Origin of the sequence: uncultured Sneathiella sp., from assembly GCF_963973085.1 — a bacterium.
In the GTDB taxonomy this organism is placed as follows: Bacteria; Pseudomonadota; Alphaproteobacteria; order Sneathiellales; family Sneathiellaceae; genus Sneathiella.
Window position 1 is genome coordinate 1 of record NZ_CAXAXA010000004.1, and the last position, 115,343, is coordinate 115,343.

Consider the following 115,343-nt stretch of genomic DNA (forward strand, 5'->3'; position numbering starts at 1 on the left):
GCCTCCTTACCTCAAATTTAGGTCAGAAAGCGTCTAACAATCTAGGGGCTATTCACTTTACACATTCTTATTGTTTCTATTTGATCAACGAACCGATCGTAGGGAGTGTAGGCTTTATCACATAGTTTGGGTGAATAGATATTTCCTATAGTTTTGAATGGGTTTTGACGTATAGAATCGTGCGCGAAAATCTCTTGCTTGATTTGTGACGGTAACTTTTCAAAAAATTTTAAGATGTTGTGGCCACGAGGCGCTTTACCTTTCAGTGCAGAATGAAGCACTTTAAAATAAAGCTCAACCGAAAACGCCAAGCATACGACGCTCGGACCAACTATGAGCTCGCTATTGTTTTTAAATACTTTGTAAGCATTAAAAAATCATCGGCTTGTATCCGTATATGCCAAGACATCTAAGCTTTCTTCCTATTTACAAAATCTCCTTAAACTGTAGCTCTACTATTAGAAATTTCATCCAAATAATCAGCCCATTCCTGCATCAAGATTTTTCGTTCATTGAGAAAATGCGCGCGATCATAAGCCTTATCGATTTGTTTCTCGAGATATCGGAGATATCGAGGTGAGACCACATCGCAAGTCACTAATCCGCATGCCATCCATCAAATGCTCCCGCACAATGTTTACAGATGTCGCGGCGGATGTCCTTCACCCCTACTCCGCAGCGGCCTAGGGTTTTGATAGTTTTAAGTTCATCTTCGTTCCTTCACCGACGACAGTCAAACAAAAGCCCCTGCTTTCCGGAGTTCATTGGGAGGAATTGATCCGAGAAGCAGAGGCAGCCGAAGCGAGAAAATTGTATAACCGATACTTATTAGCTCAGCATACGGTCCATCCGTTCTTTTGATTCCAGCAGTTCATTGATGAAGTCATACACGACTTCCTTTACGCTCGTTTCCTCTTTCATCTCACCAACAATCTGACCAACTGGGTAGGTCAGGAAATCCTTGGCGCGCACGCGCTCAACACGTGACCGGCCTTCCTGCCACCAGAGATAATTCTGCAACGGGGCTGGCAGATAATCCGGGGCGCCCGCAACAGTCCAAGCCTGAGAAAACTTGTTATTCAATGTCCGACAGGGCTTGCCTGTAACACTGCGGGTAAGAATGGCATCATTAGCCTCTGCCTCGAACATCTTCGCCTTGATTTCCGGCGGCACTTCGCTCTGTACGGTTTTCAGCCAGATAGAGCCGCACCATACACCCTCACAGCCAAGTGAGAGCGCCGCCGCGAGCTGCCGACCGCGTCCGACACCACCGCCACCCAGAACAGGCATCGGGTCGACCGCGTCAACAATGCTCGGCCAGAGTACCAAGGAGGATACTTCACCTGTATGCCCCCCGGCCTCCGTGCCGACCGCAATCACAAAATCACAACCGGCTTCTTTGTGCTTGATGGCATGTCGCGGTTTCCCGGCAAGGGCCGCAATCTTGATCCCCTTGCTATGCGCTGTTTCAATAAGATCAGCCGGAGGTGTCCCCAATGCATTAACGATGAGTTTGATCGGATGGCTCATGGCTTTTTCGATCATCTCAAGGCTCTCACGCGGCGTGAAATTCATACCTTTGACAATATCGCGACGTATATCCTCTTCCTCCCCTTCCGGGAGACGCGGAACACCGGCGTCATCCAGCATTTTACGCACGAAATTGACATGCTCTCTCGGCAGCAGTTTCTCCGGCTCATACTTCAAATTTCCGGAATCCTCAACATTGCCGGACATGAGAACATCAATGCCATAAGGTTTACCTTCGATATGATCATCAATCCAGTTGAGCTCTTCTTCCAACCGCTCCGGATCCATTCGCGCCAAGCCGAGAACACCCATGCCGCCTGCCTTGGAGACTTCGACGACCACATCTCGGCAATGCGAAAACGCAAAAATTGGCACGTCAATACCGAACATTTCACAGAGCTTGTTTTTCATTGTGATCTTTCCTTCTTATTTTCAGAAAATTTCTATTTATTACGGCCCATAGCGTACTCGACCTTCTAGCGGACCGTTTCAGGTAGCCAGGTCACTATTGCCGGGAAAATCGCCAATAGAGCGATAACCAGCAAATGGGCGACAACATGTGGTGACACCCCGATAAAAATGTCTTTCACTTTTACATTGGAATAGGCGGAGACAACGAAGACGTTTAATCCTATTGGTGGCGTTACCAGCCCAATCTCAGCGGTGATGATAACAACAACCCCGAACCAGAACGGATCAAACCCAAGTGCCAGAATGATCGGCAATGTAATGGGGACCGTCAGGAAAAGGATCGCAATCTGGTCCATAAAACAACCGAGCACAAGATACAGCAGGATGATCAACAGAAGAATTACCCATGACTCCACATCAAGGCTGGCGACTAAGGCAACAAGTTCCTGCGTCACGCCTGTCAGGGTAAAATAATAGCTGAAGATATGAGCGCAGATGATAATCAAAACGATCATACAACTGGTCGCAGCAGCTTTACGCAGGGCTATATAAAAACTCTGGAAAGTAAGACGCTTACGGGCAAACGCGATGCACATTGCACCAAAGGCACCAAGGCTGGCTGACTCCGTCGGCGTTGCAATTCCGAGATAAATACACCCCGTCACCAGCATGATCAGGACAACCATCGGGCCAATGATTGTTAGGGAGCGAAACTTCTCTCCCATGCTATAAGCGCGACCAGCCGGTGCAAAATGCGGGAAAATCGCGACCAGTAAAAGTGACGTTAGAATGATGACGCAGGTAACCAGAAGACCTGGAATAATTCCGGCAATCAGCAACTTGCCTATACTGATATCTGCGATCAGGCCATAGAGAATCAGCGCGATACTTGGCGGAATAAGCATCGCCAGCGGACCGGATATCGCAACAACACCCGAGGCAAAGCGGGGGTTATAATTGTTACGCAGCATTGCCGGGATTGTTGTTGCCGACAATGTCGCGGCCGATGCCGTGCTTGATCCAGAAATTGCACCAAAGCCGGCCCCTGCCAGCGCCGTCGAAATCGCAAGGCCTGCAGGTGTTCGCCCTACCCATGTTTTGGCGCAGTCAAATAATTCGTCGGCAATGCGGCTGACAATGATAAATTCCGCCATCAGGATAAACATTGGAATAGTCAGAAGCTCATAGGACGAGGTGGTCGAAAGAGCGACTGTCCGCAAGACTCCTTCCACCATAGACAATCCGCCTATTGTGAAAAGACCAACCATTCCCGCGATACCGAGCGCAAAAGCAACCGGCATACCAAATACAAGCATGATAAGCAGAACAAGGGTTCCAAAAAACATCATAGTGCGGCCCCCTATTCCAGATTTTCAATTTGGCGGGCACCAGCGTGCCCCGTCACAATGGTCTGTATTCTTTCCGCAATAGTGAAAAGTATACGGGTGGCAAGCAATCCAAACCCGACGGATGCAATCATATAGGGAATCCAGGTTGGCCATGCGATCGCGCCACTTATGACATCACCACCAAGCAGGCTTTTCACGGCATCGTCCAGGCTCACCTCGAACATGATGCAAAACATGATCAACGCTGAACTATAGCCGATGGTCTCAAATGCAGCCCGCACCCGCGTTGATCCGAATTTGTCAAACAGCTCGATTTTCACATGACTGCCGCGCCGAAAGGTATCGGAAACGGCCGCAAAAAACAGGAGGGTCGCGAGATAGAGAGAGATTAGGTCATACGACCAGCTAAGGGGCGACGCGAACAGATATCTCATCATGACGTCAACTGTCACAATGATCATAATCCCGAACAGACAAACGCACGAAAGCGTTAGCACCGCCCTTTCAACAAACGTGATTAACTGATCAATTCTCCGCATCATGTTGTATCCCCTCCCATTCGGACAAACATTACTTTCCTTGCCATCTTGGCGAGCGTTTCTCACCGAATGCACGTGGTCCTTCTAGCGCATCCTCGCTTCTATACACCGGCTCAAACAGATGATAGGCGGCACGCAAAGCTGCAGATCTACCCATTTCAGATGACATATAAACCAGCTCCTTGGCTGCCTTCACTGTCAGAGGGGCGTTGGCTGCTATTTTCTTGGCCATAGTAATGGCTTCAGGCAGCAACTCATCACTCGGCACTACCTTATTCACAAAGCCAACTTCCAGAGCGCGTCGTGCCGACAGGGAATCCCCTGTCAATAGCAATTCCATCATTATCCGGGACGGGATCATATTGCCGAGCGGGGCCGCCCAGGGCATTCCACGCCCGACTTTCGCCTCCGTAATACCGAACACCGCATTTTCCGAGGCGATGCAAAGATCGCACATCTGGGCAAACAGCCATCCGCCCGCATAGGCATAGCCATTAACTGCCGCAATAATCGGTTTTGTCACGGTCACGCTGTCCCCGACAATGGGGATGAAATCGCGGGGCGGAACGCCAAGCATCGTGTCTGCCGCTTCCTTCAGGTCCATGCCGGCGCAGAATGCCTTCTCTCCCGCCCCCGTCAGAATGGCGACTTTCAATTCGGGTGTTTGTTCAAAGCGTTCCCAAGCCTCCAGCAATCCGCTGCGAACAGCGTCGTTTATTGAATTGAGCTGTTTCGGCCGATTGATTGTGATGATGACGATATCATCCTGAACATCGAACAATATGGTATCCATCATGGCGGATCTTCCTCCTGTTTATTGGGCTCTGATTTTCAGCAGATCATAGGCCTCGCGATCCAGCCGTTCCCGATGGTCCGGCGGCGCAATGGAAATCATGGCCTTTACCCGGCGGGACAACGGCAAGCCACGCAGGTCAGCGGCGCCAAATTCGGTAACGATGACACCTACGTCGCTTCGTGGCGTTGTGACTGGCCCAGAAAGCTGGGATACGACCTTGCTGACGGCACCGTCTTTAGCGGAACTCTTAAGGGCAATCAGCGAGCAGCCGCCAGGTGACAGGCCGGCGGCCCGGACATAGTCGACCTGCCCGCCAACACCACCGAAATATTTTGCGCCGATACCTTCCGCATTTACCTGACCAGTGATATCGACCTCCAGCGCGGAATTCATGGAGACAAAGTTTGAAAAGCGCGAAAGGGCTCGAATGTCGTGGGTGACGGACGCTGGCTCCATCCTGAGGCTCGCGTTGTTATCGGCGAAATCATAGAGTTTCTTGGTGCCTATCAGGGCACCGGTCACAGTGATACCGACATCGACTTCCTTATGCTCATTGGTTACAGCACCGCAATTTACAAGATCGACTACACTGTCGCCGATCATGCCGGAATGAATTCCCATGCCCCGCCGAGAACTGAGATCGGCCATGATTGCTTCCGGTACGCTGCCAATTCCAACCTGAAGCGTGGCCCTTTCCGGGATAAAGTCCTGGCAGAACCCGGAAATTTCCCGATCGATGTCCGTCACTGGGGCGGGCTGCAATTCAACCATCGGCCGGTCGGAATAGATGCAGTAATCTATATCCGCTACCGTGAGAGGTTCGGCGCAGACCGTTCTGGGTGTTTGACTGTTGATTTCAGCAATGACGAGGCGGGCCTTCTTGATGGCTATCGATAAAACGTCGCTTGTGGCGCCGAGGCTGTATTCACCGCGGTCGTTGGGCGGGCTGAGTTGAACGAAAACCACGTCACAGGGAATTTTTCCCATCTCAATGTAGCGAGCAACCTGAGATACATGGCAAGGAATGACATCGCAGGCCCCTACTTTTGTGAGTGCCCCGGCAGCCCCGACGCCCCCAGTCGAGATAAACGTCAGATCGTCTGAATGTTCCGGAGATAACGTATTGGAGAAAGCAGACGCCAGAAAGACATTCACATTATCGAGCGACTTACGCTGGGCAACCAACGCCTCCGTCAGAGTGAGCGGCTCTGCACAGGCGCCCCCCCACATAACCGTTTCCGACTTTCGGATAAGGCTGGATAAATCCAGCTCTTCAATTTTTAGCTCGCGCATCAGGCACTCTCCCGATTTTTTATAATTTTTGAAATGGCAAGCGTCGCCTCCGCACGTTTTAGAAGCGGGCCGTCAATCATCTTGCCTTTGAAGTCAATTGTCCCGATCCCTCTGGACATTGCGTCACGGTATACAGTGACAACCTCATAGGCCTCCGCAACCTCCTCTTCCGTCGGGGCATAAACAGCATTGCATATGTCAATCTGACGAGGAATGACGCAAATCTTGCCCTCATACCCTAAGTCCCTTCCTTTGCTGGCATCGCGACGACATTGTTCATCATTCCGGACATCAATCACCGCCTGATCAATCGCTACAATCCCGGCTATCTTTGCGGCCAGCACAACGCGGGAGCGGGCATACAGAACCTCATCTCCCTCTTCCGAGCGACGTGCGCCCATATCGGCGGCGAGATCCTCCGCGCCGAAAAAAACCGAACTCATTATATCAATTGCACTGCATAATCTGTTCACATTCAGCACGCCAAGCATCGATTCAATACCGCCCATGATTTTGATTGAACGTGTGGTCGTATCGGCTTTTCCGGCTTTCCTGATCGCAGAGATGATTGGATCGCATTGATCCGGTGTTTCCAGCTTCGGGATAATAATGCCATCAATGTCGCATTTAACGGCAGCAGCAATATCATCCAGATAAAAAGACGATTCCGGCTCATTTACCCGAACATACACCAGCCCCTTCACCTCGGCTTTCCTTAGCATATTGATATTGTCGGCAAGAGCCTCGCGCGCTGTTATCTTGTCATCGGGGGGCGTTCCATCTTCCAGATCAACTGCGTAGCAATCTGCCGAAAAACGCGGAAATTTAGACAGCAGATCTGGCCTGTTAGCCGGGGCAAAGAATAAACTGCGAAACAACATGCACGAACCTCTCACGTTCTATTTCCTGATCAGAAATCAATGCTCAACCCTCAACAGCAATAAAGCCCTAGCTTGAAAAATCTGTTGCGTCCGAGAGTATATGCAAAAATATAAATTCAATTTTGTTCTGATAGTAGAATTTTGTTCTTATTTAGGACCAAAATATCGGGCGAATCTAAGCCTGTCAAGCCGCATTTTCGCATTCAAAGCTCTTCCAGTTCCCCGATAAGAAAGCATGTTGTAGCGGTAACCGGATGGTTTCTCCGTCCGCTTCGATAAGGTTGCGCGATAGCGAAAAGCTTCGAATTAGGGGAATATGAACGCAGGAAGATAAAGCCGAAATACTCTCGGTCAGATAAACACCACGGAATCAAAGTTGAGCAGTATGGATTCGTAAGGGCTTATTTTGATCCGGGATAAGGCATGGAGGATCCCATAAACTGAGAGGCACGCTCACCGGCGGCGTGTGTCAGTTCACTGTATTTCTTCAAATTCTCTTTCAGGCGATCGATTGGTGCCGCCAGAGTAATACACCCCACTATCTCGCCATCCGATCCAAACACCGGCGCAGCAACGCCGCCTGCACCTTCAACCGAATCTCCCATGGTCATGCTAATTCCGGTTCTGCGGATTGTGCTGAGGTCCTCAAGTATCTCATCCTTTGAATATTCTTCACCGGTGAGAGGAGACACCGGATCAACGTCTGCCATATAGCTATGGATGAAGTTGATGCTTTGAAACGCGAGCAGGGCTTTCCCAAAAGACGTACAATATAAAGGGCGCCGCGCACCGATAACAGACGCGAGATAAATGGTGCCATTACCTTCGATCATATCAATAAAAACACCATGGTCCTTTTCCTCGCCCATCACACCTGACAACGCGGTTTCACCACTTTCTCTCGACAATGCCAGCAAAAACGGACGAACTGCGGCGGGGAAGGACGACCAGGCTTTCATTTTCGCACTTATAAGATTGCCAAGGCGGATTGCCTTCGCTCCCAAGCGATAGGCCTTATTATTCACCTCGATATAATTTTCCGCCTCTAAGGATCGAAGCAAACTTAACAGACTGGTTTTAGGCGTGTCGAGACGGGCACTCAGCTTTGCCAATGTCAAATCCTCGGTGTCACTGGCGAGTTCTTCCAAAAGTTGCATGACACGCGCGGGTGAGCGCGGCCCTTTCACGATATTTTTGCTCAAGACCTTCCCCTTTATCTTGATTTGTTCCTAATATGGCATATTATACCAATAACGGAACAGTCAAAATCCGTATTAGACTAAAAACTGCGTCACTATACAGCGGTGTCAGCAATTTGACACTTTCAATAAGAACTAGGGCGCCTCAGAAAGGGAGAGAAATGAAAAAAATCATTCCACAATTGGCATTTACAGTCGCGACCGTGTTGGCAGCAGGTTTTTCGGTAATCTCGGCAGCAGCAGCGGATGGAATCAAGCTCAGGTTTGCGCATTCCTTCCCGACGTCGCATTTTATTCAAAAACAGGCCATTGAGCCTTGGATGGAGAATGTGACGAAACTGACCAACGGCCAGGTGACATTCGATCATTTTCCGGCCCAGCAGCTCGGCAAGTCAAAAGATATGCTGGCCCTCACCCAGAATGGCGTAACCGATATCGGGTATGTCGGCGTCTCCTATGTATCCGACAAGATGCCACTTTCAGGTGTAGCTCAATTACCGGGTAGCTTCGCCACATCCTGTCAAGGTACGAATGCCTACTGGGATATTGCCAACAAGGATCCAATTGCTGCGCAGGATTTCACAGATAACAAAGTGCGTCTCCTGTTCTCCTTCGTGCTGGAGCCTTATCAGATTTACACGGCCAACAAGAAAGTCATGACTGCCGCTGATGCAGAGGGCCTGAAACTCCGCAGTACAGGCGGGGCCATGGATATTTTCACACGCAAGATCGGTGCAATTCCTGTTCGCATGACGGCAACGGAAACGCGAGAATCTCTTTCACGCGGAACGCTTGACGGACTTATCTTTCCTAACCAGAGCGTAATCTCCTATGATTTGGTACCGCTGGTTAAATACGGCACGCGTGGTGGTAACTTCGGCAGCTTTATCGTTACCTTTGTCATGAATCAGGATGCATGGGGCAGGCTTCCAGAAGACGCGCAGAATGCAATGACCAGCGCCAGCAAAGATATGGTTACTGAGATGTGCAAGAATATAGATGAAGGTGTTGATAACGCCATCGCGGAAATGGAAAAGGCCGGGGTTGAATATCACGAACTCAGCGCTTCCGAACTTGAAACATTCACAAAATATTCCGATGAAGTGGCAGAGGAATGGGCCAAGGACCTTGATGACCGTGGCAAGCCCGGCAGCGAGGTTTTAAAACAGTTCACTGAAGCTCTACCGAAATAAAATCTAGGGTAAATTATGCAAGAACCTGCCGTTGGCACCTCGAGTGCCAGCGGTATTTTTTGCCGCAAGCGGTTGGAAGGTAAGGAGGATTCTAACAGACGAAAGTAAACTTACCTCAGCATAGCAGGGAGTTATCTCTATCACTCTACAACAAGTTGCTACCAGTGCGTCATCGTCTTTGATACTTGAATGTTTCCCAGGTGGTTACATAGAGTTCAAAGTATCCCTTTTTATCTGTGATCAAAAGGCGGGATGTGGAGGAGAATTGACATAAAACGGGCGCGAAAAACTGGGACCTTGTTCCAGATTTGTCGCACACAACAGCTACAGATGCTTTATTTAGATCACTACCGTCATGGAGGTACTAGACCGCAGAATTTAGATATTCATGGGTTGTACCCAGCATGTTGCAAGTACCTGAATATCCTTTCTTAACGCCACTTTCCAAAGATAAATTATTTTAGGTTTTCAAGATAGTCTGCCCATTCCTGCATCATGATTTTTCGTTCCTTCAGGAATAGCGCGCGGTCGTAAGCCTTGTCGATCTTGTTTTTCGGGACGTGGGCAAGCTGTCGATCCACAACTTCATGACGATAGCCCAGCTCCTGCTTAATCGCGCTCATGGCGAGAGCACGAAACCCGTGACCGGTCATGCGACCCTGATAGCCAAGACGCTTCAGCGCACCAAGTATCGTGTTATTACTGATCGAATTACGCGGCTTAACGCTACTCGGGAATACAAGCGGCCATTGCCCGGCGAGAATTTTCTGGTTTTCAAGTACTTCAATTGCCTGACAGGATAACGGAACAATATGTACCTTCCCCATCTTCATCCGTTCCGCCGGGATAACCCATTCTTTATTGTCGAAATCAATTTCTTCCCATGTCGCGTTGATCAGCTCACTCGTACGTACGAACGTCAACATGATCAGCTTAAGAGCGTTCCGGGTGCTTTGATAAAGCCTCGCGTCGTTCCGTTCCAGCGCCGCAATGAACTCCGGGAGCTCTTTTATGTCTATGGCGGCGAAATGCTCTTTTCTAACCGGCATCAAGGCTTCCTTGATATCCTGGGATGGATCGCGTAACGCTTTGCCGGTCGCAATCGCATAACGGAAAATTTCGCCGCATTTTTGCAGTTGCCTTTTCGCCAGTTCATATGCCCCGCGATTTTCGATTTTACGGATGACATGCAAGAGCAACGGCGGCTCAATTTCCACAATCGGGATATTGCCAATTTCCGGGAAGATGTCTTTCTCGAGCCGGGTAATGATCTCTTCGGCATATCGCTCTCGCCAACGGCTTTTACGATTGGCATACCATTCCCAGGCGATAACCTCGAAAGTGTTTTCTGCGCTTTCTTTTGCCAGCGCCTTTTTCTTCTTTCTCTCCTGGGATGGATCAACTCCACCCTCCAGCAACTTGCGCGCCCGTAAAAGCTTCTCTCTGGCTTCTGCAAGCGATGTCTCCGGATATACTCCCAGCGCCAGTAATTTTTCCTTGCCGACGAAGCGGTATTTATACCGCCAGTATTTGCTGCCATTGGGCCGGACCTCCAGATACATGCCCTTCCCGTCCGATAGCCTGTAAGGCTTATCTCTGGGGGATGCGGATTTGCATTTTATGTCGGTTAGCGCCATTTGGGGGTACACAGATTCTACGAATTTTGCGATACCCCTTAGTGTACCCCCAATTTTTCAGGATGCAAGCACCTAATATAGGACTATATAAGACGCAATATGATCACAAACCATTGTTTTTATATGCTATTTTGGATGGTATTGGATTAGGTGAAATAAGGTTCTGGCTGGGGTGGCAGGATTCGAACCTGCGCATGACGGGATCAAAACCCGTTGCCTTACCGCTTGGCTACACCCCAATGAGGAGCCTCTTTCTAGCTAAAGGCCCGGTTAAGCTCAAGGCAAATTTTGAAAAAATGCAGAAAAGCGGAAATGCCCTGATTTCTTAGATGGCCGTTGTCGCCCGCACCCACCAGTCAGGGTGACGCGACTGTATGCTTTCTGCCGCCTTTCGGACACTCTCAGCCGTTTCAAACAGGCCAAAAACCGTCGCACCGCTCCCGCTCATTCGCGCGACCTGACACCCTTTCTGTCCTGCAATTTCAGCAATAACGCTCTTGATTACCGGCGCGATCCGAGAAGCAGAAGCCTGCAAATCATTATTCATGCCCCTAAGAGCGAAAAAAAAATCTGCGCTCTTACCATCCTTTAAAGCAAAGCTCGGAGCCGCCGCACTCCGCATTTCCAGTTGCCGAAAAACATCTGCAGTAGAAACTTCTATATTACAATTAACCAGTATAATATAAAATGCAGGAATGTCTGAAACTGCACTGAGTTGCTCTCCAATGCCGCACATGATCGTTGGCTTTCCATATAAACATACGGGCACGTCTGCGCCAAGCGAGAGCCCGAGCTCAGCCAATTGCTTCTCGGAAAGCTTCGCCCCCCATAATTTATTAAGAAGCTGCAATGCAAGGGCGGCATCTGAGGAGCCACCGCCAATCCCCGCCGCAACCGGCAGGTTCTTAACGAGCTTTATTTTCGCGCCCTTTTCCACCGCAGCATTTTCCTGGAGAAGCCGCGCAGCCTTTAACACAAGGTTGTCATTTGTCAGGGGAAGGCAGGTTGAGAAAGGCCCGGATATTTCCAAAGACAGCTTGCTATCAAGCTCGACAGTCAGTGTGTCTCCATAATCCGCAAAGACGACAAGGCTGTCGAGCAAATGATAGCCGTCGGACCGCTTGCCTGTTACATGCAGATAGAGATTGATCTTTGCGCGAGCGGTGCCGGTCAACATGTGTGGTGAATTATTTCTCGGCCTTGATGTCATCCTTGAGGCCAGCTTTTAGCTTTTCCCGAATTAAGGGGGCAAGTTCGGTCGAAGGATCAAGCCAGAGAGCTCGCTGCCACTGATAACGAGCCTCCTCCCGCCGCCCGACACGCCAGTATGCATCTGCAAGATGATCGGTGATTGTCGGATCCGCCGCCTCCAGCGATACCGCCTTTTCAAGCTGGATTACCGCATCGTTATAATCTCCAAGGCGATAGTAAAGCCAGCCAAGGCTATCCACGATAAAGCCATCACGGGGGCGTAGCGAAACAGCCTTGATCAACATATCCTTTGCCTGTTCCAGATTCTCGTTCCGGTCAACCCAGGAGTAAGCGAGATAATTAAGAACCTGCGGGTGATCAGGTTGAAGCTCCAATGACTTTACCAAATCTGCCTCAGCCAGTGGCCATTGCTTGGATTGCTCATATGCGATACCGCGGGCATAAAAAAGCGACCAGTGCCGTCGCTCGAGCGCTGGCAATCGATCAATGGCGCGCCCATAGTCTTGCGCCGCCGTCTTCCAGTCTTTTGCATCCCGGCTTACATCTGCGAGTACGACAAGCGCCTCAATATCCTTAGGATATGACGCTGCGACGGCCTCTAACATGGTTTTCGCCTCATCGATATCACCAAGTTTATAGGTTGCCCATGCCGCCCGGACTTGCGCGTTTCGGCCATGTGCGGACTGCGCTTTCACCTCGCTATATAAATTTAGCGCTTCTTGCCATTTCCCCCGATCTTCCGCCGTTTCCGCAAGCAGCACCCGGGCCATGGGGAAGTCTGGTTTCAAGTCGAGGGCAAAGTAAACATATGTCGCCGCAACACCGACGGCCCGCTCCTGCCCGATGATGGATGCAGCGCTATAAAGTGCTTCCGCAGCGCCATCGACAGCATCTTCCACAACCGGTGTCAATGGGCGGTCCGACGCCAGATCGACAAGTTCAAGATGTATTGTCGGACTTAACGGATATTGTTGAATGTAGTCTTCAAAGATTTTGCGGGCTTCTTCCCGCCGTCCTGTCTTGTCGAGATAAGCACCATAAGATTGCACCAGACGCACCGCCCGCCCCGAAGGTCCCGCAAGCGCCCTTGCGTATTCTTCATCCGCACGCGCACGGTTTCCGGAAACGTCGCTTAGCAAGGCTATCTGATATTGCTTGAGCGCATCAAAGCCGTTGTACTTGTCGAGCGCGTCCAGCTCTGCAATCGCCGTATCCGTCTGGCCCTGCCCAAGCTTTATCCAGGCCATAAGCAATGGTTTCAGCAGTACATTAAATCCATTGTCCCCTGTTTTCTCCAGATAGCTTTGCGCAGCAGGAAAGTTCTTTTGACGCAAGGCCTCAATCGCCAGAACGAGATTGGCTGTCGAATTGTCTTCGGTCTGCCCCACAATCCTAGGGGCGAGATTCTTGGCCCGCTGAACGTCGCCTTTCGCAAGCGCCGCCTGCAATGTGAGGCCCAGAAGGACATTGTCACTCTCCCTGCTTCGCAGGGCTTCATCGAAATAATTAAGGGCGGCGGCAGCATCCTGCTCACGCAGAGCCTCTCTTCCCGCCAGATACTTGCCGAAGTATGACGATGGAAACTCTTCTGCCGTACCCCCCGCATCCTGAAACATGCTTGGAAGGGCGTTTCCTTCATTTGAGGCGCTGCTCGTGGCGCATGCGCCAAGGGCCACCGTTAAAAATACACTACCAAATACCAGTTTAAACATTTTCACGCCTGCGTCCGCCATTTCTGTCGATATACACTTACCTTTAAGGCCTAACGATTTACACGTCAGGGACGCCAACCCACTTTCAGGTATGTAGGGCATCCAGAACCAGCATTAAACAAAATTCCGGTATTCAGGGCGAATTTCCTACATATTCGGATAGTTTGGACCGCCGCCACCTTCCGGAACCACCCAATTAATGTTTTGTGTCGGATCCTTGATATCGCATGTTTTGCAGTGAACGCAGTTCTGCGCATTGATTTGAAGTCGCGGGTTTGACCCATCATCATCTGTCAAAAACTCGTAAACTCCCGCCGGGCAGAACCGTTGTTCCGGCCCCGCATATTCCGCGTAGTTCACAGAAACAGGAATATCGTCATCCTTTAACGTAAGATGTATCGGCTGATCTTCCTCATGGTTGGTATTGGACAGGAATACCGAAGACGGTTTGTCAAAAGTGTAAACTCCATCGTATTTCGGATATTCGATTTTTTTACAATCCTTTGCTTTTTTCAGCACCGAATGATCATCATGATGCTTGAACGTCCAAGGTGCCCTGCCTCCCAGGACTTTAAGATCCAGCCCTGTATACAATGTTCCGGCAAGCAAGCCCCACTTGAACGCGGGCCGACTGTTTCGAACCCGGTACAGCTCATCATAAACCCAGGAATCCTTATACAGCGCAGGATATGTATCAAGTACCTTGCCAGGCGCTTCCGCGTTCAATTTCATTTCCGCGACGATAGCTTCGGCCGCCATCATCCCCGATTTCATAGCGGTGTGGGAGCCCTTGATTTTCGGCACGTTCAAAAATCCTGCACAACAGCCAATCAGCGCTCCGCCCGGGAAGACCAGTTCAGGAACAGACTGGAACCCGCCTTCGTTGATAGCCCGTGCGCCGTAAGAGATGCGCTTTCCGCCCTTCAACATCTCCTTCATCATTGGATGTGTCTTGAACTTCTGGAATTCATCATAAGGGGAGAGATAAGGGTTTTCATAGTCAAGGGCGACGACAAAACCGACATAGGCCTGATTGTTGTCCAGATGATAGACGAACGACCCACCATAGGTATTGCGGTCAAGCGGCCAGCCGAAACTATGGAATATCTGGCCTTCCTTGTGTTGCTCCGGGTCAAGCTCCCATAGTTCCTTAATTCCGATACCGAACGTCTGAGGATCACAATTTTCCCGCAAACCAAATTTTTCAAACAGTGTTTTTGTCAGTGATCCGCGGACACCTTCCGCGAACAAGGTGTATTTGGCATGCAGTTCCATGCCCGGTTCGAAAGAGCCTTTATGCTCGCCATCCCGGCCTACGCCCATGTCGCCGGTTGCAACCCCTTTCACGCTTCCATCTTCATGATACAAGATTTCAGCCGCAGCGAAGCCCGGATAGACCTCCACCTCGAGCGCCTCGGCCTGCTCCGCCAGCCAACGGCAAAGATTCCCGAGACTGATAATATAGTTTCCATGATTATGCAGTTGTTTCGGCAGCAGGAAATTAGGGAAGCGCAGCTCGCTCGACTCGGTCATAAAGAAGAATTTTTCTGATTTGACCGGCATATCAAGAGGCGCTCCCTTTTCCTTCCAGTCTGGAATAAGCTCATCAAGAGCGCGGGTTTCGAACACATTGCCCGAGAGGATATGGGCGCCGATTTCAGAACCCTTTTCAAGAACACACACGGAAATGTCAATGCCGGATTCAATACTCAACTGACGCAGCTTTATCGCCGCGGACAGACCTGCCGGGCCGCCACCGACAATAACAACATCAAACTCCATAGATTCGCGTTCCATCACAAGCCTCTTTTTTACTTTTCCGGCTTAATGACAGCCGTTTTACATTGTTGATCGGAAGTTTCCAAACAGACTCCCAAATGTCAGTGTCTGACAATTTTGACCCTGACACTATATTTTTTTTAAAGTGCGTCAATCCCGATTGCGAGCCATTTCGGCAGTTTACAGCCATTTTTCCGCAACGGCGTCTTAAAGATAATGTCACTAAATCTTGTAAAATCAAGATAACTACGCAAGCAACTCGCGCTTATTTGCCGACATCAATTATTTTTTGATGACTGCTCTCTTCTCGAAACACGGAAAAGGCTGTTATGATGGATCATGCTTCATACCCCTACGGACATAAATGCTCTGTCGCGCTTCTATCTCGATGCCGGAGTGGACGAAACAATTGGTGATGATCCGGTCAACCGTTTTAACCTTCCGCCGCAGAAGTCAGCAACAACGCAAAACGACGCATCCGCCATGCGCCCTGTCGATCAAGAACAAACCAAAAAGACAGAAGCCATAAAATCTTCTGCTGTCACGTCACTGGCGGAAGGAATACGCGAAGCAGAAACAATTGCCATATCATGTAAAACCGTTGACGAACTCAGGCGCGCCCTTGAAACATTCGAATATTGCTCACTCAAGAAGCTGGCTTCCCATACCGTCTTTGCAGAAGGAAATGCACAATCCAGTCTTATGATTGTTGACCGCCAACCCTCCGGTGATGGAGACCGAAGCGGGCGGCCATTTTCGGGATTGGCGGGCGAACTACTGGAAAAAATGCTGGCTGCTATCGAGATCGATCGCAGCGACGTATATCTTGCCAGCGCAATTCCATGGCGTCCGCCGGGAGAACGTGTCCTTACAGATGAAGAACGTGCCCTGTGCCTTCCTTTTGCCCTACGACACATAACATTAGTGCAACCGGACTTTATTTTAGCCTGCGGGGAAGCCGCCGGTTACCTGCTTAATCAAAAAAGCGGGGTCAATAAACTCAGAGGCATATGGAGAGATTTGCAAATAGGTTCAGTTCGGACAAAAATGCTCCCGATTTTTCACCCGACCTTTCTAATTGATCAGCCAGCGTTAAAGAAATATGCTTGGTCTGATTTGCTTAGTCTGAAATCGGCAATGAAAGAAGAACAATAACCTTTTCCTAACAGGTTCATCGTAACCTGTCGGCCATATTTGAATAATTATTGTCTGGTTCATGAAATCCATCCCCAGAATAATTGCCGCTCTGGCGCTCTTAGTATACGGCCTTGCGTGGGTGCCATCGCCGGCGGTAGCGAATACCATCCCTCCTGTCCTATCCGCTGCTGATGCTGACCGATATCGAGCAATTTTTGCACTTCAGGATGCCGGGCAATGGGAGAAAGCTGATAAGCAGATCAAGACTCTCACGAATAATATCCTGATCGGCCACGTTAAGTTTCAACGCTATATGCATCCGACAAAATATCGGGCAAGTTATGAGGAACTTCATTTATGGATGAAGGCCTATTACGACCATCCGGGCGCGCATCGCCTGTACAAGCTGGCAAAAAGTCGGCGGTTGGAAGGATGGAAGCCTCTATCGGAACCATTGCACGGCCGATATCTGGGTGGCACCGGTCCGGGACAGCCGGTTTTTCTCTCGCGTCCATACAAAAGTGAACGTAAACGGTCAGCCCAGGCCCGAAACGATGTTGCGCATGCAAAGCGTGTCGTGAGCCGCTATCTTTATCGCGGGCAACCTACGAATGCAGCGCAATATATCTCGCAAAAGAAAATACGAAAGCTATTGGACCAAGTTGAGCTTGATCTCTTGCGCGAAAAGATTGCGAAAAGCTATTTCCTTTATGCCCGAGATGACAAGGCCATCGAATTTGCTGAAGCCGCACTCGAAAAATCCCGAAAAAATGTCCCTTTGGCAGACTGGACTGCAGGTCTAGCCGCATGGCGGCTGGGGAAAATTGAGAAAGCCGCGCGGCATTTCGCTGCCCTCGCTGAAGCAAGCCGAATTTCTGACTGGAATTTCACGGCCGCGAATTGGTGGGCCTCACGCGCCTACCTGAAACTGGGCGAGCCCGAAAAGGCATATCATTATCTTGAACAGACCGCGAGCCAGCCGCGGACTTTTTATGGCTTGTTAGCATTAAGGCAGCTTGGTGTTGAAAAACCCTTTAGTTGGGACCTTCCGACATTGAAGCCAGAGAATATTGACTGGCTGATGAAAATCCCGTCTGCAAAACGCGCTGTCGCCCTCAGTGAGATAGGAAAGTTTGATCTGGCGGCACAGGAATTGCGCGCCGCTTTCCCGAGTGCGAATGAAAAGCTGGCTCCACTGCTGCTGGCGCTTGCCGAAGAAATTGGCGCCCCTTCGGTTGCCATGCGGATGGGACTATATCTCTGGGAGAGCGAGAATGTAACCTGGGACGCGGCCATCTACCCCATGCCAAAATGGCAGCCCGGAGATGGCTTCAAGGTGGACCGTGCCCTTCTCTATGCCTTTATGCGCCAGGAGTCGGGGTTTTATTCGCTGGCCCGAAGCGGTGCGGGCGCCAAGGGCCTGATGCAAATCATGCCAACCACGGCAAGCTATCTCTCGGGCGACCGGTCTTTACGCGACAGAAACAATAACAAGCTTTTCGATCCAACATATAATCTTGAGCTTGGTCAGAAATACCTGACTTACCTGATGGAATACAAGGATATCGAAACCAATCTTTTCCATTTGACGGCAGCCTATAATGGCGGTCCCGGGAACCTGAAAAAATGGAAGTCAGAAACAAAATACAGTGAAGATCCTCTGTTCTTCATCGAAGCGATGCCGAGCAAGGAAACCCGGAACTTTATAAAACGGGTGTTGACGAATTTCTGGATATACCGTCACCGTATGGGGCAAGATCTGCCGGGGCTTGACCAGATCGCTAGCGGCGGCTGGCCCGAATACCAGTCATTGGACCTGAATGAAAGCGAGGTTGCCGACAATGCCCGGAATTGATACATCCCGCCCCTTCATCAAGGTTCGCATTGCTGTTCTGACAGTTTCAGATAGCCGAACCATCGCCGAGGACAGATCCGGGCAGACGCTGGTCGACAGGCTGGAAGCCGCAGGGCATATCCTCGCAGATCGCAGAATCGTCAAGGACGAGATTTCTGGTATTCAGAAAATAGCAAATCAATGGGTCGCCGATACCGATGTCGATGTTGTCATATCCACAGGCGGCACCGGCGTCACCGGGCGCGATGTCACGCCGGAGGCCTTTGCCGGACTCTACGAAAAGGAGATTCCCGGTTTCGGCGAGCTTTTCCGAATGCTGAGCTACCAGAAAATCGGAACGTCGACCATTCAATCACGGGCGAGCGCTGGAGTTGCGCAGGGCACCTACCTTTTTGCTCTGCCGGGTTCCACCGGGGCGGTAAAAGACGCTTGGGACGACATTCTTATCCATCAGCTTGATTACCGATTCATGCCGTGCAATTTTGTTGAGTTGTTTGATCGATTACAAGAGCATAAAAAGCGCTCCAAAGGTTAGCGACCGCCAGCCATTCTCATTGAGCTTATTATAAATAATGAAACGCTTTTTTACGACGTCACGATATCGCGAACATAATCGCAAGGACCTCCGTCACGAGGTTCCCAAACTTCATCTGGTGTTGGGCAATCGAGAATTCTCGACTTATGACTGGAGCCTTGGAGGTTTTCGCATTGATGATTTCAATGACCGCCCGCCGGTCGGTGAAGAAATGAGCGTCACCCAAATTGCCTACGATACTGAAAATATGGTTACGACCAATTCAATTGCTGTGGTCACCCGAATTCTCGTCGGCAAAAACCAGGTCGCATTCAGTTTCAAAAAGCTTGACGAGGAGGCCTATGACTTCCTCGAAAAGGCAAGTATGCAAAGATTGGCTCACCTCGGCGATACATAGTCGACCATACCACAGCGGTATCAGCCTTTGGCTCTAAACAGAAATCCAGTATCCATCCGGCGACAGGCAGGACGTCATGATATTGCTCGTGCTATGAGTGCGATAGTATAATATTTGCCGATACTGCTTACAGAGACTACCTCGGTTATCGAACCCTTCCCGCAATATTTCGATGCTGCCGCGTTGAACGCCATCGCGCCACCGGACTGTCTCCCCCACAGGTGCGTCGAGCGCCAAATAAACGGCCTGATGATGTTTCTCGAGTTGAAGCGTCGATAAATTAACGACGAACCGCACATTGACAAACGGCCAGTAAAATCCCCGATAGAGATAATGCCCGTAGTAGCGAGGTTTATGGTGAGGCTTCACATAGACATATTTCGGCCGGTACGGGTTACTGTAATAATGCGTCACACGCGGTTTTACATAGTGAACCCTAGGCGCATGTCTCGGTACCGGTTTCGCATAATAGACATTCTTCACCCTCTTCGGATTCGGTGTTGCGTAATATACCTTTTTCCCATGATTTAAATGGCTCTTCCTTAATGGATGATTTGCCTTTTTATGACCCCAGTGTTTCTCATTACCACGCTCATTGTGCTTCTTGTGATCACCCTTCCACCTCGGCTCAGAATGATGATGTTTATGGCCTTTTGCTTCATACTTGTATTTCCCGTCATTTCGCGCCTCCGCCTCTGCCGGCAACAAACCGCCTAGCAATACTGCCCCCAACAGGAGATAACTGAATTTCCACATTTTCTTCCCCTTCCTAAGGTGCCCGTCTTTACATTCAACGATAGAGCGCCGGAATTCCGTTGCAAATTAACTATTTTTATGTTCTTGTTTTGTTCTTTTTGTTTTGCTAATATCCAGCGATGCAGGAGACTGAGATAATACCATTTGATAAAAAACGGCGTCGGGGACGAGGCGCTACCGACAATCCCGGTAGCCGTTTTGAATCTGAAGCAAGGGACTTTATTGATGATGGCTGGAGCTCCACTGACGCAGAGCAGGGTCCGGACAGACTTAAAACATCCGTGACACTGGAGCGCCCGAAATCCATCATCAGCAGGAATATGTCGCCGGACCTTCCCTTTGACCGATCCGTGAATGCCTATCGCGGCTGTGAACATGGGTGCATCTATTGTTATGCCCGGCCAAGCCATGCCTATATGAATCTCTCCCCGGGTCTCGATTTCGAGAGCAAGCTTTTCGCCAAGCCGAACGCGGCCGACTTGCTTGCCCGTGAGATTTCGAGGCCAGCATATCGCTGCCGCCCGATAGCGCTTGGAACCAATACGGATCCCTATCAGCCGATTGAGAGAGATTTAAAGATAACGCGTAAAATAATTGAAGTGCTGGCACAGGCCCGACATCCGTTCACCATAACAACGAAATCCGACTTGGTTTTGAGGGATATTGACATTCTGGCCCCATTGGCAAATGACAATCTTGTTTCTGTCGGCATCTCCGTCACAACGCTCGACAATCGATTGTCCCGTGTTATGGAGCCGAGAGCAAGCGCACCACATAAACGTCTCATGGCGATAGAAACATTATCCAATGCCGGAATCCGGACCCTCGTTCAAGCCTCTCCCATTATTCCGGGACTAAATGATCAGGAACTGGAACAGATATTGTCAGCCGCCCGTGGCAAAGGCGCCGACAGCGCCATTTATCTGTTGTTGCGATTGCCGCGAGAAGTTGCAAGCCTGTTTGAAAACTGGCTGCTGGAGCATTTCCCGGACCGTGCATCAAAAGTCATGAAACTTGTTCGCTCCACCCGTGGAGGCAAGGATTATGATCCGGAGTTTGGCACCCGCATGGTAGGAACGGGCCCTTATGCGGCACTCATTAACAAGCGATTCCAGCTTGCCTGCCGCCAGCTCGGCTTTTCGGGCAGCAAGTATGACCTCGCGACAAATTTGTTTATCAAGCCGGGGCGGGACCGCCGACAAATGGATTTATTTTAGCTCTTTGCCTGTGCTAATGAAGGCAGATGAAAAAGATACTCCCTATATTCCCTGATTTATATTTCGAAAGCCTCGAAACAGGGCTTATTGCAGGCGTAGACGAGGTTGGTCGAGGACCTTTTGCGGGACCGGTTGTCGCGGCGGCCGTAATCCTGAACCCATTGAATATGCCTAATGGTATTCAGGACAGCAAGAAACTGCCCAAGTCTAAAAGGGAAGAGTTGTATGAGGCGATACTGGCTTCTTCTCAAGTCGGAATTGGCGAAACAAGCGTTACAGAAATAGACGAGTTGAATATTCTGCAGGCAAGTCTGCTGGCAATGAGGCGGGCTGTTGCTGCCTTGCCCTGTCCTACAGATGTTGCATTGGTGGATGGAAATTGTGACCCAAAACTTGGAATTCCAACGCGCCTGATTGTGAAAGGGGATGGCCGTTCACTCTCTATCGCTGCCGCTTCAATAGTGGCAAAAGTGACACGTGACCGAAAAATGTGCGCTCTTGCTGAAGAGTTTCCGCACTACGGATGGGAGAAAAATGCCGGATATGGCACCGCAGAACATCGCAAGGGATTGCGTGACTTCGGTGTATCACCACAACATAGGCGAAGCTTCGCCCCGATCCGGGTGCTTCTTGAATGTGATTAAGCGAAAGTTCAGAATTATTCTCTAACATACTGATTCAACAAAAAATATTGACGTAGAGAATCGACCGAATCAGTATATTCGCAATGTTAATAACAGAATAATTCACATGACAAAAAAACAAAGCCTTCCGCTCGACCGGATTCTACAAGGCGACTGCATCGAATTGATGAACAGCCTGCCTGAAAAATCCGTGGACATGATTTTTGCCGACCCCCCCTACAACATGCAGCTTTCCGGAGAATTACGCCGCCCCGATGACAGCTTCGTCGATGCGGTCACCGATGACTGGGATCAGTTTGAAAGCTTCGAGGTTTATGACCGTTTTACAAAAGAATGGCTTGCCGCGGCGAAGCGGGTGCTGAAGGATAACGGGACCCTCTGGGTCATCGGTTCATACCATAATATTTTCCGGGTTGGCGCAAGTTTGCAGGATCTTGGTTTCTGGATCCTGAATGATGTTATCTGGCGTAAAACAAACCCGATGCCGAATTTTCGCGGAACACGGCTTACGAACGCTCATGAGACTCTCATTTGGTGTTCTAAAGGGTCAGACGCAAAAAACCTCACGTTCAATTATGACGCCCTTAAAGTTATGAATGACGATGTCCAGATGCGCTCGGACTGGCTATTACCAATCTGCAACGGGAATGAAAGGCTTAAGGTTGAAGGCGAAAAAGCCCACACAACGCAAAAACCCGAAGCCCTTCTCTACCGGATACTGACAGCGGCTTCCAATCCAGGCGATGTCATACTCGACCCTTTCTTCGGAACCGGCACAACAGGGGCGGTTGCCCGAAAGCTCGGCCGACACTACATAGGGCTGGAAAGAGAAGAAAAGTATATCGCCGTCGCGCTTGAACGAATTCGTAAAGCTCGGCAGTTGCCCGAAGAGGATCTCGAATTCACCCGCAGTAAACGTCATGAACCGAGGGTTCCCTTCGGTTCTGTTATTGAACGCGGGTTGTTATCCGCAGGACAATTGTTGTTTGACTCACGAAAAAGGTATAAAGCAAGAGTGCGCGCAGACGGCAGTCTCGTTGCCTCTGATGTGACGGGTTCAATCCATAAGGTTGGGGCCCAGCTACAGGGCGCCAGCAGTTGCAATGGTTGGACCTTCTGGCATTTTGATGTTGAGGGTACGGCCGTATCCATCGACGTGCTTCGACAGCAGGTCCGCGCAGAAATGAATTAGGGGCTTTGCGCCCCGGATAATGTAAGGGGTCGCAATGAAGAAAATATCGACAGCTCTCGTCTTGGGTGGAGCCCTCGCCTTTTCGGCAGCCAGTCCGGCACTCTCATATGAGGAATCCCGGTTCCTCGGCATCGACCGGGACGCCAGCGGTTCAATCTCGATGGAAGAGGCACAGGCCTATCGGGCACGGTTATTCAAGGAATATGACCTCAATTCCGATGGCAAGGTGGAATATGAGGAATATGTCGATGCGGAAGGACTGAGATCTGTTACCTCAACGCCTTATTCCGAGGTTCCCGTACCTGATGAATATCGCGAGATGGACAGCGACGGTGATACTATCGTCACGATGGACGAAATCACCACCGCCGGGGCCGCGCGCTTCAAATTGCTCGATAAAAATGCCGACGGGCAGGTGTCTAAAGACGAATTCGTGAGCCCGGGCCTCTAATCCGTTCCGTTAAGAAGAGCTGCTTTCAAGAACGGCGCGCGCGACCTTGATCATGAGGGTTGGCAAGGCATAGCTGTCGAATTCATCAGGATCAACCCAAATGGCCCCATCGATACTCAACGTATCTGCCGACACTAGCTGCGCAGCAACGGGCTGCAGCTCCAGATGAAAATGGGTAAAGGTATGACGCACCGGTTTGTGGACCGAAACACCACGTAAAAGCTCCGGGGTCTGTCCTTGCAGCAAATGCTCGATCGCTGCTTCTGTTTCTACGGCATCTTCTGCCCAATCCGTTGATGGAAATTCCATCATCCCGCCGAGCAGGCCTTTTTCCTCACGACGGCGTATAAGCACTTGCCCGTCCGGTCGCTGCACCCAGAAAATTGTCGCACGGCGCGTCGGTTTAATCTTTTTGGGCGCTTTGACGGGATAGCTTTCCATATCGTCCGTCGCAAAGGCCTTGCAATAGCCCGATACTGGACAGACAGAACATTTCGGATTTCTCGGTAGGCAGATACCGGCGCCAATATCCATTAAGGCTTGCGCATAGTCGCCTGGTCGATGTCGCGGTGTCAGTTTCGCAGCATATTCCGTAATTTCCTTTTTGGCCGCCGGCAATGGTGTGGAAATGCGGTAGAGACGGCTGATAATGCGTTCGATATTTCCATCCACCACTGTTTCGGGTTGCCCGAAAGCGATGGCCGAAATCGCCGCAGCGGTATATGGCCCAATACCGGGGAGCGCTAGAAGCTCGGCCATGTCGCCTGGAAAGACACCATTGTGTTCTCGTGCAACAGTTATCGCGCATTTATGGAGATTGCGCGCCCGCGCATAATATCCAAGCCCGGCCCATGCCGTCAGGATGTCATCAAGCGGTGCTGCTGCCATCTCAACCACGTTTGGCCATCTATCCAGAAATCTCCTGAAATACGGGCCAACGGTGGCAACCGTCGTCTGCTGCAGCATAATTTCGCTAAGCCAAACATGATAAGGATCAGGATGTTCTCCCGGCAAACTTCGCCACGGTAATCGTCTGGCGTGAGTATCATACCAATCGAGAACCGCGACAGAAAAAGTCTTTTGTGGAGGCGTCTGATGCATCATATTAAGATGACGTTATGGGCAAACTTGCAATGATTAGCAATAATATTATCCCTGACCATCATTGATGAACGCTGAAGGAATAGAGTGAGACAAACTCAAAATAGAGCCGGTCCGCGGGCTATTGCCAGTCTTGTCGGGAAATCGTCGCGAGCAGCGCTTGTTAGGCGGGGCTTCGCCCAAGCTGATATCCTGACTCACTGGCCATCAATAGTCGGCCAGAACCTCGCAAATTGGTCAAGCCCGGAAAAGCTCAACTATTCCCGTCAGAAAAACAGCGAAGCGACCCTTCGCATACGCGTCGCGCCGGGCTGGGCGCCGGAGTTCCAGCATTTCGAGCCTCTGATTATAGAACGAATTAACAGCTTTTTCGGCTATCGCGCCATTGCAAAACTGCAGTTGATCCAAGCGCCGGTGCAAAAGCCGGAGGTGCGGCGAGAAAAACCTGCCGTTCCTTTGAGCGAAGCACAAAAAGAGTGGATCAAGGAGACAATCAAGAATGTTTCCGACACAGAGCTTAAAAAGCGCCTTGCAGCTGTCGCAACTTCGATGCTGGGAGCACGGAACAGGGATATCAAGAACGAAGATAACGACTTGAAAGAGGGTTAGCCTCTGTAAAACACACAAACCCATATTATGTTGCGATTGTTCACAGGAATCGTTTGAGGATTGAAGAATGAAAAGTTATAATGACACCATATCTAGTAGGAAAGTTGAAAAATTGGCTATATCTCGACGAAATTTTATTAAAAATGGCAGTATATTGCCATTTGCCGCAACGGCAGCAGCAGGACTTTTTTCCGCCGGAGATGCCCATGCAGCGAAACCGCAGATTCTGCAAAGCGACCACGTGCTCGGCTTTCCGACGGCCCCCATCACGATTATTGAATATGCGTCGTTGACATGTGGTCATTGTGGCAATTTTCATAAATTTACATTCGGTGACCTGAAGAAAAACTATGTGGACTCGGGTAAAGCGAAATTCGTCTATCGGCACTTTCCGCTTGATCGTTTTGCCTTCATCGCAGCAATCCTCTCGGAATGCACTAATGATGACAGCGCGTTCTTTGAAATGATCGGCACTCTGTTTGTGCAACAGGAAGAATGGACAAGGGCAGATGATCCCGCCCTTGCCCTCATCGAGATAGGCGAGAAGAACGGAATCGCGCTTGAGGAATTCGTAACTTGCCTCACAAATCAGGAACTGGTGGACGGAATAGCCTCGGAAAGCCTGATAGGATCAACGCAGTTTGGTGTCGATTCGACCCCTACGTTATTTATCCAGGGCGAAAAATACGAACGTGACCGAAGCTTCGAGGCAATGGACAGTTATCTTAAGACATTAGCGTAGATTACCGAGTGATGGAGAGGCTGTGAAGTTTGCACATTTAAGACTGTCCGGGTTCAAATCCTTTGTAGAACCCACGGAACTCCTGATAAAGGATGGCCTGACAGGCATCGTTGGGCCAAACGGATGTGGCAAATCCAATCTTGTCGAAGCCTTGACGTGGGTGATGGGCGAAACCTCTGCGCGCAACTTGCGTGGCGGTGCCATGGATGATGTGATCTTTGCGGGCACAACCTCTCGGCCGCCCCGTAATGCAGCTGAAGTCACACTCGGCCTTGATAACAAAGATCGGGTCGCCCCGGCAGCCTACAACGATTCGCCGGAGCTGGATGTCACGCGCCGCATTCGCCGCGAATCCGGATCGGATTATCGCATTAATGGCAAAGTCGCCCGGGCGCGCGACGTGCAGCTTCTCTTCGCGGATCTGGCGACAGGCGCTCACTCCACGGCCATTGTCAGTCAGGGTCGCGTTGGTTCCCTGATCAACGCCAAGCCTAAGGAACGGCGGCATCTGCTGGAAGAAGCGGCCGGTATTTCCGGGTTGCATTCTCGCCGCCACGAGGCCGAACTCCGGTTAAATTCCGCTGAAGCCAACCTTGAGCGGGTTGACGACGTCATTGAGCAGCTTGAAGTCCAGCTCACCAACCTGAAAAGGCAAGCCCGCCAGGCTAACCGCTACCGCAATATCTCCGGCCATATCCGTAAGACCGAAGCTCTGCTGCTATATCGTAAACATCAACAAGCTAAGGAAAAAGCGGCGGATGCACGCCATAAATATGAACAGGCGGTTATGGCCGTAAATGAGTTGACCCGGCAGGCGGCGGCGGCTGAGTCAGCTACCTTAAGGGCGAACGAGGCGCTAAAACCACTTCGTGACGCGGAGGCCGAAGCCGCCTCCGCCGCACATCGATTAACGGTAGCGCGGGAAAATCTGGATGCGGAGGAGGAGCGCGCGAAGCGGACCAAGCAACAGCTGGAGGACCGTAAAAGCCAGATATCGAGTGATATGATCCGCGAGAAGGACCTTGAAAAAGATTCGGCTGAGGCGATCACACGTCTGGAGGCGGAAAAAGCCGAACTGAAAAAAGAGATAGAGAACGCAGGGCCACAAGCGGAAGCTATTCTCTCAAAGGTCAATGAGCGCTCTGCAGCACTTCAGAAATTCCAAAGCAGCTTCGATGCAAAAACAGAAGCTGTGGCCGCTGAAACTGCGGAACGCAATAGCCTAAGTCAGCAAATTGAAGCCGCCACCGCCCAGCTTGAAAAACTCACAAGACGGCTGTCAGATCTGACGGCAGAGAAGGCATTACTGGAAGAAAAACTCGGAGAATGCGGAACGGACTCCCCTTCAGCCAAACCATTAAAGGAAAAAATAGCGGCATTAAACGCACTTAATGCAGCGACTGATGAAGCGGAAATGCTTCGGCAGTCTGCTGATGGTGCTGAGCGCGAAGCGCGTGAGAAAGTCAAGCTGGCAGAGCGCGATGTGACGGCCCTCGAAGCGGAAGAGAGCGCTTTGATCCGGCTTCTTGAGTCCGGAGATGATGGCGAATGGAGGGGTATCATCGAAGAGCTAACAGTCAGCAAAGGTTATGAAGTTGCGCTTGGCGCCGCGATCGGCGATGAGCTTGAAGCGCCAACGGATGAGGCGGCCTCGACTTACTGGCATCTGGTTGATCATACGGAGGTTCCGCAAGAATTTCCGGTCAACCTTCCCACGCTCGATCAATTTGTCACGGGTCATGACGCCTTAAAGGCGCGTCTATCCCAGATCGCAATCATAGACGTACAAGATGGGCCGGGTTTGCAGGCCAAACTAAAACCCGGACAACGGCTTGTGACCCGGAACGGTGATCTATGGCGATGGGACGGTTTTACCCAAAAATCAGGCGCGAAAACAGCCGCAGCGGCCCGGCTGGAACAACGAAATCGCCTGGAAGAAATCGCAAAGGAATTACTAAAGAAGCGGGACACGCTCGCAAATATGACAAACGACCTGACGTCCTGCTCGGATTTGCTCAACAAAAGCACAGAGAAGCTGAAAATGCTGCGCCGTCAGCAACGCGAACAGGACCAGGAGCTTTCAAAGCTTCGCGCCGTTCATGCGGAAGAGATTCGTGAAAATGCCGCCAAACAGTCCCGCTTATCCTCGCTGGAAGAAAGCATTGCTGAGCAGTCCGCAGAACGGGAAGCCTTGTCAAATGACTTAAGGGGAAAACAGGATGCCCTCACCAGAATGCCGGATCTGGCCGGAAGCCGTGCCGAAATAGAAACGCTGAGGGCGGAGCTTCATGAAAAGCGGGATGAGCTTGCCATCCTCAGAAGCGAATCGGATCGAATGGCACGGGAAGCAGCGGCGCGGTGTGATCGGCTGGCAACTATTGATCGAGAGTTCATGGGCTGGATTGATCGGAATAAAAATATGGCCGAACATTTTGTCCAGCTTGAAATGCGTTTTAAGGATACGGCGGAAGAGCTCGCCGAGATACAGGGAAAGCCTGAGGAGATTGCGGCAAAGCGAAACAACCTGATGGATGAAATCGCCCGCGCCGAAGGACGAAGAAACAGTGTCAAGGACAAGCTGGCGGAAGCCGAATCGATTCTTGGAGAATGTGATGCGGCATTGAAAAAATGCCAGGATGCACTCGCAACCTGTCGGGAAGAGCGCGTCCGGCATCAATCAGACGTCGAGCATATGACGGAAGTGCTGAAAACCCTTGCAGAGCAGGTAAGGGAAAAGCTCAACTGTACTCCTGACCAGATAAAATCTGCCGGCGGGATCGAAGAAGGTGAGGAAATTCCTCCTGTCGAGGACAGCGAACGCAAGCTAGACCGGCTGAAACGCGAACGTGATGGCATGGGGCCAGTCAACTTGCGCGCAGAGATTGAAGCCGAAGAAGTGCAGGAACAGCTTACAACGCTCACGAATGAACGTGAAGACCTTCTGGCGGCCATCGCGCGGTTACGGCAGGGAATTTCAGGATTGAACAAAGAAGGCCGTGAAAGACTGCTGACCGCTTTTACAAAAGTCGACCAGCATTTTCAGGAACTGTTCAAGCAGGTCTTCGGTGGCGGTCAGGCACATTTGACCCTGACAGAATCTGATGATCCACTTGCGGCCGGGCTGGAAATCATGGCAAGCCCGCCCGGGAAAAAACTTCAACTCATGTCGCTGCTTTCCGGCGGCGAACAGGCGTTGACCGCTGTGGCGCTGCTCTTCGCTGTTTTCCTCACCAATCCCGCGCCTATATGCGTATTGGACGAGGTGGACGCGCCGCTTGACGATGTTAATGTTGAGCGGCTATGTCATCTCCTTGAGAGTATTGCTCAGGATTCGGACACCCGTTTTCTTGTCATAACTCACCATCCCATCACCATGGCACGGATGGACAGATTATTTGGCGTGACGATGATGGAGCGCGGAATTTCCCAGCTTGTCTCGGTCGATCTTGAGAAAGCCAAGGAGATTACCGAAAGCGCCGCTTAAGCTCTTTATGGCATTGCAACAACACCGAAAGACGACAAATTAAAAACTGTCGAAAAAGCCGCCTGTAAGGTCTTGACACCCAAGGGGGCAGACCGTATGTTTCCCGCGCTTTCTGTAGGGGTGGATGGCAGCATTGAGCTTTGTGTCAGGAGACATAAATGAGTAAGCCTGAACCTCCCTCGGAAAAAGATTTCAGCGCTCGGCTGAAAAAGGCGCAGCAGCAGCAGGAGCAAGCATCCTGGCAACGCAGCGACTTGAAAGTAGAGCGAAACGGAGGCGCGGGCAAAGCCTGGAGGCTGTCGGTAGAGATGGTCGCGGCGTTGTTGGTTTGCGGGTGGTTTGGCTGGTTGCTCGACAAGTGGTTGGACACGAAGCCTTGGGTGATGCTGGTATTTTTGATTGTCGGCGCCGGTGTTGGTCTATACAACGTCATAAAGGTCGCAAGGCGCATGAATAGCGGCGAACTTGAAGAATAGGTATCGGGCTTTTAGTGTCAGGTACCTTGGGAAAGTTGAAACAGTAGAACGGGAACAGCATCGTGGCGGCAGAAAATAGCCCTCTTGCGCAATTCGAGATTAAGCGCCTTGTTGAAATGAACGTTGGCGGCCTTGATGTCTCTTTTACAAATGCCTCCCTTTTCATGGTATTCGCAATTGTCGCGGTGACCCTTTTCCTGACATTTAGTATGCGGAGCCGGGCGATGGTGCCGGGCAGGATGCAGTCTATGGCTGAACTCAGCTATGAGTTCATCGCCAACATGATCAAGGACAATGTTGGATCTGAAGGACGGAGATATTTCCCCTTCATCTTCACTCTGTTCATGTTCGTGCTGTTTTGTAACCTCCTCGGGATGATCCCCTATACCTTTACAGTTACCAGTCAGATCATCGTGACATTTGCGCTGGCTGCGCTTGTCTTCATTGGTGTGACGCTCATTGGAATTTTCAAGCATGGGTTCAAGTTCCTGACTTTCTTTGTCCCAAGCGGCGTCCCTGTTGCCCTGCTGGTCATTCTGGTGCCGATCGAGATTATCTCCTATTTTGTCCGCCCCATCAGCCTCTCTGTCCGACTGTTTGCCAATATGTTGGCCGGTCATACGTTGCTGAAAGTATTTGGCGGATTTGTCGTTAGCCTCGGGCTTTTCCTCGGCTGGTTGCCACTTGGTTTTATTGTTGTCCTGACAGGCTTGGAATTCCTGGTCGCCTTTTTGCAGGCCTATGTGTTTGCCATTCTGTCATGCCTCTATCTTAACGATGCGCTTCACCTGCATCATTGAGTTTTCGTTAATCTTCAACATTGGTTGTTCTTGATTTAGAAGGAAGAATATTATGGAATTAGAAGCCGCTAAGATGATCGGTGCCGGCCTTGCGACTATCGCACTTGCAGGTGTGGGTGTGGGGATCGGAAATATCTTCGGGTCCTATGTTTCTGGCTCTTTGCGCAATCCGGCTGCAGCACCGAAAGTTTTCGGTAACGTTCTGCTCGGCTTCGCCCTGACAGAAGCTGTTGCACTGTTCGCGCTGGTTATCGCATTCCTGATCCTGTTCGGTTAATCAAACTTTCTCATTGAAAGATCACCGATCGATTGGATTAAGGAGCCGGTATGCCGCAACTTAATATTGCAGATTTTCCACCGCAGCTAATATGGCTCGCGATCACATTCGTCATTCTGTATTTCCTGATGGCGAAAGTGGCGATACCCGGCATTTCAGATGTTCTGGAAAGCCGGCAGAATCGTATTACATCGGATCTGGAAGAAGCAAGACGGCTGAGTGAAGATGCGGACAAGGCTAAAGCCGACTATGAGGAAGCACTTTCTCAGGCCCGCTCAAAGGCCCATGGCATCGTTTCCGAATTGAAAGCCTCCATGGCCAAGGAACAGGAAGCCAGCAAAGCGGAACTGGATGCAGAATTGGCAAAAAAGGCTAAGGCTGCAGAAGCTAGCATTCGCAAAGCTAAGGAAACAGCGCTCAGTCATGTCCGTGAGATTGCGGCTGATACGGCTAAGTCCGCAGTAACAAAGCTTATTGCAATTGATGTCTCCGACAAGGATGCGGAAACAGCGGTTGCGGCCAGCATGAAGGGAGACGCCTGATGCTACAAGATCCCACCTTTTGGGTCGCTATCGCGTTTCTGGGTTTTATTGCCCTTCTGGTCTATTTTAAGGTCCCACCACTGGTTGCCAAACAGTTGGACGCCCGCGCCGACAAGATTCGGAGCGAGCTGGACGAAGCTAAAAAGCTGCGGGAGGATGCTCAGGCACTCTTTGCGGATTACCAGCGGCGGCAGCATGATGCCATGCAGACGGCAGAAGATATTGTCTCCAGAGCCAAGGAAGATGCGGAAATTCTGCGGAATGAAAGCATCAAGGAGCTAGAGGCAAGTCTTGCCCGCCGCCAGGAACTGGCAGAACTCAAGATTCGCCAAGCCGAAGAAAAGGCCGTGGCCGAAGTGCAGGGTATTGCCGTCGACGTCGCAATCGCTGCGGCAGCCAAGCTGATGCAGGATGGACTCAAGGGCGATAAAGCCGATGCTTTGATTGATCAGTCAATCTCCGGCCTCGAAAAGCAGCTCAATTAGCTAAAGAGAAACTCAGAAATCAAAGCCTCGTAGCTTTTACGAGGCTTTTTTTGTGTCTCAACCCGGTTCTTGTCTCCATCACACGAAAAAAGCCTCGCCTTTCAAGGCGAGGCTAAAGTATGCAGCAAACGAAGGGAGGCTTAGGATGCTGCAGAAAGTGTCTCATTTTCGCTATTCGTGCCTTCTGGCTCTGTCCAGCGCAATACAGGATTACGGGCAGCGCCAGTTTCATCGAGCCGACGCCGAGGGGCGAAATGCGGCGCACTAAGAAAGGCATCTGCCTCACCCGCTTTTGCCTTATCCAGTAAATGACTCATGGTCCCAATAAACTGATCAAGAGTCTGGCGTGATTCGCTTTCCGTCGGCTCAATCAGCATCGCCCCGTGGACAACAAGCGGAAAATACATGGTCATGGGATGATACCCCTCGTCAATCATTGCCTTTGCAAGGTCAAGCGTGGAAACGCCTGTGCCTTTCAAGGTGCTATCGTCAAACAATGCTTCATGCATACAAATCCCCGGGAACGGAGAATGCAGCTTGTCCTGCAGCCCTACCCTGACGTAGTTGGCGTTCAGGACAGCATCCTCTGCGATTTGCCTCAATCCGTCCGCACCATGGCTCTGCATATAGGCGAGAGCCCGGATAAACATGCCCATCTGACCATGAAAACCCTTCATCCGGCCAAAGCTTTGACCGGCGGCGCCTTCCGCCTGCTCAACCAATGCGAAGCCATCTTTACCATGGGTAACGAAAGGAACCGGTGCAAACGGTGCCAGTGCATCGGACAAGACAACGGGGCCAGAACCCGGTCCCCCGCCCCCATGTGGGGTTGAGAACGTCTTATGAAGGTTGATATGCATGGCATCGACACCAAGGTCACCTGGGCGCACTCGACCGAGAATCGCATTTAGGTTGGCGCCATCACAATAGAAATAGCCGCCAATCTCATGCACCATATCCGCAATCTTTTTCACATCCGTCTCGAACAGACCGCAGGTATTGGGATTGGTCAGCATGACGCCAGCTACATCGGGGCCAAGCTTATTGGCAAAGGCATCCAGGTCCATCCGCCCGTCTTTTCGCGCCGGAACCGCCTCAACCTTGTAACCGCACAGCGCGGCAGTGGCCGGGTTGGTCCCATGCGCCGATTCAGGCACCAGAATCCGCGTGCGCGCCTCTCCCTTCGCTTCATGGGCCGCCCGAATGGCCATGACACCGCACAACTCTCCATGAGCGCCTGCAGCAGGAGACATCGCAACCGCTGGCATTCCCGTAATCGTTTTCAACCAATGGGCAAGGCTGTCGATAATTTCCAATGCCCCCTGCACCGTGCTCATTGGTTGCATTGGATGGAGGTCACCAAGTCCCACAAGCCGGGCGACTTTTTCATTGATCCGCGGGTTGTGCTTCATGGTGCAGGAGCCAAGCGGGTAAAAGCCCGCGTCAATGGCGTAGTTTTGCCGGCTTAACCGCACAAAATGCCGGAGAACCTGCGGCTCTGAGAGGTCTGGCATTCCAATTGGGTTCTTGCGATCCAGTCCGCCGAGGCGGCTTTTGACGGATTTCGGCTCAGCCATATCCACGCCAACGCGCCCGGGTACCCCCTGCTCAAAGATAAGGGGGGATTCAAGCTCAAGGCCCTTGTTCCCGGTATATGTCTCTATTGGAGTGTCAGTATCATCAACAGCTACAGGCTGGGTCGGGCGACCTTTATTGTTCAGCATCAGAGCACCTCCTTCAGCGCGGCGACAAATTGCTCCATATCCGAGAGGGAGCAGGTTTCCGTTACAGTCACAAGCAACAGATCAGTCATATCCGGATCATCCGGAATCAGACGAGAAACCGGCACACCGCCCAATACGTCCCTCGCAGCTAGTTTTTCAACAACAGATGACGCATCGCCGGAAAGCCGGACGGTAAATTCATTGAAGAAAGTGTCATTGACTATTTCAACACCGTCTATCGCCTCCAACTGTTCCGCCAGAGTGACTGCCTGGGAGTGATTCAGCTTTGCCAGCTTTGCAAAGCCGGTCTCGCCCAAAAGGCTCATATGTATTGTAAAGGCAAGCGAACAGAGCCCCGCATTTGTGCAAATATTACTGGTCGCTTTCTCGCGCCGGATATGTTGTTCCCGTGTAGAGAGCGTCAGAACAAAGCCGCGCTTGCCGTCCTGATCGACGGTCTGACCGCAAAGTCGTCCTGGCATCTGGCGGACAAATTTCTGCCGTGTTGCAAGCAGGCCAACATAAGGGCCACCGAATGAGAGCGGCACGCCAATAGACTGCCCTTCTCCGGCAACGATATCCGCTCCCATATCGCCAGGCGGGATGATCGCGCCAAGCGAAACAACTTCATTCACGACGACAATCAGAAGAGCGCCTGCTTCATGGCATTTATCGGCGAGCGCTGTAAAATCCTGGACGCGGCCAAAGAAGTCAGGATTTTGAACGACGACACAGGCTATGTCTGACCCTATATAGTCATCAAAATCTTCTTTGCCTTCCAACACGGGTGGTAGGTTTTTCGCCTCGAATTCCGTGAATTGCAGGGTCGTGCGCGTCACATCCCGGTAATGCGGATGCAGGTTGCCTGAGACGATTGCCTTCTTGCGCCGGGTTACCCGGCACGCCATCAAAACCGCTTCGGCACAGGACGTAGCGCCGTCATACATGGACGCATTTGCGACTTCCATCCCGGTTATAAGCGCCACCTGTGTCTGGAACTCAAACAATGCCTGCAGTGTGCCCTGACTGATTTCCGGCTGATACGGCGTATATGATGTCAGAAACTCGGACCGCTGTATGATATGATCCGCGACCGACGGGACATGATGCTGATATGCTCCCGCGCCTAGAAAACAGGGCGTCATATACGGAGAGAGATTTTTTGCCGCCAGATTGCGAAAGTTTTTCTCAACCGTCATTTCGCTTTCATGTAAAGGCAAGTCAAGCAAGTCGCCAAGTCGCGCCTCTTGCGGAATATCGGCAAACAGGTCATCAACGGACGAAACACCGATTTTTGCCAGCATTTCCTGCCGCTCTTCCGCGGTATGGGGCATATACCTCATTCGTCGAGACCCTCGATAAAGCTTTTGTAAGCCTCTTCATCCATCAGGTCGTCAATTTCTGTACTATCTGTAACCTTGACTTTTGCGAACCAGCCGCCTTCCAAAGCTGCCTCATTGACCAATGTCGGCGCGCCTTCCAGATCCTCGTTTACCTCAATTATCTCACCGCTGACCGGAGAGTAAACTTCGGACGCAGCCTTGACACTCTCGACCACAGCAAGCTCGTCACCTTTCGCTATGTCCGAACCTACTTCCGGAACTTCCACATAGACCACATCACCCAGCTGCCCTTGGGCATAGTCACTGATACCGATTGTTGCTACATCGCCTTCCAGCAACACCCATTCGTGATCTTCCGTAAACCTGTATGACATTCATAACACTCCGTTAAAAATTTAACCTCGATAATAGCGTTGCTCCACAAAGGGCATTTTGGCGACGGTAGCGACGCGCGCTTTGCCTCTGACGAGCAAATTGATTTTCGTACCCACCGCAGAGAATGCAAGTGGGACATACCCCATGGCAATGGGTGCCTCCAGGCAGGGGGAATAACCACCGGAGGTAACTTCACCGATCACATTGCCGGCTTCATCGGCAATCTCGGTATGTTCCCGCGCCGGGGCACGACCTTCCGGGAGGATGCCAACCCGTTTCATTGCCGGTTTACTGGCGATTTGCGCCTGTACGACATCAGATCCGGGAAATCCTCCTTCCTCGCGGCGGCGCTTGCTGATCGCCCAGAGCAGACCGGCAGAATTTGGCGTCGTCTGCTCATTCAGATCATGACCATACAGACAGAGGCCCGCTTCAAGCCGCAACGAATCGCGCGCGCCAAGCCCGATCGGCGCGACTTCGTCCTCCGCCAGCAGTTTTCGGCAAAAGGAAACAGCGTGTTCATTCGGGATGGAGATTTCATAGCCGTCTTCCCCGGTATAACCGGAACGTGTCACAAAACAGGAGATACCATCCAGGGAAATTTCCCGGAAGGTCATAAACGGCATTTCCTTCACCTCATCTGCATATCTCGAAAGGACAGTTGCAGCTTTAGGCCCTTGCAAGGCGACAAGCGTCCTGTCTTTGAGCTCTCGAACTTCCGCCTTGCCCGTAAGCCCTTTCTCAAGTAGGGCGATATCATGCTCCTTGCAGGCGGCATTTACGACGACGAACAAGTCCTTTTCCCGGCGCGTAACGATCAGATCATCAAGGATGCCACCATCCTTATTTGTGAGAAAGCTGTAGCGCATCTCGCCGGGAGCCAGAGCCTGGATATCTCCGGGAATCAGCTTTTCAATCGCTGTTGCAGGATCATCTCCGGATATAACCAGCTGTCCCATATGAGAAACATCGAACAGCCCTGCAGACGAACGAGTATGCAAATGTTCCTTGAGGATTCCCGCTGGATACTGAACAGGCATATCATAACCCGCGAACGGCACCATCTTGGCGCCCAGTTCTACATGCAGATCGTGAAGGATGGTTTTTTTTGTGGCAGGTACTTCACTCATACGTCAATCCCGGTTTCAGACAAAAGGCGACGTCCCAACGCTAGCTCTGCTGGAACCTACCCCCTCTGTCTTATAACCTGAGAGATTTGACGGTTACGGATGCGTTAACAATTGCGCCCATACCGCTTACCCCTTCGGTGAAACCACAATTGTGATTTGCTTTCCAGAGTTTCATCCCCCTGCGGTCCGGTTGCCTGAGAGTTTCCGGGGTGGTTGCTCCTTCGGCGATGGTTTGACTATGCCCATCTCTCCCGCGGGGATCGACTGAATGTGTAAGGATAATAAGACTGATTTCGGTTTAGTCAAACAAGTAATGTTCTTTTGTGTGACTTCAGCTTTGAAGCTCCATCTGCTCCCTGGTCAATTGAAAACCAATGATGATGACATAGTCCCCACCGGTTTTGAGACCCGTCAGAGGGATCCGCTGTTGCAATTCTTCCTGAACAGTGGCGCGTCGTCGCCCCTCTTCGACTTCCAGCGGACTATAGAAAACTTCCTTCGCAAGGATTTCGCCCGACCTTTCGGCAATAGCCACAAAGAACGGAAACTCTTCCGTCTGGCTTTCTGCCGCTGGTCCTTTGGTCGCGCCGATCCGTAGGATCAGCTCGACAACAACTGCCGTATCATCATCCACATACTGACATTGCCCGCTGAACGGAACGATGATTCCCTCAAAGCGAACATCGACAAGATCCCGCCCCTCTCCTTCCCGAAAAATAGTAATAGTCTCCGCCCCCGGAAGAACTTCAACCCTTGGACAAGGTAGCGGTGGCTTTGACGATCCAAAAACACTGAAGATATCCGTATCGACGCTTCCACTGCAGGCCGCTGTCAGGAACAAAGGCATGGCCAAAACACACACACGGGGAAATTTATGGAATATTTTTAACAAGGGCATAGTGTCCCGATGGGTTAAAGACTAATTTTTATCACAAGTTCCGTTGCAAGGCGACGGCACAACTACATTTCAGATCAACGGAGATGTCCAATATATAAAGGCTTTCCTCCATATTTATGGCCACCCTCATTTCAATTTACCTCGCCTTGTTATGGCATTACCCTTGAAACTGTTGTATGAGTCCGGCAAATCTAGAATGGACTGACGCAATAAGCAAGGTTTCACCGGAACACTCTATAAAACTTGGTAAGTGACCCGGAACGGAAAGAGCATGAATAAAGAAAAACGCACATTGTTACTGGCGGCACCGCGCGGATTTTGCGCCGGTGTTGATCGTGCAATCCAGATTGTCGAACGCGCGCTGGAAAAGTATGGCGCGCCGGTCTATGTCCGCCACGAAATCGTCCACAACCGCTTTGTCGTTGAGAATCTGGAAAAAAAAGGCGCTGTATTTGTCGATGAACTAAAAGATATCCCGAAGGATGTGCCGGTTATCTTCTCGGCACATGGCGTCGCTAAGTCGGTCCCGACCGAAGCTGAGAACCGGAAAATGTTCTATATTGATGCCACCTGTCCGCTGGTCAGCAAGGTCCATCGGGAGGCCGAGCGCCATGAACGTGACAATAACGAAATAATTCTGATTGGACATCGCGGGCATCCGGAGGTTATCGGAACCATGGGACAGCTTGCCGAAGGCCAAATCACCTTGGTGGAAACGGCAGAAGAAGCGCGAGCATTTACACCGAACCAACCTGGCAAGGGACTCGCCTATCTAACCCAGACAACGCTCTCCGTAGACGAGACCCGGGAAATTGTCGGCATCCTGAAAGAACGATTCCCGGCCATCGAGAGCCCGAGGAAAGAAGATATTTGCTACGCAACCACAAACCGGCAGGCAGCCGTGAAAATTCTGGCTGAACGCTGCGAAGGGTTGCTGGTAATTGGGGCGCCGAATTCGTCGAATTCCATGCGGCTTGTGGAAGTCGCCGAGAGGTCCGGCTGCGCCGAGGTTGCCATGGTCCAGCGTGCATCCGATATCCCGTGGGAACGATTTAAGAATATTGGCACAATCGGTATTACGGCAGGAGCTTCTGCCCCTGAAACCCTCGTGGAGGAAGTTGTTGATGCATTCTCCCGGCGGTATGACGTATCCGTGGAAGAAATCGTGACCAATCAGGAACAGGTAGTTTTCAAGATGCCTAAAATCCTGGAACGTGAAGGCGCCGCCTGATTCATGGCCGTTTATACTGAAATTTCAGATGAAGAGTTGGACGGCCTGCTTGAACAATATGATCTGGGGCAGGCGCTTTCCTGCAAAGGCATTGCGGAAGGCGTTGAGAACTCCAATTTCCTGTTGCATACAGAGGGCGGCTATTTCATCCTGACCCTCTATGAGAAGCGCGTGCATGCAGAGGATCTGCCATTCTTTCTGGGCCTGATGGAACATCTCGCTGAGGGCGGCTTTACGTCTCCCCGGCCAATTTCAGCAAAGGATGGCCGCAACCTGAAAGAAGTTGCGGGCCGCCCATCAGCGATCATCGAATTTCTGGATGGCCGGTCCGTTCGGCGGATTACACCTCAACATTGCGCGTTGCTGGGACAGACACTGGCGCAGCTTCATACCATCGGCAGCAACTTCAAACTCCAACGGGTGAATACCCTCTCTGTTTCAAATTGGCGTCCGCTTTATACTTCATGCCGTGATGGCGGCCATGAAAACATGTCCGCAGATCTTTTATCCGAGATCGAGACGGAAATTGGCTATCTCGAAGATCATTGGCCCACTACCCTGCCGAGCGGGGTCATTCATGCGGACCTGTTCCCCGATAATATCTTTTTTCTGAATGACAAGGTTAGCGGCGTCATCGATTACTATTTCGCCTGCAACGATTTTTTCGCGTATGATCTTGCGATCTGCCTGAATGCCTGGTGTTTCGAGAACGACGGCAGTTTTAATATTACCAAGGCGCGAAAGTTGTTAAACGGCTATCGGGAAATCCGCGCCTTCTCCCAGCAGGAGCTTGAATTTCTGCCACTGCTTTGTCGGGGTGCTGCTGTACGGTTCTTACTTACGCGGCTGTTCGATTGGCTCAATCAGATTGAAGGGGCGTTGGTTAAACCGAAGGACCCGCAGGAATATTTCAAGAAGCTTCAGTTCCACCAGGCTGTAAAATCCGTCGCGGCATACGGCCTGGAATGACTGAATACTGAACGGCGTCAGTTAGTCAAAAAGCGAGTCGATCTCGTCCTGGGATATCTCATGACCTTCCGGTTGCGGACCACTTAGCTCTACATCCTCGTCAAATTGCGGCTTCAACTCTGCAATATCAAGTACTTCGAGTTCATCCTCACCGCCAAGGATGTCAATCATTTTAGAAATCCGCTCATCGACAAAACCGAGTGTGGCAACCACCTTCGAAATACGCTGGCCGGTCACGTCCTGAAAGTTGCAGGCTTCATATATCTTCATAACAGCTTTGCCTATCGCCTCAAGGCTTTCAACCTCTTCCGGCGAGCTTGCATGCAGCTCAAGGCTCTCGCTCTTGTCTTCAATTGTCTCAACTGCTTCAAGTATCGTATTTGTCGCTGTTTCAGTATCACCTACAACCGCATCAAGCTGGTCCGTAACGGAAACAAGCTTCTGGCCGGTCTTTGATGAACTCAAAGAGGCAATTTCACGTCGAGTTTCCAGAATGACGTCGGATAGTTCCTGCAACTCGTTGCGGAGTATTTCCAACTCTGCAGAAGCCTTCACTTCTACAACCTCTTCGGCAGAGGGTTCAACCGCATCTGTTTCGCCAAGCATTGCCTTAATGTCGTTCAGAGCCTCCATCATATTTTGGAATTGAAGGCCGTTAATGCCGTCTGAGACAGGGCCGAGTTCCATAGGAGTGGTCGAACCGAATTGTTTAATTTCCGCTGAAAATAGCTTTTTTTGCATCTTGCCCACTCAAACCTCTTCATCCGATACGGGCTTATTGGGTCCCGTTCATACTTGGTAAATTTGACGGCAAGGCGCTAATTTTCGGTTAAGAATTTTACTTTTTCCGAAATTGCCGTGCCACGACAATCATGCTAATAGCCGAACGCCGATAGCTGTTCGTTTAGTAAAACTAATCAGGAGTCTTGTTTTGACGGAAAAAATTGTTGTGATTTATACGGATGGCGCCTGTTCCGGAAATCCCGGTCCGGGCGGTTGGGGCGCTTTTCTGCAATACAACGGAAAAACGAAAGAACTCTGTGGCGGAGAGGTGGAAACCACCAATAATCGCATGGAGTTGACTGCCGCGATCGAAGCAATTAACTCGCTGAAACGCAGCACCATTGCCGAGCTGCATACAGACAGCACCTACGTCAAGGATGGCATCACCAAATGGATGGTCAACTGGAAAAGAAACGGTTGGAAAACTGCGGCAAAAAAGCCGGTAAAAAACAAGGATCTCTGGCTTGCGCTTGACGAGGCTATATCAAAACATCAAATTCGCTGGAAATGGGTCAAGGGCCATGCAGGCGACCCCGGCAATGAAAAAGCCGACGAGCTTGCCAACGTCGGGATGGAAAAATTCAAAAAATAACCCGTGAGCTTAGCAAGGATGGGGAAGGCCGCGGCCCTCCCCTCTGAACCTAAGACTAGAGTTGGCCGAGAAGTGTCTCTGCATCGGATACTTCGAAACCGCCGGTTTCTTCAAGGTTGAGCTGTGAAACCACACCATCATCGACGACCATGGAGTAACGACGGGAACGGACACCCAGCCCTGCACCGGAGGCATCGAATTCAACACCCATTGCTTTGGTAAAGGCCGCATCCGGGTCAGCAACCATCTTAATGCTTCCGGCGCTGTGATCCTTACCCCACGCGGCCATGACAAACGGATCGTTCACGGACAGGCAAACGATATCGCTAACCCCTTTAGCATTCAAATTCGCCGTATTGTCAATGAACCCCGGCAAATGCTTGGCAGAGCATGTCGGCGTATAGGCCCCGGGGACAGCAAACAACGCAACCTTCTTGCCGCCAAACAAATCCGCGGTTGAAACCTTGGACGGCCCTTTGTCAGTCATCATCATCAAATCGACATTTGGAAGTTTATCACCAACTTTTATCGTCATTTTAAAATCCTGTTTTATCTAGTTGCGTAGTGGCTTTCGGTAAAACTAACATAGTCATGTCTGCCAAAATTAAAAGTTTTCTACGTTACGCCAATGATTTTTATTCAACATGCAACTTTCCTTCCGCCGCTCTCCCCTCATCACTTATCGTAACCGTAATTCCCTGACCGGGTAGAATATCTGTCTTCGCAGGCAGATCGGCTTTCAAAGTGAAATTTGCTGCTTTGCGATCCTCTGAAATTGACGTCGACATCAATTGAAAATAGGCACCTTCTTTGCCCTCGACAATAATCTGAGGCGCTTTGAAGAGTGTACTGTTACTCACAGTCACCTTGAAATCTTCGCCATTTAACGCTGTTGCACGAACACCATTGAATGCAGTTGCTGAGGAACCAATGACGGAGGGAACATGTTTTGCGTACTTGTCAATAATGGAAGCTTCCGGAGAAATATCAGGCGTACCCACGTCCAGAAAGAACGTAAAATCATGTTCATAGGGAATACAAACCTTCTCGCAAATGCCTAATTGAAGCCGTAGCTTCAGCTCAAGTGGCTCTCCTGCCTCTTTTAGAGAAACTTCTACAGGAAAAACTACCTCATCTTGATAGCCCCAGCTCGTCAGACCGTAGGTTTCAAAAGATTCAGGTAAAGGCCAGGAAACAGAAGCATCTTTTAAATTCTCTGAGCCGCTCCAGTCGAAATTCGGGGGAATTCCTGCATCCCCAGGCGTCCGCCAATAGGTTTTCCATCCCGGGGCAAGCTTGATCTGAAGGCCTATACGCAGAGAATCGCGGCCCGCGACGCCTTCCCGTTCTGATATCAGCCGAAGACTCGACTGGTCTGTCCTGATCCATTCGGTACTTGAAGCGGCCATTGCGTTTGCACCTGAATGGCCAACCAGGCAAGCCAGCATCATATAAAACAAGACTGTGTTCTTTATGTTCATCCGACGGGAACCTTTTATCCATCAACAGGTTTGAACAATTATATAAAACATTATTTAAGGGTTGGTATGTCACAATCGCGTCATGAAAAAATTTTGTCGCTGGGAATTTTAGCTAAAAGACACATATTTATATTATGACAGTCAGCACAATAGATACCGGTTATCTGGACGGCAAGCTCTTGGTGGCGATGCCCAGCATGGGGGACCCGCGGTTTAAAAAGGCCGTGATCCTGCTGTGCGCTCATTCGGAATCGGGGGCCATGGGTATTCTTTTAAATCGTTCCCTTGATGCCTTGAGCTTCGACGATCTGTTGGAGCAACTGGAAATACCGAAAGCGGATAGCAGCAGCCAGATCAATATCCATTTTGGCGGTCCTGTGGATACGGAGCGAGGGTTCGTCGTCCACTCCACAGACCTTATGTATGAAACCACCTTGGCAATCAGCGATGATATGGCGCTGACGGCAACGGTAGACATGTTAAAAACCATCGCCCAGGGGAGTGGCCCTGAAAGCAGGTTCCTTGCACTTGGCTATTCCGGATGGGGCCCCGGCCAGTTAGAGCAGGAAATTCAGGAAAACGGCTGGCTTGTCGTCGATCCGGACACAGAAATAGTCTTTGGCTCGGCTCTCGACACCAAATGGGAAGTCGCCATCAACAAACTTGGCGTAGACCCGTCCCTTCTTTTCGGTGATATCGGCCACGCCTGATAACATGCGTTAGGGAGCGATTCTGTCGGTCCGCAACAATGCATACAACAAGTGATCGTGCCAGACACCATTGATGCAGAGATATTCTCTCGCCAGTCCTTCTTTTGAAAATCCGACTTTTTCCAGCAATCTGGAACTTGGAATATTTGACGGCAGGCATGCCGCCTCAACCCGTCGCAGGCCAAACTCGTTGAATAACACCGGTATCAGACCGCAGAGCGCTTCAAACATATATCCTTTTCGCGCATGACGCTGACCCGTCCAGTACCCGAGCGTGCCGGTCTGGGCTACGCCGCGGCGAATGTTCCCTAGCGTTATGCCCCCGATAATATCTTCGGTTTTACGGTCAATTAGGAAAAACGCCTGCCCAGTATCATCCTTAGCATCCCTGGTATAGCGACGCAGCCGCGCCCGAAAACTTGCCTTGGTAAGAGAGTCCATGGTCCAGACGGGCTCCCAAGGGACAAGGAAATCACGGCTTTCGGCGCGTACGCCCGACCATTTTTCCCAGTCGGAAATCCGGGGTGGCCGCAGGATAAGCCGGTCGGTGATTACTTTAGGGCCGCTTCCCATCAATGACAGTTTGTCCAGCATCACCGCGGCCTCCTTATCACGACCTAGCTAAATCTTGCCGCAATCCTGTCAAACGGATCAAGTTTTTTCAGCGGGCCCAGCGCTGCAATGCTGGGCGTAACACCAAAAAATAAACGACCGGCGAGATTTTTCGCATCCTCGACAGTTACAGCATCAACTTTTTCAATGATTTCCGCAGCGGGCAGCACACGGCCATAAATGAGAATTTGCCGCGCATGAACTTCAGAGCGTGCCGCGGGGCCTTCCATCCCCATCAGAAGAGAGGCCTTCAACTGTGCTTTCGCCCGCTCTACCTCAGCCAGTTCTATATCCTCGCTGGCACACAAAAGTTCGTCACTCAGCACATGGCTCAATTCACCAATATGATCTGCGCCTGTTCCCGCATAAACGGAGAAGGTTCCCGTATCGGCAAATGATGAGGAAAAGCTGAAAACCGAATAGCATAGCCCGCGGCGCTCCCGAATCTCCTGAAACAGGCGAGACGACATACCCCCGCCCAGCAGACCGGACAGTATTTGCGCCGTATAAAAGTCGTCATCCGAATAGGAAAGGCCAGGCACCGACAGAGCATAATGAACTTGCTCCAGATCCCGCTCCTCTCGATACTCACCGCCTTGATATATGGCTGGTTCCATCAAGGTTTCACCTTCTGTCGCCAACTCATCAAAGGCTCTATCCGCCAGCCGCACCAGTGCGTCGTGATCTACCGCACCGGATGCGCTCAACACCATTTTCGGTGCCAGATAGTGGTTTTTCATGTACTCCGCGATCATTGGTCGGTCGAATCCACGCACCTGTTCAGCTGTCCCCAAAATAGAGCGGCCAATTGGCTGGTCGGGATAGGAGGTTTCCTGCAAATGATCAAATATAACATCGTCAGGCGTATCGTTTGTCTGACCGATTTCCTGAACGATCACTTCTTTCTCACGCAGAATTTCTGTTTGATCAAAAATTGAATGCTGCAAAATATCACCGAGAATGTCCACGGCGAGCGGCACATCATCCTTCAACACCCTTGCGAAGTAAGCCGTCTGGTCACGGCTGGTATAGGCATTGAGATGACCCCCAACAGACTCGATCACTTCAGCAATTTGAAGGGCAGACCGCTTTGCCGTTCCTTTAAACGCCATATGCTCCAGCACGTGGGAAATACCATTTTCAGCCGCCGTTTCATGGCGCGCGCCGGTATCAACCCACACTCCGACCGCCGAGGTTTCCAGTCCCGGCATCGGATCAGTAATAACCCTCAGTCCGTTCTTCAGCGTTGTGACTCTTATGTCCATTAATATTCTTTCGTCCTTAAGCCTCGCTCAGTATGCGGGCATGCCCTTTAATAAATGATTTTACCGTGTCCACGTCGTTTGGCAAACTAACAAGCCTCTCATCCCGTTCAAACAGATCCGCCATATGTTGGGGGAGGGCAGGCCGTTCACCTGTTGCTCTTTCCACAGCTTCAGGAAATTTCGCAGGATGTGCTGTAGATAAGGTAACCAGGGGCGTTTTCCCACTTTTGCGACATTTTTCTCCAACAAAAAGGCCGACCGCTGTATGCGGATCAACCAGTTTTGCGCTATGCGTCAGGGTTTTGCGGATGGTCTCGAAGGTTTCCTCTTCGTCGCATCGACCTGCGGCGAAAATACTTTCATTCAGTCGGGACATGTTCACCGAAAAGCCCCCGTTGCGGTCCAGCTTTTCCATTAGGTTTGCAACCTCGGCCCCATCCCGCCCATAAAGGTCGGCAAGAAACCGCTCAAAATTACTGGAAACCTGAATATCCATGCTAGGACTGATGGTCGGATCAACCCCGGATTTCCGGTATTCACCGCTATTGAAGAAGCGTGAGAGGATATCATTCCGATTGGTCGCCACGATCAGCTGCTCGACCGGCAGGCCCATCTTGCTTGCAGCATATCCGGCATAAACATCCCCGAAGTTACCGCTTGGAACAGAAAAAGCGATCGAACGCTCCGGTGCGCCAAGGCTGACACCTACTGTGAAGTAATAAACAATCTGCGCCATAACGCGTGCCCAGTTTATTGAGTTAACCGCCGAGACCGCGAGGGTATCCCGGAAATCATGGTCATTAAACATTGCCTTAACCATGGCCTGACAATCATCAAAGTCCCCTTCAATCGCGATGTTATGAACGTTCACATCGGTCACAGTGGTCATCTGTCGGCGCTGCACCTCTGATACCCTGCCCTTTGGATGCAGGATGAATATATCGATCGCCTCTCGCCCGCGGCACGCCTCGATCGCGGCGGATCCTGTATCCCCGGATGTCGCCCCGACGATCGTCACGCGTTTTCCCTCACGGGCGAGAAGGTGATCATAGAGCAATCCGAGAAGCTGCAGAGCCACATCCTTGAACGCCAGCGTCGGGCCGTGATAAAGTTCCATCAGGAATTCGTTGCTGCCAATCTGACTGATCGGCACAACCGCCTCATGAAAAAAGCTGGAATAGGCTTTTTGTGTCATCGACTGGAAGTCTTCCGGTGCAATACTGTCGCCCAGAAACGGCTGCAACAGGAAAGCCGCCGCCTCTGCGTAGGTCATGCCGGCAAGGCTCCTGATATCCTCACGGGAAAACTGCGGCCAGCTCTCGGGTAAATAGAGTCCCCCATCCCGCGCGAGACCAGTCAGGACTACTTCCTCGAAATTCAAAACAGGCGCTTTTCCACGCGTGCTGATATAGCGCAATCTCATTCTCCCGTATATGGATCAAATGGCGGGTGAGAGTAACCATATGCGTTGCTTTCGCGCAAGTCTGGATTGTCTTTCCTATGGCAAGTAGCGTTCCGTGAGATGCGCCTTGAAGGCATCCACAGACAGGGGAGACCCCGTTGCCGATTGCAGAATACCGTCAGTGGGTTGTGAACTACCGTGTGCATGGATATTCCGCCGCAGCCATCCGAGCAAATCATCAAATGCTCCGGCCCTGATTTTTCCTGAAAAATCCGGAATATCAGACTTCGCAGCGCGATAAATCTGCGCGGCGGCCATGGCGCCCAGTGTATAGGTCGGAAAATAGCCGATTGCCCCGTTTGGCCAGTGAATATCCTGAAGACAGCCAAGTCGGTCATTTGGCGGCGTTATGCCAAGCATTTTCCGCATCCCACTGTTCCAGGCCGCCGGCAAATCCGACACATCCAGATCGCCCGATAGAAGCGCCTTTTCAAGGGAATAGCGCAAGACGACATGTGAGGGATAAGTCACTTCATCCGCATCCACCCGGATAAAGCCCGGTTCGACGGTAAGGTAAAGACGTTCCAGATTTTCCTGCTCCCAGGCAGCGCCACTGCCATTAAAAGCAGCTTTAATGCGCGGCAGGGCAAAGGCGAGGAAATCAGGACCGCGGGACAACTGCATTTCAATCAACAATGACTGGCTCTCATGCAATGCCATCCCTCTTGCCACGCCGACTGGTTGCGACCGCCATTCCTTAGGCAGCCCCTGCTCATAAAGGGCATGCCCGGTTTCATGGAGTGTGCCCATCAGGCTTTGGGTAAAATCATCTTCCTCATAGCGGGTGGTCAGCCTGACATCATCAGGGATACCGCCGGTAAACGGATGATGACTGATATCCAGCCGACCGTGATTGAAATCAAACCCGAGCGCTGTCATGAACTCCTGACCGAGCTGTTTCTGAACACTCGCCTCAAACGGCCCTGGCGGCCTGAGAACGTCAGGCGTGCTTTTCTGGCGCTCCAGAACGGTCCCAAGGAAACCCGGCAAAAAACCTTCCAGATCGGCGAATAATGGATCAATCATGGAAGATGTGCATCCGGGCTCATACTCATCTAGCAACGCATCGTAAGGCGGCAGAGAAAAAGCGGCGGACTTCGCCTCCGCGATACGTTGCGTCAGACGAACCACTTCTTTCAACGAGGGAACTAGGCTGGCAAAATCATTATTGAGACGTGCATCGCGCCAGAGCATTTCACAGTGCGACGTTGCATGGGAATGCGCCTCAACCAGGTCCGGCTCGACTGCCGTTGCATGCCGCCAACGGTTCCGCATTTCCGTCAGGTTGGCACTTTGCCAGACATCAAGCGAACGGCTCTCCGCTTCCGCTTCGGCGAGCAACTCTCCGACATTTTTTTGGGTCAGCATGTCATGGGATATCAGGCTTAAAGCCGCCAATTGCTCCGCACGGGCCTTACTTCCGCCTGCAGGCATTATTGTGGCGCTGTCCCAATGCAACATAGCCGCCGCACCGGAAACAGCAGATAGGCGCGCAAAGACTTTCTCAAGACGAGAGTAAGCACTTGAATTTTCAGACATCAAGGTTTTGCTTTTCTCGCCCGCGTTTGAGGCCATACAGAACGTAAATAACTATCATCGCCACTGCCAACCCAAGCCATGTAAACGCATACTGAATATGATTGTTGGGAAGGGTAATGCGCGTCTGCCCGCCTATCGGTAGTCCGCCAGGAATTTCATTTGCGTCCAGTTCGACAAACACCGACGCCACTTCTATCCCGAGATGATCTGCCATCGCGGACAGCTCACCATAGAGCCAGACATTGTCTTCAGCGTTGCTTTCGGGCAAAAATGACCATGATTTTTCCCAAGGTTTTCGGGCGACACCTGTAACCGTAGTCTCCCCCTCAATCAGTCCTTCAGTGCGCGTTTGCGGGTCCTTCCTTGGTTCCGGCACCCAGCCCCGATTGACAAGAATAATGTCTTTCTCATTACTCCGCTTGAACGGCGTGATAATATGAAATCCGGCGCGGCCAGCTTCAGCATGCGCGAACAGGTGGATTTCATCATTATGGTCAAACTCCCCCGTCAGACTAACCCTGCGATAGTGCCAGAGTTCGGGATCAATATCCCCAGGTGGCAGTGTTTCCGGCGCAGCAGAAAGTTGGGTATCAATCGTGTCGAGAAGTTCCAGTTTCCAGCTATAACGATTAACCTGCCATATCGTAAGGGCGAGCAAAATCAGCACACAGGGAATAGTGATTAATGTTGGTATAAGTCCGGGTGAAAAATTTTTCATAAGTTAATAACGCTCGATTTCGGAGCTGGCCTTATGCTTGAATTGCAAGGCAATCAAATACGCCTTGAAGGGCCGCAAAAGCCCAAGACTTAATATCAGGATTGTCGGCAACCATATTGATAACTGCACCCAATAGGGCGGATGATAAATTAGCTCGGTCGCAACAGCGAGACCGGCGACGATAAATCCGACAATAAAGATGATAAAAATCGCCGGCCCGTCACCACTGTCCACAGCGCTGAAATCCTGTCCGCAATCATCGCAGCTTTCTGCAACATCCAGAAAGCCTGAAAAGAGTTTCCCCTTTCCGCATGCCGGGCATTTGCAGGTAAGCCCGGCGCGCAAAGGGGAAACTGGCGTGCCATAGGAATAAGGCATTCAGTCAGATCAGGTCCACTCCGGTCCTGCTCCCCACCAGTAAACTGCGAAGAAAAGGAACAGCCATACGACGTCAACGAAATGCCAATACCATGCGGCGGCCTCAAATCCAAAGTGATGGGTTGGCGTAAAATGACCCTTCATCGCCCGAAGCAGGCAAACCAGCAGGAAGACCGTTCCGATAAAGACATGGGCGCCATGGAAGCCCGTGGCCATATAGAAGGTCGATGGATAAATCCCGTCAGAAAAGCCAAACGCAGCATGGGAATACTCATATATCTGGACTGCAGTGAAGCAGGCACCAAGGATCACGGTTAGCAGCAACCCCTGCACCAATCCCTTTCGATCGCCATGCTGGAGCGCATGATGAGCCCAGGTCACCGTTGTGCCGGACAACAGCAGGATCACGGTATTTAGCAGCGGGATATGCCAGGGATTGAAAGTCAGGATGCCTTCAGGCGGCCAGATTCCGCCACCAACTTCGGTTGGAAACAGGCCCGCGTTGAAATAAGCCCAGAACCAGGCAACAAAAAACATCACCTCCGACGCAATGAACATGATCATGCCGTAACGCAAGCCTAGCTGCACTACGGGTGTATGATGCCCTTCATGCTCACCTTCCTTGATGACGTCACGCCACCAGGCAAAGGCCGTATAGCAAAGGACGATAAACCCAATGACAAAGACCGCGTAGCCTTTGTCATGCATCCACATGACCGCGCCAATAGCCGTGGCAAAGGCAGCAATTGATGAGAGTGCCGGCCAAGGCGACGGGTCGACCAGATGATAGTCATGTTGTTTGGCGTGAGAATCTGCCATTCCTAAACTCCTGCAATTCATCCGGAACAAATCCGGTCCTGAAAGTTACAAATTCACTCTTTGGTCAATTAACATCAACCGATTTCTTCTCGGCTTTTGCCGAAACCTCCGTTCCGTCCTCATCATCGCTCATGAAGAAAGTATAGGAAAGCGTTATGACCTTGACTTCTTTCGCGTTCGGATCGTTGTCGATCTCGGGATCGACGAAGAAAGTAACCGGCATGTCAACGCGTTCGCCCGGCTGCAACACCTGTTCTGTAAAGCAGAAACAATCAATCTTCGTGAAATACTGGCCAACTTTTTGCGGCGTCACGTTAAAAGTAGCGGTGCCCTTGATGGCACGATCCGTCGGATTATAGGCTTCATAAAACGCAAGCGCGCTCTCGCCGACTTTCATCGTCAGCTTATGTTCGACTGGTTTGAATTCCCACGGCATTTCGCGGCTGGTATTCGCATCAAATTCGATCGTCATTTCGCGGTCAAGCACCACATCCGGCGCAATTTCTGCCTGCTGCGTGGTACCGCCATAGCCCGTCACACGGCAAAAAAGATCATACAGCGGGACCGAAGCGTAAGACAGCCCCACCATGCCCACCACGACAGAAAGCAAAACGAAGGCGAGACGCACCGACTTATTATTCTGCTTTTTCATCAAGCACCGGCTCCCCCGGACATTTTTACGACGGTGATCAGGTAAAATAAAATGACGAGGGCGACAAGCACTCCCCCAACCACCAAATTGCGGGCCCGTTGACGTTTCTGATGTTCGTCATTGCGCGTCATATCAAATCACCGCCCGCAGGAGATTTTCACCAAGCAACGTGGCAAAAATCAAGAAAAGGTACAACAGTGAAAAAGCAAATAGCTGCTTGGCACTCTCCTCATCCTTCCGCCGCCAGACCCGAAGCGCCATCAATAGAAACAATCCGCTGAGGATCGCTGCGGCGGCGCCATAGAAAATACCTGCATATCCGAGGACATAAGGCATTACGGCAATGGGAAAAAGAAGTGCGCTATAAAGTACAATCTGGCGACGGGTTACGTCGCGACCGGCAACAACCGGCAGCATCGGCACGCCTGCTTTCGCATAGTCAATGTCACGCCAAAGCGAGAGCGCCCAGAAATGCGGGGGCGTCCACATAAAAATTATCGCGAACAGAATGAGCGATTCCGCGCTCACGTCGCCCGTAACAGCCGCCCAGCCGATCATCGGTGGAAAGGCCCCCGCAGCTCCACCGATAACAATGTTCTGGGGCGTCCGACGTTTCAGCCACATGGTATAAACAAAAACGTAAAATGCTATTGTAAGCGCCAGCAGAGCCGCCGCCACATAATTCACCGCCAGTCCCATTAGCACCACAGAGGCGACGGAAAGAACAGTCCCGAAAGCAAGGGCCTCATTTGCACTGACCCGACCGGCTGGTATTGGCCGTTCCTGCGTTCGCTCCATTACAGCATCTATATCCGCGTCAAACCACATGTTGATCGCACCGGACGCACCGGCGCCGATCGCGATGCAGAGCAGCGCCGTAACAGCAAGCACCGGATGCAAACTCCCTGGGGCAACAACAAGCCCAACCACGCCCGTAAAAACAACAAGCGACATCACCCGCGGTTTTAGCAGCGCGAAATAATCACTGACCCGCGTCAGATCTGTATTGACGCGGGTCTCGATTACTTCTTTTTCAAGGCTTGTGTCGGACAAGAATGTCTCCTCTGGCCTTTACTTGATGACCGGCAGTTCGTTGAACTGATGGAAAGGTGGTGGTGACGGCAAGGTCCATTCCAATGTCGTTGCCCCTTCCCCCCATGGATTGTCGGCCGCCTGTTCCTTACGGACGAAGGCATGAACAACCGTGATCAGGAAGATCAGGACGCCAACGGCCGAAACATAGGAACCATAGGACGAGATGGCATTGTAGCCAGCAAACGCATCGGGATAATCCGGAATACGACGCGGCATACCCGCCAACCCGAGGAAATGCATCGGGAAGAAGATCATATTCACACCGATAAAGGTTACCCAGAAGTGCAGATGAGCGAGCTTTTCGGAGTAGTTATAGCCCGTGATTTTGCCAAACCAGTAGTAGAAGCCAGCAAAAATCGCGAACACAGCTCCCAGACTCAGAACATAATGGAAATGGGCCACAACATAATAGGTGTCATGCAGCGCCACGTCGAGGCCGGCATTGGCCAGCACAACACCCGTAACACCCCCAACTGTAAAGAGGAAGATGAAGCCCAGCGCCCAGACCATTGGCGCCTTAAATTCAATGGAACCGCCCCACATTGTTGCGATCCATGAGAAAATCTTTACGCCTGTCGGAACCGCGATCACCAGCGTTGCAACGAGAAAATATGCCCTCGTGTCAACATTCATACCGACCGTATACATGTGATGCGCCCAAACAACGAACCCGATACCGCCAATGGCGACCATCGCATACGCCATACCCAGATATCCGAAAACGGGTTTGCGGCTGAACGTCGAGACAATCTGACTGATGATACCAAAGCCCGGCAAGATCAGGATATAAACTTCCGGGTGGCCGAAGAACCAGAACAAATGCTGGAACAGGATGGGGTCGCCGCCGCCTTGAGGAACAAAGAAAGTAGAGCCGAAATTCCGGTCTGTCAGCAGCATGGTAATGCCGCCGGCGAGAACCGGAAGAGACAGGAGCAACAAGAAGGCCGTCACCAGAACCGACCAGACAAAAAGCGGCATCTTATGCATGGTCATGCCAGGCGCGCGCATATTAAAGATGGTTGTGATAAAGTTGATCGCCCCCAGGATAGAAGACGCGCCCGCCAAATGGAGACTAAGAATAGCGAAATCAACCGCCATGCCGGGATGACCAAGTGATGAGGAGAGGGGCGGATACAAAGTCCAGCCACCTCCGACTCCATTCGCCCCTGCCGGACCTTCAACGAAAATCGAGATCAGAAGAAGGCCGAAAGCGGGTGGCAACAGCCAGAATGACACATTGTTCATACGCGGAAACGCCATATCCGGCGCGCCAATCATGAGCGGAACAATCCAGTTACCGAAACCACCGATCATCGCCGGCATCACCATGAAGAAGATCATGATCAAACCATGGCCCGTCACCAGAACATTAAAGAAATGGAAATTGCCGTTCAAAAGCTGATCACCGGGCAGCTGAAGTTCTGCGCGAATGAAAACGGACATTGCGCCGCCGATAATACCGGCAATCACCGCGAAGATCAGATACATTGTCCCGATGTCTTTGTGGTTGGTCGAATAGACCCACCGCTTCCAACCTGAGGGAGTATGTTCGTCGTGAGCGGCCGCTGAACCGTAAGCCATAATCTTTTGCCTCTCTCTAGCCTGTTACTCTGCGTTTTCGGGTGTGACCTGTGCAAATTTCATTGCTGGCGTCCCGCCACTTGCGAATTCTTTTTTAGCCTCAACAAGCCATTTGTCATAGTCTTCCTTGCTGACCGCTCGGATCATGATCGGCATAAAGCCGTGGCGAGCGCCGCACAACTCGGAACACTGACCGTAATACATACCTTCCTTGTCTATCCGCATCCAGGTTTCATTAAGCCGACCGGGCACGGCGTCCATCTTAACGCCAAAGGCAGGCATCGCCCAGGAATGCAGTACGTCCTCGGCCGTAACCAAAACCCGGATGTTTGTCTCTATCGGCAGAACGATCGCATTATCCGTCGCCAGCAAACGTGGCTGGCCTGGCTTTAACTCATCCTGTTCAAGCATCACCGCATCGAAAGCAAGGCCTTCCTCATCCATATACTCATAGCCCCAGTACCACTGGTATCCGATCGCCTTTAACGTCATATCAGGCGTTTCAATCCTGTCGCCGTAATAAAGGAGTTTCAGGGAGGGAATCATGATGACGATCAGGATCATGACGGGAACAACCGTCCAGACAATCTCGACAAATGTATTATGGGACGTTTTGGACGGAGTTGGATTGGCCCGCTTGTTAAAACGAATAATCACATATATCAGCAAGGCCAGCACGAAAATCGAGATGGCGCTGATAATCCAGAGCAACATATCATGGAAAGAGTGCTGCTCAAGCGCGACCGGCGAGAACGCCTCCTGAAATGTCGTCTGCCATGGCGCAGGTTGCCCCTGTTCCGCTGCCGCAACTCCTATCGTCGAAAAGCTGCCCGCAACTGCGGCCATAAATACGACAAGATTCTTAAACCTACCCATCATCAATTCCCGTCTGTGATCACGTGACTATTTAACTCGACCAGCTGTACAAGCCAGTATACGCCGACCCGGTCAAATTTTGGACAGTTTTTTGACTTATACTCGCCTGCATGTATCAAATCAAAATGCTTTCCGCCCGATTTGGCCGGAAACTACACCACGGATATGGCAGATAACAAGCCTAAGACTGCACATAATCGGCATTTTGAGCGAAATATTTTTACGCATCCATACTCCTTCTTCCCAATAAATTATTTTAATTCAATATGTTGCGATCTTAATTCCAAAATCAGGCGCAATATCAAGCGCCAAACTTTTTGAAGGCAAATTGTGACAATTTGTCACACCAATTCGCAGCATGGAGATTCAAGCCGATTAGAATCTTTCAAATCACATTTTACCGTCCCTCGACATTCGCGGTCAAAAGACACATATTCATATGGATGGAAGCAGTAAAAGAACGAACCGGAGCGGCTTTATGACCGATATATCGACAGCAAATGACCTTTTCTTCTTGCCCTCGGGCATGGACCGCAATGTAGTGGAGAAACAGGTTTCTGACGCGCTGGAATTTGCGGATGATGGAGAGCTGTTCCTGGAGTACCGCCAATCGGAAGGCTTCTCGTTCGATGACGGTCGGCTGAAAAGTGCCAGCTTTGACACGACACAGGGTTTTGGTCTTCGTGCCGTCGTTGGAGAAGCGACAGGCTTTGCTCACGCAGCGGAACTCAGCGAGCAGGCTATCCGAAATGCATCAAAGACCGTTCAGGCTGTTCAGACCGGGAAAAACGGCTCCATGGCACTTCCTCCTGCGGGTTCAAACCAGTCGCTTTATCGGGACGACAATCCGTTAAACGAAATTCCTTTCGATGCCAAGGTAAAGGCATTATCGGAAATTGATGCCTATGCCCGCGCCAAAGACAGCAAGGTCGTTCAAGTTTCTGTCTCCCTCGCCGGATCATGGCAGGGGATAGAGATTATCCGCGCTGGCGGTGAGCGGGCGGGCGATATTCGTCCTCTCGTCCGGTTAAATGTCTCTGTCGTTGTGGAAAAGGATGGCAGACGGGAATCCGGCTCACACGGGACAGGCGGTCGCACCGGATATGATTTTTATCTCCAGGAGTCTACCTGGCAAACCGCAGTCGATGAAGCCTATCGTCAGGCAATGGTCAACCTTGACTCTATGGCCGCACCGGCGGGGGAAATGGATGTGGTTCTTGGGCCGGGCTGGCCGGGCATTATCCTGCATGAAGCTGTCGGACACGGTCTCGAAGGCGACTTCAACCGCAAGAAAACCTCGGCCTTTTCCAACCTGATGGGACAACGGGTTGCCGCACCCGGCGTAACTGTCGTGGATGATGGAACAATCGCCGATCGCCGCGGCTCCCTCAGCATTGATGATGAAGGCACAGCAAGCAGCTCAACGATGCTGATCGAGGATGGCATTCTGGTCGGCTATATGCAGGACAGACAGAATGCCCGGCTGATGGGGGTGGAGCCAACGGGAAATGGACGCCGCGAAAGTTATGCGCATTTACCAATGCCGCGGATGACCAACACCTACATGCTGGGCGGTGACAAGGATCCAGCGGAAATTGTGAAATCGGTCAAGAAGGGGATATTCACGGCCAACTTCGGTGGCGGGCAAGTCGATATCACGTCCGGAAAGTTTGTCTTTTCCTGCACAGAAGCCTACCTCATTGAAGATGGCAAGATAACGGCTCCCGTAAAAGGAGCCACCTTGATCGGCACAGGAAGTGAAGCGCTCAAGAAAGTAACAGCGATCGGCAATGATATGGCACTCGATAGCGGGATCGGCACCTGCGGGAAAGCCGGACAAAGCGTCCCGGTCGGTGTCGGGCAGCCAACGATGCTGATTGAAGGGCTGACCGTTGGTGGCACAGGGTAAAAATGACTGGCGTCTGAAGCTTCCAGTCTTCAGCTTCTTTATCGCCCTGTTCGCATCGGCGCAGAGTTTCTATGCTGCCCCCACTTTGGCGGATTCTGAAAACTGGCTGCCTCCGGGCAGTTCAACCGAGAAGCTGGAAAACCCACCTCCGGAACTGATCAAACCGGGCACACCAAAAGACAGGGATTGGCTTTTTGGCCGCTTGCTGTTCCGCAGTCCGTCCCTCCTTGGCGAGAAAGCCGTCCGCATAGGACTTTCCTGCAACAGTTGCCATACTAATGGACATGTCAATACAAGCTTTTATATCAATGGGCTGTCAGACCGGCCGGGACGTATTGATGTGACAAACCGTTTCTGGCAGGCTGGTTTCGAGGATGGCATTGCCAATCCGCTTGATATTCCATCGCTGCGCGGTTCAGCGGACAGCGCTTCTTTCGGGACGATCAATGTCTTCCCTGATCTACATGCCTTTACAAGTCATGTCATCACGACCGAATTTGCCGGCCCGGAACCGGACACCGATACTCTCACCGCCTTGATTTCCTATATGAACTCTTTTGATATCAATGAATTGGGAGAAACAGAAACAATTGTAGAGACAAGTTCAGACATGTCCTACATTTCTCTTCTGCAGCGCCCGTTAGAAAACAGGGACTTTCCGCAACTCGATAAGCTGGTAGACCTGATCCTAGGTGATTATGGCCGCCGCGCGAAGTTGTCCACGGCCCGGACTGACGCGCTCCGCCTTACCGTAATATCTCTCCGGAATTTACGGGAAAAAGCCGCCATCAATGATTATGACGCGGCCTTCGCGATTTATGAGAAATTGAATGGCGCTCAGTAAGCGTATTCAGTGAAAACCGGATCGATTTCCTCTTTCCATGCGCCATGATATCGCGCCAGCATCTCCTCGGCCGGTGTCTGACCAGATTTCACAATGGTTTTGAGCGCATTCAGGAAATGACTCTCATCTTCTCCAAAACTGTCGAAGCTTTTCCGCGCCGTCAGACCGGCGGTCGCAATTTCCAGCACTTCCGACGCCAGCGCCTGCATATCGCGGCCGTCCGGGAGCTTGGTTTTAAGCGCATGCGTTATAACATCATCGCGCATACGCTGACGGTCCTCCGCCGTCCAGTCTTTGACCAGATCCCAGGCACTTTCCAGCGCCGCATCATCATACAACAAGCCAACCCAAAGCGCCGGCAGCGCACAAAGCCGTCGCCACGGTCCGCCATCCGCTCCGCGCATCTCAAGGAACCGCTTCATCCGGACTTCCGGAAACAGCGTTGTCAGATGATTGTCCCAATCCACAAGGTTTGGTTTCTCCCCCGGAAGACCGGGCAATTTTCCTTCAATAAAATCCCGGAACGACTGACCGCTCACATCGAGGTATGTCCCATTTCGATAGACGAAATACATCGGTACATCTAATGCGTAGTCAACATATCTCTCGAAGGAAAAACCATCCTCGAACACAAACGGGATCATGCCCGTCCGGTCCGGATCCGTATCCGTCCAGATATAGCTCCGGTGACTGAGGTGACCGTTCGGGCGGCTTTCCGTAAAAGGTGAATTTGCAAAAAGCGCTGTTGCCAGCGGCTGCAGCGCCAGACTGGTCCGAAACTTCTTGATCATGTCCGCTTCCGACGCGTAATCGAGATTGACCTGAACGGTGCAGGAGCGGAACATCATGTCCAGGCCATGCTGACCTCGCTTGGGCATGTAGTTTTTCATAATCTGATAACGCCCCTTGGGCATTATCGGCGTTTCCTTACGAGTCCATTTGGGGCTGAACCCAAGCCCCAGAAAACCAACGCCCATCTCATCGCCCACTTCGCGCACTTGCGCCAGATGCGTATGCACCTCGCTACAGGTTTCGTGGAGATTTTCAACTGCTGCGCCAGACAGTTCCAACTGACCGCCGGGTTCAAGACTTATAGAGCAACCTTCTTTCGAAAGCGCAATGACATTATCGCCTTCGAAATCCGGTTGCCAGCCAAAGCGCTGCAACCCCTCCAACATAGCCTGGATACCTTTTGGGCCCTCATATGGGAGCGGTTCATGCGTATCAAGTGTGAATCCGAATTTCTCATGCTCTGTGCCGATGCGCCATTTATCGCGAGGTTTGCACCCACTGGCCGCAAATTCGACAAGCTGCGCTTTATCGGTAATTTCAACAGCTTCGCCCTTGGAAGGTCCGGACATGTATTCCCCTATCATTTTATAGCAGCCGGGCAAAGCGCCCCAGGTCCGGCCTTTCAATTTGAATTAAAGAATTGCGAAGGTGTCTTCAAGCCTAAATTTTTGTTTTTGTCCAACCGTCACATTTTACTGGCGGATCGGATCGGCTATCCCCAATCACCATGGAAGGCCTGAAGCAGGCTGAGGCTGGCGATAACCGCGGTTTCAGCCCTCAGTATCCGGGGGCCCAAGGATATAGGGTAGGTATTTGGCCGCGCGCTGATAAGCTCGATTTCTTCGTCAGAGAAACCACCCTCCGGCCCGGTAACAATTCCCCATTTTTCTGACTTTTCCAGATGAGAGAGTGTTTTAACGGCGCTTTCCCCCGTCATTCTCTCGTTACAGAAAATCAGGGTTCGCTCTGGATACAAGGTTTTCAACGCCAGTTCGAGTGAGATAAGGCCATGGACGACCGGTACGTTCAACCGTTCGCATTGTTCCGCCGCCTCCAATGCCTGCAGCGCCATTTTGTCGGCACGTAATCGCTCCGTATTGGTGCGTGTGGTCTGGATCGGTTGAAGGCTGGCAACACCCAGTTCCGTTGCCTTCTGGACGATCAGAGCCGTCTGTGTTTTTTTCACCGGCGCGAACAGAAGTTCAATATCCTGCTCTTCGATCTGCGGTCTCAATTGTTCAGTAACATGGACAAGACAGTGATTCTTGTGCACTTCCTGCAAATGGCCCAGCCATTCCCCGTCCCGCCCGTTAAACAGACCGACCTTGTCTCCTTCCTCTCGTCGCATGACCGTTGCCACATAATGCGACTGGTTTTTATCGAGCACGACGCCCAGATCCTTGCCAAGATCATTGGGGACATACAGGCGGAGCGAATATTGCTTTGGTAACATTTGGCGGTAAACTCGTTGTTCGGTGATATAAATTATTGCGATTCATAGCAATTAATGCCATCCACGTCACCTTTGGAGCGACAGGAGCGATTTTAAAGATGTTACGACTAGATCGGATTATAGCCGATGCCAGTCAAAGGAACTGGGTGGACCGATACGCGCCGGAAGGATTGCAGCCCTACATGAAGCTGTCCCGGCTCGACAGGCCGATTGGGACCTGGCTCCTGTTGCTTCCCTGCTTTTGGTCCATTGCCCTCGCGGCGCCAATGGGAGAAGGACCAGACATCACATTATTCATACTGTTCGCGATTGGTGCTTTGGTGATGCGCGGCGCGGGCTGTACTCTCAATGACATTGCCGACAGGAATTTCGACGGTCAGGTGGAGCGGACAAAAAAACGCCCTATACCTAGCGGTCAGGTCACGCTGTTTCAAGCCATCTTCTGGCTGGGCGTTCAGTGCCTGATCGGTCTTCTGATATTGATCCAGTTTAACGTCTTCGCTATCCTGCTTGGAGTCGCAAGTCTTGCGCTCGTCGCCATTTATCCGTTCGCCAAGCGCTTCACTTACTGGCCGCAATTCTTCCTTGGCCTTGCCTTCAATTATGGCGCCCTGCTGGGCTGGGCCGCTGTTCAGGGTAGTCTAGGGATTGCCCCGGTCGTGATGTATTTTGGCGGCATTGCCTGGACTCTTGGATATGACACGATCTATGCCCATCAGGATAAAGAGGATGATATATTGATCGGCGTTAAATCGACGGCGCTGAAATTTGGCGAGACAACGAAATACTGGCTAATGGGGTTTTACGCCGTGACGATTACCGCGTTACTGGTCGCGGGTACCATTGTTGGCCCGACCGCTCTGTTCTATCTCCTCATGATCGGCGCGGGATTACACTTGGTCTGGCAGATCCGAACACTCGAAATAGACGATGGAGACCGGTGCTTGCTGTTGTTCAAGTCCAACAGGAATTTCGGTCTGATCGTCCTTGCCGCAATTATTCTCGGAAAGTTCTCGCTTCCTCTATAGGAAACTCTTTTTCTTTACGGCGTCGCGCAATCTCGGGCATAGTCGCGGCACCAGCGCGTAATATCAGGACAGGAAAAAATGGCTTACGGTTCACTCCGGGATTTTATCGAGCAACTGGAAAAGGATAATAAACTCGTCCGGGTAAGCGAGCCGGTTTCAACCCATCTGGAAATGACAGAAATCCAGACCCGTCTGCTGGCAGAAGGCGGCCCCGCCGTTCTGTTTGAAAACCCGATCAATGAGGCGGGGAAGCGAAGTGATATCCCGGTCCTCGTCAATTTATTCGGGACTGTAGACCGGGTTGCTATGGGTATGAACCGCACACCGGATAAGCTCCGCGAGGTGGGCGAAACCCTTGCTTTCCTGCGCCAGCCCGAACCGCCAGAAGGCATTCGCGAAGCCATGGGGATGCTGCCGGTTCTCAAGACCGTCATGACCATGCGACCTAAAACCGTCAAGAAGGCGCCCTGTCAGGAAGTTGTTCTGACAGGTGATGAAATCGATCTTGATGCCCTGCCCATTCAGACATGCTGGCCCGGAGAACCTGCCCCCTTGATCACCTGGCCTCTGGTTGTGACAAAGGGTCCGGGCAACGGCAAGACGGATGATTTCAATCTTGGCATATACCGGATGCAGAAGCTGGCACGGAATAAAACCCTAATGCGCTGGCTTAAACATCGCGGCGGCGCGCAGCATCATGCGCGCTGGGGCAAGGAAAAACGCGAACCACTCCCTGTGGCCGTCGTGATTGGGGCCGATCCGGGAACAATACTGGCCGCGGTTACACCGATCCCGGACACTCTGTCGGAATATCAATTCGCCGGGCTGCTAAGAGGGGAGAAGGTGGAGCTGGTCGATTGCAAGACAGTTCCCTTGAAAGTGCCCGCAACAGCGGAAATTATTCTGGAAGGGCATGTTTCCCTGGATGAATATGGGGATGAAGGACCCTATGGGGATCATACCGGATACTATAATTCTGTTGAAAGTTTTCCCGTTTTCACGGTTTCCGCCATCACAATGCGAAAGAAGCCGATTTATCTTTCCACTTTCACCGGCCGCCCGCCAGATGAACCAAGCATCCTTGGAGAAGCCTTAAACGAGCTTTTCATACCCCTGATCCAGCAGCAATTTCCGGAAATCACAGATTTCTGGCTCCCCCCGGAAGGGTGCAGTTACCGGATTGCAGTCATTTCCATGAAGAAGGCCTATGCGGGCCACGCCAAGCGAGTGATGATGGGGGCCTGGTCTTACCTCCGGCAATTCATGTACACGAAGTTCCTGATCATTGTTGACGATGATATCAATGCGCGCGATTGGAAGGATGTGATGTGGGCGGTCTCCACCCGGATGGACCCGGTGCGCGACATTACCACTATTGAGAACACACCCATTGACTATCTGGACTTCGCCTCTCCCCAGTCCGGACTCGGCGGCAAAATCGGGCTCGACGCGACAAATAAGATTCCGCCGGAAACGCACCGCGAATGGGGTCAGGAAATTCGTATGGACGACGCTGTCGTTGAAAAAATCAATGGTCTCTGGGAGTCGCTTGGTTTGCCCGGTACCGGCAAGCCGATCTGGAAATAAATTATAGTATAAGAACCGTTTTCAAGACGGCTTCGGAAAGTCATTAATGACACTGATCAGTGATCCGTATTTTTACCTGCTTGCTATTCCTGTCTGCTTGCTTATTGGTATTTCAAAAGGTGGCTTCGCGGGTTCCCTCGGTATCCTGAGCGTCCCCCTGCTCTCCCTCCTGATTTCGCCGGTGCAGGCCGCCGCAATCGTCCTTCCTATTCTCTGTGTCATGGATATCTTTGGCCTGATCGCCTATCGACGCATCGCAGACTGGCGTAATCTTGGCTATCTCCTGCCAGGCGCCCTTATCGGAATATTGATTGGCTATCTTCTCTTTAATTACCTGAGTGCGGATTTCATCAAAGTTTTGCTCGGTGTAATCTGTGTTGTTTTCACACTCAATCACTATATTCGAAGAATTCCTGCCGATCATGTGGCGAAGGCAAGCCTCACGCGCGGGTCTGTCTGGGGTTCAATCGCCGGCTTTACAAGTTTTGTCGCCCATGCCGGTGGGCCACCTCTTCAATTTTACATGCTCCCGCAGAAAATCAACAAGACGCTCTACGTCGGAACTTCCGTCTGGTTTTTCTTTGCCATAAATTATGTAAAGCTCATTCCCTATGGCATGCTCGGCCAGTTTTCACTGCAGAATGTCGGGACATCACTCGTTCTGCTGCCGCTTGCGCCGCTCGGGATATGGCTGGGAGTCAAGGCGCACAAGCTGATCTCCGAAGAAGTTTTCTATCGCATCGCCTATATGCTGCTCCTAATTACCGGCGGGAAACTGCTTTGGGATGGTTTGTCGGGAATGAATCTGCTTTTCTGATTCCCTTTTCGCTCTTCCATCCCTATGTATGGAGGGTTGTTAAATTTCAGTCTGGGTTTTCATGTCAGAACATACTATCGATGCACAAAATTCCCTGAATATCCTTGATGACCTCATTGCGATCGCCCTTCGCAAGGGTGCGGAAGCCGCCGATGCGGTCCGCATACAGGGAACCTCGATCAATGTTTCCGTCCGGCAAGGAGAAACGGAGGAAATAGAGCGGTCCGAGGCTCACGACCTCGGTCTTCGTGTCCTGATTGGAAAGCAGCAGGCTTTTGTTTCATCCAACGATGCCAAACCTGAAGTTCTGGAAGAACTGGTGGACAGGGCGATGGCGATGGCGCGGAACATGCCGGAGGAAAAATTCTGCGGCTTAGCGGATCCCGACGATCTCGCGACTGAATTTGCAGATCTTGATCTTTATGACAAAACCGCTCTTTCACCGGAAGATCTTGTTCAGACTGCCAAGACGGCAGAACAGGCGGCGCTTGATGTTAACGGCGTCACGAATTCAGAAGGAGGCAGCGCCTCCTCGGGCCGCGCATCCATTGCCCTAGTCACATCCGGTGGCTTTAAGGGCGCCTACAGCTCCAGCAGTTACTCCATCAGCGCATCTGTCATTGCAGGCGAAGGCCAGGGAATGGAGCGGGATTATGATTACGATAGCCACCATCACTTCGCCGACCTCCGTTCGCCAGAAGAGATAGGCCGGAAGGCAGGTGAACGGGCCGTAAAACTTCTCAATCCGCGAAAAATGCCAAGCGGGCAAGTTCCGGTCGTCTTCAGCAACCGCGTATCGGCCAGCATTCTCGGACATTTTTCCGGGGCAATCGCCGGAGCGGCGATCGCGCGGGGAACCAGCTTTCTGAAAGACCGGATGGGCGAACAGGTATTTCCGGATAACATCCGGATCATCGATGACCCGCACCGGTCCCGCGGGGCCGCCTCAAAACCATTCGACGGCGAAGGGGTGGTAAACAAACGGCTAGACCTGGTTAAGGGAGGCACGTTGCAATCATGGATCCTCAATACATCCTCCGCCAAACAACTCGGCCTTAGAACAAATGGCCGGGCAACCCGTGGCACCGCGTCACCTCCGGGGTCAGGAACGACAAACCTTTATATGGAAGCGGGCAACCTCTCTCTTGAAGAGCTGATCGGTGATATCAAGTCAGGGCTTTTTATCACCAGCCTGATCGGCTTTGGCGTGAATGCCATCACGGGTGATTACAGCCGCGGAGCTTCCGGCTTCTGGATTGAAAATGGTGAAATGGCCTTCCCGGTCTCTGAACTGACAATCGCGGGAAACCTGAACGACATGTTCATGAAACTAACACCCGCCGACGATCTGGAATTCCGGCAGGGAACAAACGCCCCAAGCCTCAGGATCGACGGGATGATGGTCGCCGGTACATGACGCAGCGCTTTAGCAATGATCATGCGTTACTCAGCGACGCGATGAGGGAGGCGGGCGATATCGCCCGGCGCTATTTCAAAAGCACGCTGAAAAGCTGGGAAAAGAAACCCGGCGATCCCGTGAGCGAAGCAGATCTGGCTCTGGATACGCATTTCAAGGATAAACTCCTGACGGCGCGGCCTGACTACGGATGGCTTTCTGAGGAAACAGTCGATAACACTGACCGGCTCCAGAAATCGCGAGTCTGGATCGTTGATCCGATCGACGGCACCCGCTCTTTTATCGCCGGAAAGCCGGAATTCACTATTTGCGCCGCCCTTGTGGAGGACGGAAAGCCGGTTCTCGGCGTCGTCTATAACCCGATATTGGAAGAATATTATGAAGCCGTTATCGGCGGCGGCGCGAAGCTCAACGGCGAGGCAATCACCTGCTCCCATAAGGCTGATCTCGGCGGAGCAAAACTTATCGCCAGTCGGAAGTCTTTTGAATGGCACGGCTGGCTGGAAGAAGTAAAGAATGCAACTTTCAGCCATGTTAATTCGATTGCGTATCGCATTGTAAAAGTCGCGTCCCGTCACGCGGATGCTTCCCTATCGCTCACCCAAAAGAGTGACTGGGACATAGCCGCCGCCGACATTATCCTCTCCGAGGCCGGCGGCATCACGACAACGACCAGAGGAGACCGACTCATCTATAACAGGAAATCCGTCAACCAGCGGAATGTTATTTCCTCTGGTAATTCCATCCATCCGCAGCTCATGAGAATGCTGGAAACATTCGGCACTGCTAAATCCAAATAAATTTTGCATCAAGATATGCTTCAGCTTGACAGAAACGGTTGCAAAATAATCATACGATGACTAATTTCAGGGAGGTGCTTTGTCAGGCTGGAGATCCCGCGATGAGAAAAATTTCGCGCATATTTGTAATGGCGACCATATTATCCTTTTCCCTCTTTGCAAGTGGCTGCAGCGATACGTGGCAGGGCGTCAAAGAAGATACCAGCAAAAATATGGACAAAGCGGGCGATGTCGTTATCAAGGCTGGTGAAAAGCTGAAATCTGAATAGCAATACCCCTTTTTTTCAGCTGAAGTTTCCGGCTCGCCATATCCCGTGATCAACCCACGCGCAGGAGAATGATCAACCTCATTTTACCTGAAATCTTCTTGATTCGGCACAATGCACCCTTTTTTCCCATCCTGTGCCAAAATAGTCGTTTTATAAAGAAATTAACTATACTTGTTAACTATAGCTCACCCGAAAGTCGCTTAAGTCCCTTTCAACTTCTAAAAAGTTGAATTTGGTCTGACTCCCATAATTCAACCAAGGTATTGTTTTTATTATATATTTATCGCCTCGTCTCGTATTCTGAAATTCACTTCATACCGCTGACCAGGTTTGACGTAATGACATCATTTCCTGTAAAATAATTCTGTCGCTGAAATGAGGGGCGATAACTTTCTCAAACAGTAATGATTTCAAAATCCCCGAGAGGAAATGAACTCGGTTTGAGGGCAATATGAAATCACTTTGGATCACTCTTTCCTGCGCGGCGTTTCTCGCCATCTCCGCTTCGACGGCCAAGGCTGCATCTCTACATGGCTTATATGAGTCGGAAAATCAGATTGAAAGCATTGAGTGGGTTGTGGAACTTTACTATCGGCAGGATACCAAAGAGGCGTCCTTGTTTGCAACGGAGAAGTTCAGCGACATTCCCCAAAGTGAGGTAATTTCCTTGTCATTTGACTATGGAAGCAGTGATCCTTTGGGTCTGTTTTCTCCTCAGGCTAAACAGGATTCGACAGCCTTCCACGAGAAATGGATAAGCCTTCTTCTTGGAGTCCGGACGTGGGACATTGAGAAAGAAGGAAGTTTTTATTCACCCTCGGATTATTAGGTTTTGGCAATCCTTACTCCAGCAGCTTCTTTGCTCTTCTCGGGAGTTTTGGTGCCGTCAGCCAATTGGTCAGCTTGATCCGACATTTATTGTGCGGGCATCGGCCCCAATAGCAATTCTGGATCAAGCCGCTCTTCAAGCCAATTGAGGCGCCAGTCAAGATGTGGGCCCGTTGCCCGTCCTGTCGCGCCAATTTCACCGATCTTTTCGCCCTGTCTGACAAACTGGTCAACCACCACATCAATTTTGCTAAGATGAGAGTAGACGGAAACAAGTCCGTAGCCATGATCAATCATCACGGTCCCGCCTGTGTAAAAAAGATCGGCCTCTGCCATTCGCACCATTCCATCGGTCGAGGCAACGACCGAAGTTCCAACAGGCGCGGCGATATCCAATCCAAAATGGGGACGTTTTGGAATATCATTCAACACCCGCTGGCTACCATAAACTCCGCTCACACGGCCTTTTGCAGGCCACTGCCAACCGGAGAGAAACCAATTCTCAGGCGTTTCGAGTGCACGAATTCGCGCGATTTCTGCGTTTTCCTTTCGTATCCGCGCAAGGAACTCAGGGCTTGGCGTTACCTTGGATGGAGGTAATCCGTCGACCCGCTCGATTTGGTAATCCCGCTTGGTGACAGAAAGTGTTTTCGTCTCGTTTTGACCATCCGGATAAGAGATATCGAGCACCGCTGAGTCCTTGAAATCCCGACCAAAGCCGAAAAGAAACCGGCCTTCCGACGAAACGGTTACAGGCTCGCCATCCAGAACGACTTTGGCGCCGGGCTCCGTCTGCCCGATAACGAGGCCGCCTTGCGTGAAATTTCCGGTCAAAGTAACACGATCGGCAAGTGCATTCAGGGAAAACAGGAAAGCGACAAGAAACAAACTCAACCGGATCATAAAAGGCTTCCCTGCTTTGGAGTTGACTTTGATTTTGGCGCCTTTTTGGGGGCGGATGTAGTTTTGCCGCCTGTGCCGCCCTGGAATATCGCTGCCGCCTTGCCGTCAGAAAACTCGACATCAACCATGCGGCCTGCAGTAGCGCCCGCTACCGACGAAATGGGCTTGCCCGCATCATCCAAGACGATACTGTAGCCCCGTTTCAGCACCCTCCGGAAGGAGAGGCTTTCCAGCAATCTCACTGTTGCTTCCAGTCTATCTCCGGCACGATCCTTTTTTATGGTCAAACTGCGGGTCATTTGTCGGTCAAGATGATTCAGCCTGTCTTCATGCTGCGCCAATGGTCGTGTCAGCAGTTGCGGACGCAGCTTAGCAATGGCGCCCGAGAATTGCTGCTTCTTGAAGTTCAGGTTGCCTGAAACGGATTGACGCAAGCGACTGTCCAGATGGTCCAAATGCTGAATTTTTTCCGCAATCAGAGACGCCGGATCACGAAGGCCGCGCGAGAGTCCTGCTAGCCTCTCTCGCTTGTCTGACAAGGACCGGTTCAGGCTGCGCTTGATGCGTCGGTCCTGATCGTCAAGATAGGCGATAAGCTCCGACCGGACGGGCACCGCAATTTCCGCAGCGGCCGACGGTGTCGGTGCGCGCCGATCCGATGCATAATCAATCAGTGTTGTGTCCGTTTCATGCCCAACTGCCGAAATCAACGGGATGACGCTCTCCGCTGCTGCGCGAACGACTTCTTCCTCGTTGAACGCCCACAGATCCTCAAGACTACCGCCACCCCGCGCCACGATAAGGAGATCCGGCCGCGGAATATCTCCATGCTCCGGCAGGGCATTGAAGCCACGTATCGCCTCCGCGATCTGGCCGGACGCACTCTCTCCCTGCACCAGCACAGGCCAAAGAAGGACATGAGTCGGGAAACGGTCTCGCAGGCGATGCAGAATATCCCGGATGACCGCTCCGGTCGGCGATGTGACGACGCCGATAGTCCGTGGAAGATAGGGAAGCGCTTTTTTCCGGCTCGGTTCAAACAGGCCTTCCGAAGCGAGCTTCTTTTTCCGCTCCTCCAGCAGCGCCATCAACGCGCCGACGCCCGCGGGCTCCATTACATCAATCACAATCTGGTATTTGGAGCGTCCGGGATAGGTTGTCAGCTTACCTGTACACACGACCTCCAGCCCGTCTTCCGGACGGAAACTTAGCCTGTCGGCCATGCCGCGCCACATAATTCCGTCCAGTACCGCCTTGTCGTCCTTGAGCGTCAGATACACATGGCCTGATGCAGCACGTTTCAGACCGGAAATTTCCGCCCTTACCCGAACATGACCGAAATTATCTTCAACTGTCCGCTTAAGCGCACCGCTCAGCTCGGAAACAGTATACTCATGAATATTGGAAGAACCGGAATTCAGATTTTCTGACACAATTTACCTTCAAGATTGTTTGGCCTGCCGCCACAGTATGCTACAAACTCTCGTCTGTCCTTCATAGGAATTGTTACGAAAAAATATGAAAATTCTTGTTATTGGCTCTGGTGGGCGTGAGCATGCACTTTGCTGGGCCCTCAAAAAATCTCCCCTCATAAGCAAGCTATACTGTGCGCCTGGAAATGGCGGCATTGAGGACGTGGCGGATTGTGTTCCGATCAAAGCCGAGGATATTTCGGCAATTATTGATTTTTGCAAGCAGGAAGCGGTTGATTTTGTTGTCATCGGCCCCGAAGATCCGCTGGTGATGGGGCTGGTGGATGCGCTCGATGACGCGGGTATCAAGTGTTTCGGCCCCCGCGCCGCCGCCGCCCAGCTTGAAGGCTCCAAAGGCTTCATGAAGGACCTCTGTCGCACCTACAATATACCGACAGCGTCATATCAACGGTTCGACAATACAGAAGCCGCGAAGAAGTATGTTGAGAGCCAGAGCCTGCCCATTGTTATAAAGGCAGACGGGCTGGCCGCCGGAAAGGGCGTCATTATTGCCGAAACTCAAGCCGAGGCAAAAGAGACTATCGACGAGATTTTCGGCGGACTTTTTGGCGGCGCAGGCGCGGAAATTGTGATTGAGGAATTCATGGAAGGCGAGGAGGCAAGCTTCTTTGTTCTGACGGACGGTGAGAATATTCTCCCCCTTGCGACAGCACAGGATCATAAAGCCGTTGGTGACGGCGATACGGGGCTGAACACCGGGGGTATGGGCGCCTACTCCCCGGCACCGGTGATGACAGATGACATGATCGCCCTCACCATGAGCAGGATCATAGAACCCACCGTCGCTGCCATGAAAGAGCACGGGACACCCTATACCGGGGTGCTCTATGCAGGGCTGATGATTACAAAAGACGGTCCCAAGCTTATTGAATATAATGTTCGTTTCGGCGACCCCGAATGCCAGGTTCTCTGTGCACGGATGGACAGTGACCTTTTGCCGGCTCTTATCGCTACCTCGGATAAATCCCTCGCTTCTATTTCCCTGGAATGGAAAGCGGACACTGCCCTGCTCGTGGTTATGGCCGCAAACGGATATCCAGGAGAATATGAGAAAAATACCGAGATTGATGGGCTCACCGAAGCAGCTGATATTGATGATGTCCTGATCTTTCATGCCGGCACAAAACGGCAGGGCAGTAAAATGCTCTCCGTCGGGGGGCGTGTGCTCGGAATCACGGGAATGGGAAAAAGCGTTAAACAAGCACAGAAAAATGCGTATAGTGGCGTGGCTGCGATTAGCTGGCCGGAAGGTTTCTGCCGATCCGATATTGGGTGGCGGGCAGTGGATCGCGATGTATAAGGGTAAATAACAACAAGAAGGGGCAAAAATGTCCGACGATTCAGCCCAGTTTTCGGGTACTATGGAAGTCCGTGAACGCTTAAAGTTCGATGTAGCAAAACTTGAGGCCTACCTTAAGCAAAATGTTGCTGGGTTCCAGGGCCCGTTGGACGTTGCGCAATTCAAGGGCGGACAATCCAACCCCAGCTATATGCTCACTACTCCGGACCGGAAATATGTGCTGCGGCGCAAACCTCCGGGGAAGCTTCTTCCCTCAGCTCACGCAGTAGATCGGGAATATCGCGTCCTGACCGCGCTTACGAATACCGAGGTGCCGGTCCCGAAAACATATTGCCTTTGCGAGGATGAAGACGTTATCGGCACCATGTTCTATGTCATGGAATTTTTGGACGGTGATATCGAATGGGATCCATCCCTTCCGAATTACTCCAAGGCCAACCGTGTCGCCGTTTTTGACAGCATGAATGCCGCCATGGCATCGCTTCATATGGTTGATTACAAATCGGTGGGACTGGAAAGTTTTGGCAAGCCAACAGACTATCTCGCGCGCCAAATTAACCGCTGGACCAAGCAATATAAAGCGTCGGAAACCGAAACAGTCGAAGCCATGGATAATCTGATGGCCTGGCTGCCCGAGAATATTCCACCAGGTGACGAGACAGCCATAGTCCACGGTGACTACCGATTGGATAACACGGTTCTCAACAAGGATACTCACCGTGTAATGGGCATCCTTGATTGGGAGTTGGCAACATTAGGGCATCCGCTTGCGGATTTTTCATATCATTGCATGACATGGCGACTTGAACCGGAGCTGTTCCGTGGTCTGAACGGGCTTGATCTCCCGGCGCTCGGCATCCCGACAGAAGAGCAGTATGTCGCCTCCTATTGTGAACGTACAGGGCGCGACGGTATCGAGAACTGGGATTTCTATGCAGCCTATAACATGTTCCGCCTTGCTGCCATTTTGCAGGGGATTGTCGGCCGGGTAAAAGACGGTACGGCATCCAATAAAAACGCTGCCGACGTTGCGGTTCGTGTGAAACCACTTGCAATACGCGGTTGGGAACAAGCGGAAAAAATTATAAAGGGCGCGTAGACGTTTCTACCCAATAAGAAACTAGACAACAGGGAATATCATGGCGGACGGAGTAGAGATCATCCCGGTCCGGGAAATACATCAGTTTAACGAGGGCGCCCTTTTCGATTATCTTACTGAAAATGTTGACGGTTTCAGTGGGCCGCTCCAGATCAGCCAGTTTCAGGGAGGGCAGTCCAACCCGACCTTTCTGCTCAAGACACCAGAACGTGAATATGTGATGCGTAAGAAACCACCAGGGAATCTTCTTCCTTCTGCGCATGCGGTGGATCGGGAGTATAAAGTCATTTCCGCCCTGAAAGATACGGATGTGCCCGTTCCGCACACTTATTGTCTCTGCGAGGACGACAGCATTATCGGCACCGCCTTTTATATCATGGAAAAGATTGAGGGGCGGGTCCTCACGACACCGGCGCTGCCGGGTATAGAGCCAGAGGATCGCACTGCTATCTATGACTCAATGAATGACGCTCTCGCCAAGCTTCACAGTGTAGATGTCGACTCAGTCGGCCTTTCCTATTTCGGCAGGAAAGGAGGCTATCTGGCCCGCCAGGTCCATCGGTGGAGTAAGCAGTACCGCGCATCCCAAACGCATGATCTCGAGGGCATGGAAAATCTCATCAAATGGCTGCCGGAAAATATTCCTGACAATGATGAAAGCGCTATTGTTCATGGTGATTATCGCCTTGGAAATTTGATTTTGCATCCGACGGAGCCAAGAGTGCTTGCCGTTCTTGACTGGGAACTCGCGACCATCGGGCATCCCCTCTCGGATCTTGCCTATAACTGTATGGCATACCATTTCATCCATCCCATCAATGGCGGACTTGTCGGTGTGGATCTTAACAAATCAGGTATTCCAACGGAGGAGGTCTATATCGACGCCTACTGCAAGCGTACAGGGCGCGATGGCATCGACAACTGGGAGTTCTATGTTGCCTTTTCTTTATTCCGCATAACCGCGATTGTTCAGGGCGTCTACAAGCGGGGCCTTGACGGGAATTCAAGCTCTGTAGTGGGTGAAGAATATGCGCAATACGTCAAAATGGTGGCCGATTTAGCGTGGCAACGTATCGAAAGACAACGATAAACTTAAGACAATCAATTCGATTGCTTCTGTATAGCCATGAATAAGAAGACATGCGCTTTTAATTTTTTTCCGCGTCTTCAATACGCAGATTGGCCCACCGCTGGATACATTCTGTCGGCTCCATAACCAAGCCTGCCGCTTCCCCAAGACCTGTGACGGGTTGCAAGCCTGCGTGTGCGGTCAAATCCTGAGTTAACCACTCACACGGATCAAGGCTTTCATACCGATACAAGAAGCCGGCGACAACAACAATGACGCCCAGCATTACCCAACCCAGAATTTTGATCATTCTTTAAAAACCCAAACACATACGCCGCTATAGACAGGAATAAGCCTGTATATAGGTAAACCCTTGTCGCATCCTAACGAAAAATTGGACTGGAAAAAGAAAGGCTCCCACACGGGAGCCTTTCCGCTTGATAGATCAATTCCCTGCAGACATCAATCATACTTCTTAAGTTCCAAGCGACCGATCTGGTTGCGATGCACTTCATCCGGCCCGTCCGCGAGACGCAAGGTACGAGAATGAGCGTAAGCGAAAGCAAGACCGAAATCATCGCTGACACCGCCGGCGCCATGCGCCTGAATTGCCCAATCAATAATCTTACCGGTGATATTCGGAGCGATAACCTTGATCATGGCGATCTCCGCTTTGGCTTCCTTATTGCCGACTGTGTCCATCATGTAGGCGGCTTTAAGCGTAAGCAACCGGGCCTGCTCGATCATACCGCGGGATTCAGCGATCCGCTCCAGCGTGACAGTCTGTTCCGCAATCGGCTTACCAAAGGCAATGCGCGATTTCACCCGTTTGCACATTTTCTCAAGTGCCCGCTCGGCCACACCAATCTGCCGCATGCAATGATGGATGCGGCCCGGGCCAAGACGCCCTTGCGCAATCTCAAAACCGCGTCCCTCACCCAACAACATGTGATCCGCCGGGACTCTTACATCCTTGAACTCCACTTCAGCATGGCCATGCGGGGCATCGTCATAACCGAAAACTGGAAGAAACCGTTTAACATTGATACCGGGGGTATCCATGGGAACGATAATCATTGATTGTTGTTTATATCGTGACGCTGATTTGTCAGTTTTACCCATAAAGATCAAAACTTTGCAGCGTGGGTCATAGGCACCCGAAGTCCACCATTTAGTGCCGTTGATGACATACTCATCACCGTCCCGGTTGATCTCGGATTCAATATTCGTCGCATCGGAGGAAGCCACAGCCGGCTCCGTCATGGCAAAGGCCGAGCGAATTTCACCTTCCAGTAAAGGTTTCAGCCAGCGTTCCTTCAACTCTTCGCTCGCATATCGCTCAAATACTTCCATATTTCCGGTATCCGGGGCGGAGCAATTGAAAACCTCCGGTGCGAAACTGACGCGCCCCATGATTTCGCAAAGTGGTGCGTATTCAAGGTTTGTAAGACCCGCGCCACGGTCACTTTCCGGTAGAAACAGGTTCCACAAGCCCGCTGCCTTGGCCTTCTCTTTCAGTTCCTCGACGATCGCTGTCGGCTGCCAGCGATCTCCCTCGTCAACCTGATCGTAAAATACCTGTTCATTAGGATAGACATGCTCGTCCATGAACGCCTGCACCCGTCCCTGCAGCTCTTTCACCTTGTCTGAATATTCGAAGTTCATCCGCTGTTCCTTCTTGTTATTTTGGGTTTTTGTTATTTTGGGTTTTTGTTATTATTCGTTGCCGTCGCCATCATTAAATATTTAGCGACGGGTTTCAAAGAAATTCTTTAATAAAGCGGCCGATTTGCTTTCCTGCAGGCCGCCATATATTTCTGGCCGGTGGTGACAACTTGTCTGATCGAAAATCCGCGCCCCATATTCCACCCCACCGCCCTTGGGATCATAAGCACCAAAATAGAGCCGCCTGATACGGGCGAGAGAAATTGCTGCCGCACACATCGGACAGGGTTCAAGCGTAACATATAAATCGCAGTCCACAAGCCTTTGGCTACCGATCATGTTTCCCGCTGCCCGGATCGCCAGCATCTCCGCATGGGCTGTTGGATCGTGGCGGCCTATCATTTGGTTTCCAACGTTCGCGACAACACGTCCGGATTTTGTATCAACGATCACTGCGCCAATCGGTACCTCCCCGCGATGCCCGGCAATTTCCGCCGTGCGATAAGCCAGATCCATATAGTCGGCAATTTCATTATCCATGGCAGCAACCTCGCAATTCGCTTCCTTTCCGTCAAGCAATAGTAATTTAAGGATTTTATTGGAGCATTCGCAAAGAGGCCAGTTGAGTTGCAGACGATAGAGGACTAAAAGAAAGCATGAGCATTCCTGTTATTGGCATAACCCTCGATTCGGAGGATCCCGGCGGCTATTCCAACATGCCTTGGTATGCGCTTCGGCAAAACTATGCCGATGTCATTGTCGAGAGCGGAGGCCTGCCCCTTGCCCTCCCCCACGAGCCCGACCATGTTGCAGCCTATGTCGAAAATCTCGATGGCCTCGTCGTGACGGGCGGAGCGTTTGATGTCGACCCTGGCATGTTCGGCGCAACAACCCGCCATGATACGGTCATCACAAAAGACAGGCGCACCCTGTTCGAGAAGAATATTACGGAAGCCATGCTCGCGGCGAACAAGCCGGTTCTTGGCATCTGTGGCGGACAGCAACTTCTGCATGTCATCCTTGGCGGTACTCTCATCCAGCACATTCCGGACGAGGTGGAGAATGCCCTCGCGCATGAACAACCCAACCCCCGAACGGAGGCCGGGCACAGCGTCAAGGTCGTAACCGGCACTCTCCTGCATCGTATTGTTGGAACCGACACCCTAGCCGTTAACAGCGCTCATCATCAGGCGGCAAAAGAGGTAAGTTCGAATATTACTGTCAACGCGATTGCCGAGGACGGGGTCATTGAAGGGATTGAGGATAACCGATATCGGTTCTGCCTTGGTGTCCAATGGCATCCTGAGTATCTCATATCAGAAGGAGACCGGCGGATAATCGATGCCTTCATCAAAGCCTCCGCCGAGTAAAAAATGACAACAGAGAATTCACAGAAAGAACGGATTGCCAAACGGATGGCCCGCGCCGGACTATGTTCACGACGTGAGGCCGAACGCTGGATTGAGGCAGGCCGCGTGTCCGTCAATGGCAAGAAGCTTGAAACCGCGGCCTTTACCGTTGACCAGAATGACAAAATCACCGTGGACGGAAACGACATTCCTGCACTTGAGCGGCCCCGTCTCTGGCGTTATCACAAACCGCCGGGATTGGTTACCAGCCATAGAGACGAAAAAGGGCGCGAGACCGTTTTCGATAAACTGCCGGAGGAACTGCCGCGCGTCATTTCCGTCGGACGACTGGATTTGAACTCGGAGGGATTACTGCTACTCACCAATGACGGCGAGCTGGCCCGAAAACTTGAGCTGCCCGCGACAGGCTGGAAACGAAAGTACCGCGTTCGGGTTCATGGACATCCAAAAGAGGCGGATATACAAAAGCTCGCCAAGGGCCTCACCATAGAGGGGGTGCGTTATGACGCGATCGAATGCACGGTCGACAGCAGCAAGGGTGCAAATAGCTGGCTGACAATTTCATTGCGTGAAGGCAAAAACCGTGAAATCCGCAAAGTGATGGAATACTTTGGTTATACGGTATCCCGCTTGATCCGTATATCCTATGGCCCGATGTCGCTGGGGGATTTGCGCGCCGGTGCCGTCGAAGAGGTAAAATCAAAGATCCTGCGCGACCAGATGGGAGTGGCAAAATTCGAGGAAGACGAAGAGCCTCCCCAAAAGGGGCAGCGCCCGCCACGCGGCAAACGGACGGTAAATTTTAAAAAGCCGCAGGCTTCCTCAAAGCCCTCTTCGAGCGGCCAAAAACGGCCCGTGTTGAAGGCCCGCTCTGCGACCAAGCGCACCGACTGATGCGGATCGTCGGCGGCAATCTCCGGGGAAAAAAGCTGCTTCTCCCAGAAGACAAACGTATCCGCCCAACATCCGACCGTACAAGAGAGGCCCTTTTCAACATTCTCGGTCATGACGGGGATATGAGAAGTGAGCATGGTCCTCTCCCCACTGGGGCACGTACCCTCGACCTATTCGCAGGAACAGGCGCGCTTGGGCTGGAAGCGCTCTCGCGCGGCGCAGGGCATGTTACATTCATAGATAATCATCCGGACAGCCTCAAACTCATCGGCGCAAACATCCGGCATATGAACCTCTCCCGGCGTGCGGACATATTAAGGCAGGACGTGGCCTCACTTGGCAATACAAGTGCACCGTATGATCTTGTATTGATGGATCCTCCGTACGGGGCTGATCTCGCTATGCCATGCATACTGGCCCTCATAGAGGGAAACTGGCTCAAGCCCAGCGCCATTATCGTGATAGAGCTTGGTGTGAAAGATATGTTTGAGCTTCCTCATGGCTTCGATTTACTGAAAGACCGAACTTATGGCGCCGCCCGGCTTATTTTCCTTCGGATAACACCGGATCAATATGGCGGTACTTCCTGAACTGCGATCCGATAAGCGCAAGTCGTTCTTCGAAGGATGGTAATTGCGCCGCATTGATCAAAGGTTCGGCCAACGGGTGAAAGCTGCAATTCTGAAATTCAAGTGACAAGCTCAGGCGCGGATTCTGGGCTGTCGCCGAGTACCGGCCGCCCCAATGATATAAGTCCTGCGGCCAGCCGAGCACCGATCCGGCCCTGGCTGGCAACGCTCGTGCAGAAAGCAGGTCAAGTTTATCCGGCAACAGTACTCCTTCGACCTCTCCGTCACCTGATTTTGGCAGGACATACATGCATCCGTTTGCCTCATCCGTATCGGTGAGGGGTACCCAAAGAGACAAACTCATCAACACCGCATCGGCGCCTTCACCGAAAACCGTGTCCGCATCACAATCGCGATGTGGCGGCCAGCCGCGTGCGCCCTCTGCCTTCAAATGCCAAGCCCACAGGTTCGGGAGAACGGCAAATTTTTCTCCAAGAAAATGCTGCACTAACCGGTTCAAGCGCAAAAAAAGCCACCAAGGCTGATCATACAGAAAAATATAAACTGGCGGGATATCCGCAGCGTCCAATGCGTACATTGCGTCGCGAACTGGTGCTGTCTCGGTTTCGTTCAACAAGGACGGAATATTGAAATAGCCCTTTTGCCAGAAATGACCAGAGATTTCGCCAAGCATCTCGTCAGAGAGTGGCAGTTCCGTCACTTCGCACGGCGCACCAATTGTCAGCCTGGGGGCAAGAGTCTGCCATTCTTCCTGATTCATTTGCTCAAACATATTGACCTGCCACATAGCCGGATGACCAGGCCCATTGGAAATTATAACCACCGAGGAAACCGGTAACATCGACAGCCTCCCCGATAAAGAATAATCCCTTCACGTCCTTTGCTTCCATGGTCTTGGAATGAAGGGCCGCCGTACTGACACCGCCAACTGTTATCTCTGCCTTGGCATACCCTTCTGTTCCTGTTGGATATATTTTAACCAGTTTAACTAATTTTACCAAATTTCTGATGTGCTTGTCGGAGCAATTACCGATTTCAGGCAAGTTATCCAAACTGACCAGTAGCTTCGAAACCAGTCTGGTAGGCAGGAACTCTTTTAGTAAGCTGCTTACCTGAATTTTTGGCTGGCTCCGCCGCTTTTCTTTAAGCAACTTCTCCAGGTGGACTTCCGGCAGGAAGTCGATTGTCACAGCGTCACCGGGTTCCCAGAATGAAGAAATCTGCAATATGGCCGGGCCACTGAGGCCGCGATGCGTAAATAACAAGTTTTCCCGAAAACATGTTTTGCCAAGGCGGATTTCCACGTCAGCGGAAACACCTGTGAGATCCGCAAAGCGTTTCTTGTCCTCCGGTGCGAAGGTGAAGGGCACGAGCCCTGCTTTCGGGTTCGTCAGGGGCAAGCCGAACGCCTTCGCCATACGATAGGCAATATCATTCGCCCCCATTTTCGGGATGGAGAGGCCACCGGTCGCAATGACGAGACTTTGGGAGTAAATGGTTTGGCGGCCAACCGACGTGACAAACCCTTCCTCCGTATTCTTCGTATCTTCCGCCCCGCTTTCCAGCCAGATAGTGACACCCGCCTGATCGCATTGTTTCTCTAGCATGGCCACGATCCGGTTCGAACTGTCATCACAGAAAAGTTGGCCCAGCTTCTTCTCATGATAGGCAATATCGTGTTTCTCTACGAGGGCGATAAAATCCGTTTGTGTATACTGGCGCAGCGCAGATTTGCAAAAATGCGGATTCTCCGAGATGAATTTTTCCGGTCCAGCAAACAGATTGGTAAAATTGCAGCGCCCGCCGCCGGAGATCAGGATTTTTTGGCCACATTTCCGCGATTTTTCGAGCAGCAGGACCCGGCGGCCACGCTTTCCTGCCTCAATCGCGCACATCATGCCCGCTGCGCCCGCGCCAATGACCACAACGTCAAACTTCTGCGCGTCCGCTCGCGTCATTTTATTACCTTGTTGATTGATTATCGGGAATGGTTCTAGCGTCGTCCGAACAGTTTTTCAATATCGCCGAGTTGTAGTTCCACATAGGTCGGACGACCGTGATTACACTGACCGCTATGCGGTGTAACTTCCATTTCCCGCAATAACGCATTCATCTCATCGATACTCAAGCGGCGGCCCGCACGCACAGAACCGTGGCACGCCATCGTTGCACAGACATCGTCCAGACGGTCCTTGAGAGACAGGGCTGTGTCCAACTCTCCCAGATCATCCGCGAGGTCCTGAACGAGGCCCTTGATGTTACATTCGCCCAGCATCGCTGGCGTTTCCCGAACCACAATCGCGCCGACACCAAAAGGTTCCAGTAGCAATCCCATTTCCGCAAGCTCTTCTGCACGTTCCGCAAGACGGTTTGCGGCAACCTCGTCCAGCTCCACCACTTCGGGGAGGAGGAGCATCTGTCTCGCGACGGCTTTTTGCGATAGCTGCTTCTTCATGCGCTCCATGACCAAACGCTCATGGGCGGCATGCTGATCCACCAGAATGAGCCCTTTTGCGGTTTGGGCTACGATATAGGTTTCATGTAGCTGGCTTCGGGCGGCACCCAACGGATATTCTTCCAATGCACGGGCGCTTTCCCGCTGTGCCGGTGTTTCCTCCGAATGCCTAGCCATTGGTGGACTAGATGCATTGAGAGGCGCCTGATAGTCAGCACCGGCTTCCGCAAGACCCGGTGAGGGATTTTGCAGCATAGCCTCGTTCCACCGACCCCAATTTCCAGACGGGCGGCTTTGCGACTGAAACGGGAGCGGGTTGCTCTGTTGGCGAAAGGCGCCAAGCGCCTGCCCTGAAATAGTCGAAGAGGCGCGATGGCCATTCTCGGCAAGCGCATGACGAAGAGCCCCGACAATCAGGCCGCGCACGCCTCCGGAATCCCGAAATCGCACCTCCGCTTTCGCCGGATGAACATTGACGTCCACCTGATCCGGCGGCAACTCCAGAAAGAGTGCCAGGAGCGGATGACGGTTTCGGGCGAGTAAATCCATATAGGCCCCACGAACGGCGCCGGTAAACAACTTGTCACGTACCGGACGTCCATTAACGAACATGAACTGCATCATGGCATTTCCGCGGTTAAAGGTCGGCACCCCGGCATATCCCGCCAGTTTTATACCGTCTCGCTCCGCCTCAATCCGGATGGCATTTTCAGAAAATTCCCGGCCCATGACCGCGCCAAGCCGACCCAGCCAGCTATCGAAAAGGTCACCTTCTGCACCCGTTACCCGAAGCGCTGTGCGGTTTTCATCGGCGAGTGTGAAGGAAATTGACGGAAACGCCATGGCAAGTCGACGCATGACATCCAGCGCCGCGCCAAACTCGGCACGTTCCGTTTTCAGAAATTTGAGTCGTGCGGGCGTCGCGAAGAATAAATCCCGCACTTCGACCCGCGTCCCCTCCGGCCCTCCTTCAGGCGCGATAGTACCTTTGCGGCCACCTTCAACACTAAGTTTCCAGGCACTCTCCGCCCCTTTCTGACGAGACGTAATCGTCATACGGCTGACCGAGGCAATGGACGGCACTGCCTCACCCCGAAATCCGAGATTCTGTATAAATACGAGATCATCATCGGGAAGCTTGGACGTCGCATGGCGCTCAAAACACAGCTCCAGTTCTTCGGCGCTCATGCCGGAGCCGTTATCCGTTACAGTAATCAAGGAGCGCCCGCCATCGCGCATCACGACATCAATCTTTGTCGCGCCAGCATCGATGGCGTTTTCCACCAGTTCCTTAACCGCGGACGCAGGCCGCTCCACCACCTCCCCGGCAGCAATCTGGTTTACGATATTTTCGGGCAGGCGTCGTAGGGTCATTCTTGATCCAGCGGGATAATTCAAGGAGACTTTAGCAAAATTGCCAAGGCGGGCCTAGGCCCCTTCTCCTAATTCTTTTGAGCCCCTGCCCCCAAGGCCTCAAGGTTTTCCGGCTGGCCCGCAACGACAACAATCAGCTTGTCCGGATCAAGCAGTTTCTGTGCAACCCGCTTGATATCCTCCTGCGTTACGGCATCGATCAGTTTCGGCCGATCATCCAGATAATCAGTTGGCAGATTGCTAAACTGCATCGCCACGAGAATATCGGCAATACGATCGTTGGAAGAAAGACTAAGCGGAAAGGAGCCGTTCAAATAAGTTTTGGCTGCCGCGAGTTCCCCCTCCGTTACGCCGTCTGCACGAATGCCCTCAAGTTCCGCCTCAACAAGGTCAAGGGCGGCCTTGACTGACGCATTGCTAGTGCCGAACCCGCCCATTTGCAGCCCGGCAGATTTCATCGGATAAAGATAAGTATAGACCGAATAAACCAGTCCCCGCTTTTCCCTGATTTCCTCCGTCAGGCGCGATTGGAAGCTGCCGCCACCAAGGATGTAGTTCAATACATATGCGGCGTAATAGTCCGGATCGTCCCGTTTCAGGCCCTGCCCACCGAAAACAACAACACTTTGCGGTATCTCTTGCGGAATAATCTTGATTGCGGCTTCCTGAAGCGGTTTCGTCTGCGGAACGGCTGGGATGTCCGCTTTGTCAGGAAGCGCGCCAAATGTCTTATCGAGAAGAGGGCCCAATTCCGCCGCGCTGATGTCCCCGACGACACCGATCACCATGTTGTCTTTGCCAAGACGTGTTTCGGCAAAAGCGACCAGATCCTCCCTTGTTACGGCAGCCATGCTTTCCAAGGTTCCTTCTGATGGCAGGCTATAGGGATGGTCACCGAAAGCCAGTTCAAACCAGACGCGGCCGGCAAGGCTGTTGGGGTCTGACAATTTCCGGTTTAGGGAGGCCAGGATCTGTCCACGAATACGCTCCACGGGCTCCGCATCGAAACGCGGGTTCGTCACGGCAAGACCGAATAGCCGAAATGCCTCTTCCGTATTTTCACTCAAGGTTTTAAGGCTGCCGGAAAAGCTGTCCTTACTTGCGTCAAACCCGAGCTGTATTGCCAAATCCGATAATATCTCCTGAAAGGTCTTGCTGTCATACTCGCCAGCGCCTTCATCCATTGTTGAAGACGCGAGATAGGCCAAACCTGCCATGTCAGCCGGATCAAGGCTTGACCCACCCCGCCAGGCGACATTCATGCTTACAATGGGGATGGATGGTTCTTCAACCAGCCATGCCTTTATCCCGCCGGGACTAACGATCTTCTGGATGTCCACAGCTTGTGCCGGGACCGAAACAAGTACCACCAGAGCAAAAACAAAGGGTGCGACAAAGGCGCGATAAGCTTGTTGCATCATGGATCCTTTAACTTTTCACGTCTTCGGGTGTCAGGCGGCCGACAACGGATTGCCGTTCATCAAATACATTTCGGGCGGCTTCCTGTACCTGTTCCGCCGTCACTTCGGAAATATGCTGTGGCCAGTTGACGATATTCTCAATCGTTTCACCGCTTGCAAGAGCACCACCAAAAATGTTGGCGGCGCCACGGATGCTGTCCCGGGCATAAATCGCATCCGCAAGAAGTTTCCGCTTAGCGCGGTTCAACTCTTTCTCGGTTACACCATTCTTTATGACATCCTGAATGATCGCCTGAACGCTGGCCTCCACTTCATCAAGTGTGTGATCCGATGTCGGGCTCCCGTAGACAACAAAGGTGGATTTATCATATGAGCCGGAACTGTAATAGGCGCCCGCATTTGTCGCGATTTTCTGATCCACCACCAGGTCGGCGTACAAACGGCTTGTAACACCCCCACCCAGTATCTGGCTCAGAACCTCCAACGCCCGTAGATTTGCCTGATCCTCACTGCGGGCAGATGGAGCAAGATAGCTCTGCCGCCAGGAGGGTTCCCTCACCCGTTTGTCGCTCATCTCAATAGTCCGCTTGGCAAGCTGCGGTGGCTCCTGCGCCCGTTCGCGCTCAGGAATGTCGCGGGCAGGAATCGGCCCGTAATATTTCTCCGCAAGCTCAAACACCTCTTCCGCCTTAACATCGCCCGCAACAATCAGGATGGCATTATTTGGTGTGTAATATGTGTTGTACCAGTCGAGCGCATCTTGCGTTGTCAAATTCTCGATCTCATGCCGCCAGCCGATTACCGGCGTTCCATATGGGTGCGCGAGAAATTGTGTCGCCGTAAACTGTTCCCCGAACAGGGCTGCCGGATTGTTATCTGTGCGTTGGGAGCGTTCCTCCAGCACCACTTTCAATTCCGGTGCGACGATGTCGTCGGTCAGCACCAGATTGTTCATGCGATCGGCTTCCATCTCCATAAAAAGAGGGAGCTTATCAGCACTTACATTTTGAAAATAAGCGGTATAGTCCTGTGAAGTAAATGCATTTTCCTGGCCTCCATTTTCCGCGACAATCTCTGAAAACTCACCAGGTTCCAGATTCTTCGTCCCCTTGAACATCAAATGTTCCAGAAAATGTGCAATCCCCGATTTAAGCGGCTTTTCATCCGCCGCACCGACGCGGTACCAGACCATATGGGTCACAACCGGAGCGCGATGATCTTCAAGAACAACCACCTCCAACCCGTTTTCAAGGGTAGTTACCTTGGGATCGAATAGCTTGGGAATATCCTCTGCGGCAGCAAGCCTGAGCGGGCTTGCAATTGAAATAACGCAGAAAAGGGCGGCGAAAATAAATAGCGGTCGTATTGGGCGCATTGGGCAGCCTCCGGTCGCATAAAAACTGTTGTCCTTGAATAAAGGACTCCTGCATGGGATTTACAAGGCTATACACCCATTTTTTACGATGAATTCTTCGCGAGCAACATCGAAGCCTCTGCCAAGCGCCGCATAGTCCGCGTTAGTTAAACAGCCCTTCAAGCAAGGCTCTTTTGCGCCGTTCGATGATCGGAGTCTCGGCGCCCGCGGCAGGATTTTCCCCAAGCGCAGCATTCTCCTGAAGTCGTCTCTTCTCTTTCGAAGGATCAACAACGGTGCCGTAAGGCGGTTGCTCCTGCCAGAACATGATCTTCTCCATAAAGGTTTCATCATTTTCTGCAAGAACAGCGGTTTCGCTATCGATAATCTGGCGGATATTCGGATCGACGTTCTCCGCGCCTGCATCACGTAAAAGCGCGAGCTCACCGGTTGAGATACCAGCCGCGACAGCATCCGAATGAGTTACCGGCGCAGTATTGCGTTCTCCCCCTAGCAGAGCCGCCTTGGCGCTATTTTCAGCGAGAATATCCTGAGGACCCTTCTGGCCCGGCGCGGGTGGCCGCAGCGAGAAATCCGGCGGGATAATCAGCGGTGCCTTGGTAATAACCGTAAATTCATCAGGGGCTTTTTTACCCGAGATACCAAGGGCCTGTTTGGTGCCTTCACAGCCCGTCAACGCAACAGCGGACAGCAGCACCAGCCCGGCAACGAACTTCCCATGTCGCATTTTCTTAAACCCTTCCCTCATGACGGCATTTTACCGGATTTACGTCCCTGAAACAAGCTCTCCAGCAAAATGAGTATGACCCCGCAAACAATCGCCATATCGGCGACATTAAACGCAGGCCAGCGCATGAAGATCAGGTCGAAATCGAAAAAATCCGCAACAGCGCCTAACCGCACCCGGTCAATGATATTGCCAATCGCCCCGCCCAGAACAAGACCGAGGCCCGTAGCTAACATCCGGTTTGTGGCTTTTCTAAGCCACAGGAGGACGATCACTGAAATGACGGTAGTGATCGCAACCAGTATCCAGCGCATATTGTCACCGGCGAACATGCCGAAGCTGACCCCCCGGTTCCAGACCATGACCAGATTGAAGAAAGATGTCACCTCTATTCCGCCGGGATGCCGGGCCATCAAGTCGATCAGGTACAGCTTGCTGGCCTGATCAACCACAATGATAGCCGCCGCAATGATGAGTCCGAAACGGAACATATAGCTCACGCTTCAACCTCTAGCGGGAGCGCATCCACGACATCGGCGCAACGGTTGCAAAGATCGTCGTATTTTTCGTGGCTGCCGACTTCCTCAAGGACTTTCCAGCACCGCTGGCACTTCTCACCTTCGGCAAGTGCCGGGACTACGGCAACATCCGATACTTCCTCAAGGGTGAAAGCTGCCTCCGGAGCGGGATCGGTTGAAAGCGTGACGCCGGAAGTGATGCAAATATCCGCAAGGTCGAACTCGTCAAGCAGTGCCTTGAATTCCGCGCTCACATGGACTGTGGGTGCGGCCTGAAGGCTGGCCCCAATCCGTTTCTCCCGCCGCTCGACTTCAAGCGCGCCGGTCACCACACGGCGGAAAGCTCGTATGCTGAACCAGCGATCCATAAGTGCGCCATTCTCCCATTCCGCCGGAATATCAGGAAATTGGCGCAAGTGAACACTACTGTCATCGCCAGGATAGCGGGTGAGCCAGGTTTCCTCTGCCGTAAAGACCAGCATCGGAGCGAGCCATGCTGTCAGGCAATGGAAAAGATGATCTAGCACTGTCCGCGCGGCACGGCGGCGTGTATCCGTCGCTCCGTCGCAGTACAGCACATCCTTTCGGATATCGAAATAAAAGGCGGAGAGTTCCAGCGTACAGAAATTATGGATGGCGGTGAATACCCGGCTGAATTCATAGACATTGCAGTTCGTTCGGATAAGCTGATTCAGCTCAAACAGCCGGTGGAGCACCCATCGCTCAAGTTCCGGCATTTCGTTGACATCCAGCCGCTCACTCTCCTCCCAACCATCAAGGTTGCCGAGGATAAAGCGCAGTGTATTGCGAAGGCGGCGATAGCTATCGACCTGCCCTTTCACAATTTCATTGCCGATCCGCATATCTTCGGAATAATCGGACGCAACCACCCAGAGACGCAGGATATCCGCGCCGTTCTGTTCGATGATCTTCTGCGGCGCGACAACATTGCCGAGGGATTTCGACATCTTCCGTCCCTGCCCGTCCATGACGAAACCGTGAGTCAACACGGCTTCATAAGGCGCGCGACCTCTTGTCCCACAGGATTCCAGCAAGGAGGAATGGAACCAGCCGCGATGCTGGTCGGTTCCCTCCAGATAAAGCGACGCTGGCCATTGTAGCTCAGGTCGCGCTTCCAGGGTGAAAGCATGGGTACAGCCGGAGTCGAACCAGACATCCAGAATATCCTTCGCCATGTCATAATCATCGGCGCTATAGTCATTGCCGAGAAAACGCTGCGCGGGCGAATCAAACCAGGCGTCCGACCCTTCCGCTTCCATGATTTCCTCAATGCGGGCGTTGACTTTTTCATCGCGCAAAAGCTCACCGGTTTCCTTATGGGTGAAGACCGTAATTGGCACACCCCAGGCGCGCTGACGCGAAAGAACCCAATCCGGCCGGCTGGCGATCATCGAATGAATGCGATTGCGGCCAGAAGCAGGGAACCATTTCGTCTCACCAATGGCCTTCAGCGCTTTTTCTCTGAGATCGTTCGTCTCCATAGAGATGAACCATTGGCTGGTATTCCGGAAAATCAAAGGCGCCTTTGAGCGCCATGAATGCGGATAGGAATGCACGAGTTTGCCGCGCTTCAAAAGAGCGCCAACCTTCTCAAGCTCGTCCGCCACGCCATCGTTGCATTTATAGACATGCTGACCCGCAAACATCGGCACATGATCATAGAAGGTGCCATCCTCGTCCACCGTATGTGGCACTTCAATGCCATGTATCATGCCGACTTCATAGTCTTCCTGACCATGTCCTGGAGCTGTGTGCACGAATCCAGTACCGGCGTCCACCGTAACGTGATCGCCATCGATCAGCGGCACATCGAAGTCATACCCCTGACCATTGAAGGGATGCAGGCAGAGAACGCCCTTGAACGCATCGCCCTTGCCGCGCCAGATCACATCAGCAGCGGCTATCCCTGCTTCCTTCTGAACTTCCTCAAGCAACTCGATCGCAACGAAAAGCTTCTCACCGACGACGGCTAGCGATCCCTCCGCCACCTCTTTCACTTCAATCCCGACATATTCCATATCCGGACCGTAGGAGATGGCACGGTTGCCCGGCATCGTCCAAGGTGTCGTTGTCCAGATAACAATGGATCCGCCCATAAATTCCTCCGCGCCAGATTTTACCGGGAAACGCACGTGGATCGTTGTCGAGGTGTGATCGTGATACTCAAGCTCAGCTTCGGCAAGGGCCGTTTTCTCGACCGGGGACCACATGACCGGTTTCGATCCGCGGTATAGCCCGCCGTTCATCAGGAACTTGTGCAGTTCGCGAACGATTTGCGCCTCAGCGTCAAAGCTCATGGTGGTATAGGGACGCTCCCAGTCGCCAATAACGCCAAGGCGCTTGAATTCTTCCTTCTGAACGCCGACCCAATGAGTCGCAAAATCCCGGCACTCTTTGCGGAACTCAACAACAGGCACCTGATCCTTGTCCTTACCGGCCTTGCGGTATTTTTCCTCAATCTTCCATTCGATTGGCAAGCCATGGCAGTCCCAGCCGGGAACATAATGTGCATTCTTACCCATCATCTGCTGCGACCGGCTGATCACATCTTTCAGGATCTTATTCATGGCATGGCCAATATGCAGATTTCCGTTCGCATAAGGCGGACCATCATGGAGAATGAATTTTTCGCAATCTTTAGATTGCTCTCGCTGACGCGCAAAAAGGTCCATCTCTTCCCAACGATCCAGCAGACCCGGCTCCTTTGCCGGTAGCCCTGCTTTCATGGGGAAGTCGGTACGGGGTAGAAAAAGCGTCGATTTATAGTCAGTGCTCATGATGGCAAACTGATCCTAACAGTATTTCAATTTGGTGGTGAAAAGTCGGCGACACTTGCCGCATATTCTGGGGTATGATCCTGACCATCAGGTACAAACCTTTATTACCCGGCCTCACGCAACAAAGGCCGGGCCCATAATTCGCCCATGAACAGTTTCCCACAAGGGAGCGGCAACTAAAATTATCCGAAATTCAGTCATGGCACGTGTTTTATCAACTCCCTCATCCGCTGTCGAGAAATCAAAGTCTGTAAATGGCAAAAAACCACTCTTTCCGACCATATATTACATGTTATTCTTGTTTTTCGGATCTCAAGTGCTTTTTCAGGAATTCCGGAAGATGCGACCGGGCGGCATCACGTGCCTCGGGGTTGGTACGCATTGAAATCCTTTGTCCATCGCGTGTATAGCAAAGACAGCCTGCCAGCCCGCAACGCGATTCCATAACCATGGAGGTTAGCAATTGCCGGAACCGGCCCATTCTCTTCGGACATAAAAAGGCAAAAAAACAGTGCGGACAAATGCCTAGCTATGGACTTTTTTATCCGCATATTTGTTCTGACGGTTGGACTGGTCAGAAAGAATCTCGCGGGCTTTATCAATGTCGCGCGCAATTTGCGCCGTCAATTCATCGATCCCACCGAATTTCAGTTCAGGGCGTATAAAACCGACGAAAGCAACACGAATACTCTGGTTATATAAATCACCGGACCAGTCAAGCAGATGGACTTCCAGCAAAACATCCTTTTTATCGAAAGTCGGGCGCATTCCAAAATTGGCGACACCGTCGATCCAGTCGACATGGGTCCCGTGGTGCAGGCCGACGCGAACCGCATAAACGCCCAGTTTTGGATGATTATAGCCGACCAGCGGGATATTGGCTGTGGGAAAGCCTATTGTCCGGCCTCGCTTGTCACCGTCAACAACTACGCCTTCGACTTCCCACCAATGCCCCAGAAGCGCAGCGGCCTTTCCCGGCTCTCCGGCCTTCAGGCATTCACGGATCGCTGTGGAAGAGAAAATAGTTGTATCCTCGCCGACCGGCTCGACGACCGTAACGCCAAAACCATATTTTTTACCAAGCTCCGCCAGAACAACAGTCGTCCCCTGTCTTTTGTGGCCAAAAATGAAATCATAGCCAACGACGACATGTGCGGCCTTATACCCCTCCACCAGTACTTCGCGAACGAAATCCTCCGCCGACTTCTGCGAGAAAGCGAGATCGAAGTGGAGCGCCGCCATCACATCCAGGTCCAGCCATTTCAGATGGGCCGCCTTCGTCTCCATTGTGGACAGACGGAAGGGTGGAGCATCGGGGGCAAAGAATTCACGCGAATGCGGTTCAAATGTCAAAACACCGGCAGCAACACCCAGTCGATCAGCAATCTCCTGTGCTTCCGCAATCACGGCCTGATGGCCGCGATGTACACCGTCGAAATTGCCGATCGCCAGAACCAATCCCTGACATTCCACCGGCACGTCGTGATAATCACGCAAAATACGCATCTACCGAAATCCGCCGTTTTTATTATTTTATGATCGACGTGATACCATCAAAGTCGCCTCGCCATCCAGCACAACCGTCTCACCAATGGTACAGACACAGTCAAACGTGACCCTTTTGCCATTTATCTCACGCAAATGCACCTTGGCAACAACCGTATCGCCTATACAGACTGGCGCCTTGAAGTTTAGGTTCTGGTTCATATAAATAGCACCAGGACCGGGCAGCTTTGTGCCGAACACAGTCGAGAGCAGACCTGCGGACAACATTCCATGCGCGATGCGTTCCTTGAAAATTGTCTTCTCGGCGAACTCTGCGTTGAGATGCACCGGATTCGTATCACCGGAAACCCCTGCATAGAGGATAATATCTGCTTCGGTAATCGTCTTTGCATAAAGCGATGTCATGCCGACTTTCAAGTCTTCAAGAAAGTAACCGTGTAAATCATCAAATACTGACATTGGCTTCCTACTCTTAATTTCCTCCGGATGTCGCCGGGATATATAGAAGGAAAAACAACGTGGGCGCAAGCGTTCGCGAATATTCCTGGCTCGGTTCCAACACAAACAGCCTGGTTTTACAAAAACCGTAAGCAGCATTAACCATTTTTTCAGTTTCCCCGCCTAAGCTTCGAGACTTAGGTTGAGTGGATTTAGAACGACAACCTGACTGATTAAAGTATTTATAGGAAAGTAAAAGGAAATTTCCATGGCTGTCGATATGAACATGTCGGTCCTGATCGTTGACGATTATAAAACTATGCTGCGTATTATTCGCAATCTACTCAAACAACTTGGCTTTAATGCAGTTGACGAAGCAGCCGATGGATCGGCGGCACTTTCGAAAATGCGCAGTAAGAAATACGGCCTCGTCATTTCTGACTGGAATATGGAGCCCATGACCGGTTATCAGCTGTTAAAGGAAGTGCGGGCAGATGATACGCTGAAAAGTACTCCCTTCATTATGATTACGGCAGAATCGAAAACGGACAATGTGATTGCCGCCAAAAAAGCAGGCGTCAACAACTACATCGTGAAACCTTTCAACGCAGCAACTCTTAAGACGAAAATTTCAACGGTACTGGGTGATTTCTAATGTCCGAAATGGATGAAGTCGCTCAGCTAAGGCAGGAAATCACCTCCCTGCATCAGGACTGCCAGGATCTCGCGAGCTTTATTACAGCGGCAAGATCAGAGATTGCTGAAATCCGGCCAAATGACCTGAAACAGGAAAAACTCCCCCGTGCAGGCAAGGAACTTGACGCGATCGTGGAGGCAACGGAAACTGCCACAAATCAGATCATGAATGCAACTGAGTCCATCATGTCTGCAAAAGTGACCGATGCCGACGTCGTGAACGATGCCTGCATGGAAATTTTCGAAGCGTGCTCTTTTCAGGATATAACCGGACAGAGAATCAGCAAGGTCGTCTCAACTCTCAACTATATAGAGGAATATCTTGCGCGCCTGACCAAAGCCTGGGGGCATCATATGGACAAGGCGGATGCTGCGAAAGGCGACTCAGAAGAAAATGACGATGCCAGCCTCCTCAATGGACCAGCGCTTGATGGCGAAGGTGTCAATCAGCAAGACATCGATACGATGTTTGATGAAGAAAGTGCCGAATCCCGGCAAACCTCCGCCAAGCAGGAAAAGCCGTCAAAAAGTGAGAATAACAAGGCACAGGACGAGATCGACGCTCTTTTCGATTAATCCGTCAGGAATAGTTTCTCCTACCACACCATGTGACCGATGACATATTGCGGGGCAAATTCATACTGTTCCGTTACGGCATTTACCTGTGCTTCTGTCGGCATTTGACCGGCGCTCAGCCCCCATTCCTCTGCATGTATTCCGCCGCAAACAAGAACACTGTCAATTCCGGCAGTGCGCGCCCCCTTGATGTCGGTTCGCATACTATCGCCGACCGCAAGAATCTGTGATGGTTTGACCCCCAATTTTTCTATGGTTAGCCGGTACACCTCTGGATAAGGCTTGCCAAAAAGCTCAACGCGCCCGCCAAGTTCGGCGTAAAGCGCCGCAATTGCGCCCGCGCAATAATGGGTGGTCGTCCCCCGCATGACCATCAGATCCGGATTGGCACAGAGCATCGGCAGATCCCTTGATAATCCCTCCATCAGCAGGCGACGATAATCCTCTGGTGTCTCCGTTTCGTCATTGGCAAGACCTGTACAAATCAAAAAATCTGCGGAATCAACTGAAAATACGCGATTGTAGCCAAGGCCGTCCTCCAGCCCTTTGTCCCGCACCGCCCCAATCTGATAAAAGGCTTTCCCCTTACCTTTCAGGAATGGATGCTCCCGCCGCATCAATATTTCCCGCGTTATATCACCAGAAGTAAGGATATAATCGAAGGTCTCCCGTTTGACGCCAATAGTGTCCAGAAATGCGACAACATGGTCATTGGTCCGGGGTGCGTTGGATACCAGGATCAGCGGCTTTCCACCCGCACGCAGCTTTTCCATGCACTCCAACACGCCTGGATAAGGGTGATGACCATTGTGCACCACTCCCCAGAGATCAAGAATGTAGGCGTCGTAATTCACCGCGATACCGGCGAGCCCGGTCAGGAATTTTGGGGACATTAAACTAAAGCCTGTTAATTAACTGCTTGAGGCGGGCGCGGCACACCAAAGAGAAAACCCTGCCCGAAACCAATTTCGACGTCGAGCAGACCTATAACCGTATCTTCATCTTCCACCATGCTGGCGATCAGCTCAATATTCTCACGGAAAAGGGCTTCACGAAGATCATCTGGATGAATATCCATGGGCAATCCGGTTCCACCGGGCAACAAATCAACCGCCGCTACTTTCATGTAGCGAAAATTCCGCTTGCCGAGTTCCCCGAAGTCAAAATCAAGCCGCTCAACATGATCAACCGAGAAATGGAAGCCCATTTTGGCAAGGGTGGAAAGTCCTTTTTGGACCACTGCAGACGCATTGTCGATATCGATCTGTGCAAACTCAAGGATCAGGCTTTCGCTTAAATCCTTGTTTTGATCAAGAAAATCAACAAACTGCCGAAAAAATGCTGTATCGCGCAAGGTCCGGGCGGATACATTGACGAAAAAACCGATTTCAGAATTTTTTTGGCGTACCCTGCGTATTAGCTGCACGCATCGGATGAGCAGGAGATTATCTATCGTTCCGATAAGCCCGGCAGTTTCTGCAATATTCAGATACTGGCCTGGTGTAATAACTTCTCCTCGCGGCCCGCGAATTCGCGAAAAAGCCTCGTAGAAAAGGGTGCGCCGTTGCGGCAGTCGGACAATCGGCTGAAGATAAAGATCCACCTTGTTTTCCTGCAGTCCCGCCCGCACAATTTCCAGAATTTCTGCATCGCGGGGCAAAATGCCTTCTTGTGTCTCACCGCTGTCTTTTGGATCTTCCCTCGGCTCTTCCTGAAGTTCCGCATCAGGAGAGAGAACAAACTCTTCTTCGTCTTTCGGCTCCGGATTTGCATCCGTGGACAGTTGCTTTAGCAGCTTTCGCAAGATTTGCATTTCGCCGGCAAAGCTATCCATATTGCCGTCTTTGCCAGCCAAACGTCCCAGAATATTGTCAAACCGGTCCAGACCGGTTTCCGCCATATCGAGATCGCTGCGCATTTTTTGCAAGTCTCTTTGAAAGCGTGCACGCTCCACATGGCGCATGGTAAAATCATGCACTAATGCACAGATCAGGAAGAAGACACCTCCCGCCCAATACCCGACAGCCGGATCAAGTCCTTCGACATAAACCGGTGCCTGCACAGCGATAACAACTGCCGTCAAAGCATAGGCAATAATGATTACGCTATGATAGAGCACGCGAAAACAATCCCCCTTGAGTTACATCTGTCAGTTTAGTCAAAATTTTCGGTTTGGAAAGACAATCTCGGAAAGGAAGCCACAAAAGGGCTGGTTGTCCCCCTACCAAGGTTGATATAGTCCATAGGTTCCCATGCAAGAACTCTAATAAAGAAGAAAGAAAATGAACAGATTACAGGACAAGGTGGCCATTGTAACAGGTGGCACAAGCGGGATCGGCCTAAGGACAGTCGAAGTCTTTGCCGATGAAGGCGCAAAGGTGGTGTTTTCAGGGCGGCGGGAGAAGGAAGGCCGGGAGATTGCAGACCGTCTTGGCGAGAGCGTTTCCTTTGTTCGGGCTGACGCAAGTGTAGAAGCTGACATGCAATCGCTTATCACCGGGACTGCCGACAAATACGGCAAACTTGATTGTTTGTTTAACAATGCAGGCGGCCCCGCGCCAGTCGGCAGCATAGAAACCGTTGACTTCGATCAGGCAATATCCGCGGTCACTTTGCTGTTCGGCGGCGTTCTCCTCGGTATCAAACATGCGGCCCCGATCATGAAAAAGCAGGGCTTTGGCAGCATCATCAATAATGGCAGTATCGCGGGCCATCTCGCCGGCTATTCGACGTCTATGGTCTATAGCAGCGCCAAGGCCGCTGTCCTTCAATTAACGCGAAGTGCCGCAATGGAGCTCGGCGAGAGCAATGTGCGCGTCAATTCCATCTCGCCTGGAGCGATTGCGACCGGAATTTTCGGAAAAGCACTTGGTCTTAAGGGGCAGGAGGCCGAGGACACGGCAAAGGTAGCAGGGGAAGTTCTATCCCATGCACAACCCATTCGCCGGGCCGGTCTCCCCGATGATATTGCCAAGGCGGCATTATTCCTGGCATCGGACGATTCCACCTTTGTCAATGCAGCGGACATCCTTGTGGACGGCGGCATGATCGGCGGACGACACTGGTCCGCACATCAGGAGAGTGTCAAGAATCTAGGGCAGGCCTTCCGCGGAAACTAGCCGAACGTCAGTTATTTTCCAAGCGGCCGATGGCAAGGAATTTGCGGCGGCGTTCCTCCCGAAGCTCCCCCGGTTCTTTCTTGGAGAGGGCTGCCAGTTCCTCCTCAATTGCATTGCCAAGGGAATCAATGGCAGCGGGAACGTCCCGCTGGGCGCCGCCAACTGGTTCATCCACGATACGGTCGATCACCTTAAGCTTTAACAGATCCTGCGCCGTGATTTTCATGGCTGTCGCCGCGTCCTGGGCCTTGTCGCGGGTTTTCCAGAGAATTGCAGCGCAGCCTTCAGGGGAAATGACGGAATAGACCGCATGAGCGAACATCAGGACCTTATTCGCGCTTGCAAGGGCAACGGCGCCCCCTGAGCCGCCTTCGCCAACAATAGAGGCGATCATCGGCACACGAACATCCAGGCAGACTTCGATCGAACGGGCGATTGCCTCCGCTTGCCCCCGTTCTTCCGCACCGATCCCGGGATAGGCACCGGACGTATCGATAAAGGTGAGTATGGGAAGGGAGAAATGATCCGCCATCCGCATCAGGCGTTGTGCCTTACGGTATCCTTCCGGCCGGGCCATGCCGAAGTTATGACGAAGGCGCGTTTCTGTATCTTTGCCCTTCTCGGTGCCGATCACAATAACACTCCGACCGCGAAAGCGGCCCATCCCGCCGATAATCGCCTTGTCATCGGCAAAAGCGCGATCTCCCGCCAGCGGAGTAAAATCATTGATCAACTGCGCCGTAATATCGCTCAGCTTCGGGCGATCCACATGTCGGGCGACTTGCGTCTTCTGCCAGGGTGTTAATTTCGCATAGGTTTGCTCCAGTTGAGAGAGCGCTTTCTGACGGAGCTTCGCAATATCTTCTTTGATCTCGATATCACTGCCGTCTTCAAGCCCCTCCAACTCACGTATCTTGCCTTCGAGGTCTGCTATCGGCTTTTCAAAATCGAGAAAATTATTCATAAAAAGTCCACACTCCACTGATATCGGTCGTGTGATTATTAAATTGACGGAACGGTTACGTCAATGAACCGTTCCGCCACCCATTAAAATTGTGACATCCGTATGAACGGATTATTTTTTTGTCCGCGCCGCAATAATGTCGGCCTGGATGACGAGCGCTTCCGCCTGCTTGATGGAGGCAATGTCAATCAGCCCGCCATCGAGTGCGACAGCGCCTGCGCCTTCTTTTTGTGCTTTTTCCATGGCGTCAAGGATACGGCGGGCCTTGACAATTTCCTTCTCGGCCGGAGTAAAGATGTCATTAGCCAACGGGATCTGTTTCGGATGAATGGCCCATTTGCCTTCACACCCGAGAATTGCCGCCCGGTTCCCATGCGCGACATAGCCATCAGGATCGGAGAAATCACCAAACGGTCCGTCAATCGGACGCAGTCCATTCGCCCGTGCTGCAACGACCATGCGGGCAATGGCGTAATGCCACATATCACCCCAGTGGAAGTCGCGAGAACCGTCTTCTGCCGGATCGGTCAACACGCCGTAAAGCGGGTTCGGGCCACCAATAGAGGTGGTTCGCGCTTTCGTTGATGCCGCATAATCTGCAACACCGAAATGCAGGCTCTCATTGCGCTTGCTGGCGGCAGCGATCTCATGAATGTTCTGCATCCCGAGAGCGGTTTCGATAATATGCTCGAACCCGATCTTCTTTTGCCGACCTGTTGCCGTTTCGATCTGTGTCACCAGCATATCAAGTGCATAAACATCGGCCGCCGTCCCGACCTTCGGGATCATAATGAGGTCAAGGCGCTCTCCGCCCTGCTCTACCACATCGACGACATCGCGATACATATAGTGTGTATCCAGACCATTGATCCGGACGGACATAACCTTATCGCCCCAGTCCACATCATGCAGTGCTTCGATGATATTCTTGCGGGCCTGCGCCTTGTCATTCGGTGCCACCGCATCCTCCAGATCGAGGAAGATCGCATCCGCATCGGATTTCGCCGCTTTTTCGAACATATGCGGACTGGAACCCGGCACAGCAAGTTCACAACGATTTAGACGCGAAACGCAGGGTTCCGGAACAGTAAAGCTCATGAGGATCACACTTTCTTATTGTCAGGTTTGTGAAATATTTGACTGGAAATTGCTTTAGCCGTGCAAGAGAGTCAAGTTTTCCCCTGAATAAATTTATTTTAGGCCAGAGGATGATAGGTTGAGACAATCTCCATTAAACGCTTTTGCAACACATGTGTATAGATCTGTGTTGTCGAAATATCCGCATGTCCCAACATCTTTTGCAAGCTCCTAAGGTCAGCGCCATTCGCGAGCAGATGACTTGCAAAGGCGTGGCGCATAACATGGGGCGAAACTTTCGCTGGATCGATCTCTGCCTCAACCGCCAGTTCCTTCAGAAGTTGGCCGAGACGTTGTCGCGTCAGGAATCCCTGTCCGCCCCGCGACGGATACAGCCACTTCGAATGCTTTTCATCCGCGCAGAAACCCTTCCGGACTTCCAGGTAACGATCCAAGGCGTCCTTCGCCGATTGATTTACCGGCACAAGCCGTTCCTTGTTCCCTTTGCCGCGCACGATGAGAAAGCGATCCTGTTCACGAATGGCTGGATAAGGCAGGGAAACCAGTTCGGAGACCCGAAGACCCGTTGCATAAAGTAGCTGCAACAGAGAATAAAGCCGTTTCTTTTCAGGACTTTCCCCATCTGCCGCAGAAAGCAGTTTGTCCACCTCCGCCTCTGTCAGATATTTTGGCAGGCGTCGGCCAGCACGAGGGCTATCGATATTGAGCGAAGGGTCGTCACGGCGAATATCTTCCCCGAGGAGATAGGAGAAAAACTGGCGTATTGCGCTAAGCCGCCGTGCCTGCGTTGTCGCCTTAAGACCCGTGCCGTCGAGGAATTTTATATAGGCCTGAATATCAGCGGCCGTCGCCTTTCTGACATCCTGCCCGCGCCGCGCAAGAAAGCCGGAAAAGTCTTCGAGGTCCCTGCGATAACTCACTAATGTGTTTCCCGCAGCGCCCCTCTCTGTCAGCAGCATTTCAAGAAAGCCTTCCAGAATATGGGCAGACATCCTAGAGGTTCCGCGAGATGGCGGCTTCCAACGCGAGTTGGCGGGCTTCTTCAGTCAATCCGATTTTCTGAAGGGCCGCCAGAACCCTCACAAGTGTTTCGGTCGACGCCAGACCCGGCCCCTCTTCCCCCAGTGCCGCCAGGGAAAGTGCAATAGTCTCCCCCACCAACCCGGCATCGGCGGCGCGCTCCAGGTTCTTTTCTATCACCTGGTTGGAAAGGCCGAACCGCGGCACCTGACCGAGGGAAAATGCATCCGACCAAAGCATTTCCGGCACAGGATCCCCGAAAGTCTCCAGAATACCTAAATACATACCCACATTTTCTGTTTGCGCCGCGTCTTCACTTTGATCAAAAGCCGCAACATCAAAATTCGCTGCGTTCCATCTTGCAATCCCGTTCGTGCCCGAAATAAGCATATAGGCATCCGCCCGCGCAATTTGCTTGCGTGCAGCATCACGCTCTTCAAAATTTCCCCGCAGTGCCCCACGACGGACCGCACGTTCCCAGCTTGTTGCCGCCGCCGTCTCCTTGGATAGCAGCGAGAGACGCAAAGCTTCCAGCTCAAATTTATCGCCATATTCAGCTGGCGTGAGTCCGGACAGAAGCGGCAAAGATAGGCGCGCCGCAGTAAAATAGGAGCCATCCCGTTCGCCGGCAGCCCAGAGGTCGCCAATAGCGCGCGCTTTCTCAAGGTCAGCACTCGTTCCTGCCGCTTCCCGATAGAATGCGGCGATCTGGGCCAGCTCCGTCATTTCATCAGCACCTTCGCGAAAGGCCCCCTGTTTGATCAATCTCCGGGGTAGCTCAGCCGCGACGCTACCCATCGCGAGAGATTCATAGGCTGCCACGTAGCGATCATTGACATTCGAAGTCTCATCCATCGCCAGCGCCCACAGAAAAGCAGAGCCCGCTTTTTCTATCGAGGAGAAGGACGGGGCCACCCCTGACAATTTCATCATTGCAAAATGCAATGGCGTCAATGACTGGTCCGTCTCGGGAAGTGGCGCTGTGCCACCCGCCACACGATCAAAAATTGCGAAAAAAAGGGTATCTTCCCCCGCAGTTTCATCCAACAAGTTCAGGCCAAGTTCCGCGCGCGCCATATTTTCGGCAACAAGGTTGCAAAAAATGTCCGTCTTGGCCCAAAAAATATCCGCACCGGCGGTTTGTTTGCCCTCAGCCACTCGGCACGCCTGTTCATTCTCTCCCTGCAAAAGCAGTAGTTCAACTGCGATACGGTCAAGGGCAGGTGTCAAGGCAGACGCAGGCATCCGACGGATTAATTCAGACGCATCTTTCACCAGTCCCGCCTCAACGAGTTTTTCAAGGCGTAGTATGATGAGGTCCGTCGGATTTTCCGTTCCTTGCGGAATAACCGCGGCGGTCAGTAACAACCTGCGGAACAGCTGCTGCATTTCTGGAGACGTTGATGACACCGGCAAATTCTGAAGGAGGGTTATGACCCGCTCCGGTGCCGTACCGTTCCACATATCCGGCCCCAGTCCACCGTTCGAGGTCGTCAACGTTCCGACGGAGGCAGGATCAAGCCCGCCGAGGGATTGTACGACAACAGACCCGTCTATCCGGGTTCCTTCGATAACCCTTTTTTGCGAAGGAGGCGTCAAAGTCGGCTTTGAGGCCGGTGCCACCTCATCCTGTTGTGTTGTCGTTGGTTGCCCAAGCGGTGGAACAAGGCTGCGCGGTTTATCCTGCGCCTGTAAGACAGAAAATGGGAGGACGAGGGAAGCGAGCAGCCCGCCGACGATCCAGAAGTATTTCCTAATTCGGGAACTGATCATTTGGAATAACCTTTTCAACTTTCACCGACGGCGCGGGAATATCCCATGCCGAGAGGAAAACGCCACCGCCAATTACAACGGCAGCCACCAAAAAAAGCAGAAAAAGGGAAAATTTAGACATTTTCGATCACTATATCCAAAATCCGATCACCATAATTTGGTGTATACGGGGTAAAACTATTGCTATTTAGAACGCTAAGCTGCGATTATACAGAAAATTTGGCTTTATTGATTAGCACGGTTCGGCGAAATACATCAATAACCTTCGGGAAAGATATTGTCCCCTTTGCGGAAAATGGAAATTTGCAGAACCGTTGAAAAGTGACAGAATGACCAGGGTACAAGATACCGGCGCGGAGGAAACCGCGACGGCAATTGATTTGAAAGCAAGACCTATCGTGCTTGTAGGGCTTATGGGGGCAGGGAAAAGCTCAATCGGACGCCGTCTCGCGAACCAGCTTGGCCTGCCGTTCAAGGATGCCGACGCGGAAATTGAGGCTGCGTCCAATCTGACTGTGTCGGAATTTTTCGATTTACATGGCGAAGCAGCCTTTCGGGAGGGAGAGCGGAAAGTCATCGCCCGCCTGCTGAAGGAACCACGACATGTGCTAGCGACGGGTGGCGGTGCCTTCATGGATAAAAAAACACGCTCGTTAATTAAGAAAAAGGGCTGTTCAATTTGGTTGCGCGCAGAGCTTGATGTCATTTATAAGCGCTGCATGAAACGCAATAATCGGCCGCTTTTAAAAACTGGCAACCCAAAAAACACATTAAAGATGCTGATGGAAGAACGTTATCCCATTTATGCGGATGCGGATATCACGGTAGATAGTGGCGATGGCCCTCATGAAATCGTGGTGGACAAGATTATTACGGCACTCGCTGCACTGGAGGGACCGCCGTCACCCCTAGATGAAGCAACCAACAAATGACACTTCCTGCGTCTGATCCCGCTGCATCGCCCGTCCGTGTTCCTGTGGACCTCGGCTCACGTTCCTATGACATACTAGTTGGGTCCAATCTCCTCGTGGAAAGCGGGTCCTCCCTAAAGAGCGTTTTGAAGAATCCAAGGGTCGCCATTGTTACCGATGAAACCGTTGCTGCCCTACATTTGCACGCTCTGGAACAAACACTGGATCATATTGGGATCGAGCACAGCACCCATATCTTTCCGACAGGAGAAGGAAGTAAAAGCATTGCCGTCTACGGCGACCTGATGAGCCAATTGCTTGACGCGCGCATTCAGCGCGATGAAGCGCTTATCGCCCTTGGTGGCGGCGTCATTGGTGATCTGACAGGCTTTGCCGCCGCAACATTGCGCCGCGGTGTTGATTTTATTCAGATCCCGACGACCCTCTTATCTCAGGTTGATAGTTCTGTGGGTGGCAAGACCGGAATTAATGCGGCGCAGGGAAAGAACCTGATCGGCGCCTTCTATCAGCCGAAACTCGTCCTCGCGGATATCTCCTTACTCGACAGTTTGCCGCACCGTGAAATCATTGCGGGCTATGCAGAAGTTGTGAAGTACGGCCTCTTGGGCGACCGCGATTTCTTTGAATGGCTTGAAGCAAACGGCAAGAAAGTGATTGAAGGGGACGAAGCTGCCCGCATCTACGCCGTTGAGCAAAGCGTAAAAGCCAAGGCCCAAATTGTCGCGAAAGATGAACGTGAAGGTGGCGTACGCGCTCTCCTCAATCTTGGCCATACATTTGGTCACGCGTTTGAGGCGGAAACCCGTTACGGACCGCACCTCAACCATGGTGAAGCCGTTTCTATCGGCATGGTCATGGCCGCGGAACTATCGACAGAACTTGGGTTTCTCAATCGTCAGGATTTCGGCCGCATTGTCGCACATTTCAAGAATGTCGGCCTTCCGATTGCCCTTCCACGCATTGCCGATATTGATTGGAATGCAGAAAAACTTCTTGCCCATATGCGGCAGGATAAAAAAATCAGCGGCGGCAAAATTATGCTGATCCTGATGAAAGAGATCGGCGAGGCCTTCACCACAAGGGACATCCCGGAAGCGGAAATCCTTTCACTGCTTAAACAAAAAATACAGGAATAAATTGGAGAGATGGAAACGGTTGATTTTGATGTGGAACTGATCTTTCTGCCACTTGCAATTCTTTTTCTATTGCTCCTTTCCGCCTTTTTCTCCGGATCGGAAACGGCATTGACCGGCGCGTCACGCGCCCGACTGCATCAGATGGAACAGTCCGGCAACCACCGTGCCAGCCTCGTCAATCGCCTGCGGGACAAGCACACGAAACTGATCAGTGCCATTCTGCTCGGGAATAACCTCGTGAATATTCTGGCGTCCTCCCTCGCGACCAGCATTTTTATTTCCTATTTCGGCGATATCGGCGTCGCCTATGCCACGCTTGTCATGACTGTCCTCGTCCTCGTGTTTGCGGAAGTCCTTCCAAAGACAATTGCGCTTCGACGGACAATCCCGGTCGCGCTTTTTGTCGCCCCGCTCCTCCAGCCGGCTATTGTCCTGCTTTCGCCCATCGTCATGAGCATCAATTATATTGTCGATACGACCCTGAGCCTGATGGGTATAAAAGGGTATGATGGCGATACGGATACTCTAACCGATGCGGCGCAAGATGAACTCCGTGGTGCAATCGAGCTTCATTCGGAAGATGCCGGGATTATTATGCATGAGCGCTACATGCTCGACACCATACTCGATATGGACGAAGTCGATCTCGGTGAAATAATGGTTCACCGCAAGAATGTGGAAATGGTGGACGGCGCCAAACCGGTTCGGGAAATCATTGATCAGGTATTGGGCAGTCCCTATACCCGGCTCCCGCTTTGGAAAGATAACCCGGAGAATATTATCGGCGTGGTCCATGCAAAGGACTTGCTGCGTGCCCTGATCCCGCTGGATGGTGATTATGAGAAACTTGATTTCGAGGCAATCGCCGTTGAGCCCTGGTTCGTGCCGGAAACCACAACGCTCCGAAGCCAGCTCAACGCGTTCCTGGACCGCAAAAGCCATTTCGCTCTCGTGGTCGATGAATATGGCGCTTTGATGGGTCTGGTTACGCTGGAGGATATCCTGGAAGAAATCGTCGGGGAAATCGCCGATGAGCATGACCTCGCCGTCAGTGATATCCGGATGCTGAAAGACGGGCGCGTCGTCACCAAGGGGGATGTCACAATCCGGGACTTGAATCGGCAACTGAACTGGTCCCTTCCCGATGAGGAGGCCGCCACGATTGCCGGGCTCGTGATCCACGAAGCCCAGATCATTCCTGATATCGGGCAGGCATTTCTTTTTCATGGCTATAAATTTGAAGTCATGCGCAAGGAACATAACCAGATAACGGAACTTCGGATTACGCCCCTTGAACTGTAAATGTCTGGCGGAACAGTTCACAGAGAAAGCCGCCCCAGATGTATGAAATCCTCCTCAACATAATTGCCCCGGTAGTGGTTACGGCCGGAATTGGATTTTTCTGGGCAAAGACAGGTCGCGCATTTCATACGGAAACGATAACTACCCTGGTGACGAATGTCGGCTCTCCCATGCTCATTTTTACAACACTTGTAAAGCTCGACATGGAACTTGGAGCGTTTCTCGAGTTCGCACTGTATGCGTTCCTCAGTGCCGTCTCTTTTTGTCTGATCGGGCTTATTATTTTACGCATAAGTCGCCTTGATGTTCGGAATTATCTGCCCGGCCTGATGTTCCCGAACACCGGCAACATGGGTCTGCCTCTTTGCCTGTTTGCCTTCGGTGAGGCAGGCCTAGCGCTTGCCATTGCTGTCTTTACAGTATTCTCGACCCTGCAGTTTACCTTTGGGGTCTGGCTCTCATCCGGAGAGAGTTCAGCGGCTCAGCTACTGCGGACGCCGCTCTTGTATGCGGTGATCATCGGGCTTATGGTCAAGGCGCTTTCTCTGGCCATTCCGCTTTGGATAATAAATACGACTGACCTCATTGGCAGCCTGACAATCCCGTTAATGCTTTTCGCCCTTGGGGTTAGTCTTGCAAGCCTCTCGATTAGCCATATCCGGCTCGCCACGGGCCTCTCACTACTTCGCCTTGGCATGGGATTCGCTGTTGGCTATGGGCTCGCCACACTCTTCGGTCTGACAGGGGTTGAGCGCGGCGTACTTATTCTAGAATGCAGCATGCCTGTCGCAGTTTTCAACTATCTGTTCTCGCTGCGATACGAACGCGCCCATACCCATGTTGCGGGGATGGTCGTCATTTCGACGCTTGTGTCCTTTATTACCCTCCCAGCACTTTTATTATTCCTATTGTAGGAATGTCAGGAGTCCAGCCTGCGTTCTCCGTTTCGTTTCAGATAATGCTCCAGTATGGCGGATCGAATACGCGACGTTCTCGAATGTTCTCGACGATTTTTATCCTGGTCTACTTTACAGCAAAATTCATTGATCGACATGTTCTCACTCGCACAGATATCGCGAAGCGCCGTCCACTCGATTTCTTCGAGCCGGATACTGGTGCGGTGAGGTTGTCCGGAAACGGGATCAATGACGGAGATGTTTCGGTTAACGAGGGTCTGATTTAACTGGGTCACATTCAAGCTCCTGTTGCTGCTCTTATAAGTTGTCGTTTTTTAATCTAAACTCTCAAAAAGAGCATATAGGGGCGTGGCGATTTGGTTCAACAGGTCCGGGTAAAGTTTTTTAATTTGGCAAGTGTGGGTTATGATCGTACAGTCAATGCAAGTGCGTGAATATCCGTCTTGAGTTCCTCGCTCAGGACATCATAGATGGCGCGTTGTTGCGCGACCCGTGACATACCCTGAAAGCTGCCAGCGACGATTTCAACACGAAAATGGCTCTCACCTTCTGGACGGGCGCCCGCATGACCAGCATGCAAATGCGATTCGTCCCGCACTATCAATTCGGAAGGTGAGAAAGCTTCTGTGAGCTTGCGCTCAATGGTTTTTGCAACCGACATTCCCTGTCATGTCCTTTTACATTTAGTTTTGAATTTCCGCAGCGTGAATTTACCTTATAGGGCAAGGTCACGTCACGAGATTATACTTCATCAACGTTCAAGGTAATAAGCTTTTCGCTCTGTTGCCCAATAAACGCCTTGCCCAAATCAAAAAACAGCGGATTTTTGCTCGCGGCCTTGCTATGCCCCCGCTCAGAGACCATAATAATCCAATGGCGAAGAATAGGGAAATACCGTTGGACAACGGAACGGCAGATCCAGTGCCAAGGCAGTGTGCTCATGGTGACTGCTTTGAATCTGGCGAATTCCGGGCGCCAAAAGCTCGTCTGCTTGATCGTGGCGGACCGGACGACTACCATTGGTTTTGTCTGGCCCATATTCGGGAGTTCAACAAATCCTGGAACTTCTTTGATGGTATGTCTGCGGAAGAGGTTCTCCGCTACAAGGATGAGGATATCACCGGGCATCGCCCAACCTGGAAATTGGGAACCCGCACCGCAAGTCGTCAGCGGGAGTATCGGTTTGAAGATCCGTTTGATTTTCGCGATGACATCGGCGCTGAAGAGGATAGCGCCACCGGGAACAATAAGACCAATACCATGCCGCCGATGGATAAAAAGGAACGGGAGGCGCTTGCTGTTCTGAACCTGAAGCCCGGTTGCGGGCTGGATGAAATCAAGCGCCGACACAAGGAACTTGCGAAAAAATACCATCCTGATATCCGCGGTGGCGATAAAAAGGCCGAAGAAATACTGAAAAACATTAATCAGGCCTATACACATTTGCGATCTTGCGGTAACTCGTAAGTTTGCCCGTAGAAGAACATCCACGAATTGTGACACGGAACTATTTTTTATGACGTCCTTAGAACTTGCCGGAGAAACACCGGAATTGAAAATTGATTTGCCCGATACCAAGGTTTCTGTTCGGGAAGTGTTTAAAATCGATAGCGACATGGAGGCTCCAGCTTTCAGTGTAGCAACCGACAGGGTGCCCGATCTGGACCCTGCGTACGTCTTCGATCACGACACAACCTTAGCCATTCTGGCGGGCTTCGCCTTTAATCGCCGGGTTATGGTACAAGGGTATCACGGCACTGGTAAGTCAACGCATATCGAACAAGTTGCTGCGCGACTTAATTGGCCTTGTGTCCGGATCAACCTCGATAGCCATATTTCCCGTATCGATCTGGTCGGCAAGGACGCCATCGTCTTGCGTGACGGCAAACAGGTGACCGAGTTCCGTGAGGGTATTTTGCCTTGGGCGCTTCAATCGCCAACAGCCATTGTATTCGATGAATATGACGCAGGGCGTCCAGACGTCATGTTTGTGATCCAGCGTGTCCTGGAGGTAGAGGGCAAATTGACTTTGCTCGACCAGAACCGGGTGATCCGCCCCCATCCGGCATTTCGCATGTTTTCAACAACAAACACCGTTGGGCTTGGCGATACCACCGGCCTTTATCACGGAACACAGCAGCTTAACCAGGGTCAGATGGACCGCTGGAACATTGTAACGACGCTTAACTACCTGCCAGAAGATATTGAGAATGAAATCGTTCTTGCAAAAATTCCCGGATATGATGATGAGGAAGGCCGCAAGACGGTCCGCGCCATGGTCGCCTGCGCCGAACTTAGCCGCGCCGGATTTATTGCCGGAGATATCTCGACTGTCATGAGCCCGCGGACCGTCATTACCTGGGCTGAGAACGCCAGAATTTTCGGCGATATCGGGTTTGCCTTCCGCGTGACTTTTTTGAACAAATGCGACGAGATGGAACGGCCGTTGGTTGCGGAATATTATCAGCGCAGCTTCGGCGAGGAACTGCCCGAATCCGCCGCTAATATTGTCGCTTAACGGATCCCGTGGCCTTTATCAAAAATAAAGAGCCGGCTGCCGAGCCTTTCAAGCGCGCGGTGAGCGCCACCATGCGGGCGATGTCCCGCGAGAAAGAGCTGGAAGTTATCTATGGTAATGACGCGCCGGGAATGAGCGGCGATCGCGCACGCCTGCCCAACCCGTCGAAAGACCTTCCCATTGAAGATGTTCGCCTGGTCCGGGGTCTCGCCGACAGTCTCGCGCTACGCAAGCGTTACCACGACGACGGGATGCATGCCCGCTATGCTCCCGAAGGCGGCGACGCGAAGGCTGTCTTCGACGCAATTGAACAGGCCCGTGTCGAAGCAATTGGCGCCGGTCGCATGAAAGGCGTCGCAGAAAATTTATTCAACCGATTGGATATGCACTGCAAGGAAAGCGGGTTCGAGCGTATATATGACAAAGCCGATGCCCCCATCGCGGAAGTACTCGGACTGCTCGCCCGCGAAAAGCTCGCCAATATTCCGGTCCCGGAAAGTGCCCGCAATATGGTCGACCTGTGGCGCGCGGAGATTGAGGCAAAAAGCGGGGATGACTTTGCCGAGATGATGGATGCGCTTTCCAGCCAGAAGGAATTCGCAAACGCCGCCCGGAAACTCCTCAAAGACCTCGACCTAATCGACGATGCCGAAGGCGAATTCTCGGACGAAGACGAAAACGGAGACGGTGAAGAGGGCGAACAGGAACCGGATGCCGAGAGCAGTGGCTCCGAAAGCGACGATGAGCCGCAGGAAGCGAGTGCAGCGGAGGACGCCGACGCTCAGGAAGGTGCAGGGGAAGACGGCTCGGATACCGAAGCAGGTGAAAGCGCGGATATGGATGCCACCAGCACAGGTGATGAAGCGGGTCGTGACCGTCGACCCGTATATCCGGAAGATTTCCGAAACTCGCCTGAAGCGGAAGCCTACAAAGCCTATACCACCGAATTTGATGAAGTGATTCAGGCCTCTGATCTTTGTGAACCGGCAGAGCTGGCTCGCTTACGTCAGCAGCTTGATCAGCAGCTCACCAATATGCATAGCCTGATCAGCAAGCTTGCCAACCGACTGCAGCGGAAATTGCTGGCGCAGCAGAACCGCTCTTGGGAATTTGATCTAGAAGAAGGTATTCTTGATGCTGCACGTCTCTCTCGGGTTGTTGTTGACCCGCAGCTGCCACTCTCTTTCAAGGTCGAGCAGGACACGAATTTCCGCGATACGGTCGTCACCTTACTGATCGACAATTCCGGCTCTATGCGCGGGCGGCCAATTTCGGTCGCGGCCATGTGCGCCGACGTCCTCGCCCGTACGTTGGAGCGGTGCTCTGTAAAGGTCGAAATCCTCGGATTCACAACGCGGGCCTGGAAAGGTGGGCAGTCGCGGGAGAAATGGCTGGAACAGGGGAAAGAACCAAACCCCGGCAGACTCAATGACCTCCGCCATATTGTCTATAAATCTGCCGACTATCCCTATCGCCGGGCCCGTCAATCACTGGGCCTGATGCTCAGAGAAGGATTGTTGAAAGAAAATATCGACGGAGAAGGATTGCTTTGGGCCCATAACCGATTGCTGGGCCGCCCGGAACAGCGACGCATCCTGATGGTCATTTCTGATGGCGCACCGGTGGATGACAGTACCCTGTCCGTCAACCCCGGCAACTACCTTGACCGGCATTTACGTGATGTCATCCGCTGGGTTGAAACAAGATCGCCGGTTGAGCTGATCGCCATCGGCATCGGACATGACGTAACGCGCTATTACCAGCAGGCTGTCACCATCATCGATGCCGAGCAGTTGGGCGGCGTGATGATGGAACAGCTAGCGGATTTGTTTGACGAGAAGAAGCCAGCGCGCCGCAGCAAGGCAGAGCGCTGGTAATCTTGCCTAACTTTTCAGATTTGTTTTGAAGAACTCGAGGCTGCGTGACCAGGCAAGTTGCGCGTCCTCCTGATCATATCGCGCACCTGATGGGTTCGCGAATGCATGGTCTGCGTCATACCAGAAGATTTCTGGTGCGGGCTGCCCGGCGGCCTTCATCTGCTCTACAAAACCATCGACCATTTCCTTATTGATCCATTTGTCCTTCTCGGCAAAATGTCCCATGACCGGACCTTTCAACTCCTTGAGCTGGGCCGCATCACGGGCGACGCTGCCATAATAGACAATCGTCGCCTCTGTTGGTGCGGCGATGGAGGCATTCAACGCCCAGCCGCCCCCGAAACACCAACCCACGGTGCCAAGATTATCAGTGGTTTTCTCGTTCTCGCGTGTCCAGGAAATCCATTTCTCAAGTGTTTCCGTGGCGGTTTCGGGTTTGACCGCTTTCATATGCTGTCCGGCCTCATCCGCGTTAGAGGCGACCTTTCCTTCATAAAGGTCTACAGCAACAGCGACATACCCTTCCCGGGCAAGTTCGGCGGCTACGGCCTTAATCTGATCATTCAGGCCCCACCATTCATGAATGAGAAGGACGGCTGGCGCAGGCGTCACTTCGGGATAGATGACAGCGGCCGTGACGGACTGCCCGCCATCCAGTTTCAAGTTTACATCTTCCGTCATTTCGGCGGCAGCCCGCGCAAGTAACGGATCGGCCAGAATGGCGGCAAGCGGCAACGTCGCCACCCCCTTCATAATATCACGACGTGCATACATATTATTTTCCCCTGTTGAATTTGATAGGTCGCTGATCCCTGATTAAGATAGGACACTGTATATGCGAGGCAACTTCAATAAAAAACGGATGAGAATTTCTTCTCATCCGTTTCGAAAATTTCTTACTCTGTCGCTCAGATTAGGCGGAAGCAGCTGCCTTCTGAATATCCCGCTTTACACGGCGAGCCTGCAGCGAGAGAGATGTATCCCGTGATTTCAACAGGAACTTGTCCAGACCGCCATTATGCTCAACAGAGCGCAGCGCCGCAGCCGACACTTTCATATTAAAGGAACGACCGAGAGATTCGGACATCAAACGAACTTCCTGCACATTCGGCAAAAACCGGCGGCGGGTTCTGTTCTTGGCGTGGCTGACATTGTTTCCTGCCTGAACGCCTTTTCCTGTCAATTCGCAACGACGTGCCATCGTGAACCTCTTTAACCAAAAAATAGAGAGCCGGCGCGTAAACGCCGGACGTGAGGACGCTATTTAAGGAATGGCGTCGCGTTCGTCAAGCTTATTAGGCAGTAAGCGCGCTATTTTCCCAAAAAGATCGCGAGGAGCTGTTCCGCAGCACTCGCAGGGGCAATTCGCGCCGCTTTGACGTCCGCCTCGATACGCGGGAGTACCTCCGCAACTTTCTCATGGGATTTAAATCGGGTCATCAGGGAATCGCCAAGTTCCGACCACATCCAGGAGACCGCCTGCTCGCGTCGCTGTTCAGTGAGTTCGTCGTCAATCTCACGGGCTGTCCGATATCGGCCGATTGCCTCCCAAAGATTATCAATGCCGGTTTTGTCGATTGCGGAGATTTGCAAAACCTCCGCTTGCCAATGCTTGCTCTTGGGTCGCATCAGACCGATTGCGCCTTTATACTCAGCAGCAGCGCGAGTTGCCGCAGCTTTTAGATCGCCGTCAGCCTTATTGATGACGATCAGGTCCGCAAGCTCCATTACCCCGCGTTTTATCCCTTGCAGTTCATCTCCGCCTGCGGGCGCAAGCAGAAGCAGGAACACATCCACCATCTCTGCGACAGTCGTCTCCGATTGTCCGACCCCGACAGTTTCCACAAGAATGACATCGAAACCCGCCGCCTCTGCGAGCAGCATTCCTTCTCGTGTACGCCGCGCGACACCGCCCAGCGACCCTCCCGACGGTGACGGCCGGATAAAGGCGTTGGGATCACGCACCAATTCTTCCATGCGTGTCTTGTCACCAAGGATTGAGCCCCCGCTTCGTTGCGAGGAGGGATCGACGGTAAGAACGGCAACCTTGTGCCCGGCCCCCGTCAACAATTTACCAAAGGCTTCGATAAAAGTGGATTTGCCGACCCCTGGCGTCCCGGATATCCCGATTCTCACGGAATTTCCGGTTCTTGGTAGCACAAGGTTCAAGAGTTCCTGCGCGGTTTCCCGATGGTCCGGGCGAAGCGATTCCACAAGGGTGATCGCTCGCGCTAAGGCTCGCCGATCTCCCTGGTCCAGCATTTCGGCCAAGCCATTAGCATCCGTCGGAATTTTTTGTGCCGTTTCTTTCATAACCTTGGGTATGGAAAAATACCGCGGCTTCGTCAAGTCAATTGAAAGGGCTATCACAAATATCAGCTTGACCTTATTCTATATTCCAGAGATGGAAATAATATGATCAGCAGCATTCAGACAATCGAAATGCACACCGGCGGAGAGCCACTTCGAATTATCACGGGCGGCGTTCCCGTGCCGGAGGGTCGGACCCTGCTTGAAAAGCGCGCATTTTTACGTGACCAGGCCGATCAATACCGCCGCTTCCTTATGTTTGAACCACGCGGTCACAAAGACATGTACGGCGCTTTACTAGTGCCGCCAGATCATCCGGACGCCGACCTTGCCGTCATCTTCATACACAATGAAGGCTACAGCACCATGTGCGGACACGCGATTATGGCACTGGGCCGCTATGCCCTTGATTTCGGACTTGTCGTCAAGGGGCCGGAGGAAACAACTGTCAAAATACAATGCCCCTGCGGCCTCGTGACTGCCAATGTGGACACACACGAAGGAATTACAGGACGGGTAAGCTTTGAGAGTGTGCCTGCGTTCGCCTATAAGCTGGGGCAATTTGTTGAAACGAGAGAATATGGCCCGGTCGAAGTGGATATCGGATATGGCGGAGCATTCTACGGCATCCTGAACGCGGCGAGCCTCGGCCTCGACGTTCTGAACTCAAAAACGCGCGACCTCGCCGCCGCCGCGACAATTGTCTCAACGGCGATTAAGGAGCAAATCAAAATCACCCACCCGGAAGAGCCGGATCTTGGTTATCTTTATGGCACGATCTTAACAGACGGTGAACTCGGCAATGAGGGAAAACCCAGCGCCAATATCTGTGTTTTCGCCGATGAACAGGTCGATCGAAGCCCAACGGGGTCCGGCGTGACAGCACGGATGGCAATTGCCTCAGCTCGTAAAGCTATTGGGACGGGGGAAATTTGCCAGTTTGAAAGTGTAACCGGTGCCGTTTTTACCGGGCAGCTAAAGAGTACTTCCAAGCTTGGGCCTTTCAATGCGGTGACGGTTGAAGTCGCAGGGCATTCCTATTATACCGGCTCGGCAGAATTTACATTTGAAGACGGGGACCCGCTTGGCGGCGGGTTCCTGCTAGATTGAACACGGGAATGGAGCGACTTCATGGATAATATCGATCTTGCATCGGAGGCTGTCAAAGCGATGGCAAATTCCTATTCCCCCTATTCCCAATTCAAGGTGGGGGCGGCAATTCTGACTGAGGCGGGGAATATCTATTCCGGCTGCAATGTCGAGAATATCTCTTTTGGCCTCACCATCTGTGCGGAACGCAATGCCATTGTTCAGGCTGTGGCGGCGGAAGGTCCGGGAATGAAACTGAAAGAAGTTGTTGTCACCAATCATAACGAGGAGGGAGTTTCCGGGGCCTGCTCTCCCTGCGGCGCCTGCCGACAGTTTATGATAGAGTTCTCGGATCAAGACACCAAAGTGACTTATCCCGGTGAAAACGGGAATGTGGAGACAACGGCGGAAAAACTGCTGCCAAACAGCTTCCGTTTCTGACGTCCGCTATTTACCGCGCTTCTTCAAAGCCGGAAATGAAACTCGTAATGTTCGCCCCGAGGAACTCACGATTGTACCCGCCTTCCTGCACCAGCACCGTCGGCATTCTGAGACGAGCAATCCGGTCAGCGATCTGACCAAATCCTTTGGTGGTTATAGAAAGACCGATCAACGGATCACCCTCAAACGCATCAAGCCCAAGCGCAACAAAAAGAACGTCCGGCGCATAGGCGCGCAGGGCCGCCAATCCCTCCTCCAGTCTCGTCAGGAATGTCGCATCATTGCTTTGCTTTTCAAGTGGCAAGTTCAGGTTAAACCCCTCCCCCCGGGCATTACCGCGTTCATGAGCGTAGCCGGAAAAAAAGGGATAGAAATCGGTGGGATCACAATGGGTAGAGACGGTTAAGACATCATCCCGGTCATAGAAAATACCCTGCGTCCCGTTGCCGTGATGTACATCGATATCAAGGATCGCGACGCGGTTTACGGTCCGGCGGGCAAACTGCGCGGCAATGGCTATATTATTGAGGAAACAAAATCCACCCGCCTGATCCTTAAAAGCGTGATGACCCGGCGGACGGCAAAGCGCATACGCGGAACTATTCACGGTAAGGTCTCTGATTACAAAATCTGTCGCGGTTAGCGCCACATTATTCGAGGCAATGGCCGCCTCCCATGTCTGCTGACCGATTGGCGCGGATAAATCAGTCGTATAATGCCCGACTTCGCCAACAATACCACTTGGCATTGAGGACATATTGCGTCCCGGATGAATATTCGGAAGAACTTCTTCACTTCCCATCCCGGCGGCATGCCAGCGGGTGTGGATCGTCTCAAGAAACTGAAGGTACCCTGGCGTATGAATCGCTGCCCGCGGGCTTGGACCAAAATTATCCGGCGCGACGATTTCATGCCCAGCATCTTTGAGTCCGTTGACCAGCGCTTCCGCTCGGCCCGGCACTTCCTGCGGTTCATGAAAAGCCCCGGATTTGAAGTATGTCTTTGGGTCATGCTTGACATGATCCGGACTGTAAACGATTTTCATGGCTTATCTTTCTGCCCTGTATGCTGTTTTACAACATCATACCGTGACAGACCGGGCCAAGGTCAAGCCGCCTTTCGTTTCTTGCGGATAAGTTCCAGCACCTCTGCCGCTGCCTTCGGAATATTGGTGCCGGGACCATATATCGCTGAGACGCCCGCTTTATACAGGGCATCATAGTCCTGGGCCGGAATAACGCCGCCGCAGACGACTAGGATATCTTCTGCGCCCTGCCTCTTGAGTTCGTCGATAATTTGCGGAACGAGAGTATTGTGCCCGGCTGCCTGCGATGAAATGCCAATAACATGAACGTCGCTTTCGATTGCGTCCTGCGCTGCTTCGGCCGGTGTCTGGAACAACGGACCGACATCAACGTCGAAACCGATATCCGCAAAGGCCGTTGCAATAACCTTGGCGCCGCGATCATGACCATCTTGACCGAGTTTTACCACCAGCATACGCGGACGGCGGCCCTCTTCGCGGGCAAAGGCATCAATGTCATCACTGATTTTCATAAACCCTTCATCTCCCTCATAAGCCGCACCATACACACCGGAAATAGACCGTATCTCGGCACGATGGCGCGTGAAAACCTTTTCCATTGCATCGGAGATTTCCCCGACCGTGGCCCGCGCCCGCGCTGCATTGACGCAAAGCTCCAGCAAATTGGCATTGCCTTCCGCACCTTTGGTCAGCGCTTCCAGCGCAGCGTCACATGCGGCTGTATCGCGAGTACTTCGGATTTTCTCCAGCCTTGCGACCTGTTGGCGCAAAACTTCCGTGTTGTCCACATTGAGAATTTCGATATTGCTGTCGTCTTTCTCGGTCCGGTATTTGTTTACACCGACGATAACTTCTTCGCCGCGATCGATACGCGCCTGACGGCGGGCAGCAGATTCTTCAATCCGGAGCTTCGGCATTCCACTTTCGACGGCCTTGGTCATGCCGCCCAATTCCTCGACTTCCTCAATCAACTTCCAGGCTTCCGCAGCAATTGAGTTGGTCAGGCTTTCGACATAATAGCTGCCGCCAAGAGGATCAATGACATTCGGGACACCCGTTTCCTCGGCAAGGATGAGCTGCGTGTTCCGGGCGATGCGGGCGGAGAAATCAGTCGGCAGAGCAATCGCCTCGTCCAGCGCATTGGTATGAAGGCTTTGCGTCCCCCCCAGAACAGCCGCCATCGCTTCATAGGCTGTTCGGATAACATTGTTATAGGGATCCTGCTCGGTCAGGCTCACACCGGATGTCTGGCAATGGGTCCGCAGCATCAGGGAGCTTTTATTCTGCGGGTCGAACTCGCTGATCATTTTCGCCCAGATCATGCGCGCCGCACGCAACTTCGCAATTTCCATAAAGAAATTCATGCCGATGGCAAAAAAGAAGCTAAGCCGCGGGGCGAACTCGTCAATCTTGAGCCCGCTTGCCAATGCCGCGCGGGCATACTCCAGCCCATCCGCCAGCGTGAATGCCAGCTCCTGAACCTGCGTCGCACCCGCTTCCTGCATATGATAGCCGGAGATGGAAATCGAGTTAAAGCGCGGCATATTGGCGGAGGTATAACCAATGATATCACCGATGATCCGCATGCTGGGGGCTGGTGGGTAGATGTAGGTGTTGCGAACCATGAATTCCTTGAGGATGTCATTCTGGATCGTGCCGGCCAGCTTGTCCGGCGTCACCCCCTGCTCTTCCGCTGCAACAATGTAGTTCGCGAGGATCGGTAGGACGGCACCGTTCATGGTCATGGAAACGGACATTTCATCCAGCGGGATGCCGTCGAACAGAATTTTCATATCCTCAACACTGTCAATCGCCACGCCAGCCTTGCCGACATCACCAACAACGCGCGGATGATCCGAATCATAACCGCGATGCGTGGCGAGATCAAAGGCAACAGAGAGGCCTTTTTGCCCGGCAGCTAGATTTCGACGATAGAAAGCATTTGACTCTTCAGCGGTGGAAAAACCCGCATATTGACGAATTGTCCAGGGGCGGTTGGCATACATGCTGGCGCGCACACCCCGTTTGAACGGCGCCATACCCGGCATGTCTTCAGCCAGTTCCATGCCTTCCAGATCAGAGGCAGTATAGAGCGGTTTGACGGTAATACCTTCGGGGGTTTCCCAATTCAACTCTTCAAGCTTACGCCCCCGAAGTTCTTTCTCCGCCAGCTTTTCCCAGTCCTGCAATGTCTGTTTTGGAAAGTCGCTCATCTTTTTCTGTTCCCTCAAATCCCGCAGATAAAGCCGCCGCGCTGTAGACTGCGGCCCAAATTTACCGGGAGCTATATCACATATTCACGAAATCACCAAACGAGCGTTAGCTTTAGCGCCCGCTCGCCGCATAGTACTGCTTCAATCAGTAATACTCTTGCATTCAATAATGCGAATTTATGTGCGGATGGCGAGATATTTTTGTCATACTCCCTACATATAAAGGATATAACCGCCCATGGCCGCGTCGAGATTTTCCTGTCCTTGTGAAGTTGCCTGAGTATAGAATAAAGCAGAGGGATCAAATCCCTCCCCGATCAAATTAGGTTAGAGATGCACCCCAACTCCAGCAATTCCCCTCACAATCGTACCGGTCAGATCACGGCAATCCTCGGTCCCACAAATACAGGAAAGACCCATCTTGCTGTTGAGCGAATGATGGGATACTCGGATGGAATCATCGGCCTGCCGCTGAGGTTGCTTGCCCGCGAAATATATGAACGGATTGTCTCGGTCAAAGGGGCGGCGAATGTCGCTTTGGTCACGGGGGAAGAGAAAATAATTCCGCCGCAAGCCGCCTATTTCGTTTGTACGGTAGAGGCCATGCCGCTTGACCGGGGATTCGACTTCCTCGCCATCGACGAGATTCAGCTCGCCGAGGATCAGGAGCGCGGACATATTTTTACAGATCGCCTGCTTTATGCGCGGGGACGTCAGGAAACGTTGTTTCTTGGTGCGGAAACCATTCGCCCCTGGATAAGGCGCCTGATACCCGACGCGTCCTTCGTCTCTCGTCCGCGGTTTTCAAAGCTAACTTATCGGGGCCCGAAGAAAATTTCACGGCTGCGGCCCCGGACGGCCATCGTCGCCTTTTCTTCAAACGATGTATATGCCATCGCCGAAATGGTACGGCGTCAACGGGGCGGCGCCGCCGTTGTCATGGGAAGCCTGTCCCCCCGCACCCGCAATGCCCAGGTTGAGCTGTATCAATCCGGAGACGTTGATTATCTCGTCGCCACCGACGCGATCGGCATGGGTTTGAATATGGACATTGACCATGTCGCTTTCGCTGGAACGGTCAAATTCGATGGCGCGCTGTCCCGGCGTCTGCGTC

The 115,343-nt window shown here is 52.0% G+C and carries 112 protein-coding genes, 1 tRNA gene and 2 riboswitches (1 of these 115 running past the window's edge); of the genes, 49 read left to right on the forward strand and 64 right to left on the reverse strand.

Annotated elements, in window-relative coordinates; all coding sequences use genetic code 11:
• Window positions 1–828 precede the first annotated feature (828 nt).
• The 7 genes from AACZ19_RS10670 to AACZ19_RS10700 all read right to left on the reverse strand — a co-directional run bounded on the left by AACZ19_RS10670 (window position 829) and on the right by AACZ19_RS10700 (window position 8,001).
• A complete protein-coding gene (locus AACZ19_RS10670) occupies window positions 829–1,941 on the reverse strand; it encodes a nitronate monooxygenase family protein (protein WP_339633749.1) in 1,113 nt (370 codons plus the stop codon).
• 65 nt (window positions 1,942–2,006) lie between these two features.
• Window positions 2,007–3,290, reverse strand: coding sequence for a TRAP transporter large permease (locus AACZ19_RS10675; RefSeq protein ID WP_339633751.1), 1,284 nt, complete (start codon window positions 3,288–3,290; stop codon window positions 2,007–2,009).
• A gap of 11 nt (window positions 3,291–3,301) precedes the next feature.
• Window positions 3,302–3,742: a TRAP transporter small permease gene (locus AACZ19_RS10680; protein WP_339633753.1), complete on the reverse strand. Its 441-nt coding sequence runs from the start codon at window positions 3,740–3,742 to the stop codon at window positions 3,302–3,304.
• A gap of 118 nt (window positions 3,743–3,860) precedes the next feature.
• Window positions 3,861–4,625, reverse strand: coding sequence for an enoyl-CoA hydratase-related protein (locus AACZ19_RS10685; protein ID WP_339633755.1), 765 nt, complete (start codon window positions 4,623–4,625; stop codon window positions 3,861–3,863).
• 18 nt (window positions 4,626–4,643) lie between these two features.
• On the reverse strand, window positions 4,644–5,918 hold the full coding sequence (locus AACZ19_RS10690) for an acetyl-CoA hydrolase/transferase C-terminal domain-containing protein (protein WP_339633757.1): 1,275 nt from the start codon (window positions 5,916–5,918) through the stop codon (window positions 4,644–4,646).
• Entirely contained in the window at window positions 5,918–6,799 is an 882-nt protein-coding gene (locus tag AACZ19_RS10695) for a CoA ester lyase (protein ID WP_339633759.1), read from the reverse strand. Before AACZ19_RS10695 ends, AACZ19_RS10690 begins: the two co-directional genes overlap by 1 nt.
• Window positions 6,800–7,200: 401 nt before the next feature.
• Window positions 7,201–8,001: an IclR family transcriptional regulator gene (locus tag AACZ19_RS10700; RefSeq protein WP_339633761.1), complete on the reverse strand. Its 801-nt coding sequence runs from the start codon at window positions 7,999–8,001 to the stop codon at window positions 7,201–7,203.
• Window positions 8,002–8,159: 158 nt separating this feature from the next.
• Between AACZ19_RS10700 and dctP the strand changes: the two genes are divergently transcribed.
• Window positions 8,160–9,191, forward strand: coding sequence for a TRAP transporter substrate-binding protein DctP (gene dctP / locus AACZ19_RS10705; protein ID WP_339633763.1), 1,032 nt, complete (start codon window positions 8,160–8,162; stop codon window positions 9,189–9,191).
• A gap of 455 nt (window positions 9,192–9,646) precedes the next feature.
• Here dctP and AACZ19_RS10710 read toward each other — a convergent pair whose 3' ends face one another.
• The 5 genes from AACZ19_RS10710 to AACZ19_RS10730 all read right to left on the reverse strand — a co-directional run bounded on the left by AACZ19_RS10710 (window position 9,647) and on the right by AACZ19_RS10730 (window position 15,549).
• Window positions 9,647–10,828 (reverse strand): integrase arm-type DNA-binding domain-containing protein, encoded by a 1,182-nt coding sequence (locus AACZ19_RS10710; RefSeq protein ID WP_339633765.1) that lies wholly within the window; start codon window positions 10,826–10,828, stop codon window positions 9,647–9,649.
• A 164-nt stretch (window positions 10,829–10,992) separates the two neighbouring features.
• A tRNA-Gln gene (locus AACZ19_RS10715) sits at window positions 10,993–11,067 on the reverse strand.
• A gap of 86 nt (window positions 11,068–11,153) precedes the next feature.
• Complete coding sequence (locus AACZ19_RS10720; protein WP_339633767.1) at window positions 11,154–12,005, reverse strand: 4-(cytidine 5'-diphospho)-2-C-methyl-D-erythritol kinase; 852 nt, start codon at window positions 12,003–12,005, stop codon at window positions 11,154–11,156.
• 10 nt (window positions 12,006–12,015) lie between these two features.
• Entirely contained in the window at window positions 12,016–13,752 is a 1,737-nt protein-coding gene (locus tag AACZ19_RS10725) for a tetratricopeptide repeat protein (RefSeq protein WP_339633769.1), read from the reverse strand.
• A 147-nt stretch (window positions 13,753–13,899) separates the two neighbouring features.
• Entirely contained in the window at window positions 13,900–15,549 is a 1,650-nt protein-coding gene (locus AACZ19_RS10730) for an electron transfer flavoprotein-ubiquinone oxidoreductase (protein ID WP_339633770.1), read from the reverse strand.
• Window positions 15,550–15,870: 321 nt separating this feature from the next.
• On the opposite strand from AACZ19_RS10730, the gene AACZ19_RS10735 reads away from it, so the two are divergent.
• The 4 genes from AACZ19_RS10735 to AACZ19_RS10750 all read left to right on the forward strand — a co-directional run bounded on the left by AACZ19_RS10735 (window position 15,871) and on the right by AACZ19_RS10750 (window position 19,455).
• Window positions 15,871–16,686, forward strand: a complete 816-nt coding sequence (locus AACZ19_RS10735; protein ID WP_339633772.1) for a uracil-DNA glycosylase — start codon at window positions 15,871–15,873, stop codon at window positions 16,684–16,686.
• Window positions 16,687–16,747: 61 nt separating this feature from the next.
• Complete coding sequence (locus AACZ19_RS10740) at window positions 16,748–18,523, forward strand: lytic transglycosylase domain-containing protein (RefSeq protein ID WP_339633775.1); 1,776 nt, start codon at window positions 16,748–16,750, stop codon at window positions 18,521–18,523.
• Window positions 18,510–19,058, forward strand: a complete 549-nt coding sequence (moaB, locus tag AACZ19_RS10745) for a molybdenum cofactor biosynthesis protein B (protein ID WP_339633777.1) — start codon at window positions 18,510–18,512, stop codon at window positions 19,056–19,058. Before AACZ19_RS10740 ends, moaB begins: the two co-directional genes overlap by 14 nt.
• A 37-nt stretch (window positions 19,059–19,095) precedes the next feature.
• A complete protein-coding gene (locus AACZ19_RS10750) occupies window positions 19,096–19,455 on the forward strand; it encodes a hypothetical protein (RefSeq protein ID WP_339633779.1) in 360 nt (119 codons plus the stop codon).
• Window positions 19,456–19,488: 33 nt separating this feature from the next.
• Here the strand turns inward: AACZ19_RS10750 and AACZ19_RS10755 are convergent, their stop codons facing one another.
• Entirely contained in the window at window positions 19,489–20,211 is a 723-nt protein-coding gene (locus tag AACZ19_RS10755; RefSeq protein ID WP_339633781.1) for a hypothetical protein, read from the reverse strand.
• Between the two features lie 119 nt (window positions 20,212–20,330).
• Between AACZ19_RS10755 and AACZ19_RS10760 the strand changes: the two genes are divergently transcribed.
• The 4 genes from AACZ19_RS10760 to AACZ19_RS10775 all read left to right on the forward strand — a co-directional run bounded on the left by AACZ19_RS10760 (window position 20,331) and on the right by AACZ19_RS10775 (window position 23,715).
• Window positions 20,331–21,428, forward strand: a complete 1,098-nt coding sequence (locus tag AACZ19_RS10760; RefSeq protein WP_339633783.1) for a PA0069 family radical SAM protein — start codon at window positions 20,331–20,333, stop codon at window positions 21,426–21,428.
• 26 nt (window positions 21,429–21,454) lie between these two features.
• Window positions 21,455–22,072: a ribonuclease HII gene (locus AACZ19_RS10765; protein WP_339633785.1), complete on the forward strand. Its 618-nt coding sequence runs from the start codon at window positions 21,455–21,457 to the stop codon at window positions 22,070–22,072.
• 106 nt (window positions 22,073–22,178) lie between these two features.
• Window positions 22,179–23,264: a site-specific DNA-methyltransferase gene (locus AACZ19_RS10770; protein WP_339633787.1), complete on the forward strand. Its 1,086-nt coding sequence runs from the start codon at window positions 22,179–22,181 to the stop codon at window positions 23,262–23,264.
• A 34-nt stretch (window positions 23,265–23,298) separates the two neighbouring features.
• Window positions 23,299–23,715, forward strand: coding sequence for a hypothetical protein (locus AACZ19_RS10775; RefSeq protein WP_339633789.1), 417 nt, complete (start codon window positions 23,299–23,301; stop codon window positions 23,713–23,715).
• 9 nt (window positions 23,716–23,724) lie between these two features.
• Here AACZ19_RS10775 and mutY read toward each other — a convergent pair whose 3' ends face one another.
• Window positions 23,725–24,819, reverse strand: coding sequence for an A/G-specific adenine glycosylase (gene mutY, locus AACZ19_RS10780; protein WP_339633791.1), 1,095 nt, complete (start codon window positions 24,817–24,819; stop codon window positions 23,725–23,727).
• Window positions 24,820–24,903: 84 nt separating this feature from the next.
• Between mutY and AACZ19_RS10785 the strand changes: the two genes are divergently transcribed.
• From AACZ19_RS10785 to AACZ19_RS10820, 8 genes are all read left to right on the forward strand, one after another.
• On the forward strand, window positions 24,904–25,425 hold the full coding sequence (locus AACZ19_RS10785) for a DciA family protein (RefSeq protein ID WP_339633793.1): 522 nt from the start codon (window positions 24,904–24,906) through the stop codon (window positions 25,423–25,425).
• Between the two features lie 67 nt (window positions 25,426–25,492).
• Window positions 25,493–26,167: a thioredoxin domain-containing protein gene (locus tag AACZ19_RS10790; protein ID WP_339633795.1), complete on the forward strand. Its 675-nt coding sequence runs from the start codon at window positions 25,493–25,495 to the stop codon at window positions 26,165–26,167.
• A gap of 22 nt (window positions 26,168–26,189) precedes the next feature.
• Window positions 26,190–29,651, forward strand: a complete 3,462-nt coding sequence (gene smc / locus AACZ19_RS10795; protein WP_339633797.1) for a chromosome segregation protein SMC — start codon at window positions 26,190–26,192, stop codon at window positions 29,649–29,651.
• 158 nt (window positions 29,652–29,809) lie between these two features.
• The gene (locus AACZ19_RS10800) at window positions 29,810–30,127 is read left to right on the forward strand and encodes an AtpZ/AtpI family protein (RefSeq protein WP_339633799.1); all 318 of its coding nucleotides are present in this window, start codon (window positions 29,810–29,812) and stop codon (window positions 30,125–30,127) included.
• A 62-nt stretch (window positions 30,128–30,189) separates the two neighbouring features.
• Window positions 30,190–30,927 carry a F0F1 ATP synthase subunit A gene (locus AACZ19_RS10805; protein WP_339633801.1) on the forward strand — a complete coding sequence of 246 codons (738 nt, stop codon included), beginning with the start codon at window positions 30,190–30,192 and terminating at the stop codon, window positions 30,925–30,927.
• A gap of 52 nt (window positions 30,928–30,979) precedes the next feature.
• A complete protein-coding gene (locus tag AACZ19_RS10810) occupies window positions 30,980–31,204 on the forward strand; it encodes a F0F1 ATP synthase subunit C (protein ID WP_161313699.1) in 225 nt (74 codons plus the stop codon).
• Between the two features lie 50 nt (window positions 31,205–31,254).
• Window positions 31,255–31,746 carry a hypothetical protein gene (locus tag AACZ19_RS10815; RefSeq protein WP_339633804.1) on the forward strand — a complete coding sequence of 164 codons (492 nt, stop codon included), beginning with the start codon at window positions 31,255–31,257 and terminating at the stop codon, window positions 31,744–31,746.
• Complete coding sequence (locus AACZ19_RS10820) at window positions 31,746–32,231, forward strand: hypothetical protein (protein ID WP_339633806.1); 486 nt, start codon at window positions 31,746–31,748, stop codon at window positions 32,229–32,231. Before AACZ19_RS10815 ends, AACZ19_RS10820 begins: the two co-directional genes overlap by 1 nt.
• 140 nt (window positions 32,232–32,371) lie before the next feature.
• Here AACZ19_RS10820 and gcvPB read toward each other — a convergent pair whose 3' ends face one another.
• The 5 genes from gcvPB to AACZ19_RS10845 all read right to left on the reverse strand — a co-directional run bounded on the left by gcvPB (window position 32,372) and on the right by AACZ19_RS10845 (window position 37,650).
• Complete coding sequence (gcvPB, locus tag AACZ19_RS10825; RefSeq protein WP_339633808.1) at window positions 32,372–33,955, reverse strand: aminomethyl-transferring glycine dehydrogenase subunit GcvPB; 1,584 nt, start codon at window positions 33,953–33,955, stop codon at window positions 32,372–32,374.
• Window positions 33,955–35,289 carry an aminomethyl-transferring glycine dehydrogenase subunit GcvPA gene (gene gcvPA, locus AACZ19_RS10830; RefSeq protein WP_339633810.1) on the reverse strand — a complete coding sequence of 445 codons (1,335 nt, stop codon included), beginning with the start codon at window positions 35,287–35,289 and terminating at the stop codon, window positions 33,955–33,957. Before gcvPA ends, gcvPB begins: the two co-directional genes overlap by 1 nt.
• 5 nt (window positions 35,290–35,294) lie before the next feature.
• Window positions 35,295–35,672 carry a glycine cleavage system protein GcvH gene (gene gcvH, locus AACZ19_RS10835; RefSeq protein ID WP_339633812.1) on the reverse strand — a complete coding sequence of 126 codons (378 nt, stop codon included), beginning with the start codon at window positions 35,670–35,672 and terminating at the stop codon, window positions 35,295–35,297.
• Between the two features lie 21 nt (window positions 35,673–35,693).
• Window positions 35,694–36,803, reverse strand: a complete 1,110-nt coding sequence (gene gcvT, locus AACZ19_RS10840; protein ID WP_339633813.1) for a glycine cleavage system aminomethyltransferase GcvT — start codon at window positions 36,801–36,803, stop codon at window positions 35,694–35,696.
• Window positions 36,804–36,866: 63 nt separating this feature from the next.
• Window positions 36,867–36,972: riboswitch (glycine riboswitch) on the reverse strand.
• 3 nt (window positions 36,973–36,975) lie between these two features.
• Window positions 36,976–37,067: riboswitch (glycine riboswitch) on the reverse strand.
• Between the two features lie 67 nt (window positions 37,068–37,134).
• Entirely contained in the window at window positions 37,135–37,650 is a 516-nt protein-coding gene (locus tag AACZ19_RS10845) for a hypothetical protein (RefSeq protein WP_339633814.1), read from the reverse strand.
• A gap of 322 nt (window positions 37,651–37,972) precedes the next feature.
• Here AACZ19_RS10845 and ispH point away from each other — a divergent pair, with 322 nt between their 5' ends.
• Window positions 37,973–38,932 carry a 4-hydroxy-3-methylbut-2-enyl diphosphate reductase gene (gene ispH / locus AACZ19_RS10850; RefSeq protein WP_339633815.1) on the forward strand — a complete coding sequence of 320 codons (960 nt, stop codon included), beginning with the start codon at window positions 37,973–37,975 and terminating at the stop codon, window positions 38,930–38,932.
• A 3-nt stretch (window positions 38,933–38,935) separates the two neighbouring features.
• Window positions 38,936–39,901: a homoserine kinase gene (gene thrB / locus AACZ19_RS10855; RefSeq protein ID WP_339633818.1), complete on the forward strand. Its 966-nt coding sequence runs from the start codon at window positions 38,936–38,938 to the stop codon at window positions 39,899–39,901.
• Window positions 39,902–39,922: 21 nt separating this feature from the next.
• Here thrB and AACZ19_RS10860 read toward each other — a convergent pair whose 3' ends face one another.
• Entirely contained in the window at window positions 39,923–40,651 is a 729-nt protein-coding gene (locus AACZ19_RS10860) for a hypothetical protein (RefSeq protein ID WP_339633820.1), read from the reverse strand.
• Between the two features lie 181 nt (window positions 40,652–40,832).
• Between AACZ19_RS10860 and rnhA the strand changes: the two genes are divergently transcribed.
• Window positions 40,833–41,276, forward strand: coding sequence for a ribonuclease HI (rnhA, locus tag AACZ19_RS10865; RefSeq protein ID WP_339633822.1), 444 nt, complete (start codon window positions 40,833–40,835; stop codon window positions 41,274–41,276).
• Between the two features lie 55 nt (window positions 41,277–41,331).
• Here rnhA and AACZ19_RS10870 read toward each other — a convergent pair whose 3' ends face one another.
• Together AACZ19_RS10870 and AACZ19_RS10875 are read right to left on the reverse strand one after the other, a co-directional pair.
• Complete coding sequence (locus AACZ19_RS10870; protein WP_339633824.1) at window positions 41,332–41,811, reverse strand: peroxiredoxin; 480 nt, start codon at window positions 41,809–41,811, stop codon at window positions 41,332–41,334.
• Between the two features lie 100 nt (window positions 41,812–41,911).
• Complete coding sequence (locus AACZ19_RS10875) at window positions 41,912–42,757, reverse strand: protein-disulfide reductase DsbD domain-containing protein (RefSeq protein ID WP_339633827.1); 846 nt, start codon at window positions 42,755–42,757, stop codon at window positions 41,912–41,914.
• Between the two features lie 134 nt (window positions 42,758–42,891).
• On the opposite strand from AACZ19_RS10875, the gene AACZ19_RS10880 reads away from it, so the two are divergent.
• Window positions 42,892–43,467 carry a YqgE/AlgH family protein gene (locus tag AACZ19_RS10880; protein WP_339633829.1) on the forward strand — a complete coding sequence of 192 codons (576 nt, stop codon included), beginning with the start codon at window positions 42,892–42,894 and terminating at the stop codon, window positions 43,465–43,467.
• 9 nt (window positions 43,468–43,476) lie between these two features.
• Here AACZ19_RS10880 and AACZ19_RS10885 read toward each other — a convergent pair whose 3' ends face one another.
• From AACZ19_RS10885 to coxB, 12 genes are all read right to left on the reverse strand, one after another.
• Window positions 43,477–44,061, reverse strand: coding sequence for a GNAT family protein (locus AACZ19_RS10885; RefSeq protein ID WP_339633831.1), 585 nt, complete (start codon window positions 44,059–44,061; stop codon window positions 43,477–43,479).
• A gap of 23 nt (window positions 44,062–44,084) precedes the next feature.
• Window positions 44,085–45,344, reverse strand: a complete 1,260-nt coding sequence (locus AACZ19_RS10890) for a pitrilysin family protein (RefSeq protein WP_339633833.1) — start codon at window positions 45,342–45,344, stop codon at window positions 44,085–44,087.
• 16 nt (window positions 45,345–45,360) lie between these two features.
• Complete coding sequence (thrC, locus tag AACZ19_RS10895; RefSeq protein WP_339633835.1) at window positions 45,361–46,761, reverse strand: threonine synthase; 1,401 nt, start codon at window positions 46,759–46,761, stop codon at window positions 45,361–45,363.
• An 81-nt stretch (window positions 46,762–46,842) separates the two neighbouring features.
• Window positions 46,843–48,345 (reverse strand): carboxypeptidase M32, encoded by a 1,503-nt coding sequence (locus AACZ19_RS10900; protein ID WP_339633837.1) that lies wholly within the window; start codon window positions 48,343–48,345, stop codon window positions 46,843–46,845.
• Complete coding sequence (locus tag AACZ19_RS10905; RefSeq protein WP_339633839.1) at window positions 48,338–49,063, reverse strand: SURF1 family protein; 726 nt, start codon at window positions 49,061–49,063, stop codon at window positions 48,338–48,340. Before AACZ19_RS10905 ends, AACZ19_RS10900 begins: the two co-directional genes overlap by 8 nt.
• Window positions 49,064–49,066: 3 nt before the next feature.
• A complete protein-coding gene (locus AACZ19_RS10910) occupies window positions 49,067–49,441 on the reverse strand; it encodes a DUF983 domain-containing protein (protein ID WP_339633841.1) in 375 nt (124 codons plus the stop codon).
• Between the two features lie 9 nt (window positions 49,442–49,450).
• Window positions 49,451–50,260 (reverse strand): cytochrome c oxidase subunit 3, encoded by an 810-nt coding sequence (locus tag AACZ19_RS10915; protein ID WP_339633843.1) that lies wholly within the window; start codon window positions 50,258–50,260, stop codon window positions 49,451–49,453.
• Between the two features lie 64 nt (window positions 50,261–50,324).
• The gene (locus tag AACZ19_RS10920) at window positions 50,325–50,912 is read right to left on the reverse strand and encodes a cytochrome c oxidase assembly protein (protein WP_339633845.1); all 588 of its coding nucleotides are present in this window, start codon (window positions 50,910–50,912) and stop codon (window positions 50,325–50,327) included.
• Window positions 50,912–51,043, reverse strand: coding sequence for a hypothetical protein (locus tag AACZ19_RS10925; protein WP_339633847.1), 132 nt, complete (start codon window positions 51,041–51,043; stop codon window positions 50,912–50,914). The genes AACZ19_RS10920 and AACZ19_RS10925 overlap by 1 nt, the downstream gene beginning before the upstream one ends.
• A gap of 1 nt (window position 51,044) precedes the next feature.
• Window positions 51,045–51,965, reverse strand: coding sequence for a heme o synthase (locus AACZ19_RS10930; protein WP_339633848.1), 921 nt, complete (start codon window positions 51,963–51,965; stop codon window positions 51,045–51,047).
• Between the two features lie 18 nt (window positions 51,966–51,983).
• Entirely contained in the window at window positions 51,984–53,588 is a 1,605-nt protein-coding gene (ctaD, locus tag AACZ19_RS10935) for a cytochrome c oxidase subunit I (RefSeq protein ID WP_339633849.1), read from the reverse strand.
• Between the two features lie 24 nt (window positions 53,589–53,612).
• Window positions 53,613–54,464: a cytochrome c oxidase subunit II gene (gene coxB / locus AACZ19_RS10940; protein WP_339633850.1), complete on the reverse strand. Its 852-nt coding sequence runs from the start codon at window positions 54,462–54,464 to the stop codon at window positions 53,613–53,615.
• 478 nt (window positions 54,465–54,942) lie between these two features.
• On the opposite strand from coxB, the gene tldD reads away from it, so the two are divergent.
• A complete protein-coding gene (tldD, locus tag AACZ19_RS10945; protein WP_339633851.1) occupies window positions 54,943–56,373 on the forward strand; it encodes a metalloprotease TldD in 1,431 nt (476 codons plus the stop codon).
• The gene (locus AACZ19_RS10950; protein WP_339633853.1) at window positions 56,360–57,217 is read left to right on the forward strand and encodes a hypothetical protein; all 858 of its coding nucleotides are present in this window, start codon (window positions 56,360–56,362) and stop codon (window positions 57,215–57,217) included. Before tldD ends, AACZ19_RS10950 begins: the two co-directional genes overlap by 14 nt.
• On the opposite strand, the gene AACZ19_RS10955 is transcribed toward AACZ19_RS10950, so the two are convergent.
• Together AACZ19_RS10955 and AACZ19_RS10960 are read right to left on the reverse strand one after the other, a co-directional pair.
• On the reverse strand, window positions 57,211–58,578 hold the full coding sequence (locus AACZ19_RS10955; protein ID WP_339633856.1) for a glutamate--cysteine ligase: 1,368 nt from the start codon (window positions 58,576–58,578) through the stop codon (window positions 57,211–57,213). The two genes, AACZ19_RS10950 and AACZ19_RS10955, sit on opposite strands and share 7 nt — an antisense overlap.
• Window positions 58,579–58,721: 143 nt before the next feature.
• Window positions 58,722–59,462 carry a 16S rRNA (uracil(1498)-N(3))-methyltransferase gene (locus AACZ19_RS10960; RefSeq protein ID WP_339633858.1) on the reverse strand — a complete coding sequence of 247 codons (741 nt, stop codon included), beginning with the start codon at window positions 59,460–59,462 and terminating at the stop codon, window positions 58,722–58,724.
• A 98-nt stretch (window positions 59,463–59,560) separates the two neighbouring features.
• Between AACZ19_RS10960 and ubiA the strand changes: the two genes are divergently transcribed.
• From ubiA to AACZ19_RS10995, 7 genes are all read left to right on the forward strand, one after another.
• A complete protein-coding gene (ubiA, locus tag AACZ19_RS10965) occupies window positions 59,561–60,490 on the forward strand; it encodes a 4-hydroxybenzoate octaprenyltransferase (RefSeq protein WP_339633860.1) in 930 nt (309 codons plus the stop codon).
• 78 nt (window positions 60,491–60,568) lie between these two features.
• Window positions 60,569–62,077 (forward strand): UbiD family decarboxylase, encoded by a 1,509-nt coding sequence (locus tag AACZ19_RS10970; RefSeq protein ID WP_339633862.1) that lies wholly within the window; start codon window positions 60,569–60,571, stop codon window positions 62,075–62,077.
• Window positions 62,078–62,123: 46 nt separating this feature from the next.
• Window positions 62,124–62,894, forward strand: a complete 771-nt coding sequence (locus AACZ19_RS10975) for a sulfite exporter TauE/SafE family protein (RefSeq protein WP_339633864.1) — start codon at window positions 62,124–62,126, stop codon at window positions 62,892–62,894.
• 61 nt (window positions 62,895–62,955) lie between these two features.
• A complete protein-coding gene (locus AACZ19_RS10980; RefSeq protein ID WP_339633866.1) occupies window positions 62,956–64,311 on the forward strand; it encodes a TldD/PmbA family protein in 1,356 nt (451 codons plus the stop codon).
• A complete protein-coding gene (locus AACZ19_RS10985) occupies window positions 64,308–65,111 on the forward strand; it encodes a 3'(2'),5'-bisphosphate nucleotidase CysQ (RefSeq protein WP_339633868.1) in 804 nt (267 codons plus the stop codon). The genes AACZ19_RS10980 and AACZ19_RS10985 overlap by 4 nt, the downstream gene beginning before the upstream one ends.
• A 101-nt stretch (window positions 65,112–65,212) precedes the next feature.
• The gene (locus AACZ19_RS10990; RefSeq protein ID WP_339633870.1) at window positions 65,213–65,380 is read left to right on the forward strand and encodes a hypothetical protein; all 168 of its coding nucleotides are present in this window, start codon (window positions 65,213–65,215) and stop codon (window positions 65,378–65,380) included.
• Between the two features lie 451 nt (window positions 65,381–65,831).
• On the forward strand, window positions 65,832–66,209 hold the full coding sequence (locus tag AACZ19_RS10995) for a hypothetical protein (protein WP_339633873.1): 378 nt from the start codon (window positions 65,832–65,834) through the stop codon (window positions 66,207–66,209).
• Window positions 66,210–66,295: 86 nt separating this feature from the next.
• Here the strand turns inward: AACZ19_RS10995 and AACZ19_RS11000 are convergent, their stop codons facing one another.
• Window positions 66,296–67,111, reverse strand: coding sequence for a M23 family metallopeptidase (locus AACZ19_RS11000; protein ID WP_339633875.1), 816 nt, complete (start codon window positions 67,109–67,111; stop codon window positions 66,296–66,298).
• The gene (gene xseA, locus AACZ19_RS11005; protein WP_339633877.1) at window positions 67,108–68,544 is read right to left on the reverse strand and encodes an exodeoxyribonuclease VII large subunit; all 1,437 of its coding nucleotides are present in this window, start codon (window positions 68,542–68,544) and stop codon (window positions 67,108–67,110) included. The genes AACZ19_RS11000 and xseA overlap by 4 nt, the downstream gene beginning before the upstream one ends.
• Window positions 68,545–68,629: 85 nt before the next feature.
• Between xseA and purD the strand changes: the two genes are divergently transcribed.
• From purD to AACZ19_RS11020, 3 genes are read left to right on the forward strand one after another with little or no spacing between them, the layout of a single operon-like run.
• Window positions 68,630–69,904, forward strand: coding sequence for a phosphoribosylamine--glycine ligase (gene purD, locus AACZ19_RS11010; RefSeq protein WP_339633879.1), 1,275 nt, complete (start codon window positions 68,630–68,632; stop codon window positions 69,902–69,904).
• Window positions 69,905–69,932: 28 nt separating this feature from the next.
• On the forward strand, window positions 69,933–71,003 hold the full coding sequence (locus tag AACZ19_RS11015) for a phosphotransferase family protein (protein ID WP_339633881.1): 1,071 nt from the start codon (window positions 69,933–69,935) through the stop codon (window positions 71,001–71,003).
• A gap of 40 nt (window positions 71,004–71,043) precedes the next feature.
• Window positions 71,044–72,093 (forward strand): phosphotransferase, encoded by a 1,050-nt coding sequence (locus AACZ19_RS11020; RefSeq protein ID WP_339633883.1) that lies wholly within the window; start codon window positions 71,044–71,046, stop codon window positions 72,091–72,093.
• A gap of 58 nt (window positions 72,094–72,151) precedes the next feature.
• Here the strand turns inward: AACZ19_RS11020 and AACZ19_RS11025 are convergent, their stop codons facing one another.
• The 3 genes from AACZ19_RS11025 to AACZ19_RS11035 form a co-directional block, all read right to left on the reverse strand.
• Window positions 72,152–72,382, reverse strand: coding sequence for a hypothetical protein (locus AACZ19_RS11025; protein WP_339633884.1), 231 nt, complete (start codon window positions 72,380–72,382; stop codon window positions 72,152–72,154).
• A 152-nt stretch (window positions 72,383–72,534) separates the two neighbouring features.
• Window positions 72,535–73,737 (reverse strand): acyl-CoA dehydrogenase family protein, encoded by a 1,203-nt coding sequence (locus AACZ19_RS11030; protein WP_339633885.1) that lies wholly within the window; start codon window positions 73,735–73,737, stop codon window positions 72,535–72,537.
• A gap of 81 nt (window positions 73,738–73,818) precedes the next feature.
• A complete protein-coding gene (locus AACZ19_RS11035) occupies window positions 73,819–74,277 on the reverse strand; it encodes a nucleoside deaminase (RefSeq protein ID WP_339633886.1) in 459 nt (152 codons plus the stop codon).
• A 116-nt stretch (window positions 74,278–74,393) separates the two neighbouring features.
• Between AACZ19_RS11035 and AACZ19_RS11040 the strand changes: the two genes are divergently transcribed.
• Genes AACZ19_RS11040 through rsmD form a run of 3 tightly spaced genes read left to right on the forward strand, consistent with a single transcriptional unit; the run spans window position 74,394 to window position 76,591 of the window.
• Window positions 74,394–75,107 carry a gamma-glutamyl-gamma-aminobutyrate hydrolase family protein gene (locus AACZ19_RS11040; RefSeq protein ID WP_339633887.1) on the forward strand — a complete coding sequence of 238 codons (714 nt, stop codon included), beginning with the start codon at window positions 74,394–74,396 and terminating at the stop codon, window positions 75,105–75,107.
• A gap of 3 nt (window positions 75,108–75,110) precedes the next feature.
• Window positions 75,111–76,001, forward strand: coding sequence for a pseudouridine synthase (locus AACZ19_RS11045; protein WP_339633888.1), 891 nt, complete (start codon window positions 75,111–75,113; stop codon window positions 75,999–76,001).
• Entirely contained in the window at window positions 76,001–76,591 is a 591-nt protein-coding gene (rsmD, locus tag AACZ19_RS11050; RefSeq protein ID WP_339633889.1) for a 16S rRNA (guanine(966)-N(2))-methyltransferase RsmD, read from the forward strand. The genes AACZ19_RS11045 and rsmD overlap by 1 nt, the downstream gene beginning before the upstream one ends.
• Here rsmD and AACZ19_RS11055 read toward each other — a convergent pair.
• The 10 genes from AACZ19_RS11055 to AACZ19_RS11100 form a co-directional block, all read right to left on the reverse strand.
• Complete coding sequence (locus AACZ19_RS11055; RefSeq protein WP_339633890.1) at window positions 76,545–77,363, reverse strand: phytanoyl-CoA dioxygenase family protein; 819 nt, start codon at window positions 77,361–77,363, stop codon at window positions 76,545–76,547. The genes rsmD and AACZ19_RS11055 overlap by 47 nt on opposite strands.
• Complete coding sequence (locus AACZ19_RS11060) at window positions 77,356–78,549, reverse strand: NAD(P)/FAD-dependent oxidoreductase (protein WP_339633891.1); 1,194 nt, start codon at window positions 78,547–78,549, stop codon at window positions 77,356–77,358. The genes AACZ19_RS11055 and AACZ19_RS11060 overlap by 8 nt, the downstream gene beginning before the upstream one ends.
• Window positions 78,550–78,584: 35 nt before the next feature.
• Complete coding sequence (gene mutL / locus AACZ19_RS11065) at window positions 78,585–80,420, reverse strand: DNA mismatch repair endonuclease MutL (RefSeq protein WP_339633892.1); 1,836 nt, start codon at window positions 80,418–80,420, stop codon at window positions 78,585–78,587.
• A gap of 68 nt (window positions 80,421–80,488) precedes the next feature.
• A complete protein-coding gene (locus AACZ19_RS11070) occupies window positions 80,489–81,841 on the reverse strand; it encodes a pitrilysin family protein (protein ID WP_339633894.1) in 1,353 nt (450 codons plus the stop codon).
• A gap of 7 nt (window positions 81,842–81,848) precedes the next feature.
• Window positions 81,849–83,216: a pitrilysin family protein gene (locus AACZ19_RS11075; RefSeq protein ID WP_339633895.1), complete on the reverse strand. Its 1,368-nt coding sequence runs from the start codon at window positions 83,214–83,216 to the stop codon at window positions 81,849–81,851.
• Window positions 83,217–83,358: 142 nt separating this feature from the next.
• Complete coding sequence (locus AACZ19_RS11080) at window positions 83,359–83,943, reverse strand: DUF3035 domain-containing protein (protein ID WP_339633897.1); 585 nt, start codon at window positions 83,941–83,943, stop codon at window positions 83,359–83,361.
• 17 nt (window positions 83,944–83,960) lie between these two features.
• Complete coding sequence (lspA, locus tag AACZ19_RS11085) at window positions 83,961–84,434, reverse strand: signal peptidase II (protein ID WP_339634571.1); 474 nt, start codon at window positions 84,432–84,434, stop codon at window positions 83,961–83,963.
• A 5-nt stretch (window positions 84,435–84,439) separates the two neighbouring features.
• Window positions 84,440–87,259 carry an isoleucine--tRNA ligase gene (gene ileS, locus AACZ19_RS11090; protein ID WP_339633899.1) on the reverse strand — a complete coding sequence of 940 codons (2,820 nt, stop codon included), beginning with the start codon at window positions 87,257–87,259 and terminating at the stop codon, window positions 84,440–84,442.
• A gap of 525 nt (window positions 87,260–87,784) precedes the next feature.
• Window positions 87,785–88,765, reverse strand: a complete 981-nt coding sequence (locus tag AACZ19_RS11095) for a bifunctional riboflavin kinase/FAD synthetase (RefSeq protein ID WP_339633900.1) — start codon at window positions 88,763–88,765, stop codon at window positions 87,785–87,787.
• Window positions 88,766–88,792: 27 nt separating this feature from the next.
• Window positions 88,793–89,224 carry a MaoC family dehydratase gene (locus tag AACZ19_RS11100; RefSeq protein ID WP_339633901.1) on the reverse strand — a complete coding sequence of 144 codons (432 nt, stop codon included), beginning with the start codon at window positions 89,222–89,224 and terminating at the stop codon, window positions 88,793–88,795.
• A 247-nt stretch (window positions 89,225–89,471) separates the two neighbouring features.
• Between AACZ19_RS11100 and AACZ19_RS11105 the strand changes: the two genes are divergently transcribed.
• Entirely contained in the window at window positions 89,472–89,858 is a 387-nt protein-coding gene (locus AACZ19_RS11105; RefSeq protein ID WP_339633902.1) for a response regulator, read from the forward strand.
• The gene (locus AACZ19_RS11110; protein ID WP_339633904.1) at window positions 89,858–90,475 is read left to right on the forward strand and encodes a protein phosphatase CheZ; all 618 of its coding nucleotides are present in this window, start codon (window positions 89,858–89,860) and stop codon (window positions 90,473–90,475) included. The genes AACZ19_RS11105 and AACZ19_RS11110 overlap by 1 nt, the downstream gene beginning before the upstream one ends.
• 20 nt (window positions 90,476–90,495) lie before the next feature.
• On the opposite strand, the gene AACZ19_RS11115 is transcribed toward AACZ19_RS11110, so the two are convergent.
• Entirely contained in the window at window positions 90,496–91,368 is an 873-nt protein-coding gene (locus tag AACZ19_RS11115) for a TIGR01459 family HAD-type hydrolase (RefSeq protein WP_339633906.1), read from the reverse strand.
• Between the two features lie 14 nt (window positions 91,369–91,382).
• Window positions 91,383–92,594: an EAL domain-containing protein gene (locus AACZ19_RS11120; RefSeq protein WP_339633908.1), complete on the reverse strand. Its 1,212-nt coding sequence runs from the start codon at window positions 92,592–92,594 to the stop codon at window positions 91,383–91,385.
• Between the two features lie 163 nt (window positions 92,595–92,757).
• On the opposite strand from AACZ19_RS11120, the gene AACZ19_RS11125 reads away from it, so the two are divergent.
• Complete coding sequence (locus tag AACZ19_RS11125) at window positions 92,758–93,594, forward strand: SDR family oxidoreductase (RefSeq protein ID WP_339633910.1); 837 nt, start codon at window positions 92,758–92,760, stop codon at window positions 93,592–93,594.
• A gap of 7 nt (window positions 93,595–93,601) precedes the next feature.
• Here AACZ19_RS11125 and AACZ19_RS11130 read toward each other — a convergent pair whose 3' ends face one another.
• From AACZ19_RS11130 to AACZ19_RS11145, 4 genes are all read right to left on the reverse strand, one after another.
• Window positions 93,602–94,558: an acetyl-CoA carboxylase carboxyltransferase subunit alpha gene (locus AACZ19_RS11130; protein WP_339633912.1), complete on the reverse strand. Its 957-nt coding sequence runs from the start codon at window positions 94,556–94,558 to the stop codon at window positions 93,602–93,604.
• Window positions 94,559–94,669: 111 nt separating this feature from the next.
• Window positions 94,670–95,656, reverse strand: coding sequence for a CoA ester lyase (locus AACZ19_RS11135; protein WP_339633914.1), 987 nt, complete (start codon window positions 95,654–95,656; stop codon window positions 94,670–94,672).
• Window positions 95,657–95,754: 98 nt separating this feature from the next.
• Window positions 95,755–96,648 carry a site-specific tyrosine recombinase XerD gene (gene xerD, locus AACZ19_RS11140; protein ID WP_339633916.1) on the reverse strand — a complete coding sequence of 298 codons (894 nt, stop codon included), beginning with the start codon at window positions 96,646–96,648 and terminating at the stop codon, window positions 95,755–95,757.
• 1 nt (window position 96,649) lies between these two features.
• Window positions 96,650–98,449: a hypothetical protein gene (locus AACZ19_RS11145; protein WP_339633919.1), complete on the reverse strand. Its 1,800-nt coding sequence runs from the start codon at window positions 98,447–98,449 to the stop codon at window positions 96,650–96,652.
• Window positions 98,450–98,778: 329 nt separating this feature from the next.
• Between AACZ19_RS11145 and AACZ19_RS11150 the strand changes: the two genes are divergently transcribed.
• The 4 genes from AACZ19_RS11150 to AACZ19_RS11165 are packed head-to-tail and all read left to right on the forward strand — an operon-like array spanning window position 98,779 to window position 102,733.
• Window positions 98,779–99,381: a shikimate kinase gene (locus tag AACZ19_RS11150; protein ID WP_339633921.1), complete on the forward strand. Its 603-nt coding sequence runs from the start codon at window positions 98,779–98,781 to the stop codon at window positions 99,379–99,381.
• Complete coding sequence (gene aroB / locus AACZ19_RS11155; protein ID WP_339633923.1) at window positions 99,378–100,517, forward strand: 3-dehydroquinate synthase; 1,140 nt, start codon at window positions 99,378–99,380, stop codon at window positions 100,515–100,517. Before AACZ19_RS11150 ends, aroB begins: the two co-directional genes overlap by 4 nt.
• A gap of 9 nt (window positions 100,518–100,526) precedes the next feature.
• Window positions 100,527–101,819, forward strand: coding sequence for an HlyC/CorC family transporter (locus AACZ19_RS11160; protein ID WP_339633925.1), 1,293 nt, complete (start codon window positions 100,527–100,529; stop codon window positions 101,817–101,819).
• Window positions 101,820–101,857: 38 nt separating this feature from the next.
• Window positions 101,858–102,733: an AEC family transporter gene (locus AACZ19_RS11165; protein ID WP_339633927.1), complete on the forward strand. Its 876-nt coding sequence runs from the start codon at window positions 101,858–101,860 to the stop codon at window positions 102,731–102,733.
• 5 nt (window positions 102,734–102,738) lie between these two features.
• On the opposite strand, the gene AACZ19_RS11170 is transcribed toward AACZ19_RS11165, so the two are convergent.
• Window positions 102,739–103,011 carry a ribbon-helix-helix domain-containing protein gene (locus tag AACZ19_RS11170; protein WP_339633929.1) on the reverse strand — a complete coding sequence of 91 codons (273 nt, stop codon included), beginning with the start codon at window positions 103,009–103,011 and terminating at the stop codon, window positions 102,739–102,741.
• Between the two features lie 128 nt (window positions 103,012–103,139).
• A complete protein-coding gene (locus tag AACZ19_RS11175; protein WP_339633931.1) occupies window positions 103,140–103,397 on the reverse strand; it encodes a BolA family protein in 258 nt (85 codons plus the stop codon).
• A gap of 236 nt (window positions 103,398–103,633) precedes the next feature.
• Between AACZ19_RS11175 and AACZ19_RS11180 the strand changes: the two genes are divergently transcribed.
• From AACZ19_RS11180 to cobT, 3 genes are read left to right on the forward strand one after another with little or no spacing between them, the layout of a single operon-like run.
• Window positions 103,634–104,203 (forward strand): J domain-containing protein, encoded by a 570-nt coding sequence (locus AACZ19_RS11180; RefSeq protein ID WP_339633933.1) that lies wholly within the window; start codon window positions 103,634–103,636, stop codon window positions 104,201–104,203.
• 49 nt (window positions 104,204–104,252) lie between these two features.
• Window positions 104,253–105,254: a cobaltochelatase subunit CobS gene (gene cobS / locus AACZ19_RS11185; RefSeq protein ID WP_339633935.1), complete on the forward strand. Its 1,002-nt coding sequence runs from the start codon at window positions 104,253–104,255 to the stop codon at window positions 105,252–105,254.
• A gap of 8 nt (window positions 105,255–105,262) precedes the next feature.
• On the forward strand, window positions 105,263–107,131 hold the full coding sequence (gene cobT, locus AACZ19_RS11190) for a cobaltochelatase subunit CobT (RefSeq protein WP_339633937.1): 1,869 nt from the start codon (window positions 105,263–105,265) through the stop codon (window positions 107,129–107,131).
• A 6-nt stretch (window positions 107,132–107,137) separates the two neighbouring features.
• On the opposite strand, the gene AACZ19_RS11195 is transcribed toward cobT, so the two are convergent.
• The 3 genes from AACZ19_RS11195 to meaB form a co-directional block, all read right to left on the reverse strand.
• On the reverse strand, window positions 107,138–107,905 hold the full coding sequence (locus AACZ19_RS11195; RefSeq protein WP_339633939.1) for a dienelactone hydrolase family protein: 768 nt from the start codon (window positions 107,903–107,905) through the stop codon (window positions 107,138–107,140).
• Between the two features lie 139 nt (window positions 107,906–108,044).
• Window positions 108,045–108,332 (reverse strand): 50S ribosomal protein L28, encoded by a 288-nt coding sequence (gene rpmB, locus AACZ19_RS11200; RefSeq protein WP_339633941.1) that lies wholly within the window; start codon window positions 108,330–108,332, stop codon window positions 108,045–108,047.
• A 110-nt stretch (window positions 108,333–108,442) separates the two neighbouring features.
• Window positions 108,443–109,444, reverse strand: coding sequence for a methylmalonyl Co-A mutase-associated GTPase MeaB (meaB, locus tag AACZ19_RS11205; protein ID WP_339633943.1), 1,002 nt, complete (start codon window positions 109,442–109,444; stop codon window positions 108,443–108,445).
• 102 nt (window positions 109,445–109,546) lie between these two features.
• Here meaB and AACZ19_RS11210 point away from each other — a divergent pair, with 102 nt between their 5' ends.
• The gene (locus AACZ19_RS11210; protein WP_339633945.1) at window positions 109,547–110,551 is read left to right on the forward strand and encodes a proline racemase family protein; all 1,005 of its coding nucleotides are present in this window, start codon (window positions 109,547–109,549) and stop codon (window positions 110,549–110,551) included.
• Window positions 110,552–110,572: 21 nt separating this feature from the next.
• Entirely contained in the window at window positions 110,573–110,971 is a 399-nt protein-coding gene (cdd, locus tag AACZ19_RS11215; RefSeq protein ID WP_339633947.1) for a cytidine deaminase, read from the forward strand.
• A 10-nt stretch (window positions 110,972–110,981) separates the two neighbouring features.
• Here cdd and AACZ19_RS11220 read toward each other — a convergent pair whose 3' ends face one another.
• On the reverse strand, window positions 110,982–112,016 hold the full coding sequence (locus tag AACZ19_RS11220) for a histone deacetylase family protein (protein ID WP_339633949.1): 1,035 nt from the start codon (window positions 112,014–112,016) through the stop codon (window positions 110,982–110,984).
• A 62-nt stretch (window positions 112,017–112,078) separates the two neighbouring features.
• Entirely contained in the window at window positions 112,079–114,229 is a 2,151-nt protein-coding gene (gene scpA, locus AACZ19_RS11225) for a methylmalonyl-CoA mutase (RefSeq protein ID WP_339633951.1), read from the reverse strand.
• Between the two features lie 333 nt (window positions 114,230–114,562).
• Between scpA and AACZ19_RS11230 the strand changes: the two genes are divergently transcribed.
• Window positions 114,563–115,343, forward strand: partial view of a helicase-related protein gene (locus AACZ19_RS11230; RefSeq protein ID WP_339633953.1) — the beginning only. The gene runs 2,129 nt beyond the window's last position; 781 of the gene's 2,910 nt are visible here — the first part of the coding sequence; the start codon lies at window positions 114,563–114,565; its stop codon lies beyond the right edge, outside the window.

Bases quoted from the DNA above. Each gene is read 5' to 3' on its own strand.
- AACZ19_RS10670 (WP_339633749.1), bottom strand. From the start codon at position 1,941: ATGAAAAACAAGCTCTGTGAAATGTTCGGTATTGACGTGCCAATTTTT.
- AACZ19_RS10675 (WP_339633751.1), bottom strand. From the start codon at position 3,290: ATGATGTTTTTTGGAACCCTTGTTCTGCTTATCATGCTTGTATTTGGT.
- AACZ19_RS10685 (WP_339633755.1), bottom strand. From the start codon at position 4,625: ATGATGGATACCATATTGTTCGATGTTCAGGATGATATCGTCATCATC.
- AACZ19_RS10690 (WP_339633757.1), bottom strand. From the start codon at position 5,918: ATGCGCGAGCTAAAAATTGAAGAGCTGGATTTATCCAGCCTTATCCGA.
- AACZ19_RS10695 (WP_339633759.1), bottom strand. From the start codon at position 6,799: ATGTTGTTTCGCAGTTTATTCTTTGCCCCGGCTAACAGGCCAGATCTG.
- dctP (WP_339633763.1), top strand. From the start codon at position 8,160: ATGAAAAAAATCATTCCACAATTGGCATTTACAGTCGCGACCGTGTTG.
- AACZ19_RS10710 (WP_339633765.1), bottom strand. From the start codon at position 10,828: ATGGCGCTAACCGACATAAAATGCAAATCCGCATCCCCCAGAGATAAG.
- AACZ19_RS10720 (WP_339633767.1), bottom strand. From the start codon at position 12,005: ATGTTGACCGGCACCGCTCGCGCAAAGATCAATCTCTATCTGCATGTA.
- AACZ19_RS10725 (WP_339633769.1), bottom strand. From the start codon at position 13,752: ATGTTTAAACTGGTATTTGGTAGTGTATTTTTAACGGTGGCCCTTGGC.
- AACZ19_RS10730 (WP_339633770.1), bottom strand. From the start codon at position 15,549: ATGGAACGCGAATCTATGGAGTTTGATGTTGTTATTGTCGGTGGCGGC.
- AACZ19_RS10735 (WP_339633772.1), top strand. From the start codon at position 15,871: ATGCTTCATACCCCTACGGACATAAATGCTCTGTCGCGCTTCTATCTC.
- AACZ19_RS10740 (WP_339633775.1), top strand. From the start codon at position 16,748: ATGAAATCCATCCCCAGAATAATTGCCGCTCTGGCGCTCTTAGTATAC.
- moaB (WP_339633777.1), top strand. From the start codon at position 18,510: ATGCCCGGAATTGATACATCCCGCCCCTTCATCAAGGTTCGCATTGCT.
- AACZ19_RS10750 (WP_339633779.1), top strand. From the start codon at position 19,096: ATGAAACGCTTTTTTACGACGTCACGATATCGCGAACATAATCGCAAG.
- AACZ19_RS10755 (WP_339633781.1), bottom strand. From the start codon at position 20,211: ATGTGGAAATTCAGTTATCTCCTGTTGGGGGCAGTATTGCTAGGCGGT.
- AACZ19_RS10760 (WP_339633783.1), top strand. From the start codon at position 20,331: ATGCAGGAGACTGAGATAATACCATTTGATAAAAAACGGCGTCGGGGA.
- AACZ19_RS10765 (WP_339633785.1), top strand. From the start codon at position 21,455: ATGAAAAAGATACTCCCTATATTCCCTGATTTATATTTCGAAAGCCTC.
- AACZ19_RS10770 (WP_339633787.1), top strand. From the start codon at position 22,179: ATGACAAAAAAACAAAGCCTTCCGCTCGACCGGATTCTACAAGGCGAC.
- AACZ19_RS10775 (WP_339633789.1), top strand. From the start codon at position 23,299: ATGAAGAAAATATCGACAGCTCTCGTCTTGGGTGGAGCCCTCGCCTTT.
- mutY (WP_339633791.1), bottom strand. From the start codon at position 24,819: ATGATGCATCAGACGCCTCCACAAAAGACTTTTTCTGTCGCGGTTCTC.
- AACZ19_RS10790 (WP_339633795.1), top strand. From the start codon at position 25,493: ATGAAAAGTTATAATGACACCATATCTAGTAGGAAAGTTGAAAAATTG.
- AACZ19_RS10800 (WP_339633799.1), top strand. From the start codon at position 29,810: ATGAGTAAGCCTGAACCTCCCTCGGAAAAAGATTTCAGCGCTCGGCTG.
- AACZ19_RS10810 (WP_161313699.1), top strand. From the start codon at position 30,980: ATGGAATTAGAAGCCGCTAAGATGATCGGTGCCGGCCTTGCGACTATC.
- AACZ19_RS10815 (WP_339633804.1), top strand. From the start codon at position 31,255: ATGCCGCAACTTAATATTGCAGATTTTCCACCGCAGCTAATATGGCTC.
- AACZ19_RS10820 (WP_339633806.1), top strand. From the start codon at position 31,746: ATGCTACAAGATCCCACCTTTTGGGTCGCTATCGCGTTTCTGGGTTTT.
- gcvPB (WP_339633808.1), bottom strand. From the start codon at position 33,955: ATGCTGAACAATAAAGGTCGCCCGACCCAGCCTGTAGCTGTTGATGAT.
- gcvPA (WP_339633810.1), bottom strand. From the start codon at position 35,289: ATGCCCCATACCGCGGAAGAGCGGCAGGAAATGCTGGCAAAAATCGGT.
- gcvH (WP_339633812.1), bottom strand. From the start codon at position 35,672: ATGTCATACAGGTTTACGGAAGATCACGAATGGGTGTTGCTGGAAGGC.
- gcvT (WP_339633813.1), bottom strand. From the start codon at position 36,803: ATGAGTGAAGTACCTGCCACAAAAAAAACCATCCTTCACGATCTGCAT.
- AACZ19_RS10845 (WP_339633814.1), bottom strand. From the start codon at position 37,650: ATGCCTTTGTTCCTGACAGCGGCCTGCAGTGGAAGCGTCGATACGGAT.
- ispH (WP_339633815.1), top strand. From the start codon at position 37,973: ATGAATAAAGAAAAACGCACATTGTTACTGGCGGCACCGCGCGGATTT.
- thrB (WP_339633818.1), top strand. From the start codon at position 38,936: ATGGCCGTTTATACTGAAATTTCAGATGAAGAGTTGGACGGCCTGCTT.
- AACZ19_RS10870 (WP_339633824.1), bottom strand. From the start codon at position 41,811: ATGACGATAAAAGTTGGTGATAAACTTCCAAATGTCGATTTGATGATG.
- AACZ19_RS10875 (WP_339633827.1), bottom strand. From the start codon at position 42,757: ATGAACATAAAGAACACAGTCTTGTTTTATATGATGCTGGCTTGCCTG.
- AACZ19_RS10880 (WP_339633829.1), top strand. From the start codon at position 42,892: ATGACAGTCAGCACAATAGATACCGGTTATCTGGACGGCAAGCTCTTG.
- AACZ19_RS10885 (WP_339633831.1), bottom strand. From the start codon at position 44,061: ATGCTGGACAAACTGTCATTGATGGGAAGCGGCCCTAAAGTAATCACC.
- AACZ19_RS10890 (WP_339633833.1), bottom strand. From the start codon at position 45,344: ATGGACATAAGAGTCACAACGCTGAAGAACGGACTGAGGGTTATTACT.
- AACZ19_RS10900 (WP_339633837.1), bottom strand. From the start codon at position 48,345: ATGTCTGAAAATTCAAGTGCTTACTCTCGTCTTGAGAAAGTCTTTGCG.
- AACZ19_RS10905 (WP_339633839.1), bottom strand. From the start codon at position 49,063: ATGAAAAATTTTTCACCCGGACTTATACCAACATTAATCACTATTCCC.
- AACZ19_RS10910 (WP_339633841.1), bottom strand. From the start codon at position 49,441: ATGCCTTATTCCTATGGCACGCCAGTTTCCCCTTTGCGCGCCGGGCTT.
- AACZ19_RS10915 (WP_339633843.1), bottom strand. From the start codon at position 50,260: ATGGCAGATTCTCACGCCAAACAACATGACTATCATCTGGTCGACCCG.
- AACZ19_RS10920 (WP_339633845.1), bottom strand. From the start codon at position 50,912: ATGAAAAAGCAGAATAATAAGTCGGTGCGTCTCGCCTTCGTTTTGCTT.
- AACZ19_RS10925 (WP_339633847.1), bottom strand. From the start codon at position 51,043: ATGACGCGCAATGACGAACATCAGAAACGTCAACGGGCCCGCAATTTG.
- ctaD (WP_339633849.1), bottom strand. From the start codon at position 53,588: ATGGCTTACGGTTCAGCGGCCGCTCACGACGAACATACTCCCTCAGGT.
- coxB (WP_339633850.1), bottom strand. From the start codon at position 54,464: ATGGGTAGGTTTAAGAATCTTGTCGTATTTATGGCCGCAGTTGCGGGC.
- tldD (WP_339633851.1), top strand. From the start codon at position 54,943: ATGACCGATATATCGACAGCAAATGACCTTTTCTTCTTGCCCTCGGGC.
- AACZ19_RS10955 (WP_339633856.1), bottom strand. From the start codon at position 58,578: ATGTCCGGACCTTCCAAGGGCGAAGCTGTTGAAATTACCGATAAAGCG.
- AACZ19_RS10960 (WP_339633858.1), bottom strand. From the start codon at position 59,462: ATGTTACCAAAGCAATATTCGCTCCGCCTGTATGTCCCCAATGATCTT.
- ubiA (WP_339633860.1), top strand. From the start codon at position 59,561: ATGTTACGACTAGATCGGATTATAGCCGATGCCAGTCAAAGGAACTGG.
- AACZ19_RS10970 (WP_339633862.1), top strand. From the start codon at position 60,569: ATGGCTTACGGTTCACTCCGGGATTTTATCGAGCAACTGGAAAAGGAT.
- AACZ19_RS10975 (WP_339633864.1), top strand. From the start codon at position 62,124: ATGACACTGATCAGTGATCCGTATTTTTACCTGCTTGCTATTCCTGTC.
- AACZ19_RS10980 (WP_339633866.1), top strand. From the start codon at position 62,956: ATGTCAGAACATACTATCGATGCACAAAATTCCCTGAATATCCTTGAT.
- AACZ19_RS10985 (WP_339633868.1), top strand. From the start codon at position 64,308: ATGACGCAGCGCTTTAGCAATGATCATGCGTTACTCAGCGACGCGATG.
- AACZ19_RS10990 (WP_339633870.1), top strand. From the start codon at position 65,213: ATGAGAAAAATTTCGCGCATATTTGTAATGGCGACCATATTATCCTTT.
- AACZ19_RS10995 (WP_339633873.1), top strand. From the start codon at position 65,832: ATGAAATCACTTTGGATCACTCTTTCCTGCGCGGCGTTTCTCGCCATC.
- AACZ19_RS11000 (WP_339633875.1), bottom strand. From the start codon at position 67,111: ATGATCCGGTTGAGTTTGTTTCTTGTCGCTTTCCTGTTTTCCCTGAAT.
- purD (WP_339633879.1), top strand. From the start codon at position 68,630: ATGAAAATTCTTGTTATTGGCTCTGGTGGGCGTGAGCATGCACTTTGC.
- AACZ19_RS11015 (WP_339633881.1), top strand. From the start codon at position 69,933: ATGTCCGACGATTCAGCCCAGTTTTCGGGTACTATGGAAGTCCGTGAA.
- AACZ19_RS11020 (WP_339633883.1), top strand. From the start codon at position 71,044: ATGGCGGACGGAGTAGAGATCATCCCGGTCCGGGAAATACATCAGTTT.
- AACZ19_RS11025 (WP_339633884.1), bottom strand. From the start codon at position 72,382: ATGATCAAAATTCTGGGTTGGGTAATGCTGGGCGTCATTGTTGTTGTC.
- AACZ19_RS11030 (WP_339633885.1), bottom strand. From the start codon at position 73,737: ATGAACTTCGAATATTCAGACAAGGTGAAAGAGCTGCAGGGACGGGTG.
- AACZ19_RS11035 (WP_339633886.1), bottom strand. From the start codon at position 74,277: ATGGATAATGAAATTGCCGACTATATGGATCTGGCTTATCGCACGGCG.
- AACZ19_RS11040 (WP_339633887.1), top strand. From the start codon at position 74,394: ATGAGCATTCCTGTTATTGGCATAACCCTCGATTCGGAGGATCCCGGC.
- AACZ19_RS11045 (WP_339633888.1), top strand. From the start codon at position 75,111: ATGACAACAGAGAATTCACAGAAAGAACGGATTGCCAAACGGATGGCC.
- rsmD (WP_339633889.1), top strand. From the start codon at position 76,001: ATGCGGATCGTCGGCGGCAATCTCCGGGGAAAAAAGCTGCTTCTCCCA.
- AACZ19_RS11055 (WP_339633890.1), bottom strand. From the start codon at position 77,363: ATGTTTGAGCAAATGAATCAGGAAGAATGGCAGACTCTTGCCCCCAGG.
- AACZ19_RS11060 (WP_339633891.1), bottom strand. From the start codon at position 78,549: ATGACGCGAGCGGACGCGCAGAAGTTTGACGTTGTGGTCATTGGCGCG.
- mutL (WP_339633892.1), bottom strand. From the start codon at position 80,420: ATGACCCTACGACGCCTGCCCGAAAATATCGTAAACCAGATTGCTGCC.
- AACZ19_RS11070 (WP_339633894.1), bottom strand. From the start codon at position 81,841: ATGATGCAACAAGCTTATCGCGCCTTTGTCGCACCCTTTGTTTTTGCT.
- AACZ19_RS11075 (WP_339633895.1), bottom strand. From the start codon at position 83,216: ATGCGCCCAATACGACCGCTATTTATTTTCGCCGCCCTTTTCTGCGTT.
- AACZ19_RS11080 (WP_339633897.1), bottom strand. From the start codon at position 83,943: ATGCGACATGGGAAGTTCGTTGCCGGGCTGGTGCTGCTGTCCGCTGTT.
- lspA (WP_339634571.1), bottom strand. From the start codon at position 84,434: ATGTTCCGTTTCGGACTCATCATTGCGGCGGCTATCATTGTGGTTGAT.
- ileS (WP_339633899.1), bottom strand. From the start codon at position 87,259: ATGAGCACTGACTATAAATCGACGCTTTTTCTACCCCGTACCGACTTC.
- AACZ19_RS11095 (WP_339633900.1), bottom strand. From the start codon at position 88,765: ATGCGTATTTTGCGTGATTATCACGACGTGCCGGTGGAATGTCAGGGA.
- AACZ19_RS11100 (WP_339633901.1), bottom strand. From the start codon at position 89,224: ATGTCAGTATTTGATGATTTACACGGTTACTTTCTTGAAGACTTGAAA.
- AACZ19_RS11105 (WP_339633902.1), top strand. From the start codon at position 89,472: ATGGCTGTCGATATGAACATGTCGGTCCTGATCGTTGACGATTATAAA.
- AACZ19_RS11110 (WP_339633904.1), top strand. From the start codon at position 89,858: ATGTCCGAAATGGATGAAGTCGCTCAGCTAAGGCAGGAAATCACCTCC.
- AACZ19_RS11115 (WP_339633906.1), bottom strand. From the start codon at position 91,368: ATGTCCCCAAAATTCCTGACCGGGCTCGCCGGTATCGCGGTGAATTAC.
- AACZ19_RS11125 (WP_339633910.1), top strand. From the start codon at position 92,758: ATGAACAGATTACAGGACAAGGTGGCCATTGTAACAGGTGGCACAAGC.
- AACZ19_RS11130 (WP_339633912.1), bottom strand. From the start codon at position 94,558: ATGAATAATTTTCTCGATTTTGAAAAGCCGATAGCAGACCTCGAAGGC.
- AACZ19_RS11135 (WP_339633914.1), bottom strand. From the start codon at position 95,656: ATGAGCTTTACTGTTCCGGAACCCTGCGTTTCGCGTCTAAATCGTTGT.
- xerD (WP_339633916.1), bottom strand. From the start codon at position 96,648: ATGTCTGCCCATATTCTGGAAGGCTTTCTTGAAATGCTGCTGACAGAG.
- AACZ19_RS11145 (WP_339633919.1), bottom strand. From the start codon at position 98,449: ATGATCAGTTCCCGAATTAGGAAATACTTCTGGATCGTCGGCGGGCTG.
- AACZ19_RS11150 (WP_339633921.1), top strand. From the start codon at position 98,779: ATGACCAGGGTACAAGATACCGGCGCGGAGGAAACCGCGACGGCAATT.
- aroB (WP_339633923.1), top strand. From the start codon at position 99,378: ATGACACTTCCTGCGTCTGATCCCGCTGCATCGCCCGTCCGTGTTCCT.
- AACZ19_RS11160 (WP_339633925.1), top strand. From the start codon at position 100,527: ATGGAAACGGTTGATTTTGATGTGGAACTGATCTTTCTGCCACTTGCA.
- AACZ19_RS11165 (WP_339633927.1), top strand. From the start codon at position 101,858: ATGTATGAAATCCTCCTCAACATAATTGCCCCGGTAGTGGTTACGGCC.
- AACZ19_RS11175 (WP_339633931.1), bottom strand. From the start codon at position 103,397: ATGTCGGTTGCAAAAACCATTGAGCGCAAGCTCACAGAAGCTTTCTCA.
- cobS (WP_339633935.1), top strand. From the start codon at position 104,253: ATGACGTCCTTAGAACTTGCCGGAGAAACACCGGAATTGAAAATTGAT.
- AACZ19_RS11195 (WP_339633939.1), bottom strand. From the start codon at position 107,905: ATGTATGCACGTCGTGATATTATGAAGGGGGTGGCGACGTTGCCGCTT.
- rpmB (WP_339633941.1), bottom strand. From the start codon at position 108,332: ATGGCACGTCGTTGCGAATTGACAGGAAAAGGCGTTCAGGCAGGAAAC.
- meaB (WP_339633943.1), bottom strand. From the start codon at position 109,444: ATGAAAGAAACGGCACAAAAAATTCCGACGGATGCTAATGGCTTGGCC.
- AACZ19_RS11210 (WP_339633945.1), top strand. From the start codon at position 109,547: ATGATCAGCAGCATTCAGACAATCGAAATGCACACCGGCGGAGAGCCA.
- cdd (WP_339633947.1), top strand. From the start codon at position 110,573: ATGGATAATATCGATCTTGCATCGGAGGCTGTCAAAGCGATGGCAAAT.
- AACZ19_RS11220 (WP_339633949.1), bottom strand. From the start codon at position 112,016: ATGAAAATCGTTTACAGTCCGGATCATGTCAAGCATGACCCAAAGACA.
- scpA (WP_339633951.1), bottom strand. From the start codon at position 114,229: ATGAGCGACTTTCCAAAACAGACATTGCAGGACTGGGAAAAGCTGGCG.